Origin of the sequence: Haloferax sp. DFSO60 (genome assembly GCF_046557615.1) — an archaeon.
GTDB lineage: Archaea > Halobacteriota > Halobacteria > Halobacteriales > Haloferacaceae > Haloferax.
In genome coordinates this window covers 1,057,605-1,168,097 of sequence record NZ_JBKIII010000001.1, presented here as the reverse complement: position 1 = coordinate 1,168,097, position 110,493 = coordinate 1,057,605, and the positions used below count along the sequence as shown (strand labels likewise).

Annotated in this window: 123 protein-coding genes and 2 tRNA genes (2 of these 125 running past the window's edge); 62 read left to right on the top strand and 63 right to left on the bottom strand. The window is 60.1% G+C overall.

The genetic code is table 11. The annotated features are described in order from the left end of the window. A protein-coding gene (locus ACK509_RS06180) for a methyl-accepting chemotaxis protein (RefSeq protein WP_410765619.1) crosses the window boundary here: on the top strand, nt 1-858 show its 3' portion. 774 nt of this gene lie to the left of the window's left edge; 858 of the gene's 1,632 nt are visible here — the last part of the coding sequence; its start codon lies beyond the left edge, outside the window; the stop codon is at nt 856-858. 27 nt (nt 859-885) lie between these two features. On the opposite strand, the gene ubaA is transcribed toward ACK509_RS06180, so the two are convergent. Beyond that, nucleotides 886-1,698 (bottom strand): SAMP-activating enzyme E1, encoded by an 813-nt coding sequence (gene ubaA, locus ACK509_RS06175; protein WP_410765618.1) that lies wholly within the window; start codon nt 1,696-1,698, stop codon nt 886-888. Nucleotides 1,699-1,792: 94 nt separating this feature from the next. Between ubaA and ACK509_RS06170 the strand changes: the two genes are divergently transcribed. After that, nucleotides 1,793-2,137, top strand: a complete 345-nt coding sequence (locus ACK509_RS06170; protein ID WP_410765617.1) for a rhodanese-like domain-containing protein — start codon at nt 1,793-1,795, stop codon at nt 2,135-2,137. A 16-nt stretch (nt 2,138-2,153) separates the two neighbouring features. On the opposite strand, the gene ACK509_RS06165 is transcribed toward ACK509_RS06170, so the two are convergent. Together ACK509_RS06165 and ACK509_RS06160 are read right to left on the bottom strand one after the other, a co-directional pair. Then, the gene (locus tag ACK509_RS06165) at nt 2,154-2,390 is read right to left on the bottom strand and encodes a hypothetical protein (protein WP_410765616.1); all 237 of its coding nucleotides are present in this window, start codon (nt 2,388-2,390) and stop codon (nt 2,154-2,156) included. Nucleotides 2,391-2,476: 86 nt separating this feature from the next. After that, complete coding sequence (locus ACK509_RS06160; protein ID WP_410765615.1) at nt 2,477-3,067, bottom strand: 50S ribosomal protein L15e; 591 nt, start codon at nt 3,065-3,067, stop codon at nt 2,477-2,479. A 242-nt stretch (nt 3,068-3,309) separates the two neighbouring features. Here ACK509_RS06160 and ACK509_RS06155 point away from each other — a divergent pair, with 242 nt between their 5' ends. After that, a complete protein-coding gene (locus ACK509_RS06155; protein ID WP_410765614.1) occupies nt 3,310-4,188 on the top strand; it encodes a hypothetical protein in 879 nt (292 codons plus the stop codon). Nucleotides 4,189-4,204: 16 nt separating this feature from the next. Here the strand turns inward: ACK509_RS06155 and ACK509_RS06150 are convergent, their stop codons facing one another. The 4 genes from ACK509_RS06150 to ACK509_RS06135 all read right to left on the bottom strand — a co-directional run bounded on the left by ACK509_RS06150 (nt 4,205) and on the right by ACK509_RS06135 (nt 8,243). Then, complete coding sequence (locus tag ACK509_RS06150) at nt 4,205-4,831, bottom strand: hypothetical protein (RefSeq protein ID WP_410765613.1); 627 nt, start codon at nt 4,829-4,831, stop codon at nt 4,205-4,207. A 101-nt stretch (nt 4,832-4,932) separates the two neighbouring features. Then, a complete protein-coding gene (locus tag ACK509_RS06145; RefSeq protein WP_410765612.1) occupies nt 4,933-6,009 on the bottom strand; it encodes a sugar ABC transporter permease in 1,077 nt (358 codons plus the stop codon). Beyond that, nucleotides 6,006-6,941 carry a carbohydrate ABC transporter permease gene (locus ACK509_RS06140; protein WP_410765611.1) on the bottom strand — a complete coding sequence of 312 codons (936 nt, stop codon included), beginning with the start codon at nt 6,939-6,941 and terminating at the stop codon, nt 6,006-6,008. Before ACK509_RS06140 ends, ACK509_RS06145 begins: the two co-directional genes overlap by 4 nt. Before the next feature lie 3 nt (nt 6,942-6,944). Next, entirely contained in the window at nt 6,945-8,243 is a 1,299-nt protein-coding gene (locus ACK509_RS06135; protein WP_410765610.1) for a sugar ABC transporter substrate-binding protein, read from the bottom strand. A gap of 225 nt (nt 8,244-8,468) precedes the next feature. Here ACK509_RS06135 and ACK509_RS06130 point away from each other — a divergent pair, with 225 nt between their 5' ends. Next, complete coding sequence (locus ACK509_RS06130; RefSeq protein ID WP_410765609.1) at nt 8,469-9,602, top strand: ABC transporter ATP-binding protein; 1,134 nt, start codon at nt 8,469-8,471, stop codon at nt 9,600-9,602. Nucleotides 9,603-9,803: 201 nt separating this feature from the next. Beyond that, nucleotides 9,804-11,024 (top strand): Acg family FMN-binding oxidoreductase, encoded by a 1,221-nt coding sequence (locus tag ACK509_RS06125; RefSeq protein WP_410765608.1) that lies wholly within the window; start codon nt 9,804-9,806, stop codon nt 11,022-11,024. Nucleotides 11,025-11,027: 3 nt separating this feature from the next. On the opposite strand, the gene ACK509_RS06120 is transcribed toward ACK509_RS06125, so the two are convergent. Beyond that, nucleotides 11,028-11,525 (bottom strand): helix-turn-helix domain-containing protein, encoded by a 498-nt coding sequence (locus ACK509_RS06120; RefSeq protein WP_410765607.1) that lies wholly within the window; start codon nt 11,523-11,525, stop codon nt 11,028-11,030. Between the two features lie 283 nt (nt 11,526-11,808). Between ACK509_RS06120 and ACK509_RS06115 the strand changes: the two genes are divergently transcribed. After that, the gene (locus ACK509_RS06115; RefSeq protein WP_410765606.1) at nt 11,809-12,222 is read left to right on the top strand and encodes a hypothetical protein; all 414 of its coding nucleotides are present in this window, start codon (nt 11,809-11,811) and stop codon (nt 12,220-12,222) included. Nucleotides 12,223-12,314: 92 nt separating this feature from the next. On the opposite strand, the gene ACK509_RS06110 is transcribed toward ACK509_RS06115, so the two are convergent. Further along, nucleotides 12,315-14,321: a glycoside hydrolase family 15 protein gene (locus ACK509_RS06110; RefSeq protein ID WP_410765605.1), complete on the bottom strand. Its 2,007-nt coding sequence runs from the start codon at nt 14,319-14,321 to the stop codon at nt 12,315-12,317. A gap of 142 nt (nt 14,322-14,463) precedes the next feature. Between ACK509_RS06110 and ACK509_RS06105 the strand changes: the two genes are divergently transcribed. Next, nucleotides 14,464-15,513, top strand: coding sequence for a TrmB family transcriptional regulator sugar-binding domain-containing protein (locus tag ACK509_RS06105; RefSeq protein WP_410765604.1), 1,050 nt, complete (start codon nt 14,464-14,466; stop codon nt 15,511-15,513). A 25-nt stretch (nt 15,514-15,538) separates the two neighbouring features. Here ACK509_RS06105 and ACK509_RS06100 read toward each other — a convergent pair whose 3' ends face one another. The 4 genes from ACK509_RS06100 to ACK509_RS06085 form a co-directional block, all read right to left on the bottom strand. After that, complete coding sequence (locus ACK509_RS06100; protein WP_410765603.1) at nt 15,539-17,800, bottom strand: methyl-accepting chemotaxis protein; 2,262 nt, start codon at nt 17,798-17,800, stop codon at nt 15,539-15,541. Nucleotides 17,801-18,074: 274 nt separating this feature from the next. Then, nucleotides 18,075-18,986 carry a serine/threonine-protein kinase RIO2 gene (locus tag ACK509_RS06095; protein WP_410765602.1) on the bottom strand — a complete coding sequence of 304 codons (912 nt, stop codon included), beginning with the start codon at nt 18,984-18,986 and terminating at the stop codon, nt 18,075-18,077. Nucleotides 18,987-19,154: 168 nt separating this feature from the next. Beyond that, nucleotides 19,155-19,685, bottom strand: a complete 531-nt coding sequence (locus ACK509_RS06090; RefSeq protein ID WP_410765601.1) for a hypothetical protein — start codon at nt 19,683-19,685, stop codon at nt 19,155-19,157. Between the two features lie 45 nt (nt 19,686-19,730). Continuing rightward, nucleotides 19,731-20,375 carry a VOC family protein gene (locus ACK509_RS06085; RefSeq protein WP_410765600.1) on the bottom strand — a complete coding sequence of 215 codons (645 nt, stop codon included), beginning with the start codon at nt 20,373-20,375 and terminating at the stop codon, nt 19,731-19,733. Between the two features lie 83 nt (nt 20,376-20,458). Here ACK509_RS06085 and ACK509_RS06080 point away from each other — a divergent pair, with 83 nt between their 5' ends. Further along, entirely contained in the window at nt 20,459-21,280 is an 822-nt protein-coding gene (locus tag ACK509_RS06080; RefSeq protein WP_410765599.1) for a biotin/lipoate A/B protein ligase family protein, read from the top strand. Here the strand turns inward: ACK509_RS06080 and ACK509_RS06075 are convergent. Further along, the gene (locus ACK509_RS06075) at nt 21,277-21,801 is read right to left on the bottom strand and encodes a redoxin domain-containing protein (protein ID WP_410765598.1); all 525 of its coding nucleotides are present in this window, start codon (nt 21,799-21,801) and stop codon (nt 21,277-21,279) included. The genes ACK509_RS06080 and ACK509_RS06075 overlap by 4 nt on opposite strands. Before the next feature lie 97 nt (nt 21,802-21,898). On the opposite strand from ACK509_RS06075, the gene ACK509_RS06070 reads away from it, so the two are divergent. The 3 genes from ACK509_RS06070 (at nt 21,899) to ACK509_RS06060 (ending at nt 24,857) form a co-directional block, all read left to right on the top strand. Continuing rightward, on the top strand, nt 21,899-22,741 hold the full coding sequence (locus ACK509_RS06070) for a deoxyribonuclease IV (RefSeq protein WP_410765597.1): 843 nt from the start codon (nt 21,899-21,901) through the stop codon (nt 22,739-22,741). Between the two features lie 140 nt (nt 22,742-22,881). Then, a complete protein-coding gene (locus ACK509_RS06065; protein ID WP_410765595.1) occupies nt 22,882-24,033 on the top strand; it encodes an endonuclease/exonuclease/phosphatase family protein in 1,152 nt (383 codons plus the stop codon). Nucleotides 24,034-24,062: 29 nt separating this feature from the next. Further along, nucleotides 24,063-24,857: a class I SAM-dependent methyltransferase gene (locus ACK509_RS06060; protein WP_410765594.1), complete on the top strand. Its 795-nt coding sequence runs from the start codon at nt 24,063-24,065 to the stop codon at nt 24,855-24,857. A 20-nt stretch (nt 24,858-24,877) separates the two neighbouring features. On the opposite strand, the gene ACK509_RS06055 is transcribed toward ACK509_RS06060, so the two are convergent. After that, complete coding sequence (locus ACK509_RS06055) at nt 24,878-25,093, bottom strand: zinc ribbon domain-containing protein (RefSeq protein WP_410765593.1); 216 nt, start codon at nt 25,091-25,093, stop codon at nt 24,878-24,880. Between the two features lie 74 nt (nt 25,094-25,167). Between ACK509_RS06055 and ACK509_RS06050 the strand changes: the two genes are divergently transcribed. Continuing rightward, a complete protein-coding gene (locus tag ACK509_RS06050) occupies nt 25,168-25,356 on the top strand; it encodes a hypothetical protein (RefSeq protein ID WP_410765592.1) in 189 nt (62 codons plus the stop codon). Here the strand turns inward: ACK509_RS06050 and ACK509_RS06045 are convergent. Then, on the bottom strand, nt 25,353-25,997 hold the full coding sequence (locus tag ACK509_RS06045; protein WP_410765591.1) for a hypothetical protein: 645 nt from the start codon (nt 25,995-25,997) through the stop codon (nt 25,353-25,355). The genes ACK509_RS06050 and ACK509_RS06045 overlap by 4 nt on opposite strands. Before the next feature lie 97 nt (nt 25,998-26,094). Here ACK509_RS06045 and ncsA point away from each other — a divergent pair, with 97 nt between their 5' ends. After that, entirely contained in the window at nt 26,095-27,072 is a 978-nt protein-coding gene (gene ncsA / locus ACK509_RS06040) for a tRNA 2-thiolation protein NcsA (RefSeq protein WP_410765590.1), read from the top strand. A 115-nt stretch (nt 27,073-27,187) separates the two neighbouring features. Here ncsA and ftsZ read toward each other — a convergent pair whose 3' ends face one another. From ftsZ to ACK509_RS06025, 3 genes are all read right to left on the bottom strand, one after another. Further along, nucleotides 27,188-28,375, bottom strand: a complete 1,188-nt coding sequence (gene ftsZ, locus ACK509_RS06035; RefSeq protein ID WP_410765589.1) for a cell division protein FtsZ — start codon at nt 28,373-28,375, stop codon at nt 27,188-27,190. Between the two features lie 4 nt (nt 28,376-28,379). Beyond that, a complete protein-coding gene (locus ACK509_RS06030) occupies nt 28,380-28,565 on the bottom strand; it encodes a ribbon-helix-helix domain-containing protein (RefSeq protein WP_390225625.1) in 186 nt (61 codons plus the stop codon). Between the two features lie 204 nt (nt 28,566-28,769). Continuing rightward, complete coding sequence (locus tag ACK509_RS06025) at nt 28,770-29,351, bottom strand: double zinc ribbon domain-containing protein (RefSeq protein WP_410765588.1); 582 nt, start codon at nt 29,349-29,351, stop codon at nt 28,770-28,772. A gap of 111 nt (nt 29,352-29,462) precedes the next feature. On the opposite strand from ACK509_RS06025, the gene ACK509_RS06020 reads away from it, so the two are divergent. The 13 genes from ACK509_RS06020 (at nt 29,463) to ACK509_RS05960 (ending at nt 39,417) form a co-directional block, all read left to right on the top strand. Then, a tRNA-Tyr gene (locus ACK509_RS06020) sits at nt 29,463-29,536 on the top strand. Nucleotides 29,537-29,801: 265 nt separating this feature from the next. Next, entirely contained in the window at nt 29,802-30,437 is a 636-nt protein-coding gene (locus ACK509_RS06015) for an HAD family hydrolase (protein WP_410765587.1), read from the top strand. Continuing rightward, nucleotides 30,428-31,330, top strand: a complete 903-nt coding sequence (gene cbiB / locus ACK509_RS06010) for an adenosylcobinamide-phosphate synthase CbiB (RefSeq protein ID WP_410765586.1) — start codon at nt 30,428-30,430, stop codon at nt 31,328-31,330. The genes ACK509_RS06015 and cbiB overlap by 10 nt, the downstream gene beginning before the upstream one ends. After that, a complete protein-coding gene (gene cobS / locus ACK509_RS06005) occupies nt 31,321-32,085 on the top strand; it encodes an adenosylcobinamide-GDP ribazoletransferase (RefSeq protein ID WP_410765585.1) in 765 nt (254 codons plus the stop codon). The genes cbiB and cobS overlap by 10 nt, the downstream gene beginning before the upstream one ends. Beyond that, nucleotides 32,070-32,684: an NTP transferase domain-containing protein gene (locus ACK509_RS06000; RefSeq protein WP_410765584.1), complete on the top strand. Its 615-nt coding sequence runs from the start codon at nt 32,070-32,072 to the stop codon at nt 32,682-32,684. The genes cobS and ACK509_RS06000 overlap by 16 nt, the downstream gene beginning before the upstream one ends. Further along, the gene (locus ACK509_RS05995) at nt 32,675-33,676 is read left to right on the top strand and encodes a nicotinate-nucleotide--dimethylbenzimidazole phosphoribosyltransferase (protein ID WP_410765583.1); all 1,002 of its coding nucleotides are present in this window, start codon (nt 32,675-32,677) and stop codon (nt 33,674-33,676) included. The genes ACK509_RS06000 and ACK509_RS05995 overlap by 10 nt, the downstream gene beginning before the upstream one ends. Continuing rightward, the gene (gene cobD, locus ACK509_RS05990) at nt 33,666-34,673 is read left to right on the top strand and encodes a threonine-phosphate decarboxylase CobD (RefSeq protein ID WP_410765582.1); all 1,008 of its coding nucleotides are present in this window, start codon (nt 33,666-33,668) and stop codon (nt 34,671-34,673) included. The genes ACK509_RS05995 and cobD overlap by 11 nt, the downstream gene beginning before the upstream one ends. Beyond that, a complete protein-coding gene (locus tag ACK509_RS05985; RefSeq protein WP_410765581.1) occupies nt 34,666-35,370 on the top strand; it encodes an adenosylcobinamide amidohydrolase in 705 nt (234 codons plus the stop codon). Before cobD ends, ACK509_RS05985 begins: the two co-directional genes overlap by 8 nt. A gap of 98 nt (nt 35,371-35,468) precedes the next feature. Continuing rightward, nucleotides 35,469-36,482 carry an aminotransferase class I/II-fold pyridoxal phosphate-dependent enzyme gene (locus tag ACK509_RS05980; RefSeq protein WP_410766257.1) on the top strand — a complete coding sequence of 338 codons (1,014 nt, stop codon included), beginning with the start codon at nt 35,469-35,471 and terminating at the stop codon, nt 36,480-36,482. Nucleotides 36,483-36,522: 40 nt separating this feature from the next. Continuing rightward, the gene (locus tag ACK509_RS05975) at nt 36,523-37,209 is read left to right on the top strand and encodes a cob(I)yrinic acid a,c-diamide adenosyltransferase (protein WP_410765580.1); all 687 of its coding nucleotides are present in this window, start codon (nt 36,523-36,525) and stop codon (nt 37,207-37,209) included. 268 nt (nt 37,210-37,477) lie between these two features. Next, nucleotides 37,478-38,251, top strand: a complete 774-nt coding sequence (locus ACK509_RS05970) for an AAA family ATPase (RefSeq protein WP_410765579.1) — start codon at nt 37,478-37,480, stop codon at nt 38,249-38,251. After that, entirely contained in the window at nt 38,248-38,811 is a 564-nt protein-coding gene (locus ACK509_RS05965) for a hypothetical protein (protein ID WP_410765578.1), read from the top strand. Before ACK509_RS05970 ends, ACK509_RS05965 begins: the two co-directional genes overlap by 4 nt. Nucleotides 38,812-38,940: 129 nt before the next feature. After that, on the top strand, nt 38,941-39,417 hold the full coding sequence (locus tag ACK509_RS05960; protein ID WP_410765577.1) for an OsmC family protein: 477 nt from the start codon (nt 38,941-38,943) through the stop codon (nt 39,415-39,417). A 49-nt stretch (nt 39,418-39,466) separates the two neighbouring features. On the opposite strand, the gene ACK509_RS05955 is transcribed toward ACK509_RS05960, so the two are convergent. The 8 genes from ACK509_RS05955 to ACK509_RS05920 form a co-directional block, all read right to left on the bottom strand. Then, nucleotides 39,467-39,985 carry a chemotaxis protein CheD gene (locus ACK509_RS05955; protein ID WP_410765576.1) on the bottom strand — a complete coding sequence of 173 codons (519 nt, stop codon included), beginning with the start codon at nt 39,983-39,985 and terminating at the stop codon, nt 39,467-39,469. Next, on the bottom strand, nt 39,982-41,280 hold the full coding sequence (locus ACK509_RS05950) for a chemotaxis protein CheC (protein WP_410765575.1): 1,299 nt from the start codon (nt 41,278-41,280) through the stop codon (nt 39,982-39,984). Before ACK509_RS05950 ends, ACK509_RS05955 begins: the two co-directional genes overlap by 4 nt. Continuing rightward, on the bottom strand, nt 41,277-41,921 hold the full coding sequence (locus tag ACK509_RS05945) for a chemotaxis protein CheC (RefSeq protein ID WP_410765574.1): 645 nt from the start codon (nt 41,919-41,921) through the stop codon (nt 41,277-41,279). Before ACK509_RS05945 ends, ACK509_RS05950 begins: the two co-directional genes overlap by 4 nt. A gap of 5 nt (nt 41,922-41,926) precedes the next feature. Beyond that, on the bottom strand, nt 41,927-44,998 hold the full coding sequence (locus ACK509_RS05940) for an ATP-binding protein (protein WP_410765573.1): 3,072 nt from the start codon (nt 44,996-44,998) through the stop codon (nt 41,927-41,929). Nucleotides 44,999-45,050: 52 nt separating this feature from the next. Then, nucleotides 45,051-45,428 carry a response regulator gene (locus tag ACK509_RS05935; RefSeq protein ID WP_410765572.1) on the bottom strand — a complete coding sequence of 126 codons (378 nt, stop codon included), beginning with the start codon at nt 45,426-45,428 and terminating at the stop codon, nt 45,051-45,053. A 74-nt stretch (nt 45,429-45,502) separates the two neighbouring features. Further along, complete coding sequence (locus ACK509_RS05930) at nt 45,503-46,006, bottom strand: chemotaxis protein CheW (RefSeq protein ID WP_410765571.1); 504 nt, start codon at nt 46,004-46,006, stop codon at nt 45,503-45,505. Between the two features lie 43 nt (nt 46,007-46,049). Then, nucleotides 46,050-47,780 carry a methyl-accepting chemotaxis protein gene (locus tag ACK509_RS05925; protein ID WP_410765570.1) on the bottom strand — a complete coding sequence of 577 codons (1,731 nt, stop codon included), beginning with the start codon at nt 47,778-47,780 and terminating at the stop codon, nt 46,050-46,052. Nucleotides 47,781-48,109: 329 nt separating this feature from the next. Then, nucleotides 48,110-48,658 (bottom strand): heme NO-binding domain-containing protein, encoded by a 549-nt coding sequence (locus ACK509_RS05920; protein ID WP_410765569.1) that lies wholly within the window; start codon nt 48,656-48,658, stop codon nt 48,110-48,112. Between the two features lie 238 nt (nt 48,659-48,896). Between ACK509_RS05920 and ACK509_RS05915 the strand changes: the two genes are divergently transcribed. Further along, complete coding sequence (locus tag ACK509_RS05915) at nt 48,897-49,262, top strand: group I truncated hemoglobin (RefSeq protein WP_410765568.1); 366 nt, start codon at nt 48,897-48,899, stop codon at nt 49,260-49,262. A 374-nt stretch (nt 49,263-49,636) separates the two neighbouring features. Beyond that, entirely contained in the window at nt 49,637-50,104 is a 468-nt protein-coding gene (locus ACK509_RS05910) for a MaoC family dehydratase (RefSeq protein ID WP_410765567.1), read from the top strand. 28 nt (nt 50,105-50,132) lie between these two features. Here the strand turns inward: ACK509_RS05910 and ACK509_RS05905 are convergent, their stop codons facing one another. The 9 genes from ACK509_RS05905 to ACK509_RS05865 all read right to left on the bottom strand — a co-directional run bounded on the left by ACK509_RS05905 (nt 50,133) and on the right by ACK509_RS05865 (nt 59,179). Next, entirely contained in the window at nt 50,133-50,579 is a 447-nt protein-coding gene (locus ACK509_RS05905) for an ester cyclase (protein ID WP_410765566.1), read from the bottom strand. Between the two features lie 173 nt (nt 50,580-50,752). Further along, entirely contained in the window at nt 50,753-51,277 is a 525-nt protein-coding gene (locus ACK509_RS05900; RefSeq protein WP_410765565.1) for a hypothetical protein, read from the bottom strand. Next, a complete protein-coding gene (locus ACK509_RS05895) occupies nt 51,274-51,702 on the bottom strand; it encodes a hypothetical protein (RefSeq protein WP_410765564.1) in 429 nt (142 codons plus the stop codon). The genes ACK509_RS05900 and ACK509_RS05895 overlap by 4 nt, the downstream gene beginning before the upstream one ends. After that, nucleotides 51,689-52,381, bottom strand: a complete 693-nt coding sequence (locus tag ACK509_RS05890; protein WP_410765563.1) for a hypothetical protein — start codon at nt 52,379-52,381, stop codon at nt 51,689-51,691. Before ACK509_RS05890 ends, ACK509_RS05895 begins: the two co-directional genes overlap by 14 nt. Beyond that, complete coding sequence (locus tag ACK509_RS05885) at nt 52,371-52,895, bottom strand: hypothetical protein (protein WP_410765562.1); 525 nt, start codon at nt 52,893-52,895, stop codon at nt 52,371-52,373. The genes ACK509_RS05890 and ACK509_RS05885 overlap by 11 nt, the downstream gene beginning before the upstream one ends. After that, entirely contained in the window at nt 52,888-53,631 is a 744-nt protein-coding gene (locus ACK509_RS05880; protein WP_410765561.1) for a hypothetical protein, read from the bottom strand. Before ACK509_RS05880 ends, ACK509_RS05885 begins: the two co-directional genes overlap by 8 nt. Continuing rightward, nucleotides 53,628-55,550, bottom strand: a complete 1,923-nt coding sequence (locus tag ACK509_RS05875) for a type II secretion system F family protein (protein ID WP_410765560.1) — start codon at nt 55,548-55,550, stop codon at nt 53,628-53,630. Before ACK509_RS05875 ends, ACK509_RS05880 begins: the two co-directional genes overlap by 4 nt. Continuing rightward, complete coding sequence (locus ACK509_RS05870; RefSeq protein WP_410765559.1) at nt 55,547-57,844, bottom strand: type II/IV secretion system ATPase subunit; 2,298 nt, start codon at nt 57,842-57,844, stop codon at nt 55,547-55,549. Before ACK509_RS05870 ends, ACK509_RS05875 begins: the two co-directional genes overlap by 4 nt. A 387-nt stretch (nt 57,845-58,231) precedes the next feature. Then, nucleotides 58,232-59,179 carry a hypothetical protein gene (locus ACK509_RS05865; protein ID WP_410765558.1) on the bottom strand — a complete coding sequence of 316 codons (948 nt, stop codon included), beginning with the start codon at nt 59,177-59,179 and terminating at the stop codon, nt 58,232-58,234. A 149-nt stretch (nt 59,180-59,328) separates the two neighbouring features. On the opposite strand from ACK509_RS05865, the gene ACK509_RS05860 reads away from it, so the two are divergent. The 5 genes from ACK509_RS05860 to ACK509_RS05840 all read left to right on the top strand — a co-directional run bounded on the left by ACK509_RS05860 (nt 59,329) and on the right by ACK509_RS05840 (nt 63,289). After that, complete coding sequence (locus ACK509_RS05860) at nt 59,329-59,835, top strand: hypothetical protein (protein ID WP_410765557.1); 507 nt, start codon at nt 59,329-59,331, stop codon at nt 59,833-59,835. Nucleotides 59,836-59,837: 2 nt separating this feature from the next. Next, the gene (locus ACK509_RS05855) at nt 59,838-60,536 is read left to right on the top strand and encodes a hypothetical protein (RefSeq protein ID WP_410765556.1); all 699 of its coding nucleotides are present in this window, start codon (nt 59,838-59,840) and stop codon (nt 60,534-60,536) included. Nucleotides 60,537-61,521: 985 nt separating this feature from the next. Further along, entirely contained in the window at nt 61,522-62,022 is a 501-nt protein-coding gene (locus tag ACK509_RS05850; protein WP_410765555.1) for a VOC family protein, read from the top strand. A gap of 250 nt (nt 62,023-62,272) precedes the next feature. Next, a complete protein-coding gene (locus tag ACK509_RS05845) occupies nt 62,273-62,824 on the top strand; it encodes a helix-turn-helix domain-containing protein (protein WP_410765554.1) in 552 nt (183 codons plus the stop codon). A 90-nt stretch (nt 62,825-62,914) separates the two neighbouring features. Further along, nucleotides 62,915-63,289 carry a group I truncated hemoglobin gene (locus ACK509_RS05840; RefSeq protein WP_410765553.1) on the top strand — a complete coding sequence of 125 codons (375 nt, stop codon included), beginning with the start codon at nt 62,915-62,917 and terminating at the stop codon, nt 63,287-63,289. A gap of 95 nt (nt 63,290-63,384) precedes the next feature. Here ACK509_RS05840 and ACK509_RS05835 read toward each other — a convergent pair whose 3' ends face one another. Together ACK509_RS05835 and ACK509_RS05830 are read right to left on the bottom strand one after the other, a co-directional pair. Beyond that, nucleotides 63,385-64,539 (bottom strand): multicopper oxidase domain-containing protein, encoded by a 1,155-nt coding sequence (locus ACK509_RS05835; protein WP_410765552.1) that lies wholly within the window; start codon nt 64,537-64,539, stop codon nt 63,385-63,387. Nucleotides 64,540-64,654: 115 nt separating this feature from the next. Further along, nucleotides 64,655-65,278 (bottom strand): helix-turn-helix domain-containing protein, encoded by a 624-nt coding sequence (locus tag ACK509_RS05830; protein ID WP_410765551.1) that lies wholly within the window; start codon nt 65,276-65,278, stop codon nt 64,655-64,657. A gap of 148 nt (nt 65,279-65,426) precedes the next feature. Here ACK509_RS05830 and ACK509_RS05825 point away from each other — a divergent pair, with 148 nt between their 5' ends. Continuing rightward, the gene (locus ACK509_RS05825) at nt 65,427-66,488 is read left to right on the top strand and encodes a halocyanin domain-containing protein (protein ID WP_410765550.1); all 1,062 of its coding nucleotides are present in this window, start codon (nt 65,427-65,429) and stop codon (nt 66,486-66,488) included. Between the two features lie 34 nt (nt 66,489-66,522). On the opposite strand, the gene ACK509_RS05820 is transcribed toward ACK509_RS05825, so the two are convergent. Then, a complete protein-coding gene (locus ACK509_RS05820; RefSeq protein WP_410765549.1) occupies nt 66,523-67,407 on the bottom strand; it encodes a halocarboxylic acid dehydrogenase DehI family protein in 885 nt (294 codons plus the stop codon). 127 nt (nt 67,408-67,534) lie between these two features. On the opposite strand from ACK509_RS05820, the gene ACK509_RS05815 reads away from it, so the two are divergent. From ACK509_RS05815 to ACK509_RS05795, 5 genes are all read left to right on the top strand, one after another. Next, a complete protein-coding gene (locus ACK509_RS05815; RefSeq protein ID WP_410765548.1) occupies nt 67,535-68,005 on the top strand; it encodes a hypothetical protein in 471 nt (156 codons plus the stop codon). A 33-nt stretch (nt 68,006-68,038) separates the two neighbouring features. After that, a complete protein-coding gene (locus ACK509_RS05810) occupies nt 68,039-68,500 on the top strand; it encodes a hypothetical protein (protein WP_410765547.1) in 462 nt (153 codons plus the stop codon). 296 nt (nt 68,501-68,796) lie between these two features. Next, a complete protein-coding gene (locus tag ACK509_RS05805; protein ID WP_410765546.1) occupies nt 68,797-70,368 on the top strand; it encodes an NADH-ubiquinone oxidoreductase-F iron-sulfur binding region domain-containing protein in 1,572 nt (523 codons plus the stop codon). Between the two features lies 1 nt (nt 70,369). Beyond that, on the top strand, nt 70,370-73,606 hold the full coding sequence (gene fdhF / locus ACK509_RS05800) for a formate dehydrogenase subunit alpha (protein ID WP_410765545.1): 3,237 nt from the start codon (nt 70,370-70,372) through the stop codon (nt 73,604-73,606). Continuing rightward, the gene (locus ACK509_RS05795) at nt 73,599-74,231 is read left to right on the top strand and encodes a molybdenum cofactor guanylyltransferase (RefSeq protein ID WP_410765544.1); all 633 of its coding nucleotides are present in this window, start codon (nt 73,599-73,601) and stop codon (nt 74,229-74,231) included. The genes fdhF and ACK509_RS05795 overlap by 8 nt, the downstream gene beginning before the upstream one ends. Here ACK509_RS05795 and yqeC read toward each other — a convergent pair. After that, nucleotides 74,228-74,962, bottom strand: coding sequence for a selenium cofactor biosynthesis protein YqeC (yqeC, locus tag ACK509_RS05790; RefSeq protein ID WP_410765543.1), 735 nt, complete (start codon nt 74,960-74,962; stop codon nt 74,228-74,230). The two genes, ACK509_RS05795 and yqeC, sit on opposite strands and share 4 nt — an antisense overlap. 105 nt (nt 74,963-75,067) lie before the next feature. Here yqeC and ACK509_RS05785 point away from each other — a divergent pair, with 105 nt between their 5' ends. Next, nucleotides 75,068-75,484 (top strand): MoaD/ThiS family protein, encoded by a 417-nt coding sequence (locus ACK509_RS05785; RefSeq protein WP_410765542.1) that lies wholly within the window; start codon nt 75,068-75,070, stop codon nt 75,482-75,484. A gap of 113 nt (nt 75,485-75,597) precedes the next feature. Here the strand turns inward: ACK509_RS05785 and ACK509_RS05780 are convergent, their stop codons facing one another. After that, complete coding sequence (locus tag ACK509_RS05780) at nt 75,598-76,830, bottom strand: orc1/cdc6 family replication initiation protein (RefSeq protein ID WP_410765541.1); 1,233 nt, start codon at nt 76,828-76,830, stop codon at nt 75,598-75,600. A gap of 625 nt (nt 76,831-77,455) precedes the next feature. On the opposite strand from ACK509_RS05780, the gene ACK509_RS05775 reads away from it, so the two are divergent. The 5 genes from ACK509_RS05775 to ACK509_RS05755 are packed head-to-tail and all read left to right on the top strand — an operon-like array spanning nt 77,456 to nt 81,289. After that, nucleotides 77,456-78,472 (top strand): DUF4129 domain-containing protein, encoded by a 1,017-nt coding sequence (locus ACK509_RS05775; protein WP_410765540.1) that lies wholly within the window; start codon nt 77,456-77,458, stop codon nt 78,470-78,472. Then, entirely contained in the window at nt 78,469-79,089 is a 621-nt protein-coding gene (locus tag ACK509_RS05770; protein ID WP_410765539.1) for a hypothetical protein, read from the top strand. Before ACK509_RS05775 ends, ACK509_RS05770 begins: the two co-directional genes overlap by 4 nt. Then, nucleotides 79,086-80,351: a DUF58 domain-containing protein gene (locus ACK509_RS05765; RefSeq protein WP_410765538.1), complete on the top strand. Its 1,266-nt coding sequence runs from the start codon at nt 79,086-79,088 to the stop codon at nt 80,349-80,351. The genes ACK509_RS05770 and ACK509_RS05765 overlap by 4 nt, the downstream gene beginning before the upstream one ends. Next, nucleotides 80,339-80,845, top strand: coding sequence for a hypothetical protein (locus tag ACK509_RS05760; RefSeq protein WP_410765537.1), 507 nt, complete (start codon nt 80,339-80,341; stop codon nt 80,843-80,845). Before ACK509_RS05765 ends, ACK509_RS05760 begins: the two co-directional genes overlap by 13 nt. A 48-nt stretch (nt 80,846-80,893) precedes the next feature. Beyond that, entirely contained in the window at nt 80,894-81,289 is a 396-nt protein-coding gene (locus ACK509_RS05755; RefSeq protein ID WP_410765536.1) for a hypothetical protein, read from the top strand. A 69-nt stretch (nt 81,290-81,358) separates the two neighbouring features. On the opposite strand, the gene ACK509_RS05750 is transcribed toward ACK509_RS05755, so the two are convergent. Continuing rightward, nucleotides 81,359-82,309: an AAA family ATPase gene (locus tag ACK509_RS05750; protein WP_410765535.1), complete on the bottom strand. Its 951-nt coding sequence runs from the start codon at nt 82,307-82,309 to the stop codon at nt 81,359-81,361. Between the two features lie 105 nt (nt 82,310-82,414). Between ACK509_RS05750 and ACK509_RS05745 the strand changes: the two genes are divergently transcribed. From ACK509_RS05745 to ACK509_RS05735, 3 genes are all read left to right on the top strand, one after another. Then, nucleotides 82,415-82,499 (top strand) — tRNA-Ser (locus ACK509_RS05745). A gap of 191 nt (nt 82,500-82,690) precedes the next feature. Next, nucleotides 82,691-82,858, top strand: coding sequence for a hypothetical protein (locus tag ACK509_RS05740; RefSeq protein ID WP_410765534.1), 168 nt, complete (start codon nt 82,691-82,693; stop codon nt 82,856-82,858). A gap of 38 nt (nt 82,859-82,896) precedes the next feature. Next, entirely contained in the window at nt 82,897-83,076 is a 180-nt protein-coding gene (locus tag ACK509_RS05735) for a hypothetical protein (RefSeq protein ID WP_410765533.1), read from the top strand. On the opposite strand, the gene ACK509_RS05730 is transcribed toward ACK509_RS05735, so the two are convergent. After that, nucleotides 83,073-83,402 carry a hypothetical protein gene (locus tag ACK509_RS05730; RefSeq protein WP_410765532.1) on the bottom strand — a complete coding sequence of 110 codons (330 nt, stop codon included), beginning with the start codon at nt 83,400-83,402 and terminating at the stop codon, nt 83,073-83,075. The two genes, ACK509_RS05735 and ACK509_RS05730, sit on opposite strands and share 4 nt — an antisense overlap. Before the next feature lie 174 nt (nt 83,403-83,576). On the opposite strand from ACK509_RS05730, the gene ACK509_RS05725 reads away from it, so the two are divergent. Beyond that, the gene (locus ACK509_RS05725; RefSeq protein ID WP_410765531.1) at nt 83,577-83,753 is read left to right on the top strand and encodes a hypothetical protein; all 177 of its coding nucleotides are present in this window, start codon (nt 83,577-83,579) and stop codon (nt 83,751-83,753) included. A 21-nt stretch (nt 83,754-83,774) separates the two neighbouring features. Here the strand turns inward: ACK509_RS05725 and ACK509_RS05720 are convergent, their stop codons facing one another. Together ACK509_RS05720 and ACK509_RS05715 are read right to left on the bottom strand one after the other, a co-directional pair. Beyond that, nucleotides 83,775-85,316, bottom strand: a complete 1,542-nt coding sequence (locus ACK509_RS05720) for a (R)-citramalate synthase (RefSeq protein WP_410766256.1) — start codon at nt 85,314-85,316, stop codon at nt 83,775-83,777. Nucleotides 85,317-85,582: 266 nt separating this feature from the next. Beyond that, nucleotides 85,583-85,930 (bottom strand): DUF192 domain-containing protein, encoded by a 348-nt coding sequence (locus tag ACK509_RS05715; RefSeq protein ID WP_410765530.1) that lies wholly within the window; start codon nt 85,928-85,930, stop codon nt 85,583-85,585. Nucleotides 85,931-86,102: 172 nt separating this feature from the next. Between ACK509_RS05715 and ACK509_RS05710 the strand changes: the two genes are divergently transcribed. From ACK509_RS05710 to ACK509_RS05700, 3 genes are all read left to right on the top strand, one after another. Continuing rightward, nucleotides 86,103-86,624, top strand: coding sequence for a hypothetical protein (locus ACK509_RS05710; protein ID WP_410765529.1), 522 nt, complete (start codon nt 86,103-86,105; stop codon nt 86,622-86,624). A 90-nt stretch (nt 86,625-86,714) separates the two neighbouring features. Continuing rightward, nucleotides 86,715-87,266: a GMP synthase subunit A gene (locus ACK509_RS05705; RefSeq protein WP_410765528.1), complete on the top strand. Its 552-nt coding sequence runs from the start codon at nt 86,715-86,717 to the stop codon at nt 87,264-87,266. Nucleotides 87,267-87,402: 136 nt separating this feature from the next. After that, a complete protein-coding gene (locus ACK509_RS05700; protein WP_410765527.1) occupies nt 87,403-89,316 on the top strand; it encodes a DUF2070 family protein in 1,914 nt (637 codons plus the stop codon). A gap of 79 nt (nt 89,317-89,395) precedes the next feature. Here ACK509_RS05700 and ACK509_RS05695 read toward each other — a convergent pair whose 3' ends face one another. The 6 genes from ACK509_RS05695 to ACK509_RS05670 all read right to left on the bottom strand — a co-directional run bounded on the left by ACK509_RS05695 (nt 89,396) and on the right by ACK509_RS05670 (nt 91,059). Continuing rightward, nucleotides 89,396-89,602 (bottom strand): HVO_0649 family zinc finger protein, encoded by a 207-nt coding sequence (locus tag ACK509_RS05695; protein WP_410765526.1) that lies wholly within the window; start codon nt 89,600-89,602, stop codon nt 89,396-89,398. A 79-nt stretch (nt 89,603-89,681) separates the two neighbouring features. Beyond that, nucleotides 89,682-89,936, bottom strand: coding sequence for a DUF3194 domain-containing protein (locus ACK509_RS05690; RefSeq protein ID WP_410765525.1), 255 nt, complete (start codon nt 89,934-89,936; stop codon nt 89,682-89,684). After that, nucleotides 89,937-90,311, bottom strand: a complete 375-nt coding sequence (locus ACK509_RS05685) for a prefoldin subunit beta (protein ID WP_410765524.1) — start codon at nt 90,309-90,311, stop codon at nt 89,937-89,939. 43 nt (nt 90,312-90,354) lie between these two features. After that, a complete protein-coding gene (locus ACK509_RS05680) occupies nt 90,355-90,624 on the bottom strand; it encodes a KEOPS complex subunit Pcc1 (RefSeq protein ID WP_410765523.1) in 270 nt (89 codons plus the stop codon). A gap of 1 nt (nt 90,625) precedes the next feature. Beyond that, entirely contained in the window at nt 90,626-90,760 is a 135-nt protein-coding gene (locus ACK509_RS05675) for a DNA-directed RNA polymerase subunit P (protein WP_151110295.1), read from the bottom strand. Nucleotides 90,761-90,789: 29 nt separating this feature from the next. After that, nucleotides 90,790-91,059 (bottom strand): 50S ribosomal protein L37ae, encoded by a 270-nt coding sequence (locus tag ACK509_RS05670; RefSeq protein ID WP_410765522.1) that lies wholly within the window; start codon nt 91,057-91,059, stop codon nt 90,790-90,792. Between the two features lie 102 nt (nt 91,060-91,161). Here ACK509_RS05670 and ACK509_RS05665 point away from each other — a divergent pair, with 102 nt between their 5' ends. Then, nucleotides 91,162-92,154 carry an NAD-dependent epimerase/dehydratase family protein gene (locus ACK509_RS05665; protein WP_410765521.1) on the top strand — a complete coding sequence of 331 codons (993 nt, stop codon included), beginning with the start codon at nt 91,162-91,164 and terminating at the stop codon, nt 92,152-92,154. 95 nt (nt 92,155-92,249) lie between these two features. Continuing rightward, nucleotides 92,250-93,503, top strand: coding sequence for a PQQ-binding-like beta-propeller repeat protein (locus tag ACK509_RS05660; RefSeq protein WP_410765520.1), 1,254 nt, complete (start codon nt 92,250-92,252; stop codon nt 93,501-93,503). A 4-nt stretch (nt 93,504-93,507) separates the two neighbouring features. Here ACK509_RS05660 and ACK509_RS05655 read toward each other — a convergent pair whose 3' ends face one another. Beyond that, nucleotides 93,508-94,239, bottom strand: coding sequence for a DUF2103 domain-containing protein (locus tag ACK509_RS05655; protein WP_410765519.1), 732 nt, complete (start codon nt 94,237-94,239; stop codon nt 93,508-93,510). A 102-nt stretch (nt 94,240-94,341) separates the two neighbouring features. On the opposite strand from ACK509_RS05655, the gene ACK509_RS05650 reads away from it, so the two are divergent. Next, the gene (locus tag ACK509_RS05650) at nt 94,342-95,106 is read left to right on the top strand and encodes a hypothetical protein (protein ID WP_410765518.1); all 765 of its coding nucleotides are present in this window, start codon (nt 94,342-94,344) and stop codon (nt 95,104-95,106) included. A gap of 35 nt (nt 95,107-95,141) precedes the next feature. On the opposite strand, the gene truD is transcribed toward ACK509_RS05650, so the two are convergent. After that, entirely contained in the window at nt 95,142-96,482 is a 1,341-nt protein-coding gene (truD, locus tag ACK509_RS05645; RefSeq protein WP_410765517.1) for a tRNA pseudouridine(13) synthase TruD, read from the bottom strand. Beyond that, on the bottom strand, nt 96,482-96,820 hold the full coding sequence (gene pth2, locus ACK509_RS05640; protein ID WP_390224185.1) for a peptidyl-tRNA hydrolase Pth2: 339 nt from the start codon (nt 96,818-96,820) through the stop codon (nt 96,482-96,484). Before pth2 ends, truD begins: the two co-directional genes overlap by 1 nt. Before the next feature lie 87 nt (nt 96,821-96,907). On the opposite strand from pth2, the gene ACK509_RS05635 reads away from it, so the two are divergent. The 5 genes from ACK509_RS05635 (at nt 96,908) to ACK509_RS05615 (ending at nt 101,142) form a co-directional block, all read left to right on the top strand. Then, nucleotides 96,908-97,249 carry a hypothetical protein gene (locus ACK509_RS05635; protein ID WP_410765516.1) on the top strand — a complete coding sequence of 114 codons (342 nt, stop codon included), beginning with the start codon at nt 96,908-96,910 and terminating at the stop codon, nt 97,247-97,249. A gap of 46 nt (nt 97,250-97,295) precedes the next feature. Further along, nucleotides 97,296-97,883 (top strand): dCTP deaminase, encoded by a 588-nt coding sequence (dcd, locus tag ACK509_RS05630; RefSeq protein WP_410765515.1) that lies wholly within the window; start codon nt 97,296-97,298, stop codon nt 97,881-97,883. Continuing rightward, on the top strand, nt 97,880-98,779 hold the full coding sequence (locus ACK509_RS05625) for a thiamine-phosphate synthase family protein (protein WP_410765514.1): 900 nt from the start codon (nt 97,880-97,882) through the stop codon (nt 98,777-98,779). The genes dcd and ACK509_RS05625 overlap by 4 nt, the downstream gene beginning before the upstream one ends. Then, entirely contained in the window at nt 98,779-99,444 is a 666-nt protein-coding gene (locus tag ACK509_RS05620; protein ID WP_410765513.1) for a class I SAM-dependent methyltransferase, read from the top strand. Before ACK509_RS05625 ends, ACK509_RS05620 begins: the two co-directional genes overlap by 1 nt. Before the next feature lie 102 nt (nt 99,445-99,546). Continuing rightward, on the top strand, nt 99,547-101,142 hold the full coding sequence (locus ACK509_RS05615; protein WP_410765512.1) for a 2-oxo acid dehydrogenase subunit E2: 1,596 nt from the start codon (nt 99,547-99,549) through the stop codon (nt 101,140-101,142). 24 nt (nt 101,143-101,166) lie between these two features. Here ACK509_RS05615 and ACK509_RS05610 read toward each other — a convergent pair whose 3' ends face one another. The 3 genes from ACK509_RS05610 to ACK509_RS05600 are packed head-to-tail and all read right to left on the bottom strand — an operon-like array spanning nt 101,167 to nt 104,258. Next, nucleotides 101,167-102,165 carry an NAD(+)/NADH kinase gene (locus ACK509_RS05610; protein WP_410765511.1) on the bottom strand — a complete coding sequence of 333 codons (999 nt, stop codon included), beginning with the start codon at nt 102,163-102,165 and terminating at the stop codon, nt 101,167-101,169. Beyond that, complete coding sequence (locus tag ACK509_RS05605) at nt 102,166-103,176, bottom strand: alpha-ketoacid dehydrogenase subunit beta (RefSeq protein WP_410765510.1); 1,011 nt, start codon at nt 103,174-103,176, stop codon at nt 102,166-102,168. After that, nucleotides 103,173-104,258, bottom strand: coding sequence for a thiamine pyrophosphate-dependent dehydrogenase E1 component subunit alpha (locus ACK509_RS05600; RefSeq protein ID WP_410765509.1), 1,086 nt, complete (start codon nt 104,256-104,258; stop codon nt 103,173-103,175). The genes ACK509_RS05605 and ACK509_RS05600 overlap by 4 nt, the downstream gene beginning before the upstream one ends. 217 nt (nt 104,259-104,475) lie before the next feature. Between ACK509_RS05600 and ACK509_RS05595 the strand changes: the two genes are divergently transcribed. Then, nucleotides 104,476-105,453: a glutathione S-transferase family protein gene (locus ACK509_RS05595; protein WP_410765508.1), complete on the top strand. Its 978-nt coding sequence runs from the start codon at nt 104,476-104,478 to the stop codon at nt 105,451-105,453. 84 nt (nt 105,454-105,537) lie between these two features. On the opposite strand, the gene ACK509_RS05590 is transcribed toward ACK509_RS05595, so the two are convergent. Beyond that, on the bottom strand, nt 105,538-106,017 hold the full coding sequence (locus ACK509_RS05590; RefSeq protein WP_410765507.1) for a putative immunity protein: 480 nt from the start codon (nt 106,015-106,017) through the stop codon (nt 105,538-105,540). Between the two features lie 123 nt (nt 106,018-106,140). On the opposite strand from ACK509_RS05590, the gene ACK509_RS05585 reads away from it, so the two are divergent. After that, nucleotides 106,141-107,211, top strand: coding sequence for a molybdopterin-dependent oxidoreductase (locus ACK509_RS05585; protein ID WP_410765506.1), 1,071 nt, complete (start codon nt 106,141-106,143; stop codon nt 107,209-107,211). Between the two features lie 20 nt (nt 107,212-107,231). On the opposite strand, the gene ACK509_RS05580 is transcribed toward ACK509_RS05585, so the two are convergent. The 5 genes from ACK509_RS05580 to aspS all read right to left on the bottom strand — a co-directional run. Beyond that, complete coding sequence (locus ACK509_RS05580) at nt 107,232-107,711, bottom strand: hypothetical protein (protein WP_410765505.1); 480 nt, start codon at nt 107,709-107,711, stop codon at nt 107,232-107,234. A 63-nt stretch (nt 107,712-107,774) separates the two neighbouring features. After that, nucleotides 107,775-108,524 (bottom strand): 4-phosphopantoate--beta-alanine ligase, encoded by a 750-nt coding sequence (locus ACK509_RS05575; protein ID WP_410765504.1) that lies wholly within the window; start codon nt 108,522-108,524, stop codon nt 107,775-107,777. Between the two features lie 66 nt (nt 108,525-108,590). Continuing rightward, nucleotides 108,591-109,424, bottom strand: a complete 834-nt coding sequence (locus ACK509_RS05570; protein WP_410765503.1) for a pantoate kinase — start codon at nt 109,422-109,424, stop codon at nt 108,591-108,593. A 69-nt stretch (nt 109,425-109,493) separates the two neighbouring features. Further along, nucleotides 109,494-109,916: an SHOCT domain-containing protein gene (locus ACK509_RS05565; RefSeq protein ID WP_410766255.1), complete on the bottom strand. Its 423-nt coding sequence runs from the start codon at nt 109,914-109,916 to the stop codon at nt 109,494-109,496. Between the two features lie 318 nt (nt 109,917-110,234). After that, on the bottom strand, nt 110,235-110,493 hold the 3' end of the coding sequence (aspS, locus tag ACK509_RS05560; protein WP_410765502.1) for an aspartate--tRNA(Asn) ligase. Its footprint extends 1,046 nt past the window's final position; 259 of the gene's 1,305 nt are visible here — the last part of the coding sequence; its start codon lies beyond the right edge, outside the window — the gene reads right to left on this strand; it ends in the stop codon at nt 110,235-110,237.

The following is a 110,493-nucleotide window of genomic DNA, read 5'->3' as shown; positions in this document are numbered from 1 at the left end:
GAACAGACCGGCTTGTTGTCGAAAGGTGCCGAAGAGATGCAAAATCTTTCGGCGAGTATGGAAGAAATCGCGGCCACTTCCGACGAAGTGGCTTCTGCCGCAGACCAAGCACGCGCCGCCGCCGAAAGCGGGCAAGAGGCGGGCCAGAGCATCCGAACGGCGACAGACGAGGTCATCGAAATCTCGGACGAACTCCTCGCCAGCGTCATCGAACTCCAACAGCGCATGGGTTCTATCGAGGAAGTCGTCGAAGTCATCGCCGAAGTCGCCGACCGAACCAACTTGCTCGCGCTGAACGCGAACATCGAGGCTGCCCGTGCTGGCAAGGCCGGTGAAGGCTTCTCCGTCGTCGCTGACGAGGTCAAGCAACTGGCGAATCAGACCCACGAACACACCGAAGAGATTGCCAAGAGCATCGAGGAGATTCAAGAACAGGCCGACGAGACGGTGATGGCTTCCGAGCAATCACACGAGCAGGTGCAAGTCGCATCCGGCGAAATCGAAGACGTACTCTCGTCGCTCAACGAAATCGCCAACGCCGCGGACTCGGCGGCGAACGGCATCACCGAAGTTGCACGCGCAACCGACTCGCAAGCGAGCAACATCGAAGAAGTCACCACGACGATTCAACTCGCACAGGAACACGCTCACGCTGCGGAAGACGCGACCGACGATATCGCCGATGCAACCGACGCACAGACCGTCGCGCTCGACGACCTCACTTCGCGCGTCGATGAACTCGTCGGCGGCGCAATTGCGACCGAAGAAATCCCTGACGAGACGTTGCACGCCGCAACTGACGGCGGGAAACCGCTCGACGACGACTCACTCGGTGGCTTCCAGTTCGGTCGCCACTAGCCTCTCACCCGTCTCTCACTTTCGTCCTTAGTCGAAACTGATTGCACAGCTATCGGTGTATTCGATGTCGTCTATCGACTGGACACCACCGTCGCCGCACACCGGACACTCTGGGTTCTGCCGATAGGGGACCGTCTCGAACGTCAGGTCGAGAGCATCGTAGAACAGCAGTCGCTCTTTCAGTGTCTCGCCAATTCCGAGGATGACCTTCACCGCCTCGGTCGCTTGGATACACCCGACGGTACCGGGAAGGACGCCAATCACGCCCGTCGTCGCGCAATCGGGAACGGTTCCCGGTTCGGGCGCTTCGGGGAACAGACATCGGTAACACGGTCCGTCGGGGTGGAGCGTCGTCGCCTGTCCCTCGAACTTGTAAATCGCGCCGTGAACGAGCGGAATCGCCGAGAAGCGGCAGGCGTCGTTGAGCAGATAGCGCGTGGGGAAGTTGTCGGTGGCGTCGATAACGACGTCCGCGCCTTCGATGTAGTCGTAGACGTTCGATGGGTCGAGACGCGCTTGTACTGCTTCGACGGTCACGTCGGGGTTGAGTCCGTGGACGAAATCCGCCGCGCTCTCGGCTTTTGGGATTCCTACGTCGTCGTCGTGGTGGATGACCTGCCGCTGGAGGTTGCTTCGTTCGACCACGTCGTCATCGACGATGACCAACTCGCCGACGCCGACGGCGGCGAGATATTCGATGACCGGCGCGCCCAAGCCTCCCGCTCCGACGACGACGGCACGCGCGCCGAGTAGTCGGCCCTGGCCTTCAGGACCGACTTCGTCCATGATGATGTGTCTCGAATAGCGGTCGAGTTGGGTGGCATCGAGCGAGAGTGTCATAGTCCGAGATTAGCAGTCGTGGCGAATAAACCCGCGGCCTGCGCTCTCTCGCCGGAAGCGACGTGCCTTTAGTCTCGCACTCACAGAAACGCATATGGTCGTGGAGACGACTCCGGACGAACTGCACGAAAAACTCGACGACGACTCGGTCGCAGTCATCGACATCCGAGACCCATCGTCGTACTCGTCGGGCCACATCCCCGGCGCGGAGAACCTCCCTGCGCAGAGTCTCACACCTGCGGTCTTCGACCGTGAGTGGCCCGACGAAGTCGTCGTCTCCTGCTACATCGGCAAGAGTTCCCAACGCGTCGCCTCCATCCTCGATTCGAACATCGACGCCGACGTATCGAGCCTCAGCGGTGGCTTCCAAGGATGGGAGGGCGAGGTTGCATCCGGAACCGAGGGCGGAGCAGACCTTGGACCGTCGTCGCCGTTCTAATTCTTACACCTGAGAGTCACCAGTCGCTCGGCACCGAGACCGGAGTGCCATCGCCTCGGTTTCGTCGCTGAAGGTAGAGCGCAAAGACCACTATCCCGCCGAGAATCGGCAGAAGGACGAACGCGACGAAGAAGCCGACTGCCCACACATCGGCTGTGTCCATCTCTCGGCGTTTCGCATCGCGGTATATCCACACCGACCCGAGCAGTGCCGCGGCGAAGAAGAGCGCACCGGGTCCAACTTCGGGAGCCATCGGCTATCGTTTTGAGTCAGGACCTAAGTGTGTGTCTGCCGACAGCAACTGCTCAGCAGTCGATAAACGAAGAGAAGTTGGAGTCGTTACTTGCCGCGGCGGCGACCGGCGCGGATGGACGGACGAACGTGTTCCGTACCCTTGCCACGGTGCTGGAGACCGCGTCCGCGCTTGCCCGAGTTCGTGAGGCCACGGAAGGCGCGACCGTCGTGGGTGTCGTCGCAGATCCAGTTGAGGTCGTCGTCGTTCTGGATAGCGGGGTGTTCGGGGTCCACGAGGATGACTTCCTGCCACTTCTGCGAACCGTCCTGACCGACACCGTAGGAGTTCAGCACACGCATGTTCGGGTACTTGCGCGATGCACGCTCTTCTGCGATGCGTGGGATGGACTTGCGGCGACCGATGCGGTTGACACCCTGACGCTTCGAGCGGCGACCTGCCTTGTGTCGCTGTTTGCGTGCGCCACCCTTGCGGACGGAGACGCGGACCACGACGATGCCCTGCTTGGCCTTGTAGCCGAGTTCACGGGCCTTGTCGAGGCGGGTCGGGCGCTCGATGCGCTCGATAGCGCCCTGCTGGCGCCATTCTTGCTTTCGCTGCCATTGAAGTTCGGCGAGTTTGCCTTCCTTCGGCGTCTTCCATGCCTCCTTGATGTGGGAGTAGAAGCTTCGTGCCATTGTAGTTCACCGCGGGCGCTTGCGATTCAGCCGGTGTGAAACATTCACGTCGGCCACATTTCGTCCCGTACGTAACGGGTGCCCACTGGCGGGCCCGCGTGCCAGCGAGTTGGCGGAACTACCTGAGGGGGAGGGTTAAGAACTTCGGATTGAGAGCGGGTGTGCGACAGAGAACCAATGGATGACGCTGGTGAACCGTTCTGTCAGCACATTATAATACGACAGCAGTGTCGTATCGAAACGTGCCCTCCCCGGACCCTCCATCCACGCAGAAACAAGCACTCGTCGCTGCCCTCCAGTGGGGCATGGTGCAGGCGTTCATCTTGGATACCGTCGGACGGTTGCTCCGAAATTACTATCGAGCGACGACAGACGTGTTCTCTACGCCCGATTGGGTGTTTTCGATTCTGGTCGCTTCACCGCTTGCCCTCGTCGTCGGCGGATACGGCGGCTATCGCTGGGTGACGAGCGGGCGTGCGGCGACTTCAGCCTCGGCGCACCGCAACCGCGTCCTCTTCGTCGGGTCACTACTCGTTTGTTGGACACTCGCCATCGTCCCCACGGTGGCATTCCAGTGGGTGTTCGATGACCGTTTGTTCACCGTGCCGTTCTTCCTCCTTCCAACCTTCGCAGCTATTTTCGCATTTGGTGCGGCGTACCACCTCGCCTATCGACTCGATGCAGACTGGTATCGTCACAACCGGGGCAAACTACTCGGAACCGCAAAAGGGGCGGTCGTTGGACTGGTTCTCGGTGTCGTCGGGTTCGTCGTCTACGGTGCCTATCTCTCGGCGACACAGACGAGTTACAGTCTCAGCGGCGGGCCAGGAATCGTCGTTGGAGTCTTTCTCGGGGGGCTTGCTGGCTACGCCTTCAGCGAGAACGAACGCGGTGGGGACCGTGCTGCTGAGTTCCTCACTATCTTCCTGCCGTCGGTACTCGTAGTTGCACTCGCGATAGGACTCGCTTCGGTCGCTCTCGCTGTGCTTGGTATGTCCGTGTCCGGGTTTCCTTCCTCGTTCGTCTCGGTTCTCGTACCGATTGTACTGTCGCTCGGGGTAGCCAGTTATCTGGCGTATCACGTCGAGACGACGTTTTACAGGCGGCTCGTTGGCCGATAGGTGTCATCGTACAGCATCACCGAGACATCTCTCCTGCGGCGTACTGTTCGAGTTCGTCGGCGATGCTCACACGCTCTTGATACCACGAGTTCGAACCTGAGTCGGGTGAGTGAACGCCTGCGTACTCCCTGAACTCGTTGAGACACCGAGCAACTTCTCTACAGAGTTCTGGAAGTGAGACAGCATAGCCGACTGAGGATTCGACAGGTGAAGTTCGATGACCGCCCACCTCGTAGTATGAACTCTGGTAGGCAACTCGGACGAGGTCGTGTTTCCCATCGAGATACGAGACGACGAGTCGATGCGGTGAATCGCCGACTTCGCTCACGAGTTGGTCGAACCGTTCTGCCGAACCACGTGCGAGTTCGAGGACGTTCTCGGCAAAGCCGCTAATGGTAACGAAGAGCATCACCGTTCCTTTGTAGTCGATAACGTCGGCATCGAGTGGCTGGCCGGTGTACTCGTACCACCACGTCTCGTTCGGCTCTTCCTCGTTGGCTTGACGACTGTACGCCGCTTGGCCGACTTGTCTCGTCAGTTCGACACCACCGACCTCGATTCGGATACCACCGGCGATTGTCATTATCATCGCCTTGTCGGCAGGGTCGTCGAACGCAATCGAGACCGAAACGTCGTCTACCATTAGTCACTTGACCTGTTGAGTAACAGACTAGAAAGAGGTGTCGTCACTCCTGACCGGTCCAACAGCGCAAAAAAGAAACCGAGCTGTACGCCGATTTGCGCTCAGCCTTCCATCCCACCGAACGACAGGCCACCCTCGATGTAGCGCTGTGCGAACAGGTAGATGAGCATAATCGGCGCGGCGAACGTGAGTGCGAACGCCGAAAACCGCGCCCACGGGATGGAGTAGCGCCCGACGAGCGAGTACAGGCCCACGGGGAGCGTGTAGTTGTCCGTCGAGAGCAACGTCTGGGCGACGACGAACTCGGTCCAGCCGGTGAGGAAGGTGAAGATGAACACCGTCGCCAGTCCTGCCTTCGAGAGCGGGAGAATGATTTCGGTGACGATTTTCCACGACGGCGCGCCGTCCATCATCGCGGCCTCCTCGTAGGACACGGGAATGCCGTCCATGTACGTCTTGAGGAGCCACGTGTTGAACGGAACCGCGGTCGCGGCGTAGTACGCCGAGAGCGCGAGTTTGCTATCGTTGAATCCGAACTGAACGAAGAGCGCGTAGAGTGCGATGAGCAGTGCGACGCCGAGGCCGCCGCCGATTTGGGTAAACAGCACGTAGCCGTAGAGTACCTTCGAGCGCCCGATGAACTTCCGACGCGACAGGGCGTAGGCACCGGGAACGATGAGACACATCGCCAGCAGGACCGTCGGAATGGCGACGGTGAGGCTGTTGACGAAGAACTTCTTGAAGTCAGAAGTCTCGGTGACGCCGTAGTTCGACACGTCGAGGAAGGCGAGTTCGGGCGTTTGAACGAACAGTTCGTAACCCCCGAGTTGGAGCGAAATCCGATAGCTCGGGAGGATGAGGTCGCCGATAACCCACAAGAACGGTTCGAACGTTGGTTCGGCGGGCCACAGGCGAATCCCGCTCGACGAGTAGAGCGACGCACCCGTTCCAGAGAACGCGCCGACTGCGACCCAGTAGAGCGGGAACAAGAGGATAGCCACCACGACGACGGCACCGGCGGTAATCCCTGCGGTCTTGAGGACGCTATTCGGACTGACGCGCCCTTTGCGTACGCCTTCGAGCGTGTAGCGGGCGTCTTTGACCGTTTCAACGGGGGCGTTTGCGGCCTCGCGAGCGTCTTCTGCGACAGCACCAAGGATTTCGGAGATGGCGCTCATGCGTCGTCCACCCCCTCGGCGAGACGGCCTTTCCAGACGTTCAGCATCATGAACGCGCCGATGACGAGGACGGCGATAATCATGATTGCCGCGCCCTCACCGTACTTCTGGAAGCGGAACGCCTCACGGTAGCCGTAGACGATGAGGAGTTCGTTCGTCCGCGACGGTCCGCCTTGGTTGAACACGTAGGGGATGAGGAATTGCTGGAACGATGCCGCGGCCGTGAGAATCGACGCGAACAGCACCGGGCGCTTGATAGACGGCAAGGTGACGTGCAAAAAGCGCGAGAAGAATCCCGCGCCGTCTATCATCGCCGCTTCGTGGAGTTCCTCGGGCACGTCTTGGAGCGCGCTCACGGTGATGATGACCATGAACGGGTAGGCGAGCCACGCCTCGGTGACGTTGTAGGCGATAAACGCCATCCATCGTTCCGAGAGCCACGCGACCGAACTCAGATTCGCCATTCGGAGGAACTGGTTCATCAGTCCGAACTCTGCCGAACTGAAGATACCGCGCCAGATGGTGATGGTGAAGATACCAGGAAGTCCCAGCGGGATGATGATGAGCGCCCGCATGAATCGCTTGCCGCGGACGCGTTTTCCGGTCACGACGAGGCCAATTGCGAGGCCGACGAGAACCTTCAACGCGACCGATGTCGCGACGAAGAGCCACGTGACGCCCATCGAGTTCCAGAACTGGCCGTCGCTGAGGATTTGGACGTAGTTCGCAATGCCGACCCACTGCTCTTTGCCCTGAAATAGGGTCGCTGGTTCTGCGTTCGTAAAGGAGAGATACACGAGGTACAACACCGGAAAGAGCATGAACGCGAGGAAGACGAACAGCCCCGGCAGTACCAGTAACAGCGGGAGGTCTTCTTTGCTCACCACGGGGTTGTCCACGGCTTGCTCGGCAACGCGGTCGACGACGCTCATTCCTTACTCCCAGTTGGACCGGATGTCTTGTTCGGCCTTCTCGAAGGCGGGCTGAATCTCCGCGTCGCCGTTCTTCACGCTGTTGAAGGCGTCTTCGAGCGGCCCCCACACGTCGCCCATCTTCGGGTGCGACGGAATCGGCGTGCCGAGTGCGACAGATTCGGAGAAGCCTTGAACTGCCTCCGGAAGGTCGCCCTCGTTGGCGAGTTCCTTGTAGACCGGAATGTAGCCGAACTCCTCGGCGTTGGCAGAGAGTACCTCGGTGTTCGTCGTGTACCACTCGGCGAAGGCGCGGGCAGCCGCGGCCTTTTCTTCGTCGTCGTCCAGCGCGTTCGTGAAGTAGAGTTGCTTGACCGTCGTGTACGGTTTCGGCTCTGCGTCGCCGTCGGGCGATGGGAGTCGCGCGACACCCGCGTCGATTTCGCTCGATTTCACGTCGCCGAGGAACCACGGACCGTTGATTGCGAAGGGTGCGTTTCCTTCGAGGAAGACAGCCGCCTGCGGGTCGTAGCCCGTGTCTTTCGGCTGGAACGGGACGAAGTTGTCGAGGATGAACTGGAAGCCTTCCATCGTCGCGTCGTTCGACAGGCCGAGTTCGACGTTCGACTCGTCGAAGTAGTAGCCGCCGAAGGCGTGTGCCCACGCACTCATGAAGTAAGCGTTCAGCGGGTAGCTGAGGCCGTACTTTCCGTTCTCGGGATCGTGGTACTCCTCCATGATGGCCTTCATGTCGGCGATGGTCTCTGGTGCTTCGTCCACCATCTCCTTGTTGTAGATGAGACCCACCGTCTCCGCCGCGTAGGGGAGTGCGAGCGTTGCGCCGTCGAACTCGACGGCGGCCTGCGCGGGTTGGGTGTAGACCGAGAGGTCAACGTCGAGGTTGCCGCTCTGGTCCGAGAGGAAGCCGTTCTGATAGTACTCGCCGGTCCAGTCGTGTGCCCAGTCGAACATGCCTGCGCCCTGTCCGGCCGGAATTGCCGACGTGGTCTTCTGTCGAAGGTCTGCGATTTCAGCGGGCTTGGCCGTGTGGCTCGTTGCGTCGGTGAACGTCTCCGCGTTCGATTCGAGCGCCTTCTTCTCGGCTTCCGCGCGCTGATGCCAGAGCGTGAACGTTCCGGACGGACCTGCGGCCTCCGTCTGCTCTTGGGTGGTGTTCTCGTCACCACCGTCGGTGTCGCCCTCGCCGCTCTCGTCGGGCGTTTGTGTCGAGTCAGTCTCGGAGACGCCGACGCACCCTGCGAGTGCGCCGACGGCCGTCGTGCCAGCCAGTTGCTTCAGAATCGTGCGTCGGTCGTATTCCATAGCGAATCTATGATGAACTATGTGTTCATATATTTAATAGTTAGGAATACCGGTCGATTTGAGTGCGATATCGACCGCGAAAACCGGCCTTTTGGTGGGATTTATCTTCCACTAATCGGCACTCTGTCGTGCGTTTTTGCGGTGTTAAAATGTGCTACGAACTAATGCATCACACATTCTGAAAAGAGGAAAACGATTATGAACGATGGGCACAGACGGGAAGTAATGGCACGTCTCACGCTCGAAAATTTGCGAAAGGAGTACGACAGAGGGCGCGTCGTCGCCGTCGACGACCTGTCACTCGATGTCGACGATGGCGAGTTCATCACCGTCGTCGGTCCCTCAGGGTGCGGAAAGTCCACCTCTCTCCGGATGGTTGCTGGCTTAGAATCACCGTCTGGCGGGTCGATTCACATCGGCGACGAGGACGTCACCGACCAGAACGCACGCAAGCGCGACGTGGCGATGGTGTTCCAGAACTACGCGCTCTACCCTCACAAGACCGTTCGCCAAAACATGGGCTTCGGACTGCGAATGAGTACGGACCTCTCGAAAGACGAACGCGAGACGCGAGTTCGCGAGACGGCCCAAATGATGGGAATCGAAGACCTGCTGGACGACAAACCGGACGAACTCTCCGGCGGGCAGAAACAGCGCGTCGCGCTCGGTCGCGCCATCGTGCGCGAACCCGACGTGTTCCTCTTCGACGAACCGCTCTCGAATCTGGACGCCAAACTTCGGACGACGATGCGAACCGAGATTCAGCGCCTCCAGAACGAACTCGGTATCACCTCGCTCTACGTCACGCACGACCAGGAAGAGGCGATGACGATGGGTGACCGAATCGTCATTCTGAAAGATGGCGAACTCCAGCAAGTTGGCCGCCCGAAAGACGTGTACGAGAACCCCACGAACGCCTTCGTCGGTGGGTTCGTCGGGTCTCCGTCGATGAACTTCCTCACCGTCTCGGTCGATTCGTCGGGCGACAGTCTCGTCCTCGCAAACGACGGTTCGTTCTCCTACCGACTCTCTCCTGAATTTAGTTCTCGAATCGACGCGGCGACTGACGCCGTGGCTGTTACCGTCGGCATTCGTCCCGAAGACATCGTGCCCAACGCGAGCGGCGAGAACGCTATCGAAGCGGGCGTCGAAGTGGTCGAACCCGTCGGCTCAGACAACTACCTCCACCTCGATATCGGACCGGAGTTCATCGCTCGCGTGGACTCTGATATCGACCCCGAACCCGGTGAGACGATTTCCATTTCATTCGGTGAGTCGGACCTGCACCTCTTCGATGCGGAGAGTGGAGACTCACTCCTTCAGCGTGAGACTGGGCAAAAAGTCGCTGCGAGTCAATAACGGCTGACTCAGACTTCGATTCTACTCTCTTCGACTCTGTTGCAATGTACAACGTGTGACAAGAATTGTGTGCTGAATAAAGAGGGTGTATTCAGCAATCCCAACTAGAGTCGCTGGGTCGCCCGGTCGTCCTCCATTTAAAGACGCCGAGAATTCTCGGCAGCATAGTAATCGACAATCGGAGTAACGGTTACCGTACCGATGGCAGACGACATGAAACACGCCGAACAGATCGCCGGGCCGAGTGTGGAGCGAGGCAGTCGACGGTCGTATCTGAAACGTGTTAGCACCGGCCTCTCGATTCTCGTTGTCGGCGGGGCGACCTACCGGACGTACGACCAGGGAGTCATGCATGCAGGGACCGGTCCCGCCTACGAACCCTGGGACGATTGGCAGGACCACGACGAGGGTGGCCCGCTGAGTGTCGTCCGCGCCGCGATTCTCGCAGCAAGTCCACACAACTCACAGCCGTGGCGGTTCGACGTCCACGAGTCTAGCGTGGACCTGTTTTCCGACCCATCTCGTACCCTCGGCTCGTTCGATGCCTTCAGACGCGAGTTCGATATCGGACTCGGATGTGCCCTCGAAAACGGTATGCTAGCGGCGCGAGCGAACGGGTTCGTGCCCGATGTCACGATGTTTCCAGACGACTCAGACCACACGCACATCGCGACGCTCGACCTGCATCCGGCCGCTCCGGACGTGTCGCCACTCTACGAGGCGATTCCAGACCGGCACACGAACCGGGCAGCCTACAACACCGACCGGAAGGTCGCACCTGCGACGAGAACGGAGATGACGGTACTCGCTGACGAGTTCACAGACATCGACCTTACGTGGGTGACCGAACTGGAACCGAAACATCGACTGAGTGAGATGCTCGTCGAAGCGACCGCCTCAATCATCAGCGACGACGAGATGATCAACGACAGTAGTGAATGGTTCCGCTACGACTGGGACGAGATTCAGACGAAACGCGACGGCGTCACAGTCGATGCACAAGGACTCTCGGCGTTCCGTCGGATCCTCGGGAAGATGCTCCCAGCGCCCTCGGACGAGTGGACCAATCGCCTCTGGTTGGACGCGACAGAAGAACAACACACCGAGACCGCAGATTCGTACGGCCTACTCACGGTCGGCGACGCAAACGACCGGTCGCAGTTACTGCGTGCTGGCCGTCTCTGGCAGCGACTGCACCTCTTCGGGACGACCCGCTCGCTGGCGATGCACCCGATGAATCAGATTACTGAGTGGATCGACAGGCAACTCGACCTTGGAAATGAGTCGGTCCACGAGGACCAACTCCGTGCATTCACGCCAAACGAGAAGCGCCTGGTGTTCACGTTCCGGATCGGGCATCCGACAAAGGATGGCCAGGAGGGCCCCCGCCGGAGCGTCGAGATGGTTCGACAAGACGGCTGACTCTCACTGTGTCCCGGCCAACGAACCCATGAGAGTTGCCTCGATGCGCTGGAGGTGTTCGGCGACGGTCCCATTGCTGATGCCAAGTTCCTCGGCGAGGTGTTCGTGGGTCGTCTCCCTCGGACACTCGTAGTATCCCAGTCGGACAGCAGTTTCGAACACCAGTTGCTGTCGCTCCGTCAACATCGCCACGGGGTCCGAGTGGTCCTCTCGGTAGTCGCCTGTCCGTTCGAGCGTCAGATCGACGGCGTCTGGGAACGCCGCGAAGAATTGGCCGAGGACGGCTTCGGGGCCGAAGACGGTGAGACGTACGCCGTGCGTGTCTCGGGTCGATATGATTGGCCACGAGATGACGACAGCGTGTTCAGAAATGAGCGACATCAGTTCGTCGATGAGAGGTGCTGAGTCGTACTGGAGGTACGTGATGCCGTCACCGGTGTCCGGAATCGAGAATTGTTCGACCTGTGGACTCGACTCGAACAGCGTCCTGGCCCGGTCCATATCGCCTCGAAACCAACTCAGCTCGGCGTATGTTCCGCCGCCTATCGGGTTGATGTAGTACGTCGCCTCGAGGTGCACGTCCGGATCGGCCGCGATGGTACTGTTTATCGGCATTAGTTCCGTGTCGTTCCATCGTACCAGCACCGTCGCGTATCTCATAATCTATTGGCTGGCCTCTGTGTGAGAGTCCAACTGGTGTACTGCGAAATCGATGCCACGGCAATAAAAGGTCCTAGAATGCTCGGGGGAACACTCAGTGAAGACGGGGAGGAACAGACGGAGTATGGAACGAGAGCGGACTGTCGATGATGGAAGGGTGCGGCCGCACAGAGAGATGATACAGAGAGTCGTTTTGTATACGTTCGCGGTCGTCGGTCTGCTGTTCACACTCGGAATTGCGCTTGGACTGGCTGTAGACTACGCCACGTTCGACCCGACAAGTGGTGGGTACGAACCACCGTACGACGACTTCTCCGGAGAACCAATCGACTGGGAGTCCGAGGCGTACACCACGAAGACGGGGATGTTCAAGCCAGGGTACGTGGTTGACATCCACCTCGATTGTACGACCGGGATGCTCAGCTTCGAACTACTGAATGGGCCCATCGTCAATTTTCGCCCCGTTTCGGATCGTGCCATCGCCATTCACGACCCACGGGACGCCTGTCGAAACCGGGGATTCTACCCGGAATTCTAGTCCTTTCGTAGTCTAAGTGAGCGCACTGTATTCAGCACAACTTCAAAGAATAGGCAACTGTTAGACATTCCAACAACGACCTCTCTTTACTGCTACCTCTCCGCTTCCACGTCCGTCGTGAGCGTCGCAACCGTCGCCAGTCGGAGCGCGTGCGGCCAGCCGAGTGGTGTCGCACTGTCGGGCGTGCCGTCGTCGAAGAACTGTTCTGCGAGATAACCTGCATCGGTCGTCAGTGGACCATCCGGCGAGACGAGTTCCAACAGCGAACGACCTTCGTCGGCGAACTCCTCAGCACGCGAATCGCCATGGCCACCGAGCAGTGCAGCGAGTTCGACGGCGGCGTTCGCGCCCCACGCGGTCGAAACTGTCCAAATCTTTTCGGACTCCTGCGACCGCATCCGCCAGTCGTCGCCTTCGAAGCGGACGAGACCCTTCACGTCGCTCTCGGCGGGGTCGTGCCACAGACCGTCGAAGACGCTTCGGGTGTGGGTGGCGAGCCTGTCGAGCCGGTCGTCGTCAACCGATTCAAGTTCGTCGTAAGCGCGGTGTGCCGAGACGAGTGCGAGTGCGGCCGAGTCGTAGCGGTCGTCGAGCGTGCTGTCGGGCGCGATTCGCAGGCCGTAGCACTCGCGGGTGTCGCTCCAGAAACGGTCGATTGCATCGTACACTTCGTGTGCGCGCTCTGCCGCGCGCGTAGTCATCTCGTCGTCGAGGTCAGACAGCGCGAGTGCAGTGTACGCTTCGAGGAAGGTTGCCGTCGTATGACTAAAGCGCCCGGTCATGTTCTCCCACGCGTTCTGGCAGTTTATTGGGAGGCCGTCGTCGCCGAGCGTCTCGTCGAGGCTGTCGAGCGCGGTTTCGAGCGTGGCCTCGATGTCGTCGCGGAGTTCGCGGTCTTCGCACTCGTCGGAGTAGGCCGCGAGGAACGAGATGACACTCCCCGTCTGGTCGGCCTGGTAGTCGGTGTCCGCGCCGGATTCGAGGCGGGCGTTCGCCCATCCGGGTGCGAGTGAGCCATCGAACGGCCAGACGCGGTGGGGCCACGACCCATCGTCACGCTGGGTTTGGCAGTAGGCGCGGGCGCTTCGCTCGTGCCACGAGTCGAGTTCGAGGTCCAGACGCTCGTCGGATTCGAGGAGGAACCGCGAGATTTCGGCGTCGTCGCGGAACCACGTGTAGCCGTAGCCACCGGAGTAGGCGTAGTAGGGGTCGAAATCCGGACCGGCGATACGGAGTCCGAGATTACCGGAGAGCAGTGAGAGTACGCGGATGTCTTCGCGCATCGCCTGTGACTCGTCGTGGTCGGGGACAGTCCCCAAGACCTGTTGGTCGGCGCGTGCGTCGAGTTCAGTCCGGTCGAGCGCGACCAGCGAGTGAATCGAATCGAGGGCAGCCTGTCGATTCGTCTCGCGGCTATCGGTGAGGAGCGTTCCGAGGGTTGCCGCACCGGAGTCGAACGGAACGGTTCCGACGATGGCTCCGCTGAGTTGGCCTTCTTCGTAGCGATCGTCGGAGCGTGGGCGTGGGAGTTCCACGTCGTTGTCGGCGAGCAACTCTTCGAACTTCTCGGGAACGCGCCCGCCGACGCTGGAAAATCTGGGTTCGGCGGCGGCGAAGTCGTGTTCTTCTGCGTGGTAGACTTCGACCGCATCGTCGTGCGAAAGCTGGCCGACGAGGGTGTCTCGACCATCGGGTTGGAAGTGAACGAACGCGACGAGTTCGAGGTCGGCGTCGCTTTCGAATCGCGTGATGTGGGCGTCACCAACGGTCACGTCGTACTGGGTCACCTCACCGAATGGCGTCTCGTGGTCGGTGACGACGGCAGACCCGTCGCCCGTGTACGACTGCGATGCTTCAGGCCCGAACCAGTGAACTGCCGCAGATTCGTCGAGTGGTTGAACCCCGAACCGCGACCGTTCGACTCCCCACACGCCCGAAAGCGGGTAACCGAAGTCTCTGACCGAGCCGTCGGTTTCGACGTGGACGAGCCGACTGTCGGCACCCGAGAAGAACCCGCTCGTGGTCCGACGTTCACCCGGGAACCGCGTCGGATGGTCGGCGTGGCGTTTGTAATCCGAAAGTGCGTCGCGTAATTGCATTGCTACTGTGTGCAACGCCACTGCTAATAATTGTGGTGTAATGTTAGTTCACACTTTCATGTGGACTAGACACGAGTGAGTCACGTGATTTCCGTGCGGGAGGATTCGAGTCATTAAGTAGCGCGGTCGTGACCAATCAATTATGGACGATGGGGAACTGGCTGACCGCTTGGAGCAGTTTGGACTCTCCGAGAAGGTCATCGATACGTATCTCACTATCTTGCAACTGGGGGAAGCGAAGGCGAGTCAAATCGCCGACGCGGCAGGGGTCTCGAAGCGCTACGTCTACAGCGTGAGCAACGAACTCGAAGCGCGTGGATTCGTCGAAGTGAACGACCACGTCGTGCCGACGACGATTCGGGCCCGCCCGCCCGCCGAGGTCATCGAGTCGCTCTCGACGAACGTCTCGGCGATGCGTCCGGCACTCGAAGAACGGTACACGGCAACTACCCGCGACGAAGACCGATTCGAGGTCATCAAATCACGGGTCACCGTACTCAAACGAGTGACGCAGTTGCTCGAACAGGCCGACTCGGAGGTTGAACTCTCGCTTCCGTACAGTCTTCTCGGCGAAGTCGCTCCGGAGTTGCGTGCGGCCCGAAAGCGTGGCGTACTCGTCGTCCTCATCGTCACCGGCGTCGACCCCCACGACGACCTCGAACTGGAGGGTATCGCATCGGTCGTTCGCGTGTGGCACGAACCGATGCCGACCATGCTGGCCGTCGATTCACACACCGGACTGGTCGCTCCCGGCGAGATGGTCGCCCGTTCGAACTCCGAGTCGCAGGCCATCGTCTTCGCTCAACCACAACTCGGGCCAGTCATCGTCGGGTCGTTCTTCGGCAACTACTGGCCGATGGCCGCCGAGGCGTACACTGCCTCGCCCGACCCGCTTCCCGCAACCTACCACAACTTCCGGCACGCTGTCTTGCAGACGACGCTGTGCAAGCGGGCAGATATCGACCTTTCTGTCACCGTTCGCGGTGGGATGGTCCACACGGAAGGCCCAACCGAACTCCACGGCCACGTGGTCGGGATTCGTCAGGGACTCCTCGAACCCGTGAACAACTCGTTCCCGGTCGAAAACACACTCGTCATCGAGACTGACGAGGGAACCTACAGCGTCGGCGGCCCGGGTGCGTTCGTCGAAGACTTCGAAGCGGAGTCGGTGACACTCGCTCCGTTCGAATAGGAAAAAAAGCGCTACTTTTGCGCCGTTACTGGGTTCGTCCGCCGTCGCTTACTGCTGGAGACTGGAGTGAACTTCCGAACTCCGTTGGCGTTTCGGCCGTCGTGTGGACCGCATCCTTCTGCGTACTCGTCTCGGCACGCACTTCGAACTGGCTAAGGAGTGTTTGCAGGTCTTCGGCATCTCCCGCGAGTTGCTGTGCGCTCGTCGTGACCTGATTGAGCGACGCGGCTTGCTCTTCGGCGGCCGCAGACACGGTTTCGGCTTCGGCGGTGGTCTCTTCGCTCACGCTGGCGACTTCCTGCACCATCGCCGAGACCTCTTCTGTCGAGGAGGCCTGTGCGTCTGTCGCCTCGGTTACTTCGTGGACGCTCGTGTTGTTCTCATCGACGCGGTTGGTGATTTCGTCGAGCGCGTCGATGGCGGCTTCGACCGATTCAGATTCGTCGGTGACTCTGGTTTCCATCTGTTCGACACCAGAGACGACTGCGTCGCGCTGGGCACGAACATCTTCGATGAGTGATTCGATTTCGCCAGCGGATTCGGTCGTCGCTTCGGCGAGTTGCTTTACTTCGTTTGCGACGACAGCGAAGCCTTCGCCAGCGTCGCCCGCCCGGGCTGCTTCGATGTTGGCGTTCAGTGCGAGGAGATTCGTCTGGTCGGCGATGTCGGCGATGACACCGACGATGTCGCCGATCTCCTCGGTGAGCGTACCGAACTCCGCGACTTCGGCGACAGTCGTGTGCGTCTCGTCGCGGATGGATTCCATCCCGTCGAGTGCTTCTCGCGCCGAAACTCGACCGTCAGCACCGGACTCTGCGGCTTTCGCCGAATTCGCGGCTAACTGGTCGGCCGCGGTTGCAATCTCTTCGACCGATGCCGAGAGGGTGTCCATCTCGCCAGAGACACGGGTCAGTCTGTCTGCCTGCTCGCCCGCCCCGTGAGAGATTTGTTCGACAGACTGCGCGACCTGTTCGCTCGCGGCGTTGACTTCTTTCGCTCCTTGTGCGACGTGGGTACTTCGCGTCTCGACGCCGTCGGCGAAGTCCATGACGGTCCCAACTGTCGATTCCATATCGTCCATCATCCCGTTGAACGAGTAGGCAATCGTCTGCATGTCGCCGGAGTTACTGTCGGTGTCCATCCGCGCGGTCAGGTCACCACCTGCGGCGACTTGCATCACACTACTGTAACTATCTGCGTCGTGACGTTGGTCGAGGAGGTCGGTCCGGAGCGAGTCAACGGCGTGAAGGACGGTTCCGAACTCGTCACGGCGGTCCGTCCGGAGGTCGATATCGAGGTCACCACTTCGCAGACGCGAGAGCTTGGCTTCGAGTCCACCGAGCGGGTCGAGCATGCTACGCTTGAGAGTGAGGGTGATTCCACCAATCACAAGGAGCAACAACAGCACCATGACGGCGATATCCCTGGCGACAGTCTGCTGGATGTGGTAGGCAGAACTGGTCGGTGCGTGGATGACAAGTACCATCTCGTCTACGCCCGCGTACGCGACGACGTGCTTCTCGTCGAGAACACCGTTTGCGTCTGATTCGTAGGCACCCGAACCGCCATTGAGACCATCTGTGAGAACTCGTGAATCCTCTGTGGTGTACTGTTCGCCTTCTGTCTCCTGTCGCTCGTCGAATTCCACGATGCCTTCGCTGTCGATTATCTGGACGAACGACCCCTCGAACGGCGCGTGAAACACCTCACGGAGATGGGCAACCGACGAGACGACGACGATTGCTCGGTTTTCGGCACCCGTGACTGGGCTCACAAAGGCCATGTATCTCTCACCATCACGTTCGTACATCTCAGTCATCGCAACCTCGTCTGCGTTCGTGAACTCACCAGAGCCGTGGACGTACCGGTGTGTCGTACTCTCTGCTGTCTCGCCGATTCGGTTCTGCGACGAACTGGCGAGAATCTCTCCCGATTCAGTGTTCACGTAGTGAACCGAGTCGAAATCGTCGGGGAGGCTGGTTAGTTGGCTCTCCAAGAAGGGCGATATCTGCGTCGGGTCTTTCGTATCGAGAACTTCGAACGCAGAAATCAGCCGTGTAATCTCCGAACGCTCTTCCATCCAGACAGAGAATTCGTCGGCTTGGAGTGCTGCTATCGATACTAACTCGTCGTGGACTGAGTCGTGCAACTCGCCCGAGACGCCGACGTACGTGTAGGCACCAATCCCTGCAGTGATGAGAATTAGCACCCCCAACATCGCCACGAGTTTGTACAGGTACTGTTCGTGGAATCGGTCCGGGAGCAACCGCAAAGTGGTATGATTCACGAACGCATCTGTGTGTGTCGAAATATAATGTATTCGTCCAAAATATCACTGGCAATACCCACAAATCGGGATGTTTGGTCAGTAAACGTACTTTATATCCGAATATCAGGCAAAAATCATTTGACATTGACGACTTCATAGAACGCGGATCGTGCGGAACGTCAGCTCGTTCCTGAATTCAGCCCACGAGCGACATTCTATATTGCGCTATCTGGTTTATCGAACACGCTCTGGAGAACTCACTCTCCAATCGGAAGCCCACAAAACCGTCACCTCAGGCAGTGTACTGCGTTATACTCTCGAACTCGTTCGCGGCCACTGCGTCCGCAACCTCTTCGAGGTCGATATCGTCGGGCATCTCGGCGGGATATTTTCGGTTGAAGTAGCCGACGATGTTCTTCACGTCGCGCGCGAGGAGTTCGCGGGCGTTCTCGTGGTCAGTGGGAACTGCCTGCGGCCAATCGAAGATGGTGATTCCCTTCGAACTCACCGCGACATTGTACTCCGACATATCGGCGTGAACGTAGCCTGCTTCGTAGGCGGTTGCCATCTCGCTGAGGATGAGGTCCAAGACGCCCGTCACTTGCGCCGATTCGAGCCGTGATTTTGCGAGTTCGACACCGTCGAGTTTCGCCATCACGATTGCGTGGCGGTTCTGGTCCACCGGACGGGGGACCGACACCTTCGGGAAGAGTTCTTCCAGTGCTTCGTACTCACGTTCGGCGGCCTTTCGGGCGGTATAAAGCCACGAGACGTGGTGGTTCTCAGAGGTGTAATCGCGCTCGCGGCGCACTTCGCGGAAGTTCGTGTAGCCCTCGCGGTGGAACTTGAGCGCGAGGGGTTTGAACGACTGCACCTCGAACACGTCGCTTTCCTTGCCGACGCCGAGTGGCGACCCGAAGCCCTGAATCGTATCGCGCTGGGCGAAGGTCCGCAGCGCGAGTACATCGTATCCGGCCAGCGTGAGTTTGAAGCCCTCGTACTGGATGGTCTTGCGTTCGACGAGGTCCCGGGACATACACCGGTTGAGTCGGTACTCCACATCTTCCTCGGTCAGCCCCGAGTTCTTGGGGAGTTTCTCCCGGTTGACCCACTCGCTAAAGCGCATCCCTTGCTCGACGCCCGAGAGAAGATAGAAGTCCTCGGTTTCGAGTTCGGTCATGACGCTGGCGACGTTCCGTACCATGACTCACCTTCCGCGTGCGAGGCCTAAAAGGGCCGCGAGTCGTGGATTTGCGGGGCGATAAACTAGATGTGGCGATATGAAATCGTAAAATCGAAGATTCTACAGCAATTCTGCTCTGCTCACAGCGTTTTGCACTGGGTCGCCTCTGCGTCAGTGCTGCGCCTCGTACTACCGAGGAATGATTGGCTTCGTCTCGAACGTGAAGGGCCGAGCGATGATTCTCCGCCCACCTAACCGACTGTACACTTGGACGTAGAAGGTGTACTCCCCATCAGTGATTTCCTCCCGTGGAATCGGTACAACTGTACTCTCGGCTTCCGCGTCGTACCCAACCTCCACGCGCCACGACCACGTTTCACCGCGAGCCAAGGTCTGTGCTGACTGGCCGGTAAATCGGTCTTCGACGTACTCCCACCCACTCTCGGTCTGTTTTGCGAGTCCTCTTCCCGGTGCGAGCGGGCCGAATCGAATCGGTTCGAGACTCATGTTGACGAGCGAAAAGCTCGGGTCGTCAACGACGTTGTAGGTGTCCGATTTGGTGTGGATGAAGACGCGATTTCCCTCTTCGGTGTTACAGTAGGTCGGAAACCGGTCGCCCAAAGATGGACACTCTATTGTCTCGCTGGCGGGGCGGAGACTCGCACTACATCCAGCCAGTGCCGTCGTCCCAACCGCGACAAGGAATGCTCGCCGGTTCACAGCGGGCGTTCGCAAGGGTGATGAATAGTTGTTCTCCCAACAACTTCACTGTCCAACGTTCACTCGATACGGCAAGCCCTCGGGTTCGAACACTCCTTTTGCGTCGCACTGCACAGACACGGGTGCAAGTTCGGCGTCTGTGTCGGTCGGGTACCACGGCCGACCCTCCGCGGCGACGACGAACCGAGCGTGTTTGTCGCCGACGAACGCGACGTTCCCCTCACCGAATCTGCTCAACACGTCGATATCGAGATTCGTCGTGAGGTCATCGATGAACGAGGCCACGTCCGAAACTGCGAGGCCGACTTCCGTCACGCCCAGAATATCTGTCTCGGGGTCGAACTCGCCTTCCGACCCGTCGTAGCAGATGTACTCGACGATGTTGCCCGCCGGGTCTTCGAAGTAGACCGAATCGCAGTCGAGAAAGTCGAATCGGATGCTCGGCCCCTCGTCGGTGGCGAGGACGCCGACGTGTTCGTCCACCCAGTTGGTGACCGATTCGATACCCGCGTCGATGGTGAATGCGACGTGGTACGGGCTCGAATCACCGAGTTCGAACCAGAGTGTCGTCTCGCCCACGGTAACCGAGCGTTGCGACCCAGAGACGGGGCCGAAGCCGAGCGTCTCGGCATAAAAGTCGCACAGCGAAATCGGGTCGCGGGCGGCGAGTGCGAGGCGAGTGACGTGCATGGTTGGGAGGTCACCGCGTGGCGAGTTAACGGAATCGCTCCCGGCGTCGAAACCGCTTTCCTTCGGTTGCGTGAACTGAGTGTATGAACGACTCGGAATCGCTCGCCGACCGCGAGTGGCGCGTCATTCGGGAAGACATCCGCCCGGGAGCGATGCAGATGGCGCTCGACGAGGTTGCGGGTGAGACGGCCGCCGCAGGCGGACCGCGAACTGTCCGCGTCTATCGGTGGGACCCCAGTTGCCTCTCACTTGGCTACGGGCAAAAACCTGAGACGGTCGATTGGGACTACTGCGAGAAGCAGGGAATCGACGTGACGCGCCGACCGACCGGCGGCGGCGGCATCTACCACGACAACTACGGTGATGTTGCGTACTCCATCGTCGCGCCGAAGGACGAACTCCCCGGTGACCTCATCGACTGCTACCACCTCCTCTGTACGCCTATTCTCGATGCCCTCCGAAGCGTCGACGTGGATGTCGATTTCGTCGAAGACGACGTACCCGTCATCTGGCACCCGGCATGCTATCTTCGTGCGCTTCACCCCGCCCACGACATGGTCGCCGAAGGGCGGAAAATCGCAGGTAATGCCCAGTACCGTCGCCGCGACGCCGTGATTCAACACGGCTCGATTACCTACTCGGTCGATGCCCACTCCCACCTCTCGGTGTTCGACGGCCACGAGGTGAGTCCTGAAGCGTTCCGCGAGCGCGTCGTCGGCATCGACGAACTCGCCGACGTGTCGCGTGCGGAGTTCGTCGAAGCACTGACCGAGTCACTCATCGACTTCGTGGACGCTGAAGAGGGATCGTGGACCGACGACGAACTGGCGCGAGCAAGAGAGCGTGTCGAAGAACAGTACGAGTCGGAAGATTGGGTGCGACGTCGCCCCGGGTCGAAGCGTTAGAAACCGAACGTCTCCGGGTTTTCGAGTTCCAAGGCTTTGGTGATGCCTTCGTACACTTCTGAGAGCGGCGGTACATCGCGGGTTGGGTCAATCCAGTGTTGGCCCATCCACTGATAGCGGACGGTAAGGTCTTCGTCGAGCAGGAAGCAAGACCGACGAGAGCGTTTCGAGACACCGAAGGTCCGATACACGACGTCGAACGCTTCGGCGAGTTCGAGATTCGTATCGGCATAGAGCGGGAACGAGAGATTGTACCGGTCGATAAAACGGTGATGCATTCCGATACCGGACTTGCTCGACCCGATAACCTGCACGTCGTGGCCGGTCGCAAACCAGTCGAAATCACGGAACGAACACCACTCGTCGGTACAGTCCGGACTAAAATCCGCAGTGTAGAAACACAGCAGCACCGGTTTGTCGGTGACGAGTTCTGAGAGCGGCGTCTCGGTCGCAGACCCGTCTGGGCGCACGAGTGGGACAGCGATGTCCTCTACTTGGTCACCGACGCGAATACCAGCCATGTTTGGGTATCTATCTGAAAGGTCATACTAGTTACGGGCGCACGAGTAGCCGGGCCACTCCGAAGTCCCTATCACCCGGTACTACGTGGGACTCCTCATGCGCGTAGGTGCTCATGTTTCTATCGCTGGCGGCGTCGATAATGCGGTCGGAAACGAACTCGACGTTGGCGGCAACTGCGGACAGATTTTCACCCACTCGCCACAGGTGTGGCAGGATCCGAACATCGGCGACGACGAAGCCGAAGAATTCCGGTCGATGACGAGCGAATCACTCGACGGGCCGTGGGTCATCCACACGTCGTATCTCGTCAACCTCTGTACGCCCAAGGACGGCCTCCGCGAGAAATCGCTCGACTCCATGCAGAAAGAAGTCGATGCCGCGGCGAAACTCGATATTCCGTACGTGAACGTCCACCTCGGCGCACACACGGGCGCTGGCGTCCAAGGCGGCCTCGAGAACGCTGTCTCCGTCCTCGACGAAATCGACATCCCTGACGGCGTTACCATCCTCATCGAATCCGACGCTGGCTCGGGAACCAAACTCGGCGGCGACTTCGAACACCTCGGCTACGTCCTCGAAGAGTCCGAGCAGGACCTCGACATCTGCCTGGACACGGCTCACGCCTTTGCGGCGGGATACGACCTCTCGACTCCCGAAGGCGTCGCCGAGACGTTCGAGCAACTCGACGAAGAAGTCGGTCTGGAACATCTCAAGTGCGTCCACCTGAACGACTCGAAACACGAGTGCGGGACGAACAAAGACGAACACGCCCACATCGGCGAGGGCCTGATTGGCGAAGATGGGATGCGCGCGTTCATCAACCACGACGCAATCGTCGAGAACGACGTTCCGCTCGTCCTCGAAACCCCGACTGAGAACGGCAAGAGCTTCGAGTGGAACATCGAACGCGTCCGCGAACTTCGCAACGGCGCGAATTAACCACCCACTGATGGGTCGGGCAACGGTTAACAGATAGCCGTTCGAACCGGCGAACGATGCCCTCCCCTTCGTTCTCTCTTTCCGCCGAGGCCACGCCAACCCGGCGGGCCGTTCTTCGGTCACTCGCAGTAACGCCTCTCGTGGCTGCCACAGCCGCCGCCACCAGTGCGACCAACGTGCAGTCTCTCCCCGTTCGGGTCGCCACACAGAACCTTGGACTTGGTGTGAGTCTCTTTCCGTTGTTCAGGGCCGACGGCGAGCGTGAACGTCGCGTTCTCGTCGGCGACATGTACGAGTCGGTTCGGGACAGTGACGTTCCCCAGCGGATGGCCGCACTCGCCGAGGATTTCGTCGAGGTCGGTGCCGACGTCATCGCCGTCCAAGAAGCCGCAGTGATAGCCGCCGAAGGAGACGAAATCGACTTTCTCGCCGAACTCTCGGCGGCACTCGATGCCCGCGATTCGGGCTACCGTGTCGCCGTTTCGTCGGTCAGTACCGATGCACTGCTCCCTGCCGAAATCGACGGCCAAGAGACGACTGTCCGTCTCCGTGACCGAGACGCGCTGCTCGTCGCAGAAGACGTTTCGGTCGAAGACACCTCCAAATCGACCTTCGAGAATGCGGTCCCCGTGTTGTTCTCTGAATCGGAGTCGTTCCAGCTCGCTCGCGGGTTTGCCCATGCTTCGGTCACCGTCCCCGGTGCCCCCGTCTTCGACGTTGTCTCGACTCATCTCGAACGCGCCAGCGAGGCAATTCGCACGGCACAAGCCGAAGAACTCGTTTCGTGGGCGAGAGACCGTCCTGCCCATCTCGTCGTCGCGGGCGACGTGAACGACGAACCCGGAAATGGTGCGTATACGACCTTTTCAGCCGCGCTTGAGCCCGCGACCGAGAGCGTCTCTCCAACGTGTTGCCGCGCCAGTGACCTCTCGGGCGGTGACCTTTCACGGGCAATCGACCACGTTTTCAGTCGAGGATTCGCTCCACTCTCGGCCCAGCGGTTCAGCCTCGACTCGGCTGACAGGGTCGAAACCGACCGTGGCCACCTCTGGCCGTCGGACCACGCTGGCGTCGTCACCGAACTCGAAGCGACCGAGATGGTGGCGAAAACGACGACAGTCCAGCCCTCGAATATGACGGCTGAACCGACGACAGGGCCGCCGGAGTCCAGTCCGACAGCCGAAAATACGACGACGACATCAGATTCGTCATCGACTGAAACGCCCGGGTTCGGTATCGTCACCACAGTCGTCGCACTCGCGGCCGCCGCGCGAATCCAACGTTCCGACTGATTTTTGGTTCGCGGGAGTCGAATCCGGGTGTGCGACGCTTCTCGGAATCGTATCTCCGCCGAACCCGACGCGGCATGTGGGCCGACTCCCGTTCGGCCCTCGTGGATTTCGACCTCGACACTCGAACTCGAGTCCTCGACGTTGGCTGTGGAACGGGCGAGTTCACTCGCGTTCTCGCCGAGGAGTCGAACGCTCGCGTCGTCGGCGTCGATGCCGACCCCGAACTCTTGACTTTCGCCGACGAGCATCCCAAAATCGAGGCCGTCGCAGGCGATGCGACCAGACTTCCGTTCGCCGACGATAGTTTCGACCTCGTGGTCTGCCAAGCACTGTTAGTGAACCTTCCTGACCCTGCCGCGGCGATATCTGAGTTTGCTCGTGTCTCGTCTGACCTCGTGGCGGCCGTCGAACCCGACAACGCCGCCGTCGGCGTCGATTCGACCGTCGAATCGGAAGTCACACTCGAAAAACGAGTCAGGAACGCGTTTCTCGATGGCGTCTCGACCGACGTGGCACTCGGTGACCGCGTGCCCGAGTTCTTCGAATCTGCCGGACTCGATATGGTCGGCACGAGACGCTACCACCACCAGAAACTCACCGAACCACCGTACGACGAAGACGACGTTCGGAGTGCGGCACAGAAAGCGACCGGCGAAGGCCTCGATAGACACGAACAGGACCTCCGCCGGGGGCTGGACGAGCCATACGAGTCAGTCCGGACACAGTGGCGACAGATGGGTCGGGAGGTCGTTCGACAGATGAAAGACGAAACCTATCGCCGCGCCGAAGTCGTTCCGTTCGACGTGACGACGGGGCAGGTCTAATCTACGATGACGGGGCGTGTCTACCCCAAAAAGAGGTCTACCATGTTGCCGCTGGAGCGACCGCGGTAGAGTTCGGAGTAACCGCAGTTCGTACACGAGACGACGGTAAACTGGCGATTTTGGATGTCGAACATCTTGGTCAGACCGGTCCCCGAGGTGGCGATAGAGTCCATCTCGGTCTCGGTGTGTCCACACTTCGGACAGCCGTCACGCTCTGCTTCTGGTGGAGGGCTCATATCAAATCCTCGTGGTGAAGGTGACATAAGTTTGATGCCCGAAGACTGAGGGCGGTGCAGTCTGATGGTTTCGTATGGCCGCCGAAGGGTTCGTCTTCGTGTTCTTTCTCGTCCTCGCACTCGGGATTCCACTCGTCCTCTACTGGGCGATGGAGAGTGAAACCAAGAACCTCCCGCGAATGGACCGCGAAGAAGCAGAGCGCCGGGCCCGTGAGGAAGGCGAGAAGTACAATCGTCAGTCTACTCGTGAGCGACGCGACTAGACGACGTCGCCGCGAACCGTCATCCCGGTCTGTTCTGCCCGATGGCTTTTGAGTGCCTCGACGGCAGTGGTCGCCTCGGATTCGTCCATCCCGAGCATCTCCAGTGCGGCCGAGAGCGTCGGGAACGCGAACTCGCTGTTTCGAAGCTTTTCGAGTGCGGTCGGCGAGCGTTGACCTTCGGCGTAGAGACAGACGCCGCGTGGGTCGAGAATCTGTTCGTAGGCGTCGCGGGCGAGTGCGCCTTTCAACCGCTGGGTGACGTTGTCCTCGAACGATGCGTTACACACTTCGAGGTGAATTGGTTCGTCGTCGGGAAGAAGGTGTGCGGCGAGACACTTCTCGGGGGCGGCATAGCCGTTGGTGTTTGCGCGGATTCGGTCGGGATGTTCGCGTGCCCACTCGGCTCGGATGCTCTTGCCGACGCCTTTCACGCCGTGCGACCGCTCGAATTCTTCGGCGGCATCGGGGTCGCCGCGGAGGAGAATGTCTTTCGTCACGTACACGTCGAGTCGGTCGATTGGGTCGAGGCCGAGTGCCACGTCGCCGTAGACCCACACTTCGCGGACGGGAACTGGGAGCGTGTCGGCTTCGACTGCATCGACGATGCGCGCGACACGGTCGAGCGCGGCGTCTCTGTCCATTGTCTGTGGGTGTGTCCCCGAGTAAGTTACCGGTTGCGACCCGATTCGACGGGCCGAGGCGAAACCGGTATCCCTCCTGCCAAGTAAGCGACCGGCAATGGAGTGCGACAAGTGCAGTCGCGATGCGGTGATGCACGCGGCCTATTCAGGGGCACATCTCTGTGAAGACCATTTCTGTGCCTCGGTCGAGAAACGTGTGCGCCGCCGTATCCGAGAAGATAGTATGCTCCCGCGAGATGCCACACCAGAGAACCCGCAAACGTGGGTTATCGGCCTCTCCGGCGGGAAAGATAGCGTCGTCCTCACGCACATTCTGGACGAGACGTTTGGCCGCGACCCGCGCATCGAACTCATCGCGTTGACGATTCACGAGGGAATCGAAGGCTACCGTGACAAGTCGGTCGATGCCTGTGTCGAACTCGCAGACGACATCGATATTCGCCACGAGGTCGTCTCGTACGAAGAAGAATTCGGCGTCAGAATGGACAACGTCGTCGAGAAAGACCCCGAAAACATGGCCGCGTGTGCCTACTGCGGGGTCTTCCGCCGCGACCTGCTCGAACGCTTCGCCGACGAGTTCGGCGCGGACAAACTCTTGACCGGGCACAACCTCGACGACGAGGCGCAGACCGCGCTGATGAACTTCCTCGAAGGCGACGTGAAACAGGTCGCCAAACACTTCGATGCCAGCATCGGCGACTTCGACAAGCGCCGCGACGCGGGTGAGTTCATCCCGCGTGCAAAGCCACTCCGCGACATCCCCGAAAAAGAAGTTGCACTCTACGCTCACCTCAAAAACCTGCCCGCACATATCACCGAGTGCCCGCACTCGTCGGAGGCCTACCGCGGCGAGATTCAACAACTCCTCCTCAAACTCGAAGAGAACCACCCCGGTACGCGCCACTCGATTATGGCTGGGTACGAAGAGTTGGCTGAACTCACCGCCCGCGAATATCGCGGTGAAAACGGCGGCGATGGGTCGGTCGACCTCAACGACTGTGAACGCTGTGGCTCGAAGACGGCGAGTACCGTCTGTCGGAAGTGCCGACTTATCGAGTCGATAGAAGCAGTCTAACGGTCGCTGTCGCTCGGGACGTTTCGTCGGAAGGTTGGAAGAAAGGTTAGTAGAAACCCATGTCGGCGCTCGGGTCAGACGGGTGAACAGGCCGCCTGAACACCAGTCACCGAGATTACCGAATTACGTCGAGTCCGTTGCTCTTCTCCGACTCGTCACGGCCACCGTCAGACCACGTCGTGTTCTGTGGTGGTTGCGAGTTCGAATTGAGCTCCGAAGATTGTCGCTGTGTCTGCGATTGCAGACTCTGTCGCGATTTGTCTGCCTGCTTTTGGGTTGTTGGTCCGAGGACCTGTGCCGACTGGACGCCGGTCATGATAGCCATCACGCGAACTTTGCCCTTGTACTCGTCTTGAATGCGTGCGCCCCAGATGACGTTTGCACTCGCTTCGAGTCGTTCGGTGATGTTGTTTGCAATCCCTTCGGCCTCCTTGAGCGTGAGGTCAGGGCCGCCCGTAATGTGGACGAGACCACCAGATGCACCGCGGTAGTCCACGTCGAGAAGCGGGTGGTTCATTGCGTCGTTGACCACTTCTTGGGTCTTGTTCTTGTCTTGTGTCTCACCGACGAGCATCACCGCGACGCCGCCCTGGTTCATGATGGTAGACATGTCGGCGTAGTCGAGGTTGATGAGCGACGGTTGGGTAATCGTCTCCGAGATACCCTTCACGGTTTCGGCGATAATCTGGTCCATGACCGAGAACGCCTTACCAATCGGCAGGTTCGGGACGTAATCGAGCAGACGGTTGTTGTCCAGCACGATGATAGAGTCGGCCTCGTTGCGGAGGTTTTCGAGTCCCTCCTCGGCCTTCACCGTACGGGCGCGCTCGACGTTGAATGGCGTGGAGACCATCCCAACGACGATTGCACCTTGCTCTTTTGCGATTTTGGCGACGACGGGTGCAGCACCAGTACCGGTGCCACCACCCATGCCTGCGGTCACGAAGACGAGGTCGGCGTTTCCGAGGACTTCCTTGACGGTTCCCTGTGCCATTTCGGTGGCACGTTCACCCATCGAAGGGTCGCCACCGGCACCGAGACCCTGCGTCAGGGACTTCCCGACGAGAATCTTCGTGTCGGCTTCAATCATCTTGAGGTGCTGCTTGTCGGTGTTGATTGCCACCGTATCCGCACCTTCGACGCCGATGTTGTACAGGCGGTTGATGGTGTTGTTACCGGCACCACCACACCCGACAATCACGATGCGCGGGTCTCCGAACTGGTCGTCGTCGTCCGACATGTCCGAAAGTTGCTTGCGCTCGGCTTCGTCACGCTCCATCGCTTCACGAACGATATCTTGCATGAGTTTACACCTTTGCCCAGCCGCGCTTGCTGGTAGATTCGCGCTGGCGTTGTTCTGGTGTCTGCTCGTTCAGCATTTCTCGAACAGCAGATCGAATCGCTTCAGATCGATTCGGGAACTTGCCCGTTTCGACCATACGTTCGACTTCATCTATCTGCTGTTTCGGAATTCGTAGTGTCACACGCTCCATATTTTGTATTCCCCCGGTAAGACGGTGCGTCGCACACACATGCGATGTCTTACACGCCGAAACCGACGGACAGCGCCGTATTTTGGGCTGCCGTTGGGTGGCTGTAAGACAACCGTCTTACGCGATAGTCAACACATAGCGATAGGATATAAATGTAACGGCGATTGTAAGACAGGCTCTTCTAAAAGTCTGTATTCCGTGGAATTAGGGCTTCTCAAGCACGTCGGCAGCAGGGGTCCGACGACCGCATCCTGGACAGAAGGCCCAGTCCGACCGAAGTTCGTCGCCGCACTCGCAGAACACTCGGTGCGATGCCTTCTCACCGCAATTCGGGCAGTAGACGTGGTCACGGTTCACGGATTCGCCACATTGGCCACAATCTGTTTCTGCCGTCGGACTCGTTGTCTTACGCTCGGAATCGCTCGTCATCTCGGTTGTCCCCTCGGAGTCGCGTTCGGCGTTTACGCCGTTCTGCGGCACTCCATCCACCGAAATGTTGACGTTGACATCCGTCGGCGACGGCTCGGGTCGCTCTTCACGTGTCTCGTCGAGATATTTCGGGAGGAGTTCTGTCACGCGCGCGGCGACGAGTTCGTCGACACGACTTTCGAGGGCTTCTCCGAGATCGGATGGTTCGTCACCATCTTCGTCGTCGAGAAGAATCTCACGTTCTGCCCCGTCGAGATACGTGCGGAGCGCTTCGCGCATGACCTCACTCTTCGAGGAGTCCAGCGCGTCCAGGCGCTCGACGAGTTCGTCGTCGGCGCGGAACGTGATTTTCGACATTCATGCGTGTATCCCTGTGGTACTATTTCAATCTTGCTTCGCGTCTGACGTGTGTCACCCGCGTAGTCGAATGATAATGGTTAAAAACGTCCCTCGGCTACTCATCAGTGACCGCTCTTAGCTCAGCCTGGCAGAGCAGCCGACTGTAGATCGGCTTGTCCCCCGTTCAAATCGGGGAGAGCGGACTTTTCCTGCGAACGGCGTGAGCAGTGAGACGTCTCCCTCGACCCGATTTGAGCAGCGAGCAAATCTCTGATTTGCGAGTAGGTTCAAATATCTCTGGGACTCGATTTTACAACGAAAACGAGGGACTGAGCGGCGTCTTACGCGAAGATGTCTTCGTAGCCCTTGCGGATGAAGTACCGAACCCAGTTACGTCGGTTCGGTCTGCGGGGTGGTCGGCGACAGTGCTTCGCTAAATTCAAGTAGACTTTCATCGATGCAATCGTAGTGGGAGTATCGTTCGACCTCTTTGGCACGCTCGTTGATGTCGCGTACCCGACTGACCCCGGTCAAGCCGTCGCTGACGCGCTCCGTGACTACGATGTCACTGTCCCCGACGACTGGGACGACGCCTACCGCGAGGTTCACATCGACGCGCCGGAAGGTGCAGAAGTTCCACTCCCTGCCCACGTCGCGGCCGCACTCCGGTCTCGCGGCGTCGAATCACCCGACAACGCGGCGCGTCGAGCAGTCATCTCGGCGTTCGACCCCGAAGTGACGACTCGTCCCGGTGCAGTCGAGGCCGTCGAGGCCGCCCGCGACGCAGGACCGGTGGGTTTGCTCTCGAACTGTTCGGTCCCAGAACTCGTCGCGCGAACGCTCATTCGCTCCGACCTCGACCGGCGTGGATTCGACACGATTGTCACCAGTGTGGCCTGTGGCTGGCGTAAACCACACGAACAGGCCTTTAGCGCGCTTGCCCGTGGGCTCGATGTCGAGGTGTCTGCTATCACGCACGTCGGTGACGACCCCGAGACTGACGGCGGTGTCGAGTCTGTCGGAGGGCAGTTCGTCGATGTAAACGAGCTACCATTGACTGCGTTTGCGACGCGCCTTCGCGCGGGAGATCTCGAATGGCGCTGACTGCGACGGTGGCTGTCGCTCTCGCCGCGGGCTTAGACCACGTCGTCGCCGAACCACCGCTTCGGATACATCCGGTTGCGTGGTTCGGCCGACTCGTCGCACGCTTCGACCGCGAGTGGGCACACCCCATCGCAGTCAGCATGGCTATCGCCCTCGTTCTTCCGCTGTTCGCCGCCGCAGTCGCTGCGAGCGTGGTTTTGAGTGCGAGTTCCGTTGCACCCGTAGTCGGCACACTCGTTGCTGGACTCGTCTTGTTCTCGGCCACGAGTCGTCGGATGCTCCTCGATGCAGCGACAACGGTCGTCGCGGCGACCGAAGCCGACCTCGACACGGCGCGATTCGAACTTCGCGCACTCGCTGGACGCGATGCCAGCGACCTCTCTGCGGCCGAACTCCGAAGCGCGACGGTCGAAAGTGCGGCGGAGAACCTCGCCGATGGACTCGTCGGCCCACTGCTCGCGTTTTCACTCGTCGCACCGGTCTCTCTCGCTGGGGCGGCGGGCGCGGCGGCGTGGGTCAAGGCCGTCAACACACTGGACTCCATGCTCGGCTACCAGCACAAGGCAGTCGGAACCGTTCCCGCCCGCCTCGACGACGTGGTGATGTGGCTTCCAGCGCGGGTCTCGGCGGCTTTACTCGCACTCGTTTCGGGCGCACCGCTGGCACTCCGCGAGAGTTCCCGGCTCGCTCGCCGACCTTCGTCTCCCAACTCGGGGTGGCCGATGGCGACGATTGCCGTCCTCCTCGATACACGACTGGAGAAACCCGGAAACTACCGCCTCGATGGCGGTACTGAGTTGCCCGACGTGGCGACTGCGACCCGAGGCATCGACATCGTTTCGCGTGCGGGACTCGCCGCGTTCGCCCTCGCAGGGGTGATTGCGTGGTTCTAACCGCCCTCCGCGGCGGACTGAGCTTCCTCACGCGACTCCCCGTCGGCAGCGACGAGGGAACCTGGGAGGCGTTCAGACGCTCGCCCGGCGTATTTCCGCTCGTCGGCTACGTCGTCGGCGCACTCGCCGCGATTCCGCTCTTGCTTCCGCTTCCGGTTGCGACCGGGGCCGCGGGCTATCTCGTCACCCTCTATCTCCTCACGGGTGTCACCCACGCCGATGGCCTCGCCGACCTCGGCGATGCCGCCGTCGTTCACGGCGACGCAGACCACCGCCTCGACGTCCTGAAAGACTCGCAAACGGGCGTCGGCGGTGCGCTTGCACTGGGTGTGACACTCGTCGTCCTCGCGCTCGGCGCACTCGGTCTCGCAGGCGCGAGCGGGCGAATCGGTCTGACTGCTGGCATCGCCATCGCTATCGCCGCCGAAGTCGGCGCGAAAGTAGGCATGGCGATGCTCGTCTGTCTCGGAACCCCGGCGCACGAGGGACTTGGGTCGGCGCTCGTCGGCGAGAACGACAGGAGCCACCTATTCGGCGTTGCTGTCGCGTGCCTCCCGCTCGTCCTTCTCGCCGCACGTTCCGGCGGGTGGGCGGTGCTGGCGGCATTTGCCTGCGGGCCGCTCGTCGCACTGGCGATGCGCTCGTGGGGACAGACTCGACTCGGCGGGGTCTCTGGTGACCTCATCGGCGCGACGAACGAACTCTCGCGGGCGGCCGCGATTCACACCGGAGTGGTGGTATGGACGCTCTTTTGATGTGCGGCGGTCGGGGGACGCGCCTCGATTCGGACATCGAGAAACCACTGGTCGAAATCTGTGGTCGCACGATGTTCGACCGCGTGGTTGATGCACTCCATGAGTCCTGTGTCGAAACCATCTACGCGGTCGTCTCTGACCAATCAGCCGAGACTCGCGCTCGCGCCCGCGAACGCGAGATAACTCTCATCGACGCGCCCGGCGAGGGCTACGTCGCCGACCTCGGATTCGCGCTCGAACGCGTCGAACCGCCGGTCGTAACGGTCGTTTCCGACCTCCCGTTGCTCCGGGACGACCACATCGACGACCTCGTTGCGGCATCCAACGGCGACTCCTGTACTGCCTGTGTTCCCGTCTCGCTCAAGCGTCGGCTTGGTGCGAGTATCGACGACTCGCTCGTCTTCGACTACCGGGACACGGCAGTCTGTCCGACCGGACTGGGCGTGGTCGCTCCAGTTCCCGAATCGACTCCTGAATCTGCATCGACCGACGAACACTCAGAACCTACCTCAACCGTGTACTTATCGACAGACGACGCTTTGGCACTCAACGTGAACCGACCGACAGATATCGACCTCGCGGAGGACCGATGCGCGTAATCCTCGTCGCGGGGACGACCCAGACGGCGAAGATTCCCGGCCTCAGCGCCGCCGGTGCAGACCCCTCGCTCGTCGGACATACCCCGAGCGCGGACGCCGAAATCATCGAATACGGTCGCACCGTCCGCTCGCCCGTCACTCCCGTGAGTCCGACGGGTTGTCCGACGCCTGCGGCCATCACCCGCGCCGTCCGCGAACTGACTGGGTTCGACGCGCTCGTGGTCGATGCCGGACTCGCCGAACCGACGGCAGCACCGACAATCGACGTGGGTGCAAAACCCGGACGCGACATCCGCGAGGCCGACCCCGTGCCGACTGCACCGGGTATATTCGAGGCCGCCCGCCAACTCGGAACCGCGTTTCCCGAAGACGAACTCGTCATCGGCGAGACAGTCCCCGGCGGGACGACGACTGCGATGGGCGTGCTTCGCGCGCTCGGCGAGGACATCCCCGTCTCGTCGTCGCTCCCGGAGAACCCGACTGGACTGAAAGAAGAAGTCGTCTCCGAGGCATTCGGCGCGAGCGGTATCACACCTGGCCAGAGCGCACACCAACCTGAACTGGCCGCTCGCTTCCTCGGCGACCCAGTGCTTCCCGTCGTTGCGGGGCTGACCGTGGGCGCACTCGAATCCGAAATCGACGTGACGCTCGGCGGCGGCACACAGATGCTCGCAGCCGCCGCACTCGCTCGCCACGCAGGTGCAGTCGGTGAGGTGACGATTGCAACCACGAGTTACGTCGCCGACGACATCCCTGAGTTTGCCGACGCCGCCGAGTCACTCTCGCTCGAACTCGTCGTCACCGACCCCGGATTCGAGACGCACCCGCTCTCACAGTACGCCGAAGGCGAGGCCAAAGAAGGCGCAGGGATGGGCGGTGCGCTCATGCTCGCCGACCAGATGGGCGTCCTCGGTGACGTGGAAACGGCGGCTCTCGACGTTCTCTCGCGTCTCGACCCCGCCGCCGTGGATGGTGTCGAAGATGGACTCTGAGTCAGTCGCGCGCGCCACTCGCGTTCCCCACGGCGGCACCACCGACCCCGACGTACTCGATTTCAGTGCGAACACCAACCCGGAGCGCCCAGAGGGTGTCGAAGCCATCTACCAGTCTGCCTTCGATGCATCGACGCGCTATCCCGACGACGACTATCACGACTTTCGTGCGGCCGCAGCGAAGTACGTCGATTGCGATGCCAGTGAGGTAATTCCGACCGCAGGCGGACTCGAAGCACTTCGACTCGCGCTCGAAGTCACCCTCGGCCCCGGCGACACGGCGCTCGTTCCCGAGCCCAGTTTCGGTGAGTACGAGCGCGAAATCCAGTTACAGGGGGCAACTCCGGTGACGGTTGCACACCACGAACTCCTCGAATCGGACCCGACGGACCACGCCGTCGCCATCGTGTGTACACCGAACAACCCGACTGGTGAGGTGACACCACGAGACGACTTGCTGGGCTTTGCTGACCGATGCAGAGAATCTGGGACAGTACTCGTCGTGGACGAGGCGTTTCTGGATTTCACGTCGGTCCCCAGTGTCGCGGGCGAACCAGGCGTCATCGTGGCTCGCTCGCTGACCAAGATGTTCGGGCTTCCCGGGATTCGCGCAGGATTCGCTGTCGCATCGGGTGACATCCGCGACACCCTCGCCGTCGCTCGGCGAGCGTGGTCGCTCTCGACGCCTGCGGCCGCGGTTGGCGCACACTGTATGCGAGATACCGAGTTCGTCGCCCGAACCCGCGAGCGCGTCGAATCCGAGCGTCAACGTATGGTTCAGCGGCTTTCGACGCGATTCGATACGTTCCCCTCTGACGCGCCGTTCGTCCTCTGTGACGTCGGCGACGACTCTATCGAATCGCTCGTCACACAGACACGCGAGCGTGGCGTCGCTATCCGTGATGCGACGACGTTTCCGACGCTCGATTCGCACATCCGCGTCGCGGTAAAATACCCGGACGAAAACGACCGTCTCCTGCATGCACTCGATGTTTGAAACGGCACAACGAGATGGGGTGTGTCAACTGTCTCGCCCAGAGACGCGGTGGCTCTCGACTGGCTACGCCGGTGGCGAGTCTCGTGGGGCGGTCGCCTACAACATCACCGTTCCCGAGGGGTGGCCGAAGACAGACCTCGACGAGTACATCGACGAGCGACGCACGAAAGCAGGATTTTCGACGCCCGGTCCGACGTTGCTCACCGGCGTTAGCCAGGAACACGCTCGCCGTGCGCGATTTGGTTCGGTCGAAGCAGTCGTGACCGGCGGGGTGTCGAACCCGGCGGCACTGCCGATTGGTGAGGAGGTATCGGCACCGAAACAGCCGAGTTCGGCAGATTCGGACTCCGCTGGAACGGTCAACATCTTCGTTGGAACGACGCGTTCGTTAGAACCGGGTGCGCTGTCGAACCTCGTCGCAGTTGCCGCAGAATCGAAGGCCGCTGTGTTGCTCGCGCGGTGTGGCTCTCCGGGGACGACGACGGATGCAGTCGTCGCCGCATGCGACCCAACTGGTGAGTCTGCGACGTTTTCGGGAAGTGCGACAGACGTTGGAAACGCGGCGCGAATTTGTGTTCGTGACGCACTCATGGCGAGTCTCGACTCTCGATACGAGACTGACCCAATACCGAAGAGTGTCAAAGACGCCCACTATGGTGTCGTTGCCGACGACTGTGCGGCAGTCTCTCGGTTATAGAATGTCCAGTGAGGGGCAGAATTTTCTGGGAAATCATCGGTGGTATCTAAATGGCAACCGAGGAAGCATTGATTATCGCTGAAATACTGTACGTTCCTATGGACCCCGGTTCAGTACCCCACGTCGACCACGTATCACACGGTGGGACTGCGGACCACACCCTGGTCGATTTCAGTCTTGGGTCGAACCCGGAGCGACCGAAGGGACTCGCCAGCGTGTACGAATCGTCGCTCTCGACCTCGCGTCGCTACTCGCTCGATGACTACGCAGGATTTCGAGTCGCTGCGGCGGATTTCGTTGGTTGTGAACCACAACACATCATTCCTGCCGCAGGAGTCGTCGATGCAATCCGTCTCGCAGTCGGTGTCACGGTTTCGCCCGGTGACACGGTGGCGATTCCCGCCCCGTGCTGTGGCGAGTACACCCGTGAGGTTCGGCTCCAAGGTGGAACGCCAGTGGAGATTTCTCACGAATCGATGCTCGCGGATACCGACCCCGACGAACACGCCGCAGTCATCCTGAGCAATCCCGGAAATCCGACAGGGGCGGCGTACCCGACCGAAGAGCTACGGGCATTCCTCTGTGAGTGCCAATACGCAGACACGCCGGTCCTCGTAGACGAATCGTATCTCGGGTTCACGGCACTCCCCAGTGTCGCTGGTCTCGACGGCGTTATCGCGCTGCACTCTGTGACGAACGTCTTCGGCGTCCCGGCGCTCCGAGCGGGCTTTGCTGCTGCGACGGGTGAGCTTCGTGACCGACTCAACCGTGCCCGCTGTACGTGGGTTCTCTCGTCTCCTGCGGTCGAGGTGGCGACGTACTGCCTCAAGCAGACCGACTTCCTCGAAGAGACTCGTGAGCGCATCAAAACCGAATGTCCAAAGATAATCGACGAGCTAAGCCGACTCGGTTACGAACCGTATCCAGCAGATAGCTCACTCATTCTTTTTCGCGCCCCTGACGTTGACCACGCACTCGAGGTTACCCGAAGTCACGGGTTCGCACTCCGAGATGCACGGTTCTACGAGGGGTTGGACTCACACATCCGTATGAACATCCGCCGTCCGCACGAAAACGAACGTCTTCTCGACGCACTCGCCGAAGCAATCTGAGACTCAATAGGCTGAAACAGGCGGCCACCAGTATGTTGGTATGGACGACCACGACCCCGAGTCGACACGCCGACGGACGCCTGGTGGCGGTGTCACCCCGACTGCACAAGAGATCCAACCGAGCGCACCCGACGAGTTCGGTCTCGTCCAAGCGTGGTGGGGTGGCGGCAAAGGAAAGACGACCGCCGCACTCGGGATGGCATTTCGCGCCGCAGGACACGGCTATCGCGTTCACATCCTCCAGTTCATGAAAGGCGGCGCAGACAGCGTCGAATCCGTTCGCGGCGAGTACAACGCGATTGCCGCGATGCCCGGACTTTCCTACGAAAACACCGGCCACTACGGCTGGCACGGCATGCGCGATGGCTCGAACGAAGACGACCACGCCACCGAAGCGCAGGCCGGACTCGAACGAACGAACGAACTCATCGACGCCGCCGCTGGTGTCGATTTGACCGAACCCCTTTCGCTTTCGGGTGACCCCGAAGACGGGATGCACATGCTCGTTCTCGACGAAGTACTGTACGCCGTCTCGTCGGGCCTCATCGACGAATCCGACGTTCTCGGCCTCATCGAGCGCAAACCCGAGAACCTCGAACTGATACTCACGGGAAGTCACGAGAAGCCGACGTACCTCTTCGACCACGCAGAACTCGTGACCGAAGTTCGAAAACACAAACACCCGATGGACAGTGGAATCAGAGCGCGAAAAGGGACCGAATACTGAGTTCGTTCGCCGATAAACGAATACTGGCGGGTGCCCGCGTAAGCTACCGGTTCAGATAGACGATGACTGCGATTGCCATGAGTGTCGCATATGCGCCAACTGTGGGCTCTTCGAGGATAAACTGAATCGATTGTATGGCAATCTCAATCATGGCTGGACGATTGTTCACACAACGGCCGATTATGTATGACTTGTCGTCATCCTACGATTTAGCCGGTGGGCCGTACGCTTCCGAACACTTATGAAATGACACTGGGGAGAAAGTGGCATGGTAGAGGCGTTCGCCGTCGCCAGTGGAAAAGGCGGGACGGGCAAGACAACGAGTACGCTCGCACTCGGGATGGCGCTCGCCGAGACGTACGACGTGACCGTCATCGACGCGGACACTGGAATGGCGAACCTGCTCTTTCACGCCGGACTCGACGATGCCGACGTCACGCTCCACGACCTGCTTATCGAAGACCGCGACGTTGCGGTCGAAGACGCCGTCTACGACCGATTCGGAATGTCGGTCGTTCCCTGTGGGACGAGTCTCGCGGCGTTCGAAGAAGCCGACCCCGAACGCCTCCGTGACGTCGTCGCCGAACTCGCAACCGACACCGACGTGTTGCTTCTCGATTCTCCTGCCGCACTCGGGTCGAAGAGTGCGGTCCTTCCTATCGTCCTCGCCGACCGCATTGTCGTCGTCCTCCAACCCACCGTTCCGTCGCTCTCTGATGGTCTGAAGGTCCAGGAGTACGCCCACTCCTACGGCACCGAAACGGCGGGCGTCGTGTTCAACCGCGTTCGTCCCGACGAAGATGTCGAGCGTATCGCCGACCACGCGAGTCGGTACTTCGGCGGCCCGCTTCTCGCATCCATCCCCGAGAGCGACGAAGTTCGTGCGGCCCGTCGTGCAGGAAAACCACTGCTCGCGCACGCACCGGACGACCCTGCTGCGGACGCCTTCTACGAGGCCGCCGCGAAGTTGGACGTTCGAGACGGGGACGGCGACGATATCGCCGACCGCTTCCAAAGCGCCGTCATTCCGGACCGGATATGAGAATCCCGCAAGGCGCACTCCTTCGCTCGCGCGTCGTCGATACACCCGGCGAGGCACTCGAACGCGTCCTCGACGAGGAGTTGACGGGGTACGTCATATTCGAGCCGCAGGACGCACTCCTGTTGGGTTCGGAAACCCGCGGTGTCGTCACCTTCGAAGGTGGGATTCCTGTCCTCGCCTACGACACCGAACAGCACGTCGGTGGGCGCAATGGGCTGGATGGCTTCGCCGTCACCGGCCCACACCGTGTTTCGGTCCACGAAGTCGCTGGCGACGACTTGGCCGAGGCACACGAAACCACAGAGTTTCAGATTCCACCCGGTGAGCCTGCTCGCGTACTCGCCGGTGATGACGCACTCGCAGACCGAACCCGCGAGTTAGCGCCCGAATCCCGCCGCGACGACGGACGCGACCAGAGCGCAGTCGAAGCATTCCTCGCGGATGCCGAGGCCATCGAAGCCATTCAACGCGAAGCACGCGAGGAAGCTCAGTCGCGTGCCGAAGAGTGGGGATTGTCTGGTGCGCTCGCCGAAACTGACGACGAACCCGCGCAGCGGTAGTGCGTTTTTGCCCAGTACGGAACGTCTTGTCTCGCACCTCAAATACCGGTCTTCGAGCCACGAACGGCGATTCTCATGGCATGAGAGTTGTCATTTGGAATTAACTCTCTCAGTCACGTCTGTACACCCATGTCCGCTGAAGACCAACCTCGAGAAGGCCGCGCTAAACTCGCAACGTACTCCGTCTCCGCGACGGCCGAATCACCCATGCGGACGCGCGTCTCCACCCGAAACTTCGAGTTCGTCATCGACGAACCCGAGAACTTCGGCGGGACCGACGAAGGGCCGAATCCCCTCGAATACCTCCTCGGCGCACTGACCGGCTGTCTGAACATCACTGGTCACTTCGTCGCCCGTGAGATGGGCCTCGAGGTAAACGGCCTCGAAATCAACATCGAAGGCGACCTCAACCCGGCGAAGTTCATGGGGATGAGCGGCGACTCCCGCGCTGGCTACGAAGTCGTCCGTGTGGAGGTCATCGCCGACGTCGATGCAGACGACGAAACTATCGAAGCGTGGCTCGAAGCGACCGAAGCACGCTGTCCCGTCACTGACAACCTGAACCACGGTACTCCCTTCGAATTCACGTTCGTCCCACAGGCGTAATCCGAGGGAATCACACCCGCGGTACGGCGACTTTCGTCTGAAAAAACAGTTACAACAGTTCGGTCTCGTCGGTGTGTGCCGTCGAGATTTCGAGCGTCCCCGTCTCGGTGTCGAACTCGACGGTTCGTCCGTGGTCGCCACCAGTCGCCTCCGCAACGATGGGCACGTCGAGTCGTGCCAGTTCCTCGCGGGCGACTGCGAGGTTCTTTTCGCCGATGCCCTTTCCGAGTGCTTTGAGTTCGAAGATATCCGCGCCGCCGACGAGTCGTGCCTCGATAGACGAGTATCCAGCACCGGCTTCGACCATCTCTCTGAGCATCGTCTGAATGGCCGCATCGACGTACTTTCCGGGCGACGCGCCGAGGCCCTTGTCCTGTCGTGGCAAGAGCGTGTGGGCGAGTGCGCCGACGCCACTCTCGGTATCCCAGAGGACAATCGCAACGCACGCGCCGAGACCGTAGGCGACGAGCGTTTCACCGTCGTCGGTGACGTGGTAGCCCGAGACGCCGACGAGGTGTCGCTCGCGCGTCTGTTCTTCTTCCACTGGATTGGAGTCGAACGTTTTCATAGGTCATCGACCTCCTCGAACGTCCCCGCTGCAATCTCTTTGATGAGGTCTTCGTCGAATTCCTCGGGGTGGAACTCCGTGTCCTCGACGTCGTGTTCGAGCGACTCGTCGATGCGTTTCGCATCGAGGGTTTCCAGTGCTGCTTCGAGGTCGTTCTCGTCTGGGATGGCGTAGATGTCTACGTCGAACTCAGTGTCGAGTGCGTGGATGCGGGTATCGAAGACGAACGCAAACTCCTGAAACTCGCTGAGGCCGACGATGAGCGGGTCCACGACGGCCGCTCCCATGTCGTGGGTGTAGGCGGGTGTCGAGTGGTCGATTGTCGCATCGAGCATGTTCGCCCACCCGTCGAGCAGGCCGCTCGTCATGACGTTACTCAACTCTTTGATTGCGTCCTGTTCGAACGCCCCGAAGCCACCGCCAGGGGAGTCACCGACCGTCGCATCGACGAGTTTGTTCGCCGACTCGGGGTCGAACAAGAAGAGGAGATAGCCGCCGAGTGTCCCACTGAAACTGAACGCGACGCTGACGAGCGGTTCGTTCGGAACCGTCTCCGGAATCGCATCGAGCGAGATGAAGTTGATGCGTCGGATATCGACGCCCATCTCGATTCCCGTCATCCGAGTGAGGTTGTCTGCGACACGCGCGGCACCATGTTGGGCCATCTGGTCGAATCCGGTCAGTTTCTCGTACTCGATACCGTCGTCTGCGGCTTGCGTCTCGAACAGACGAGCAATCGACTCGTGTTCGGGAATGAGGTAGTGTTCGAACCCGAACTCGGTCCCGCTCGTCTCGATTTGGCTCTGAAACAGCAGTGCCAGCTCTTCGTGCATATTTTCGAACTCATCTTCGTCGATGAATTCGGAAGCCGTCTCGCCGATGACGTACTCCGGTGCGGCGACGTCGATTTCTGCTTGCAGCACGTCGGCCCACCCATCGACAAAGCCGCTGTTCATGATGTGGCACAGTTCGATGACGGCACTCGTCGCCAGTTCGTTGGTCGGTTTCTCGTCGACGTCGTCGATGAGTTCTTTGACGACTGGCATCGCACTCTCGCGGTCGAACAACAGGAGCGACGTTCCGGCGAGTCCGCCGTTCAGCGTCACCCGAATCCCGACTTTCTCACCACCGTCGTCGAGTTCGTCTCGCACCTTCGAGCGATGAGTAAAGTGGAGTCGCGTCACCCGAACACGGCTCTCTAACTCAGACATTGAGTTCAACCGAGCGGCGGCGAGACCGGCACCCTCACGAGCCATCTCGTAGAACGTCCCCAGTGCGTTGACGTTTAATTTCATCGCCGTCCCACACCCGCGATAGATTCCATGTCGATTCTGTTCAGAATCTCGACGAAGATTTCGTTTTGTGGGAACATGTACAGTTCCACTTCGATGCCGTGACTCGTGATGTGGAACGTGGTTTCGAGATAGAGGCCTTGGTCGGTTTCGTCGGTGATGGCCTGTTCGATGATGTGGTCGAGGTCGTTGTTCTGTGTGACCGGCGGCCACGTGGCGATGTGTTGGTCGAACGTGTCTGCGAGTGCGTCGAGAAAGCCGTTCGCAACGATGCCGCCAAGTTCGACGATGGAGCTGACCATCATGTCGTTAGATACGTTCGTGATGTCCTCGTTCGTGTCTGCGAGCATCATCTTCACGGCACGCTTCGCACTCACCGGCGGGAACAACACGAGCATACACCCGTGCGGAACGCCGTTGAGTCCGACGTTCACACCGAGTCGCTTCTCGGCGGGGAACGCGACTTCGACGCTCGATTCGTCGACGTACCCACTTTTGACGACATCAGACTGAACTGCGGTCTGCTTGCCAGCCAATTTCCCGAGTCGAGATTCGACGCCAGTGACGCCCAACTCGCCGAGGTAGTTCAACACACCGAGCTTTTCGATGTCGATTCGATGCTGTTTGTCGGTTGTTTGGTCCATTTTGGTCATATTGTTGTCACGTCGATAATGTTCACCAGCGTTCCGTCTCCGCTCATCGTCGCACCGCTAATCCCCGGCACGTTTCCGAGGAGTTTCTCGTACGGTTTGACGACGACTTCGCGGGCGTCGTCGACTTCGTCACAGAGGAATGCGAGTTCGCGCGTATCCGGGTCGAGTCGGACGAGTACACGCTGGTCGTGGCCCTCCTCGGTCTCGTCCGCAGGCGCAATTTCTTCGCTCTCGTCGTCGGATTCGACACCGAGCATCTCGCCGAGGTGACGGTATGGAATCTTGTCGGGGCGGTCCACCGTCTGGTCGGGCCACTCGACGGTGACCAGTCCATCGTCGGTGAGCGCGCCGTCCGTGACGTGTTCGACGTCGTCCACGATGCTCGCCGGAATCGCGTACTGTTCGGACCCGACGCCGACGAAGAGCATCTTCGCGACGGCGACCGAGACGGGCAGACGAATGCGAACGGTCGTCCCCGAACCGGGGTCGCTCGTGATTCGGACCGTTCCTTCGATCGAGTTAATCGTCCGTCTGACGGCGTCCATCCCGACGCCACGGCCACTTACGTCGGTTACTTCTTCGGCAGTCGAAAAGCCGGGTTCGAAGACCAGGTCGTACACTTCGTCGAGCGAGAGTTGCTCTGCGTTCTCTCTGGTGACGATACCGTGGTCGATTGCCTGCTGTCGGATTCGCTCTGCGCTAATCCCGCGGCCGTCGTCCGTTACTTCGATGACGATGCGCTCGCGGTCACGCCACGCCCGAAGTTCGATAGTTCCCTCCGGAGATTTGTTCTGTTGTTCGCGCTCTTCGGGTGATTCGATGCCGTGGTCGACGGCGTTGCGGACGAGGTGGACCAGCGGGTCACCGAGTTTCTCGACGATACTCCGGTCGAGGTTGACGCCCTCGTCCGAGACGTCGAATGCAACCTGTTTGTCCTGGCGACGAGCGATGTCGCGAACGACCCGCTGGAGGCCATCAGTGGCGGTCGAAAGCGGCATGAGACGAAGGTTCATCACGGCACGTCGGAGTTCGCCCGTCACCGAGTCCATCGCTGCGAGTTGGTCGTCGAGGTTCGCTTCGTCTCCCTGTTTGATGCGCAGTTGCATCAACGACAGTTCTTCGACGAGGTTCAACAGCGTGTCCGCACTCTGGACATCGACGGTCAGCGACTGTATCTCGTCGGTCGCTTGGGAGTCGTTGAACTCGAGTGGGTACTCTGCGAGTCCACTCGACTGGTATCTCGCGCTGTCGAGTGAACTCTCCTCGATTGTCGCGGCCGCCGCCTGCACGAGTGGCACCTCGTCGTCGTCGCCTTTGCTTCCGAACCGCTCGGCGAACCGCGATTCGAACGCCATCGTGTCTTCGTCGCGTTGGAACGAGATGCTGGACGGCGAGTCTGTCTCCTCGAACTCCGTATCGAGCGACGACCCGGTGATTTCGTCGATGTCTGGAAGTTCGATCCCTGGGAGGTCGGGCTCGGAGAGACCATCGTCCGTCGATTCCGCCGCTGAATCCTCGGAGTCGTTGGCGGTGAAATCCGGGCCAAGTGCCGTATCGTCCGCCGCGTCGATATCCGAGAGACCGAACTCTTCGTCCGAGAAGTTTGGAATGCTCTCCGCATCGTCCGCCTCCACGTCTGGGACGTCATCGGTGAGTTCGATGTCGTCGTCGAGTTCGAAGGCCTCCTCGGTGGGGTCGAGTTCCGGTTCTTCCGGGTTCTCGGGAGCGTCGGCTTCGTCGTCGCCGCCGGGGCCAAACGTCTCACCGTCTGGGAACGAGATGTCTAGGTCTTCGTCTGCTTCGTCTGCAAACGCCGTCGAACCTTCGTCTTCCAGCGGGGCGGGTTCGCTAGAGAAGTCGAAGTCGTTGGCGTTCACTGCCTCCGAATCGTCGGCGACGGGCGCGCCACTGTCGGCTGAAACGCCCGTGTCCGCCCTCACTTCGTCGGGGTCGACGATGTCGGCACCTTCGAACGGGTTTTCGGCTTCGACATCGGCAGTCGCGGTGTCGTCTGTCGGGTCCGACCCGGCGGACACAGAACCATCGGGTGACGACACGTAGTCTGCGGGTTCTGCTGTGTCTGCGGCAGTGTATCCGAGGTCTTCGGGACTGATTGTGTCGCTCGCTGTGGACGTGTCCTCAGACGGTGAACTCGATGGTTGTGTCTCGTCAGTCGAGCGGTCGCGACCATCGACTGGTTGGCCATCGTCTTCGGCTAGTGGGTCTTCTTCCGTGAGGTCTCCCTCGATGAGGTCTTGTATCGAAAGTTCGTCATCGTCGTCGAACTCACCGAACTCGACATCGACGAGTTCCTGGTCGAGTTCAGAGATGTCCTCCTGTTCGACGTCGTTCTTGATGGCCTCGAAGTCCTCGGTCACGCTTGGCCGAGTATCGAAGTTCGATATCTTGTCCACCGATGGTGGCATCGAGTCGTCCGCCAAGCCATCCGCCGAGTCGTTCGCCGACGACGAATCGAATGTCCCCCAGCGAGCGGGTTCGCCTTCGTTTTCGTCGTCGTCGGGGTCGTCCATCTCGGCCAGTAAGCCTTCGAGGTCGTCGAACCCGCTGGCGGATTCGAGCGCGTCTACGACCGACGAATCGAATTCGTCTTCGGGGTCAGTCGGCATCGACGCCGATGGGTCGGACGTCTCAGGGGTCGAAGCCGCCGCCCCAGTGTGCGTTGCCGACTCGTCTCGATACCGTTCCATCTCCGTCCGAAGCATCGACACCGACGACTCGGGAGTCGTTTCGACGGATGTGCGGTCGTTCCACTCGTCAAGCATCGTGCCGATATCGTCAACCGCGGCGAGACCAGCGTCTACTAGGTCTGGATTCGGCGAGAGTGAGCCATCGCGGAGTGCGCTTAAGAAATCTTCCAGCGCGTGAGCCAGTTGGCTTGCGCCATCGAGTCCAGCCATACCACAATTGCCCTTCAGCGTGTGCGCCGTTCGGAACAACTCGTCTACGAGTTCGCGATTGCTTCCGTCCCGTTCGAGTTCGACGAGGCCGTTCGTCAGTTGCCGGAGTGACGCCCGCGCCTCGCGGACGAACTCGTCGTTTCGACTCACGGTGGTCTCCTCCGATTAGGACACGCGTTCGGTGGCGATTCCACTGGATGACTCATGCTGGGTCTGCGAGGATGCTCTGGATTGCTTTGGTAATCTCTTCGTCGTCGAAGGGTTTCGTGATGTAGCCGTCTGCGCCTGCGCGTGCGGCGAGGTCCATCTTCTTTCGCTGACCCACGCTCGTACACATGATGACGCGCGCATCCCTGTCGAGGTGTTTGATGGCGGCGGTCGCCTTCACACCGTTTGCCTTCCGCATCACGATGTCCATCAACACGATGTCGATGTCGTCGCCGTGTTCCTTGTACTTCTGAACTGCCCACGCGCCGTTCTGGGCTTCGGCAACGATTTCGTACGCATCGTCGTCGAGTGCGCTTTTCAGTCGGCTTCGCATGTAGTTCGAGTCGTCAACGATTAGAATTCCAATTGACATGTGTGATTCCTACGTGAGTTTTGATTCGATTGTGTTCATCTGTCTTGGCCTGTGTTGGTCAGCGTCGTCTCGTGTTATCGTGTGGTCGCCGGGTGGATTGCAGCGAGGAGTTGATGGCTGTCGAAGACGGGAACGTCCGGTCCCGTCTCGGAGACAATTTTGGCTCTGAACCAGTCGTCGTCCAGCGGGGCGACACCTTCGCTCGGCGGCGACACCGTCTCGATGTGGTGGCGCTCGATACCATCGACCGATTCGACGAGGAGCCCAACGGGTTGCGGGGTGTCGCCGCGGTCCAATACGATGAGGTAGCCACCCTCCGGGTCCGAAAACGGTCGGTCGATGCCGACGACCTCGTAGGTATCGATAGCGACGACAACGTCGCCTTCGATGCTCGCCGAGCCGTAGATGCCGTTCGGGGCGTTCGGAACACGAGTCGTCGCCGGTTTCCAGATGACCTGTCCGACTCGACCCACTTCCAGCGCGTACCGATGTCCATCGAGTCTGAATTCGAGGAATTCGATGACGGACTCTGGGGAGATGGGGTCGCCGCTGTCCACCCCGATAGCCTGTTCGCTCATCGAGAGGCACCCTCTGGAATACGGTGCGCTGTCCTCGGTTCCATCATCGCTCTGCTGTGCTGTCTACCTGCGATTCTGGCATTCTCTCGTCCACTTCGTCGTCTGCTGCTGTGTCGTGTTCGTCCGAATCGTCGTCGAAGTCGATGGACTCTCCAGACGTATCTTCGAAGCCAAACGTTTCCTCGTCGGGTGCCGGTGGTTCTTCGAACTGGTCTGCTTCGAGTGGGTCCCCAGCGAGCGGGTCGTTCTCGAACTCCACTGACTCGTCCTCTGGGAACTCCCCGTTCTCAGGGGCGACTGTCATCTGAGTCCTGAACTGTCCCAGTGCTTCGTTCAGGCGGTTCGCCTGCGTTGCAAGCGCGCTCGAACGCTCGGAAACCGCGGCCAGTGCGCGCGTCTGTTCGTCTGCGCCCATCGCCGCTTCGGTCGCCTCTTCGACGGTTTCGGCACTGATTTCGGTCGAGTCGTTGACGGATGCAAGAACTGTCTGTGTCGCCTCGGCCTGTTCGCTCGTCACCCGACTAATCTCCTGCACACCGGTGTTGGTCTCCTGTGCGTTCTCGGCAATCTGGTTGAGTGCGTCAGCCGCGTTTTCGACAGAGACCGTGTGGCGAGCGACCTGTTCGCGGGTGTCGCGCACTTCCTCGACTGTCTGCGAGGTTTGAGCTTGAATCTCTTCGAGTCGTGTTTCGATGTCTGTGGCGGCGTCTTTCGTCCCCTCTGCGAGTTCCTTGATTTCGCGGGCGACCACTGCGAAGCCCTGTCCAGACTCGCCAGCACGCGATGCTTCGATGTTCGCGTTCAGTGCCAGCATGTTGGTCTGTTCTGCAATCTCTCGAATGAAGTCGATGAGGTCGTCGATCTGCTGGACTTTGGACTCCAGTTGCTCGATCTCTTCGACGGTATCGACGGACTCTTGCTCGATTTCTTTCATCCCGTCGATGGCTTCGGTCGCCGCTTCACGACCTTCTCGTCCCGTTTCCACGGTCTGTTGGGCGATCTGAGCGACGTCGCTGGACGAGTCGTCGATCTCTTCGATAGTCGCAGAGAGGTTGCTCATGTCTATCGCGACCGACTCTAAATTATCGTACTGCGTCTCTGCAACGTCGGAGATGCTGTGGAGGCTTCCCGATACCTGTTCGCTGCCTTCGCGAACCTCGGATGCACTGACAGTGACCTCGTTGCTGAGCGTCGAAACCTCTTTTGCGAAGTTGTCGGCTTCGACCATCGACTGCTCGAACTCGGTCATCATCTCGTTGAACTGTGCGGCGAACCGAGCAGCAACCTCGTTCTCGACGTCTTCGTCCATCCGCTGCGAGAGGTCGCCAGCAGCGCATTCGTTGAGAACGGTAGCGTACTCCATCGCCATGGCCTTCAACTGTTCATTCTCTCTGTTCAACTGCTCGCGCTCTTGCTGGATGGAGTCCAACCGTTCGCGAACTGCTTCGAGTTCCTCGCTGTACTCGTCTGCTGTGGATTCGAGTTCACGGTGCTTTGCTTCGAGTTGCTCGTGGTCGGACGAGAGTTGGTTCAGTCGTTCTGCGACGGCGTCGCGGAGACCGGCGAGCGACGTCGAGAGTTGGCCGACTGTGTCGATGCGGTCCTCCTCGAATTCGACGTCGAAGTTTCCGTCGCGCATCGTCTCGGCGTTCGAATGAATGGCACTGACCGATTTCATCGTACTCCGGGCCATCAGTCCACCGAGAACGCCACTGACGACGAAGCCGCCAACTGCTGCGGCCACGAGTTCTGTCGGTACCTGGTATGCCGTCATTCGCCCCACTCCTAGTGCCACCCCACCGGTGGCAACGCCGATAAGCCCCAATTTCGCTCCGAATCGAAGCGAATAGCGTCGGCGTATGAATCTAGGTAGAAGCGCCCTGCGAATATCTACCATATTCCCCGAATGTCTCTGCTGAAACCATAAATCTTCGCACAATATTGACATTCTGATATACAGAGATGATTGTCATTATGTGGTCTGTTTAGCCGCGTTAAATGGGTGATTATGGCGTCTAAAGCGCGTTTCGGACGCTTTTGACTGGGCAAATAGCCGTCCGTAGCGCACCATCAAAAAATCAAAACTTCGACCACACACTGAGGTTAGACGTTAGCAACCTGTCGCACCAAGAATTCGCACTCGCCGTCTCCTTCGTGCATACACGTCGGTTCGCTGATTTCGTACGGTTCGTCGAAGTGGTCGCTGACACCGAGGATGAGGCCTCGCGCAAGGTGGCAGAACTGCCGTTCGGACCGATAGATGACGCTCACTGTCTCGCTGTCTCGCCACCCGGTCTCTACTTTCGGTGTCGTGTACGTCGAGATGTTCTTTTCCCGCAGCGCGCGGTGGAATGCCTTGATGTTGGCGATGAGTTCGAGTCCCGTCCAGTCTCGTTCGACGTGGACGCCGTACGTTTCGAGCAGTGGTGGGACCAGGTACTCACCGAACGCTTCGAGAAGGTCGGGAACCGATGTGTCGGTGAGTTCGGATGCCGCATCGAGAAGTGCGAATACGTCCTCGTCGGGATACTCCTCGACGGGAACGTAGAGTCGACTGGGCAGGTCAGCTTCTCGCTGTAACGTCGTCCACATCTTGCGGTCGTATGTGTCGACGACGAAGTCTTTGAACTTGGTGAGAATGATTCCGTGCACGACTCACCACCCACCGTCGGGCCGTTTTCTCGTCCCGAGTAGTCTCTGTCTCGATGCACGCACCGCACTTGTTGCGCTTCTAAATGGGAGATGTAACCGGCGTCGCCCACCCAGTGACGCAGTCGATGTGGTCGAAGTCACACGTGGGACACATATGACACGTGATCCTATAAAACAGTTTCAATCAATGAATTAACATTTGTGAAGACTTATCAAAGATGGGCTAAATATCCCGTTAATGTCGGGAGAACAATCGCTTTACGAGCGACTCGGTGGTGAAGATGCACTCTCCGCAGTGGTGGACGAGTTCTACGAACGGATGCTCGCGGACGAACAACTGCAAGGGTACTTCGAGGATGCGGATATGAACTCGTTGCGCGCCCACCAGGTACAGTTCTTCAGTTCTGTCACCGGTGGCCCGGTCGAGTACACCGGCGCAGATATGCAGGAGGCGCACGCGCATCTCGAGCTAACCCACGACGATTTCGAGGCGACTGCAGTTCACCTACAGAATACACTCGAATCGTTCGACGTTGGCGACGAGAACATCACGAGCGTGATGACTGCGGTAGCGAGTCTCGAAGACGATATCGTCTCTGACTGACGACGCCTGACCGAAAGTCACTCATTTTTATCGTCTCTGAGTTGCTTCTGCCGCTTTCCTGTCGTTGTATTACACGTTGACGGCCGTGTTGGAGCGCTGTCTCGGTATTGCAACGAATTAGGATCTCTGTGAGTCTCAAATGTGATGCTGTGTTGACCACTAAATGACAGTCAAAAACTATTTCACCTCGTGCGTGATTTACTATGATTGCAGGTAACTACCTGCATTGGGTTGCGTATGGGGAGTTTTCCCCAGTGTCCGTAGGACGCAGGCGGGTGCCCGGCCGCCTGTGTTCTCTCTTCAGTGTTCTATCCGCCGAGTGCTTACGTCTCTGACCTTCACAGCTATGCTTCCCGAAGTCCAATAAACGTAGTATGGCGGGTAGCGATACCTCCCATACGGTCTGGCCGCGTGGAGCTCCTTCTGTCGGGCAATCTGCCGAACGGTCGCGTACTATCGAACCCAGCTACATCGAGTTGTTCTCAGAGCTGAGTGGTGACTACAATCCGCTCCATTACGACGAGGCGGTTGCCGCAGCGTCGCCGTTCGGCGAAATCGTCGTTCAGGGCGGTATCACGAGTTCGATTCTCAATGCCGTCGTCGCCGAGGACCTCCCCGGTCCTGGGACGGTGTTTCTCAACGTCAACTGGGACTTTGTTGCCCCGGTCCGCCCCGGCGACACCATCACCGGCCGGGTCGAGGTCACGTCGGTCCGAGAAGACAAGCCGATTACCGAACTCGAGACGACGGTTACCCGCGACGACGAGACGGTCGTTCTGGAGGGGACTGCCGTCTGTTATACGATGCCGATTGGTGATGTGTCTCCAAGTGAATCCGCGTAACTTGCTAAAAAGTGGTCGTTCGGTGAACTCACATCTCGGGTGCTTCGACGATACCCAGTTGCGTGAGCATTCCGAACACGTCCGGTTGGACCCACCGCTCGGCAATCATGCCGTTTTCGATGCGAGAGAACACCATATTTCCAACTTCGAACGTTTTCCCGGTTGGTTCGGCGCCCATGAACGGGCCATCGTGCGTCCCTCGTAACGTCACGCGCATGGCGACCATGTCGTCTTTGGTGACGAGTTCTTCGACTGTTGCCGAGAAGTCACTAAAGGATTCACGTAGGCCTCGTAGTTGTTCTTTGAGTTCTTCACGGCCCTTTTGTTCTCCAAACGGGCTGTGGTCGGCTACATCTTCGGTACAAATTTCGTCGATGAGATCGATGTTCCCTTCGGTTGCGACCTCTTCTGGGAACCGCCGAACGACGAGTTCGTTCGCCTCGGGTGTTCCTGGCGGTGTGCTTGCTGATGCCATCACTGTTTCTCCTACGCACTCCCTCCAGCGGTGTTACCCCCTCGTCGCTGGTTCGAGTACAGTATCTGAGTACGCTCCATGAGATGTTAGCAATTGCCATGGATGGCGTTCAATATCGCTCTGAGCCCACCGAGCGTGAGTAACGGAGACTACTCCCGGTGACGCCTTCTGGGCTACACCGGTCGAATCGCAAGCGTCAGTTCTGCTTGTCGCCGTGGTGTAGCGATATCGATATCGATGACCACTGCAACGATTGCTGTCTCACCTGCTCGTTCTTGGACGACGACGCCCTCGTCGGCGATGCAGGGACCGAACGCACGGTACGGTCCCGACGGACAGTTCGACAGCGCCCATCCGCTGGCCGCAGAGTCGTTCCTCGAAATCGAGACGCCACCCGGCCCCGTGTAGGCGCGTTCGATCCGCCTCAGCGATGGGTCGAGACGAGACGTGAAGTCGGTGACTGCGGCCTGCCGTGCGGGCCAGTCGAACCGCCCGCTTACGTCGAGCGTCGCGGCCGCAACTGCCTGTTCGCTGGCCGTGGAAATCTCTTCGACGTGGGCTGCCGATTCGACGCCAGTCGGCACGTAGGCCAGTTGCGCGTGGACGACGACGAGTGCGAGCAGTGCGACGGCGGCCACCGCACCGGAGACGAGAACGAGTTGCCCGCGGTCGGTCTCACTCTCGCGACGGCGACTCATGGGTACCACACTTCCAACGTCGCAGAACACTCGGGGACGACTGCTGGTGCAGACCCGACCCGCGCACTACTCGGTGGGGGCGTTCCCACAGAACCGACTGGCGTTTCGAGGTGGACGAACGCACCATCCGGAAGACTGGATGCGAGTATTGCGAGGAGTTGGTCTTCACGCGTCCCAAGTTCGGCCTCCGAACCGCACGCGGCACCGAGGACTGTGCCCGTCCCGTCAGCAGGTGTCGTCGCGAGGAGCGTTGCCGCACGTGCCGCCGTCTCGTCGGGCGCAGTGGTCGTCGGTGCTGGCGGGGTGAGTGCAAACGATGCAGTTACCGCCAAGATGAGCAGGGTTGCAACCGCCGCTTCGACGACCGTGAGCGAGAGTTGCCCGCGAGACGAGTCAGTGGACGAACCTGTCTCATGCAGTCGCATCCACGGTCACCTCCATGGTCGTCGTTTCGACGTCGTACACGGTTGCATCGGCGACAATCGTTCCGGACGGTGTGGGTCCGCTCACTTCGGCACGAATCAGCGGAGCAGCGCTCGCCGAGACGTTCACGACGTGCGTTCCTTCGATGCCTGTCGGTCGATGCAGTACGACGCGGTCGTTGACTCGAATCGTCTCGACGGTCGTGTTTCCATCAGGGTTGACGACGAGCCGAACGGCGTCAGTCCGCCCCGCGATGCTTGCCGAGTCGTCGCTATCGAGCGAAATCGTCTCCGACTCGAATCGTGGCGTTGCGACGGCGACCCCACGTCTGACGGTTACTCCGCCGTCGGCATCTCCTCGCTCGGCGACGACAGTACCGTTCACGCTGATTCGGTAGTCGATGCCGCGGAGGACGGGGAGCGCCGCTTCGAGCGTCGATGCGTTCGTCGCGTTCAACGCAGTCACGTCGAATGCGCCAAGCGGTGTGGTGAGCGAAGGTTCGTCGGCAACCGCCGCCGCGACCTGTTCGGCACGTTGTTGTTCGAGTGAGTCGCCGGTGGCATCGACGAGTGTGCGGTCCGCGATGACGACACCGGAGACGGTTGCGGCGGTGAGAAAGACGAGCGCAATCGCAAGTCCGGCGAGGTTCGTCTGCGCGCGCGCCGTCGTTTTAGTTTGCATTCGAACTCCCTCCGTTGGTGAGTTCGACAGCAACCTCGCCATCGTCTTCTTGCGAAATGTGGACGAAACAGTCGGTGCCGCTGTGGCACGTCCCACTCGCGGTCACCGAGTCAGGTAACGAGAGCGGGAATTGCCTGTCTAATCTGTCCTGTGGATGGTCGAGGACGACGACGGGAATCGTCGTGTTCGTCTCTCCCCCAACAGTCCCGTTGGCGACGTAGCTGAGTCGATACGTCTCACGCTGAATCGACCGCGGGATATCGAGAACTGCGCGGTGTTCGACGTCGGTCGTCGCAGGCGGAACGTCTGCGGTGGTTTCGAGTTGCTCGACGGTGGTTGCGAGCGCCCGGTCCGCCAGTTCGTCGCCAACAGCGTCGCGGTGGTCGGGGAGGACACCAGCGAAGAGTACGGTGGTCAAGAGCCCGATGAACAGCACCGCGATGGCGGCTTCGAGGGCTTTTCCGACCACCGGAACGACCCCACGAGAGTCGTTCCAAGGGTTCGAATCAGCCACGAGCGACCTCCAGCGCATAGTCGTAGCGAGCGACGGTGAGCGTGCGGTCTTCGGGGAGCGTCACGACGACACTCGGAACTCCATCGCCGTCCAAGTCGATTCTCGAAACCTCGAATCCCTGTTCTTCGAAGGTTCGCTCCCACGCGACTGGAGTCTCGGTCTCGATTGCGACGCGATAGGTGTCGCTCGGCAGTTCGGTGACCTTTCGCTCGGTTTCGATGCGGATTCCGGATGTTGACCCGAGTCCGAAGCCGTCGGTCGTATTCGGATTGGCGACCGGGAGTGTGAGGAACACCGAATCACCGGTGAGCGACACCGGACTCGGCGTGACCAGATACGCGCGGTCACGTTCACCGCGAACAACGGCCCCACCGACGAACCGAACTGCGTGACTGCCGCGTTCGACCACATAGCCGTCCGCATCGTAGGTTCGATTTGACCCCCCTTCTGGGAGAATGCGGATGGTTCTGTCTGTCCGCGAAACGTCGCCGTCAGTCACTCGAATCGCGTGTGTCGTATTCGACCCTGCGAGTACGCTGTCTCGAATATCGGCGAACCCGTCTGCGGTTGCAGCCGTGTCTGCGGCGTTGAGCTGCGCGTTGACGAGGCCGCCAACGCTCGCAGTGAGGAGGCCGATTGCGACGACGCCAATCCCGAGCAAGAGCGCCACGCCGACGATGTTCGACTGAGCGCGGTTCGCTTCGTGGTGCGCACCCGTTCGTCGCAACGAGGTCATACCAACCCCACCCCGGCGTAGACGAGATAACAGACAACGACGAGAATCGCCGAGTGAAGCAGTGCTTCGTATCGTCCGCGACTCGCCGTTCCGGAGAACCACCCGGAAGCGAGCATCGTCGCCTGCGTGACGACGTACATTCGATATCGGTCGCGTGTCAGGTCCACCGCTCTTGAGTCGATAGCGAACGACCCAGTGGACGAAAGCGACGACAGTTGGGCAAAGCCGTCGAAGACGTGGACGTTGACGGCGACGGTGATACCAATGACGAGCAATGCAGTCGTCCACCCGACTGCGACGTAGACGAGTAGATTCGACCGGAGCGCACGCTTTTCGTGGTAGAGGCGACCGATTTCGGTCTGGAGCGTGTCGAAGACCGTTCCTGTGTCGCTCCCGCCGTCGAGCGCGCCGACGACGAGGCCAATCGTCTGCTCGGCCATCGGTGTTCCCACCTGTCCGACGAAGCGTTCGAGCGCCGCCGTTCGAAGATTCACGTCGGTTCCGGCACTCGGTGCGGTGAGTCGAAGATTGAGCGCGAGGTCGGCAACGTCGCCGTTGAGCGGTCCGAGGTCAACGTCTTTGGCGACGTGTTCGACCGCACCTGCAAACGGTCGGCCAAGGCTCACGTGCCCGGAGACGGCGTGAACGAAGTCCTTGAGTTCCCGGTCTTTGGCATCGTCGAGACGGGCGCGTTTGATTCCAATCCCGCCGACTGGGATGGCATAGAAGACGTATCCCGCTAAGGCGACGCCAACGGCGTCGGCGCCCGCGAGTGCGGCACCCCCAGCGACAACGAGCGCTGGAGCGATGAACACGACTGCAGCGCTCGCTGGGTTCGTCGTTGCGGTGGCGAGAACTTCGAGCGCGCGGGCTGGCCGCGCGTAGTCTATCGACTGGTCCGGCGGGCGCAAGTCGGCGATGAGGATACTCGCTCCCAGACCGACGCCGACGATGAAGACGGCACTCGCGTAGACGACCACGCCACGAACCGTCGTCGGGCCGAGTGGTGTGACGACCGGCGCGGAGAGACCCGGAGCGATGACGCTCATCACCGTGAGGACGATGACGAGGAGCGATGGCAAGACGAGCAGGACGATGAAGAGTTCTGCGAGCAGTTCGAGGAATCCCGCTGCCCGGTCACGAGCGCGGGCCTGTTGGTGGCCGAGCATCCGACTCTCCATTCGGAGATAGTTCCGAAGAGCATCTTCGCCCTGTCCAGCGTGTTCTCTAAACTTGAGCAGGAACGGCGCGAGCATCCCTTCAGAAGGCGTGTCGCGGGCGACACGGCGGAGTCCTTCGTTGACGTTTCCAGTCAGCGATGCCGTGTTGAGGACGCTTCGAAAGGCAACCGCAGATTCGCCGTACGCATCGGTTTCGGCGACGCGGCGAAGCATCTCACGCGGGCCATCGCTTCCAGACGAGAGGACGTGCAGATAGCGAACCGCACCCGGAAGTGTGCGCTCGATGTTCTCCCTGCGAGTCGAAGCACGCCACCCCAGGTATCTTCCAGCGAGTGTGAGGGTGGCACCACGGGCACCCCATCCGACGATTGCGGCGAGCGAGAGTGCAATCGGGAGCCGTGGGACGACGGGAATCTGAACTCGCTCGAACAGTGGCACTACCGCGCGAAGCAAGTCTAGTGCGGCGTCGATGGACCCATCTGCGACCGCCAGTGCGACGAGAATCGTGGGGACTGCGACGAAGAGGGCGGTCCCCCACGCGGCCCCGTAGGCACGAGCGAGAAAGAGATCGAAACTCACCCGGAGGTCGGTCCCGCGATAGCGTCGGCGGTTCCGGTCGTGTCGGTCGGCGTCGGCGTGGCGAGCGAAGAGCGCGTAGAGCGCCCTGTCGAGAACGGTCAGTGTCGGTCCTCGGCCGTCACGTCGTTCGTGCCCGGCTGTGGATTCGACGCCGTTCATGCGTCGCTCTCGGCTGCCTCGCGTTCTGCCAACTTCCGCCGAACGCGCTCGACGGTCGCCGCCTCGTCGGTCCGAAGGTCAGAGAGAAAGCCGAAGAGACGGTCCACGTCGTTCACTTGCTCACGCACGAGGTACTCGACGTAGCGGTGTTTACGGTGGAACTCGCGCTCGACATCTTCGACCGTTCGGTCGGTGGCGTCGGCGATTCGCGTGAACAGCCGAAGCCCAAGCCGTCGGTGGTCGTCGCCGAGTTGCGGGTGTTCGTACGAGAGGTCGAACGAGCCATCCGGATTGCGCCGGGCGATAGAGTTCCAGTGGAGCGTTCGTCCGTCTTTCTCGATGACGCCGCGGCGACCCCACGTCTCGCTGTACTCGGATTCGGGGACGAGTTCGACGACTTCGGAGACGTAGCGTTCGCCATCGACTTTGTGCGGGAAGACGACGAGGTCGAGTTCGCGCAACAGATATGGTGGGAGACCTTGCTCGATGACGCGGTTGACGAGCGTCTCGATGTCTGCGGCGTGGGTCGTTCCGATGACGCCGTGGCCGGTGTTGAGCGTCTCCGCGAACGTTGCGAACGACGCTGGCGTGTTGATTTCGGCGATTACCTCCACGTCCGGATTCAGGTAATTCGCCTCCGTCATCAGGTCGGCCATCGAGACGCGTTTGTACTCGGATTCGTGGTCGCGCGTGGTGAGCGAGACGCCGGTTTCGTGCGGTAAGTGGACCTCGCGTGACCCCTCGTCGATGCTGATTGGGCGGTGGTCGTACGGAATGAAGGGCATGTGGGCGTTCATCAGCGTCGTCTTGCCGACGCCGGTTGCTCCCGAAAACAGCACGACACGGTGGTGTTCGTAACACAGCCACAGGAGCGTCACGAGTTCGGTCGAGAGCGACCCGCCTTCGATGAGGTCGATTGGTGTCAGCACGTCACCGGACTGCTTGCGAATCGAGACGTGTGGGCCGCCTTCGGAGATGACAGGGAGTGCGACCGCACAGCGAATCGTCTCATCGACGTCATTCGTGTCTTCGTTTCCGGTATCGGGTCGAAGGTTGACTTTGGCACTTGGGTTCGAGGCGTTCAACTCGACGCCGTCGGCCGCTGCGAGTTGGGTGACGACGTTGGTGAATTCGGTCTCGTTTTCGAACGAGAGATTGGTTGGTACACGGAGGCCACCGCGACCAGTCACACTTGCCCGCGGAATTACCTTCACGCGCTCGCCGACACGGTTGGCTTCGATGTCTTCGAGATTGGGGTCACGGATGGGAACCGTAAGAATCCCTTCACCCACGTAGTCGCGGAGGACGTAGTACACGAGGTCGTCGAGTCGGTCTTGGGCGAACCGTCGGTCAACCGGTGGGAGTGCGAGACCGTACTCTGACAGCGCCGACTGCATGCGAAACTTCGTCGCATCGACCCACGCCTTCGTGTTCCGGGCGGTCAGCCGCCGTGAGAGTAGCTCTCGTGCCCTGCCACGAACGAAGTTAGTTCGGTCGGAAACGACGTTTTCGACGTTCGCTTCCCAGATTCGCTCTTTACACTCCTCGATGAGTTCGGCGTCCCCCGGAAGCAGGTCGGGTTCGAGAACCGCGTACTTCGTCGCGAATCGGTCGTCACCGAGCAATCGGTCACGATAGACGACGACATCGACATCGTAGTCTGCGAACGCGACGGTATAGTCTCGAATTCGCTCGGCTGCGATGCAGTCGGCGAACTCGACGCCGGAGTCGAACGTCGTCGTCGCGGGCGCGAAATTCTCGGTGTGGACGACGAGGCGCTCGCTCCCGTCACCACGTCCTGCATCGACGACTTCGATAGAACCGTCGAGCGCGAGTGGTGTTACCTCTCCGAGTAGGCGTAGGTCGGCCAAGACGTGATATTCGACGCGCCGTCGGGCGCTCGGAGAGAGGTCGAGCAGTCTGTCGAGAACGCGGCGATACTTCGGTGACAGTCCAGCACTCGCCCGCTCTGCGGCACCTTCACGGGTCAGTGGCCGTCGCCGCGCAACCGTCGAAAAGTGGTCTCGAACCGTCGCCAACGCCGTCTCTTCTCTGTGACCGAGTGTCGGTTCTCGAACGTCGTAGTTGAAGCCGTGGTCGGCGTCGCTGATGGTGACGACTGTCTCCGGGGCGACTTCGTACTGCGCTCTCACGTCTGGTGCGTACCACGCCGCCGGGTCGTCCGGCGGAACCGGCGCGGGTACCTGACCAGCCTCGTGGGGCGTCGAGGCAGGTCCGAATTCGAGGGTCGGAGTGGGCGGCTCCGAGTCCTCGTTCTCACCTTGAGTAGTCATACTCGGTGTTGTCAGATTTTGGTATATAAGGTTTGAGTGAGTACTGTCTGTCCTCCCCCGAATTTTGGAAACGGCGATATGGTGGGAAAATGGGTCTCTAAGTCGCATTTATGAATTGGGTTATCGCACAAAATTCAACCAGTTTGACATCTCTGTCCATGACGTTCTCACTTCTGAGATTCGAAAGCCCACTTCCGAGTATCTGGACGTAAAGAAACGTACTCAGAACCCAAACCCGAGAGATGAACCTCTCATTCTGACTGACCTCATCGGACTAAATAATGCTCAGGTCACGTGCGCCCTGGTGTCGCGGAGTCTCCGATAGTAACAGACTCTCTCGCTAGGTTGAAGTCTTGGAACGTCGAGAAAATGTCCAAAGATCTGTTTTCACTCAGCTGGTTGTTTATATTCAAATAGTCGGTCTCCTGTCTCCTCACATCTAATAGCAATAACCCTATGCGAGCTACAGCAAGACTCGACTACTTCTTCACTCAGCTGAACATCTCCACCAGTCGTTGGACACGTTTCAAGAAACGCCCGCAGTCTGTTGAGGACCGAGCCTCGTTCGTCTGCATCGAACTCGCGCCAGTCGGGGACCTGTGACTTGAGGATACGGCACGCTGCAAGGTCTGCCACGAGAGCTGTATGAGAGGGCCACTGCCCAAGAACCGCAATTTCTGAATAGAGGACTTTTGTTTCGTTTTCGCTAATGAGTTCAAGATTCGATGGGCTGTGATCTATTCCGAAAATATCGATAACCATGTCTGTAGTGATTTCTGAATCGGCTAGTGGTTCAGACTCTTTGACCCACGCAGTCTCGAAACTATTAGTCAAACAGAGGTCATTCTTATCTGTACATGGTTCGAGTACATCCCATTTTATTAGTAACTTTTCAAGGCCATCGTTAGCTGCAGTTTGAGTATGCTCATCGGAATCTCCCCCAGAAGTGGATGAGTCGGTTGTTGGTATCGAAGTTTCTGGCGTTTCGGTAACTTCCTTGGCTGAGACAGTATCTGTAGTTTGATTTTTCGGTGTTCCACGTGCCCCAAGTCCGTTTGCCGTATTCCCTCCACTAGGAATTTTGCCAAACCACCTGAGAACGGTTGGGGGAAGATATTGTTTCGTCACCACTGGAGTTCCTGGAACGAGATAGCCGCGGAGATAGATGATTCCGACTGAAACACCGACAGCTAGGGCGCCACCAAGCTTTGACTTTCTTGCGATAGCTGATCCAAGGATTACAGCGATAATAAGATTCAATGCTGTACACGGTTCGCACCTATTTTCGCCTGTATATTCCGACTGCTGGAGCGCATCTATTACGTCTACATCCATACACCGATTTGGTTTGGTTATTATTTTATTACTCTTTCTATAGAATCACAAAGCAAATAATTACGTCTGGACACCACGGAGTATATAAATACCTGTCAGGAATTAGTTATTTCACAAGATTTTATAGCCTGTATATATTTGTAGAAAATATGGTTGGAGCTGACCCATCCATAGATCGCAGAAGAGTTTTGAAAACAACTGGTACAGCACTAGCGGGACTATCCGCTTATTCTGGTCTTGGAGGTGCTTCTGAGGCAGGCGACGCCCAAAAGAGCGGTGAGCAAGTAGTCCCTGATGAGGAAAGATTCTCTGATGACCTGAAAAAAGGATACGTGCTAGGGACATACAAAAATCCAGTAACGCCGGAAACGATTAGAAAAATTCAAAAGAAAGTCCTGAAAAACAGGGAAAAAAGTGGGGCAATTGTACACGACCCAACTGCCAAACCGGCAAAAGAATACCAAAAGTCGGGTGACAGTGGCCAAGTCCTTGGATATGCGTTTAAGTTGGAGAATGGCCGGCCAAGCATTTTCATAAAAGAAGAACCGAAGGTGATCTCGTCTAAGAATAACCTTCCTGTAAAGGACAAAAAGAACGCCGTTACTAGCGCACACAACGACACACTTGAATTTCTCAACAACAATGGTGGTGAATAAAAATGGTTAAAGGATCAACCTCACTCCGTCAAGAAAAAGACATTATCTACTACTGTGACACTGGAACTGTATGTGGTGGAGCATCATCAATGCAAGTAGGTAAGCTCGAGCATTATTCCTATACAGAGTATGACAACTTCATCAACGCAAATGATGAGGAGAAATCTGCATGGGCACTGAAACAAAATGCTAAGTTGCTCCCTGCAAACGATAATGACTATAATGGATCGTGTGACATCGGCTCTACTGCTGATTGGGGGAATTATTTTGCCCACCATACACAAAACTGGAAGCGGACTGATCTGACCTCGCCTGAGAATCAGAGTTATGCCCCATCCTCAGATCTGACCTCAGAAGTGAGTACCTCACTAAGTGTATCTGCACCGGCAGGAATCTCAGTAAGTACTTCTGTTGACCACCCTGAGCTAAAGAGAAACGTAGATTATGAACCCGACGAACAAGTTCAGGCGTACTATGATTTCTTCGATCAATCATTTGGCGGTGGGGTATACGACGCCTATGATTCTGACTCTCAATTAGGACAAGCATCTTCCTGGACAACGGATCGCCCGTCTTCTGGTGACCGCATCGCTCCATCATACCTTTACGCTGAGTTCAATGGCGTAGAATGCGACGGTGCTGGCCGCACCACGACAGACGGTGATAATCTGTTCTTATTCTTCGAATACGCAGATTATTAAAAACCAACTGTATAGGTACTAAGTCATTATTCCAAATTTTTAATTGTCTGCATTGTGGTAATATTAAATCACATTTCTAACTCTAGAAAACCATAAAGCGTGTTTAATCTCAAATTGTTTCCATGGATTCCGAAAAACTGCCCCGCCGTGAAATCCTCAGCATATCGAGTACGGCTCTTGTTGGCACTACTGGCTGCACGACGCGAGTTTCGACCTCCAATCAGAGTAAGTCTTCAACAACTACAATAGAGTGAACACGAGTACTCACACAGTGACGATATGCCTGACTCAATTAAAGTGCGAAACCCAGCAACGGAGCCTGCTGTTCGCTCCTCAAATCACTCTCCTGAAGAGATGGTTTTGAGTCTTCAGCGAGTTGGGAATACGAAGACTGGATTGTGACCTCATCGAGTGAGCTTAACGCACTCGATTTTTCTCAGGGTACGAATGGTGTTGGAGAGACGATGGATTTCACCGCTTCGGCCGACTTATCCGAAGCCACTTTGCTCGTCCATCAATACAATATTCACGTCTGTAAAACACGGCAACTTACCGGGCTCAAATGGGGTTCTGGATTCAAATGTGGAGACGTCAATTGTGCCGGTATCTCTCTCAGCTACGACACAAAACTACGAGAAGACGACTGCCAAAAGAATATGAGTTCTGGTAATAATCAGCCATACAGTGGGGAGTCGCATTCAAGTGAAGCCACGTTTATACGAATCCCTGCAAAAATGCAGTCATACGGACGCTTCAGTGTTGAGGTCTAAGAGATTATTCTACAATTGTCAATGCTGGTGTTGAGCTCGTCCAAGCAGAGAACAATACTTCGTACTTTCTCCTCCCGTTGTAACCTTCATTTGAATTGACTCGATTGGCCGAGCAGTTTGGCCAGTTCTCGTCTACTATCACGAACCCGTCCACTCGCCTGACTATCAATCTTGTCTCCAATTTGATATTTGGTCCTTGCCGATGAAATTCCTCCATGGTATCTGTACCAGACCTCGGCATCGAAATCCCCGAAATCTCGCAAATCGCGTTCGTGGTCGAAGACATCGACGACGGCATGGACCGCTTCGGTAACCTCCTCGGACTCGGTCCGTGGGACGTCTTCGAGTTCGCGCCGCCGACGCTCCACGACACGACGTACAGAGGTGAGGAACACGACTATTCGATGACGCTCGCGCTCACCTACGCTGGTGACACGATGATAGAACTCATCGAACCTCAGGAGGGTGAGAGCATCTACACCGAACACCTCGACGAACACGGCGAGGGATTACACCACGTCGCGTGTTTCGCCTTCGAGGACACTGAGGGCGTCGTCGCGACGTTCGAAGAGAACGGCATGCCCGTCCTCCAGAGCGGTATCTACGGCGAAGTCCCGTACTGGTACTTCGACACCGCTGACCAACTCAACGGCGTCATCTTCGAGACGGCGACCAATTTAGAGGCAATTCCGGAACCGGACAGACAGTATCCGTAGCTGCTGTTTATCCCACTTTAGCCTATTTCTGCAAACGCAGTGTTTCGCGTGTCTCTGCATCAAGACTGTTCGTGGCAACCGTCGTAGAGATTCTCTCGGAGACGGTTCGATGCACTCGGAAATCTGTCTGCTTATACACCGTCCACGACTGCCTGTCTGTATGGCGTCTGGGATTCACGTACAACTTGAAGTCGCCGGTGCGACGCACTGTCCCGTGTCGTCGCTAAGTGAGGCATGTCCGGTCGATTCTGTGGCTGTCACACACCACGGTGCCTCCGAGGGTCCACGAGTCGTCGGTGAAGTGACTGTCGATGACTCACTCGACGACGCCACGAATCACGCGATGGACGAACTGTTCGTTAATGGGTCGAGCGTCGTCTATCGTTACACCCACGACGACCGAGGGTGTCCGTGTAGTCAACTCTCGCAGTCGGGCTGTCCGATTCGGACAGTTCACGTGGAGTCTGGCCGACTCGTACTCTCGTTTATCGTTCCGGACGTCGAGACACTGCGAGCAATTATCGCAGCGATCGAACCCAACTGTGACGACCTCAGCATTCGCCACTTGACACGCTCTGGTGAGATAGACGACGGCGGGTCACTCTTCGTCGTCGATAGAAGTGTTTTCACCGACCGGCAGTACGAGGTACTCGAAACCGCCTACGAGATGGGGTACTTCGAGTCACCAAAGCGCGCGAAGTCGAAGGCCGTCGCTGAGCAACTCGACATCGCCGTCGCGACCTTTGTCGGACACCTCTCGGTCGCACAGACGAAACTGTTGGACCAAGTCGTCTCGGCGTGATACATCTTACCAACCCGTGTGGTGTAAAAAAACCCGAACACGCTAGCGGACAGGCGGATGTTGGTCGGCCCACAATCGTAATTCGACCCAATGTCGAAAACAGTGTATCAGGCCATCGGTGGACGAGATGCAGTCGAAGCGGTCGTGGCCGATTTCTACGACCAGGTACTTTCCGACGACCAACTCGCCCCCTACTTCGAGGGTATGGAGATGAGTGAACTTCGCGCGCACCAGGTACAATTCATTAGTTCGGTTGCTGGCGGCCCGGTCGAATACACTGGTGACGATATGCGAGCGGCACACGCACAGTTAGACATCGACGAGGCGGACTTTGACGCCGTCGGGGAGTACCTCCACGATGCGCTCGAACGAAATGGTGTCGAACCACAGTACGTCGAACGAATCATGAGCGAAGTCGCTGCGCTCAAGGCACCCATCCTTGGTACGCCAGCGACCAACGACTGAACTCTCAACAGACTCGTCGTGGCACTCTCACGCCAGGTCGCCCCGTGAAAAGCGCGCTATAGGCGAGTATAGGAAAGGACAGCGACGGTGAGCGTCTATTCTTCGTAGCCTGCGTACGTCATCAACTCCGAGAAGATATCGGATTGCATCGCCTCCTTGTAGACGACGGCGCTCAGCATGCCGCCGGGGTAGAAGTTCCCGTTCATGACGTGGTTGACCTTGTGACAGTGCATGAGGTAGATTCCCGGGTCGGCGTCGGCGGTGAACTCGACGGTGTGTCGCTCTGCGGGCGCGACGTTCGTTACGTCCATGTCGTATCTTGCAGCCTCGGGGATGACCCCGCCGTCCTTTTCGACGAGTTGGAACCGGTGATTGTGGATATGGAGCGGGTGACTCATGTACCCGCCGTTGACGTAGTGGACGCGCACCAAGTCGCCTCGTTCGACGATAATGGGTGACCCGTCTTCCGGGTGAAGGGTTCGCGGCGCACTCTTTCCATTGATGGTGAACACGTCAGGTGCTCGTTCCCGTGGATTGTAGCTCACGTCCTCGCCAGCCATCTGACGGGGGAGCCGCGAGTCCCAGTCCTTGACGGTCATGAAGTACTCCTTGTCCGCGCGTTCGTACCCCTTCGGGTCAACGCGAAAGATACCGTACATCCCCATGTCGATGTGCCGGTGGGTCTGGTAGTGACAGTGGTAGAGATGGGTCCCGGGGACGTTCGCCGGGATGGTGTAGGTGTGTTTTTCACCGGGATCGACGCGAATTCCAGTCGTCGTCGGGACGCCGTCGTCCTTCCACGCCTTTCGAGCGCCGTGGAAGTGGAGGGTGTGGGGTCGCATTCCATCGGTGTTGTCGAGGGTCACCTCCATGTCGGTACCCTCGGTCGTCCGGAGAATCGGGGCCGGGACGCTCGGCGCTCCGTCGTCGGCCTGAAAGGCCCACACCTGTGGAAATTCCACGGGACCGCCCATCGTCTCCAGCGGATGCACCGCGTGTCTCGCAGGCACGGATTTGAGCGTTACTGACCCACCCTGTTCGTCCACGTTGACGACTTCCGGCGGGCTCGTGTAGGGGAGCGCCCCGTCGCTCGTAGATGCAACCGGGCCCTCACCGCCGACTGCGGCGTTCGGATCGGTGTTCGTGGGTGCGGTACACCCTGCGAGCCCGACCAGCCCTGCCCCACCGGTTGCGGCGAGAAACTCGCGTCGTGACATCGTCGAGCCAGGTGCGCCAACGTACTTGGACATGACAATTATCACTTTCCGGGGGTCTCCAATAAGACGGCGCGGCGGTTCTCAGACGGCGGGATACGGGCGAACATGTTCGCCCCACTGGTGTCACTCAGTGTTCCGAGTGAGTCCGTCAATGGTCGAGAAAATTCTTCAGCACCGCACTTTCGGCGCGGTGGAGTTTCTCACTGGTCGTCGATTTCGCCAACCCGACGTTCTCGGCGAGTTCCGTGAGCGTGCAGGTCCGAGGCGTATCGTAGTATCCGCAGTCGGCCGCCGTTTCGAGGAGTTCGTACTGTTCGTCTGTCACCACCGACTCCGAATCGGCCGACTGACGAACCTCCACGAGTTCGAAAGAGACGTTCAACAGCGTCAACTGTGCTTCCAACTCCGCGATGTGTTCTCTCGACGTGGAGAGTTCGAGTAGTACCTGCTGGTCAACGATCGTAATAGGGAATTCGAGCGGAATGCCGACCTCACTGAGCGAGAATAGCAACAGCGGTTCGTCCGTCTCGAACTGAGCCAACGTCCGGTCGGCTTGTGTTTCGAGAATGTGGAGGGAAGTGAGTGTATCGTACTCACCGAACGCCGAGACGACCGATTCGATGTCGGTCGTGTTGATTTCGAGTAGACCAACCCCTCGTTCCTCGACGGGCATCCCTGCGAGGACCGTGAACTCGGTATCCGGGAATCGGCTCGAAACGTCGCCAATCCACACCGTTTCGGGGAGACAGAGAGAGAACGTTGCTCTAGGCACCCGCGGATATCACACCACGTACACAAAAATCGACCGAACATGTTCGGTCGGTCGCCACGCACTGAGAACGAGAATGCCGGGTTATCACAATCCCGTCCATGGGTCCACCTGTGGGCGAGTTCGACAGGCTCGCCCGCACGAGGTTTCCATGAACACCGACTGCTCATCGCCACTGTTTGGACGACGAAGCGCGCTTCGACTACTCGGTAGTATCGCACTCACGGGGACGGCAGTTCAATCGAGTGTGTCGATTGGGCGGGCGCAGACGAGCGACTTCGACCTCGAATCCTGGTTCGAGAACACCTCGAACTACGACGGGGTCGTCGACGAGACTGGCCGTGACACGGTGCAAGTCACTGTCGGCGTCGAGGCCAACGACGGCGCGTTCGGATTCGGCCCTGCTGCGGTCCGCATCGACCCGGGAACGACCGTCGTCTGGGAGTGGAGCGGTAACGGGGGAGTCCACGATGTGACGGCGGCGGACGGCTCGTTCAAGAGCGAACTCGTCGGGGATGCAGGCCACACCTTCGAGCACAGCTTCGAGGCCGAGGGCGTCTACAAGTACGCCTGTTCGCCTCACTCGGCGTTAGGGATGCGAGGTGCTATCGTCGTCGGGGATGCCGCCTCGGCGAGGTCGAAGTCGGTGAGCGAATCTGACGGCAAAAGCACCTCACAGTCGACGGCGGACTTGGATTCGTGGTTCGAGAGAACCTCCAATTACGACGGTGTCGTAGACGAAACCGGCTCCAGTCAGGTGGCCGTCGAAGTCGGGGACAAAGCCAACGGCGGTGCGTTCGGATACGGCCCAGCGGCGATTCGCGTCTCGAAAGGGACGACCGTCACCTGGGAGTGGACAGGAAAAGGAGGCGCCCACAACGTCGTTGCATCCGACGGAGCGTTCGAATCCAAAATCGTTGGAACCGGCGGATACACTTTCGAGCATACTTTCGACGAGGTCGGAACCTACACGTACGCATGCACGCCACACAAGCCGCTCGGGATGAAGGGTGCAGTCGTCGTCACGGAGGAGGCGAAACCGAACGAGCAGATTGCCGAACCCTTCGACGACCCGCGGGTAGCGACCACCGGTGGTCTCGGTCTCGCAGGAATCTTCGGAATCGCACTCGCTTTACCGGCGCTCGTCGGTGTCTTCCAGGCACTCACGGGGGATGAACGGTCGAACCAAGAGGTCGAGAGAGACGAGCAGTAGCTGAGCCTGGATTCAATGCGGTCGCCTGACGACCCTATCCAAGCCGACGCGGTCCAGTCGCGCCGAGCGTCGCCGCATAAAGCGTCACCGCCGGCAACACCGTCTCCACAGGTCCGTGCCGGAACTGGTTTGCAAGCCCTTGCAAGTCTGAGATATCCTCGAAGCTCAGGCCAATCTCCCCGAGGTCCGACGGTGAGAGTCGGGGCGTGTACGAGAGCGAGGAGACGTGTTCGGCCGCGAGGTTCCACGACTCATCGCAGGCCGTCTCGAACGATTCGGATTCCAACACGGGTTCGAGGTCACCCCACATCGTTTCGAGGAGCGACGGCCACTGCGCGAGACTGCGATAGATGGTCGGCAACCCCGAGTCGAATCCGTGGAACGCCTGAATGGACTCGACCGTCTCAGTTAGCGACTCCGGTACGTCTTCGAACGGAATCATCGTCACCGGCTGCCCCATCTCCCGGTCGAGGTTCGGGAACGACGCGGTGGCTTCCCAGTCGTCAGCTGGCGATTCACCGATTTCCTCGTCCGAGAGCGCCCGGTCGAGAAGTTCGAAGGTAAACGAAAGTCGCGGCATCATCGTATCGAGTGTGACCATCTGGCCGCGTGCCTCGCGGAACTCGGCTGGTGCGGTTTCTGTGGATGCTGGGTTGTAAGTCGGAATTCCGTGGTCTTCGAGAACCGAGACGACCGCATCCCGATATTCGACTTCGTAGCGGGCGAACGCACGCGACTCAAATTCTGGTTTGAGTTGTCCCCACGCGTAGCGCAGAAACTCGGGCTGATTCGCCATGAGTGTCCGGAAGAACCAGTTGACGACTGGTGCCTGAAACGTGGTCGTGAGGTCGTCGTAGAGGCCGCGTTGCCACCCCGTCGCGTCGGATTCGTACACCTGCTTGCTCGTGTCGAAAGCCATGCTATGTCGTCACTCACGGGGTGATGTGATAGTGGTTCTGTCGGCACAGTGAATATATCACCGAGGCGGTCAACAGTAGAGCGAACAGGAGGTAGCCGTAATTCCTCGTGTCTCCCCACAACAACAGATGAAAATCGAACTCGAACTCGAGCCGTGGTTCAAGGAAGGCATCGAAAACGGTGATTTACCGGCTGGTGCGAGGATTCGGTACGTCGTTGGCGACACGTACCTCGACGGCGGCCCATCGGAATTTCGAATCGACGAACCTGTCGTCTTTACCCTGCGACGACTCTGCGAGGGGGTCGTCGACGTACTCAATGGAGAGCGCTTCGACCTCTCCTATCTGTTTTCGGCGCACATGCTTCACCTCGACCCAGTAGACGACACGACTGTCTCGGTTTGGACGTCGAGTTCGGGGCCAGCAGAGACCGATATCGAGAGCCTCGTTCGTGGTGTCGTCGTGACCGCGGACGAACTCGTCGAGTACGTCACCGAGGTGAACCCTGCGTTCGAAACTGCTTCAGAAATCGAAACGTTGCGGTCGGCAAGCAAGCGCTTGCGAGTGGAATACACTGACCGCTTCGGCGAAATCCCCTGAACATAGCACAGCAACGCTCCAAACAGCATACCCATGACCACCTCGTTCGACATCCGCTACGACGACCGATTCAATGACCAACTCGAAAGAGGTGAACCCTACGCCGACACCGGTGTTCGGTTGTTCGTCGGCGACAGTGTCATCGGTGGCACGCCGGACCGATATTCTGTCTTCGCGTTCGTCATCCCACTGTGTCGAAAACTCTGCGAGGTCATTCCAGTCCTCGTCGAAGGCGACGACGCCGAGGTGTCGTTTCTCGCAACCTCGTACTCGCTTTCGTTCGACCACGTGCGAGACGACGAGGTGATGATTCGGTCTTCTGCTGGTGAGCAGTCACCAGCAGTATCGCTTGTCTCTCTCGGCGAGGCATTCGTTCACGCGTCAACAGAGTTGCTCGAATACGTCGAAGCAGTAAACGACGACCTCCTGAACGACGAACAAGTCCAAGGCCTCACGCATGCGATTTCGGCCGCTAACGCGTCACTCGAAGCGTAGTTTCGGTGTAACCCTCCCCACGTTCTTTTGGCCGCGACTCGGTTTCTCCGAAGGGCTACCTTCACACCAGTCGTCGTGTGACACATGAACCCAGTGTCGCCCAAGCGAATCCGAACGTTCGCCACACTTGTCGCTCTCTCGACTGTCGTCGTACTCGTCGTTAGAAGGTGTCAAGACGCCTCACCACCGCTTGAACCGCCATTCTGAGTTCTCGTCTCATCCACGTCACCGAATCCGGCAACTAATATGTTAACACACCACAATTCTTTCCTCCCGCGCCCGCGCACATACACGAAATGGTGGACACGAACGGAACGACAGACGGGGCAGTCGTACGCGTCTGCACCGGGTCTGCATCCCTCACCCCCGCACGAGCGGCACTCACTGCCGCCCGCGACGAGGCGACGTCGGCCTCGGTAGTCGAGGTCGGACCGATAGGCATCGGTGACCTCGACCCGCTGGTACTCGTCACCGCCGACGCGACGACGGCGTTTCACCCGAATCCGAGCGCGGAGGAGGTGCGAGAACTCGTCCGGCACGTCGAAGATGGGGACGTCTCGACCGACACTGCTCACGCCGTCGTCGAACACGAACCAGACCCGTCGTTACTTCCACTCCCAAACGACGGCCCACTGGCTGTCGGGAAACGTCGAATCCTCGCACGAGCGGGGTGGGCCGTTCCTGACGACACCCCCGGTGGTGCTGACTCAGAGACGGAACTGGTGACCGAGAGAGTCCGAAACGACCCCGATGCGGCGGTTGAGCGAGTTCGAAAAGTCGGTTTACTCGGCCGAGGACGTGGCGACGGGAGTACTGACGAACCGGTCATCGAGGAGTGGGACCGCGCCCGCGACACACACGAGAGGACGGGCGACGACCCAGTCCTCGTCGTCAACGCGAACGAGAGCGACGTTCGAAATTGGACCGACCGAATTCTCTTCGAATCGGTCCCGGCCGAAGTCATCGATGGCGCGCTCGCTGTCGCCGAACTCGTCGGTGCCGAGGATGTCATCTGCTACTGCAACGAGTCGGACGTACTCGCCCGCGAGCGACTGCAAGCGGCCGTCGATATGCTCTCGGAGCGACTCGAACGCTCGATGCGCCCCCAAGTCATCGTCGGCCCCGACCAGTACATCGCCGGTGAGATGACGATGGCGCTGGAGGCGATGGAAGGAAACGACCGACTCGAAGCGCGACTGCGTCCGCCTACACCTGCACAACACGGTCTCTACGGCCGACCGACGGTGATTCACACGCCGCGGACGCTCGCGCAGATTCGTGAACTCCTCCTTCGGCCCGAGGCGTTCGACGCCGACGACGCCGACCCGGGAACGCGCCTCGTCACCGTCTCCGGAGACGTTGCGGCACCTTCGACCGTCGAACTCTCTACTAGTGGGTCACTCTCGGCGATTCGAGAGGTGGTGACGCTCGCTGGGCCGTTCAAGATGGCCTGCGTCGGCGGGCAGTTCGGCGGCCTCACGCGAACACTGGAATACCCACCGAGTGCGCCTGCGCTGTTGGGGGCGGGCCTCGGCACAGAGGGTGCTGTCGAACTGTTCAGCGACTCGCGGTGTGCCGTCGCTACCGCAGGCAAGCGCGCCCGCTTCGCCGAAGACGAGAACTGCGGGCGGTGTGTACCGTGTCGGGAGGGGTCGGTGCAGTTGACCACCCTTCTTCGAAACGTGTATTCGGGCGACTACGACGACGGCGCGCTCCGCGAACTGACACGCGTGATGCGGACGACGAGTACGTGTGACTTCGGGCGCGGGGCGGCCCGGCCTGTTACGACGGCGATGGACGAGTTCGAGACCGAATTTTACGCACACGCCGATGGACGCTGTCCTAGCGGCGAGTGCGAGGAGGTGTGAAATGAGTACCGACGAGACCCCCAAAGAGAGCGAATCGACACCGGCCCCAGTACTGCCCCGAATCCCTGACGTAGAAGACCCCCGTCCCAGCACCCCGCTGACGGAGGACTTCAACATCGGCACGGCCAACGACCCCACGGTGGGGACGACTGGGGAGGAGATGACCCACCTTACCGTCGATGGAACGTCTATCGCCATGCCGCCGGGGTCGACGATTATCGACGCGATGCAAGCGGTCGATACCGCGGACGACGTGGCCGCGCTGTGCTACTACGACCGCGGCACCGAACAGGCTGAGAACATCGGCCCGCGCAGCGAGTGTCGAACCTGTATGGTCGAGACCGAAGAGTACGGTCTGGTCCCCTCGTGTAGCTTTCCCGCAGAGGATGGTCTCACAGTCCGAACTGACGCCGAAGACGCGGCAGAAGCCCGCTCGGTCAACCTCGACCTCGTCCTCTCGAACCACAACCTCCGGTGTACCACCTGCGGACAGAACGGTCGCTGTGAGTTACAGGACACCGCCATCGACGCTGGCGTCGAAGAACCTCGGTATGGCGTCTTCGACGACCGCGACGCCTACGAACCAATCGACGACACCTCCGCAGTCATCCAAATCGACCGCAACAAGTGCATCCTCTGTAACCGGTGTGTTGACGCCTGTAACGACGTGCAGGTCGAAGGTGTCCTCCGAATCGAGGGCCACGGCTCAAATACCAGAATCGGCTTTCAGACAGACGTGGACACGATGCAGGCTTCGACCTGTGTCTCCTGCGGCCACTGTGCGACAGTCTGTCCCACCGGGTCGCTCGTGGAGAAAGGACTGGTCGATAGCACGACTATCCCGTTGCCGGGATTCGACCAGAAGAACTCCATCGGAAAGGTCGTCGAAGGCGAACACGCACAGACCGCCGACAAGAAAGGCAAACCAAATTGGCGTGCCAGAGACGAGAGAGACGGTCTCGAGGCCGACAAATCGGGTGTCGCCCGCTTCATGGCGAAGGCGAAACAGCGGGCGAGAGAGACCGGCAAACGCGTCGCCGAAGAGTCGCTGAAACAGGTCGAACACCTCAGCGAGAAGGTCGCCGCAGAGACGCTCTCGGCGGGGCGACTGTTCGACACCGCCCAACTCGTCGCCGACGCGAGACTCGGGCGAATTACGAAAGCAGAGACGACCTGTAACTACTGCGCCGTTGGCTGTCGATTCGAGTTGTACGGCAAAGACGGCGACGTACTCGGCGTTCGTCCCGCAGACCCCGAAGCGACCCCAGCGAACGACTTTTCGACCTGCGTGAAAGGGAAGTTCGGCTACGACTTCGTCAACAGCGACGACCGACTGACGACGCCCTTGATTCGTGACGGAGGTGGCTTCCGCGAAGCTAGTTGGGCGGAAGCATACGACCGTATCTACGAGGAGTTGACACGGATTCAAGCCGAACACGGCGACGATTCTGTCGCGGTCACCTCCTCTTCGAAGTGTACGAACGAAGAGAATTTCGTGAACCAGAAGTTCGCTCGCCAAGTCTTGAACACGCCGCACGTGGACAACTGCGCTCGCCTCTGTCACTCTTCGACGGTCGCCGGACTCCAACAGACCGTCGGCTACGGCGCGATGACCAACCGTATCAACGAGGATATCGGCACGACCGACTGCTATCTCATCACCGGGTCGAACACCACCGAAGGACACCCGGTTCTTGCGACTCGAATCAAGCAGAACGTCCGTGACGGGGCGGATTTATTCGTCTTCGAACCGCGAAAGATTGGCCTCGCAGAACACGCCACGCAGTACTCGCGGACGAAACCGGGGTCGGACATCGCGTGGCTCAACGGGATGGTTCGCTACATCATCGAACAGGACCTCCACGACACCGAGTTCATCGAATCTCGAACGAAGCACTTCGACGAGCTGAAAGCGAAGGTCGAACCGTTCACCCTCGAAACAGTCGAGGAATTAGCGGGCGTGCCGCCAGAGGAACTGAAACACGCCGCCGAAACCATCGCTACGGCCGACACCTGCATCTTCGGGTGGGCGATGGGGATGACCCAGCACGCCCACGGCACGCGGAACGTCCTCGCCATCACGAACCTCGCACTCGTGACTGGTCACCTCGGAAAGCCCGGGGCTGGACTCTCGCCGTTCCGCGGGCAGAACAACGTGCAAGGTGGCGGCGGCGATATGGGACCTGCTCCGCACAATCTTCCGGGGTACCAAGACCCGACCGACGACGAGATTGCAGACAAATTCGCGGCAGTGTGGGGCGAGCGCCCACCACAAGAGATTGGCCTTCGACTCCCCGAGCAGTACGACGCGATGTTGGCTGGGAGGATTCGCGGCATGTACATTATGGGCGAGAACCCCGTCCTCTCGGAACCCGATATCAGCGAGGCCGAAGAGGCGCTCGAAGAACTAGAATTCCTCGTAGTGCAAGATATCTTCCTCACCGAGACGGCCGAGTACGCCGACGTCGTTCTCCCGGCCGCTTCGAACGCCGAGAAGTACGGCACGTTCACCAACACTGAACGCCGCGTGCAACTTGTTCGGCCCGCTATCGAGCCACCGGGAATCGCCAAGACGGACCTCGAAATACTGTGCGAACTCGCCGACCGATTCGGCTACCAGTGGGACTACGACTCGGCGGCCGACGTGATGGACGAAATCGCCCAACTGGTGCCAATCTACGGCGGCATCAGCTACGACCGACTCGAATCGACGCCCGAAGGGATTCAGTGGCCCTGCACGGGCGCCGACGACCCGGGAACGCCGTTCCTCTACGAAGAGCGATTCAACTTCGACGACGGACTGGCTCGATTCGTCCCCGCCGACTACGCCGGACCCGCAGAACTGCCGGACGAAGAGTACCCACTGATGCTCACGTCGGGCCGCGTCCTCTACCACTGGCACACGGGGACGATGACCCGCCGGACACAGGTCTCGATGGACCACGTCCCCGAGAGTTTCGTCACTATCCATCCGAAGATGGCCGAGCAACTGGGCGTCGAAGACGGCGAAGACGTCCGTGTCATCTCTCGCCGCGGAGAAATCGTCGTCAAAGCGGAAGTGCAAGACGTGGCCGACCCCGGCGTGGTGTTCATCCCGATGCACTTCGCCGAGGGCGCTATCAACGAACTCACACAGCACGAACTGGACCCGACCTCGTACATCCCCGAGTACAAAGTGTCGAGCGTCCGCATCGAACCGGTCGGCCCGAGTCCAAACGCTGGGGAGACGAGTGGCTAAACAGCGTCCCCTACGCTCTGCTGTCATCATCGCTGGGGGCCGTTCGACTCGCTTCGGCGAGGCGGACAAAGCTGTCGCCGCACTCGCTGGCACGCCGATGATTCGCATTGTCGCCGACCGCCTCACGCCCGTGGTGGACGAGCTCGTCGTCAACTGCCGAGGCGACCAACGCGAGGCAATCGAGTCGGCGATGACCGATTTCTCACTTCCTGTCCGCTACGCGCTCGATTCGGAACCAGACGCAGGGCCGATGGCCGGTATCGGAACTGGACTGAGCGCGTGCCGTGGTGAGTACGCCATCGTCGTCGCGTGCGACATGCCCTTCGTCGAGGCCGATATCGTCCAGTATCTCTTCGAACGCGCCGAATCCGAGGCGGTCGATGCAGTCGTTCCGAAACTCGACGATGGCTGGTATCAGACGACCCAGGCAGTCTATCGAACCCAGTCGATGGCGAATGCGTGCAGAAATGCGCTCGAACGCGGTGAGCGGAAGATTCTCGCGCCGCTGGACGAGTTGGAGTGGGTCGTCGCCGGAGAAGACGAGTTACGAGTACACGGCAGTCTCGACACGTTCGAGAACCTCAACACGCGAGAGGAGTTCGAGGCAGCACAGTCGAGATTTTAGTCTCGTTCGACCACAGTAACCAGCGGCTTCTCGGTGTTCATCCGAGCGAGGACGACCCGCGGAACGTCGGCGCGTTCGAGGATACCCGCGGCAATGTCTCGGCCTACCGTTTCGAGTTCGTCGTCGTCAACCATGTTGACGAGTGGAATCACCGTCGCTTGGGGTGGGACGCTCTTCAGGCCGCCAGCGCGACTCGCAAGCACTGCGGCCACGTCGTCGGTGTGGATTGTGTCGCCGACGTTGAGACCAGTGATGGCCGCGACGCGCTCCGGTCGGTGGACGTATTCTTCCGAGAGCGGTTTGCCGACGACTCTCGCACTGACGATGGGAATGACGGTGTCGGCGGTTGGTGGTATTCGCGGTTCGCGGTCGTTTGGGGCCTTGAGCCAGCGAGTTCTGGCACCGTCTGCCTTGACGAAGACGGCGGTGGCCTCACCTGACTCTTGTATCGCCGTCACCAGCGACGGGTCGTAGCCACGATACCGGTCGTCGCGCTCTTGTTCGGGAACGAGTCCGAGGGGCCACGCGTCGGTGTCACGGAGGGCGGCCACCGGGTCGGCGGTCACATCGACGCGGGCGACGTGTTCGTCGAAGATGGGGATTCGAACGGTTGCCGTGAGAACACTCTGTGGCACTAGGTTGGCGAGTGTGTAGAGGGTCGTTTTCTTCCCACCCGCACCGACGACGCAGACCATCTCTGAGTCCGCATCGAGGGCTTCGACGATGTTCATACTCTGGCTTGTCTCGGTACGGCGAAAAGTGTGCGTGGAAGAGGAGGTTCTCAGATGGAGAGAGGCAGAACGAAGTTCATGCATCTCTCTCGCGTATCTCTCTGTATGACTACGGACACGCTCGAACAGACTGCCAAGGAAGAGACAGCCCCGTCAGAGACGGTTCAGACGACGGTGAACGCCCGGTTCACCGGTCACGTTCGAACGAAACTCGGAATGCACCGAATGGAGTTCACCTTCGAGGGCGACACCCTTCGTGAGTTCCTGGATGCGTTCTTCGAGGAGTACGACGTGCGGGAGTTGGTAATCGCAGAACGCGAAGCGGATGCGACGACCCGCGGCTGGGTGAAAACAGACCACATCCCCGGCACGTGGCGCAAGAACCCAGAGGGTGAGCAGACGCGCGCCTACGCACGTGTGATGGTCAACGGAAAGTTCAACGAGAACCTCGATGGATTCGACACGAAGCTCGAAGACGGAGACAGGGTGGCACTCGTCTACCCGTTCACGTTCTGTGTGTGAGTAGGTTCAGCCACAGTGGTGTGCAGGCTCACCAACGGCGGCGAACAAATTCACGTGCAACGGTGGTGGGTCGTGGCCGCCATCGTTTCCAACCGAGATCCACGTCGTCAGTACTAGGTCGTCAGTGCCGTGCTTTTACGTGCCGTCTCTCGAATCTCGTCTAACACGGAGTCAAGCGCGAGTACGTCCGAGAGCGCGGTCATCGCACTGGCGAAGGGCACGTCGAGGGCGTAACTGTAGTAGTTTCCACGAGACCCGGTTCGGTTCTCTTCGGCAGAGAGGATACCGAGCATCCGGAGGTCAGAGAGGTGGTTGTGGACCGACCGTTGGGCGAGCGGGTCGATACCGGCGGAGTTGCAGAGTCGGAGATACTCTTGATACAAATCGCGCATTCGACACGGTGTTTCGTCGTTGGCGGCTTTCGAGACGACGGCGAGGAGTGCGAAGTGCCCGTTCTCGGTGAGTTCGCGCATGCCTTCGACGACGCGCTCCTGTTCGAGTTTCTGCCGGGCGATATCGACGTGGTCGAGCGTGATTTGCTCGTCGTCTTTGTTCTCGGCGTGTTCGCCCGCGAGTCGGAGTAGGTCGAGAGCTTGACGCGCACTACCGCTGTCGCGGGCGGCGAGTGCGGCACAGAGATTGAGGACGCCTTCTTCGCACGAATCGTCGGCGATAGCGACGTCGGCGCGCGATTCGAGGATGTTCTGGAGTTCGGGTGCCTGGTATGGAGGAAAGTGGAGTTCGCGCTCACACAGCGTGTCTTGGACGCGTGGGTCGAGTTGGTCGTGGAATTTGAAGTCGTTCGAAATCCCGATGAGGCCGACCTTTGCGTCTTCGAGTTTGCCGTTCGAACGCGCGCGGGGGAGTTCGTAGAGGAGTTCGTCTCGGTCGCCGATAGAATCGACTTCGTCGAGGACGATGAGGACGGTTCCGCCGAGGTCATCAAGTTCTTCGAAGAGTTTCTTGAAGACTGTCTGTTGGGGGTAGCCAGTCGAACTAATCTCCGCGCCCGCGGGACGGAGTTCGTTGACGAGTTCGACTGCCACCTGGTAGGAGGAGTTGAGTGTCTTGCAGTTGATGGAGATGACGCTGAGAGAGACGTCGTCGTATTTCGATACGTCTTCGAGAAGCATCTCGAGGAGGAACTCTGTCACTGCCGTCTTGCCGACGCCGGTGTTCCCGTATAGAAAGACGTTGTTGGGTTCCCATCCATCGACGACCGGTTGGAGGGCGTCCATGTATTCGGAAATTTCGTCGTCGCGCTCCTCGATGCGCTCGGGCTTGTAGGACTCACCGAGAGCGTCCTTGTTGGTGAAGATGTTTTGTTTTCGCTCGAACCGGCGCATTAGCGTCGGGTCGTTGTGGCGTCCTGATATTTAAGACCCCGATTTCATCTGATTCATGTGAATCTGCTTGTGTGAATAATGCTACCGTGTGTCTGTCTGGTGTGTCGTGAACGAAGAGAACGAGACAGACACACACCATAATTACAAGTGAACGCTACTGCACGCCAACCCCTAGTGAGATAGCTCCCCACAGATTCAACTAAAGCTCTGACATGAAATGGTGGTTTCTGCCGCATCGCCTGTTGCGGTACTTTCACCGAAAGAACCACTTTCCAGCCTTGTAGCTCAAGAATTCACTTGCAAAACTGGTGGGTCTTGATGTCGGTTCCCTCTCTTCTCGAATCTCACGATGCACATTACCCTGTCCCACCACCCTCACTCCTCCACTTCTATTCACTTGCAAAAGTGGTGTCTCTGGGGTGCGAAAACTGCCCAACAACACGGCCTAATTCACTTGCACCGGTGGTGTGTCGGCCTGGAAAAACCCACTGTCGGACTCACTGATTCACTTGCAATCGGGGTCTGTCCCAATCCGAACGAAAGCACCAGACTGCGCCCAGTTTCGCTTCTCGATTCGTCAGTCATCCTCGAAATACCTATGGCGCGAATACTGGTATCTACCCACGTGGATTCTGCCTCCCTCCGCGCACTCGCACTCGCCCTCCTCGCGGTCGTTGCCCTCTCGGTCGCCGCTGCGACCATCGATACGACAGTAATCAGTGGTGGCGGCCCCTCTGGATTTGGGGCTGGCGACAGCGGTGGTGTCGGTTCCGGCGAGGTGGACTCACCCGGGTTCCAGCCAACTCCCGGTTCCGGCGGCGAATTTAGCCTTCCGACGCCCTGCTTCCCGTGGCTTCTCTCTCCGACGTTTCTCGGCCTCGCCGTCATCGCATTCCTCGTCCTCGGTGGACTTGCCTATCGAGAATCCGGGTCGTTGCTCCCCCCGATTGCACTCACGCTCGCACTCGGCCCGCCTGTGATTCTCCTCATCGCACTCCTGACCACCTGCCAACGCGGCATCTCGTTCCCGTCGCGCGTTGCCGCACTCGCAGAGAATAGCACGCTCATTCCGGCAGGCGGTGGTGGCACACTCGGTGACGGAAGCGCCGTCGCACAGAACGTCCCGGTTCCCACGGCACTCTTCGGTGTTCTTCTCATCGGCGCACTCGTCGTTGCCGTTCTCCTACTGTTCACCTCGACAGGTGACGACCGTGAGACGCCCGACAACTCACTCGATGAGACGGCGGCCGCCACGTCATCCGACGTTGCCGCAGTGGGGCGTGTCGCGGGTGCGGCAGCAGCTCGCATCGAAGCAGGCGACAGCGACGTCGAGAACGAAGTCTTCCGTGCCTGGGCGTCGATGACCGAACTGCTGGAGGTTCCAAACCGAGCGTCTGCGACGCCATCCGAGTTCGCCGCCACTGCCGTTGCGGCCGGAATGTCCCGAGACGACGTGACTGCGTTGACGACGCTCTTCGAGGAAGTTCGATACGGAGGCTTCGAGGCGACAGACGACCGCGAAGCCCGCGCAATCGACGCGCTTCGAAATATCGAATCGACGTACGCAGAGAGCAAGCAGGTGGGAACGAACGGCGAACTTCGAGAGGCCGATAACGGTGAACTTCGGGAGGACGACCGATGACACGAACGCGCCAACTCGCACTGCTCGTCGGTGTGGTCGCCTCGATCGCAGGCCTCAGCATCATCGCAGGGGTTCCACTCGGCCTCGAACTCACCGACATCTTCCTCGGTCTCGCGGCGGCACTAGCCGGAATTCAGGCGCTTCGCTACATCCAGCGCCGACGCGACACGACGGCCGTTTCGTCTTCGACCAACGACCCCGAAGTTCGGGTCAACGTCCCCCAACCGGGTTCGGATATCGACGCCGACATCGTGACTGCCATGGCGAATCGCACCCGGTGGGCTGCCCGCAACCGAGTGATCGACCGACTGGAGGCCAGCGCGAAACGCACACTGGTTCTCCGCGGCGGCCTCTCGCCCGACGAAGCCGAATCGACACTCGAAGACGGGTCGTGGACGGACGACGCCGTGGTCGCCCGATTCCTCGGCGCGTCTGTTTCGGTCCCACTTTCGACCCGGCTTCGACTGCTCGTCTCCGGTCAGTCCGTACTCGTCGCTCGCGTTGGGCGAACCATCGCCGCTATCGAGCGAATCGGCGACGACGACTGGCACCCACGTGGCGATGAGCAACCGGCCTCGACCACGCAGGGAGACACCCGGACGGTGAATCACCGATGAAGGGATTCGAGACGAACCGTTGGGTCGGCATCGAAGGACTCGTTCTGGCGGCCGCCGCTGTCGGTGTCCTCACTCGCCGACCGTCACTCCTGTTCGTTGCTGGTCTCGGCGTCGCCCTTCTCGGCTACACGCGAATCGCTCGCGCACCCGAACTCGACTTCGAAATCGAACGCGAACTATCTGATTCGACGCCCGACCCCGACGACGATGTGCGCGTCACACTCTCTGTGACTAATACGGGTTCGAACACCATCTTCGACCTCCGCGTCATCGACGGCGTCCCCCCCGCGCTCGCTGTCGATGACGGGACTGCTCGCTTAGGGACGGCGCTCCGCCCCGGCGCGACGGCGACGCTCACCTACACCGTCGCTGCCATCCGTGGCGAGCACACCTGGGACGAAACGACCATCATCGCCCGCGACCCGAGCGGAAGCATCGAACGGCGCGAGACGGTGTCGGTAGCGACGACGATGCGCTGTGAACCAGTCCTCGCCGCGACGGCCGACCTCCCGCTTCGAGGACTCACGTCACAGTACGCCGGTCGCGTGGAGACGAACGTCCCCGGGTCGGGTCTCGAATTCGCCTCGATACGAGAGTACCGCCATGGCGACCCCCTACGCCGAATCGACTGGAATCGACGCGCTCGAACCGGTGAGTTGGCGACGATTCAGTTTCGAGAAGAGCGCGCAGCGACGGTCGTCCTCATCGTCGATACCCGAACCGAGGCCCACGTCGCACCGGAACGCGACGCCGAAACCGCGGTCGAACGCTGTGTCGATGCCGCGAGCATCGCATTCCCCGCACTCCTCGACAGCGGCGACCGAGTCGGTCTCGCGGCGTTCGGCCCTCGTTCGTGCTGGCTCGCGCCATCGACCGGCCTCGACCACCGAGCGCGTGCAAGAATGACGTTTGCGACACATCCTGCCTTCGCGTCCGTCCCCAGCGACAGGGCGTTCTTCCCGACGATTGCACTCAAACGGCTTCGCCGCCGCCTCGCCAGTGATGCGCAGGTCATCTTCTGCTCGCCGCTGTGTGACGACTACGGGGCAGAGGTCGCACGGCGTCTCGAAGCCTACGGCCACGCCGTGACGGTTGTCTCGCCCGACCCGACGACCACTGCGACAGTGGGCGGGCGATTGGCGCGAATCGAACGCGACCTTCGAATTCGTGACCTTCGGCGACACGGCATTCGGATTATCGATTGGGGAGACGAGTCGCTCGCCGTCGCGCTCGACCGCGCGGCCACGGGGTGGTCACGATGAGAGAAATCACTCGCGCACCGACGCGGACGGGAACCGCACTCTCGCTCTCGGCCGCAGGACTCGCAACGCTCGCACTGGCGTTCACAACCACGATTGCCGCTCTCGGTGGCGTGGCGGCGATTGCACTCCTCGCCGCTGGCTTGACCCGCGGCTCGCGCCGATTGCTCGACGTTGCGGGCGGGCTGCTCTTCGTCGGCCTCCTCGCGGGCGGCGCACTCGGCGGGAGTACCGAAGCCCTACTCGTCGCGGCTATCGCGTCGGTTCTCGCGTGGGACCTCGCCGAAAACTCACTCTCCGTGGGCGACCATCTCGGCAGAGAGACGGACACGACGAGACTCGAACTCGTCCACGGCGCGACGACGCTCGTCGTTCTCGCCATCAGTGCAGGAGTGGTCTACGCGATTGGCATCGTCGCGTCGGGCGGACAGCCTATCGCCGCAGTCGTCTTGTTGCTCGTCGGTGCAATCGCGCTGGTGGCGGGGATTCGGCGGTAATGTGTGAACGCTCACAAGGCATTTAGCCCGCCACTATTTGTTGACACTATGAAACGTAGAGGTGTGTTGGCCTTGGCTGGGTCTGTCGCTTTTCTTCCCGGTTGTCTGGGTGATGTTTCTGAACGGTCTACCGAATCAACGACGACGGATGCAGATGAGTGTGAAGTGATGGAGATGTGTGAGGGCTCGACCATCGTCGAAGTTTACGTAGACCGCGATTATTCGGAGCAGGTCGTTCTCGATGCCGCCTGTCGTGACGACGAAACTGAGGTAGAACCGGGTGAAACGATACGCATCGAACGCGAAGTCAATGGTGATGCCTGTGATGTCCAACTCTCGGCCGATGACTCTGTGGTGTTCGACAGAGATATTCCCGGTCATCAATCGACGACGATTCGAGTCACGGAAACGGGCGAAATCGAAGAAGAGACAGTCGTAATTTAGTATTTCTGGCTATCCTGTGGAAGAAACAAGAGCCAAAACAGTCTGTCCTTGACGGCCCAGAACTTTGGATTATTCCAGCGTCGGTACCGACACACTCCCCAACACGTCGTCGATAACGGCCGACTTGTCCACGTCTTCGACGCGGGCGTCGGGCGTCAAGACGAGGCGGTGAGCGAGGACGGGTTGGGCGACGCGCTTGATGTCGTCTGGAGTGACGAATGCTCGGCCTTCGATGACTGCATGCGCACGCGCGGCTTCGAACAGTCGTTGCGTGCCGCGGGGTGAGACACCGATACGGACGCGACGGTCTGTTCTGGTGGCGCGAGTGAGTTCGGCCATGTAGCGAAGCAAGTCGTCATCGACACGGACCTGTTCGGGTGCGTTTCGGAGTCCGACGACGGCATCTCGGTCGAGAACTGTTTCGACGTGTGGACTCTGTTCGGTGCGTCCGGCGCGGCGTCGAAGCAACTCGATTTCGCCATCGAGGTTCGGATAGCCAATCGCGGACTTGACGACGAACCGGTCGATTTGGGCTTCGGGGAGGGTGAACGTCCCTTCCTGCTCGACTGGATTTTGTGTCGCAATGACGAAGAACGGCGATGGGAGTTCGTGCGTTTCGCCATCGACCGTGACTTGGCCTTCTTCCATCGCTTCGAGGAGAGCGGCCTGCGTCTTCGGGGGTGCCCGGTTGATTTCGTCGGCGAGGACGACGTTGGCGAAGATTGGTCCGGGAGAGAATTCGAAGTCGCGCTCGCGTTCGTCGTAGATGTTCGTCCCCGTCACGTCGGCTGGGAGCAGGTCAGGGGTGAACTGGATTCTGGAGAACGAGAGCCCAAGCGCAGTCGCCACGCTCCGGGCGGTGAGCGTCTTCCCAGTCCCCGGAACGTCCTCGAGGAGGACGTGACCGCGGGCGAGGACGCCGATGAGGACCGTTTCGAGGAAGGAGCGGTCGGCGATGACCGCCGTCGAAACCGCGTCGAGTACGTCGGCGCACGTCTCGCTCGCGCGTTGAATTTCCATGGCGAATCTGGCGCGTGGATACCACTTAGTCCTGTGGTCACACCCCGATTACGCCTGTCGAAATCGAAACCGATTAAATGGTGCGCGAGATACAAAGAAGTGGAAGCCGAGGTAGCCTAGCCCGGCCAAGGCGGTAGATTCGAAATCTACTGTCCATTCGGACACGTGAGTTCAAATCTCACCCTCGGCGCTTCTCTCTACATCACCCGGCGAGAGACGTTTATGTCTCTCGCCCAGCGTGAGTCTGTGTGTGCGACGACCAGTGAATTTGAACCAGCGAGCAACGCGAAGCGTTGCGAGTGGGGTTCAAATCTCACCCTCGGCACTCAATCCTCCAAACCTGTCAGAGGATTCATTAATCGGCCAACTGCACTCACCATCATGGACGACGAACTCCGCCTTCGCCTCGATGCGCTCATCTTCCTCCTTATCGTTCTCTTTGGCTTCGAAGGCTTCCAATTCGGCGGCTTCATCGGAGCAGTCTTCGGCCTCGTACTTGCTGGCGGAATTGTCTACACGTTCGGGCCGGGGCTAGAAACCCGGGACTAACCGAAATAGTTGTTAAACACCCGTCACGACGCCGACACATGGCCTACACACTCAAACAGCGAGTCGATGCACTCGCGCTGGTCGTTGCTGTCATGCTCGCCTTTCAGGGGTTTCTCTTCGGTGGCTACGTGGGCGCTTTCGTGATACTTGTCGTCGCAGGAGCTATCGCGTACGTGTTTCTCTTGTTTTCGTCGCCGTCGTCTGAGACTTCCACCTAATCTAAAAACGCGTCGAGCGCCAACTCCGCGACTTCCATCCCACCGCGAAGGCGTCGCCGACGTTTGTCGTAGGCGCCATCGAGTTGCCGTCCAGCCATCCGTCGTCCGACCAGATACGCGTCTGCGTCGCTCTCGTCGCGCGGGTCGGCGCGCCGAATCCACACGCGACTCTCGCCGTCGGTGGATAGCCCGCGCGCCCACAACTCGGCGTCGTCGCGGGACGAAAAGACGTGGCGCGCACCACGCTGATTGACGAGTCGTCCGACTGCACCGTTCCGTCTGCGGGCAGAGGGTTTGACGAGGACGACGAAGCGCTCGGTGGGCACACCGAAGATAGGTGTTCGACCGACTTGTACCGCCCGAAATTAGCGACAATCACACCGAAATCCACTCGTCAGCCTTCGAATTGATACGCTGTAACACGAGTCGGTGCTGTCTCTCGATTTCACTTTCACTCTCCTAGGATTCGATACATATCCCCTCCCGCCGTCTCACCGAGTATGAGCGCGAACGTAGCAGAGAAGCCAACCTCGGACCGAGACACTCGCCGTATCGACGTGACGACCGTCAGCACTGGACGCATCGCCGACTACGCCGAGACCGAACTCGGCGAGGATGCGATTGGATTCGAACGTCGTGGTGGCTGGACGTATCTCGTCACCAAAGAGACGCGCTGAAAAACGGATTTTACCAGTCGATTAGTCGTCCGACGAGGTGACGTTGGGAACCGCAGGTTTTGGTGCGAGCAGACGGTCGAGTGCATCGACCATCGCTTCGACGCTGGCGCGGGTGATGTCCGCGTCGGAGGCCGCGACAGAGACGCGGCGGTCACCACGCGACATCGCCACTTCGACGGTGACGACGGCGTCCGTCCCACCCGTAATCGCATCGACGTGGTAGTCGTCCAACTGAGCGTCTGCGTCCGGACCGAGTGCTTTTCTGACGGCTTTCACAGCGGCGTCGACTGGCCCCGACCCCGTCCCAGAGGCGACACGTTCCTCGCCTTCGACGCGGAGGCGGACGCTTGCAGTTGGGATGCCACCACCGGACGCGGCAGTGAGGTCGAGGAGTTCGACGCGACGGTCGTGTTCGCGGCCCTGGACGTCTTCGGCGAACGCGAGGAGGTCGGCGTCGGTGACGCGTTTTCCTCGGTCGCCGAGTTCTTTCACACGTTGGACGACAGCGGTCACTTCGTCGTCGGTCGCATCGACGCCGTGTTCGTCGAGCGCGGCTTTGACACCGGCGCGTCCGGCGTGCTTGCCGAGGACGAGACGCCGCTCGCGGCCGACCGTCTCCGGCGAATACGGTTCGTACATCGCGTCGTCTTTCAGCGTGCCGTCGGTGTGGATGCCGCTCTCGTGCGTGAAGGCGTTCTCGCCGACGACGGCCTTGTTCGGCGGGAGGGCGATGCCCGTCGCGTACGCAACGGTCTGGGCGAGACTGTACAGTTCGTCCAATTTCACCGTCTCCACGTCGTAGCAGTGGTGGAGTGCGATTGCAACCTCTTCGAGCGCGACGTTCCCGGCGCGTTCGCCGATTCCATTGACCGTCGTGTGTACGAGGTCAGCGCCCGCGGCGAGGCTGGCGTGGACGTTGGCCATCGCAAGCCCGAGGTCGTCGTGGGTGTGCGTCGAGGTCGGTCCAAGTTCGGTGAGTCGAGAGACGACGTTGTAGGTGTGTTCTGGACTCGTGTGGCCGACCGTGTCGGCGAAGCAGAACCGGTCTGCTCCGGCGTCGTGGCTGACGCGCGCGAGTGATTCGAGGAATTCGGGCGACGCGCGCGACCCATCCTCGCCGATGACTTCGACCCACAGCCCGTGGTCTTTCGCGTAGGCGACGAGGTCTGCGGTCGTCTCGCGTACGCCGTCGCGGGTCGTTCCGACCTTCGACTCGATGTGTCGCTCGCTGGCGGGGACGACGAGTGTAACTCCATCTACGTCGCAGTCGAGTGCGAGGTCGATATCGCCCTGTACGCCACGAGCGAAGCTCGTGATGGTTGCATCGAGACCGAGCGAGGTGACGCGCTTTATCGTCTCGCGTTCACCCGGCCCGGTACAGGCACTTCCTGCTTCGATGTACCCGACCTGTGCGCGGTCGAGCGCGCGAGCGATGCTCGCCTTCTCGTCGGGCGAGAGCGAGACACCCGGTGCTTGCTCGCCATCGCGGAGTGTTGTATCGAGGAACTGTACGGCATCGTCACTGAGCGTTCCAACTGGAGCGCCCGAATACGTCTCTTTCACAGGAAAATCGCCTTTGTTGTCACTCGCGTAGAATTTCACAGCCAGCCGCCTCGCAGCGACTTACTCTATCCTCCGTCGGTGTGGTATGTTCCGACATAGTAATTGAACACATCTGTCGAAGAATGTATAAAAGCGTGGGTTCAGACAGAATTTAGTGTCTATTCGTAGGAGACGCACCGTGTGACACTCCCGTGTAGGGCTACCGCGTTCACACCCGCCGAGGGGGTATCGGGGAATCTAACTACGCTCGGTGGTTCTTGAACGGGCTATTCGTCGAGTTCCACGAGGTCACCGGGCTCGATATCCTCGGCGGCACCTGCGGGGAGTTCGATGATGGTGTCTGCCATTCCGAAGCCGATTCCCGTCCATGCGGAGAGTCGTTTTTTCTTCTTGACTTCTCCACCGATGAGCCAGAGGGCGTCGATGTCGAAGGGGACAAACAGCATGTGGAGGCTGTGCCGGTCAGCGTCGTTGAACCGAAAGACGAGCGCGTAGTCGTCGGGCACGCGGCGGCGGAACATCAGGCCACGAGCCTTCGAGATAAGCGAATCAGCCGTCTCGACGGTTTTAGCGAGCGTCGTGTGGTCCCCGTTTCGACGGTGTACGAGTCTCACATACACGAATTACCCTCCATCTATCATCAATGCTCCGCTGAGTGTACGGCTTGCTAACCAACTCGATACAGGATGATTCCCACCCGATGGGCCGTAAATTTCCACCCGGCGCTCCGACTCTGGTCTCGTCGTTGAGAGCAACGTTTACGCCCGCGCCGACCCCAGCGCGACCATGGAGCAAACGCCGACCGGCACTCCCGTTGGCGTGGACGACCCCTACGACTACGCCGGGCGATGCGACCACCTCACGAGCGACGGTCACTGCCGACTCGCCCGCGAGTACGCCGACCGCGACCCACAGTTTGCCCGCGAGCGCGCACGCGAGAACTACGATTGCGTCGCCGCGGCAGATGGCTGTGAGTTCACCGATTGTCCCCACTACAGTTCTACGAGCGACGGCCGAGAGTGCAGTCGATGCGGCCTCGAAGAGATTCGCATCGCGCACGACGAAGCCGCTCGTCCCTTGCTCGAAGAACACCACCTGTCGTATGGCAGCCGCGACGGTCCCGAACCGACCCACGAAATCACCGTCTCACTCTGTCGGTGGTGCCACGCGAAAGTCCACAACTCCTTTGCCCGCATCGACGACGACGCCTCGCCCGACCCGGAGGCCATCGCTGCACGTGAAGCACGTCGAAGTAAAGAGATGGACGAGTTCGGGTTTCGGTCGGCGCGTGACCGCGCTGACGAGTAATTTCGTGAATGTGTGCCAATTCAATGCACAGATACGCGCATATCGACGAGTCTTCGATTCACTTTTAGGCACGGTGGTCCAACGCCGACCATGACCAGAATCGTCGTTATCGACAACCACGGACAGTTTACGCACCTCGAACGGCGCGCACTCCGTGACCTCGGCGTCGACACCGAACTCATCTCGAACGACACGGACCCCGCAGACATCGACGCGGACGGTATCGTCCTCTCGGGCGGCCCCGACATGGACCGTATCGGCCGCTGTGCCGACTACCTCGACCTCGACGTGCCTGTCCTCGGCATCTGTCTCGGCATGCAGATTCTCGCAACCGAACTCGGCGGTCGCGTCGGCGGCGGCGAGTACGGTGGCTACGCCGACGTTGACGTGGAAATCCTCGACGAAGACGACCCGCTTCTCGGCTCGCTCGCCCCCGAAACTCGCGTCTGGGCGAGTCACGCCGACGAAGTGAAAGAGGTTCCTGAAGGCTTTACTCACACCGCGACGAGCGACGTGTGTAACATCGAAGCCATCAGCAACACCGACCGCGACCTCTACGGCGTCCAGTGGCACCCGGAAGTCGCCCACACCGACGAGGGCGAGGAAGTCTTCGAGAACTTCATCACGCTCTGCGAGCAGTAACTTCGCGCAGGCGACACGGGCGCAAACTCACGGTCCCAACCGACTCACGACGGTCGGGTGGAATCGGTATTCTTCATGCTCGTTTTGTGGCGATAAGCCGAGAGATTTACCCCCTTTCGTTTTGTCTGTTCGGCAAATGACCTCTACGCAGAGCGATCTCGCTGGGCTCTCGCGGTTCATCTTCCGCGCGCCCAACTGGTACACGAGTCTCGGGTTCGCCCTGCTCGTCGCCGCCATGGCCGGGATTGCGGCGTTCGACTCGGGCGACCTCGCGCCCTCGTGGCGAGGCATCTTCTTTATCGGCAGAGACGCGTGGGAAGGCATCTTCTTTATCGGCATTCCAACCATCGTCGCGGCGTTCGGGACGACTGGTGTGGACCGATTCGTCGGCGGAAAACTCACACGAAACCGCTCTTCCCTTCTGGCGCTTGCAGGCGAAGTCCTCATCATCGCCATCCTGACTCTCGCGGCCATCATCTCGGTCTTCACGGGCCTCGGCCAGCGATTCATCTTCGACGCCCTCGTCGTCGCGCTCGCGTCGGTGTTCGCCTTCCGTCTACTCATCATCATGGCCGTCTCCCGGTCGTCGATGCTCATCGCGGCGGTTCCGGCGAGCATTCAGACCGTCACGGCCGCCGTGCTGTTGTTCATCTACAGCGGCACCCTCCGGTTCGTCTCCGTGGGCGGGCCCATCCTCGAAGCGTACCTTCTTCCGTACCTTGCCCGCCCCGACCGCGCCCCGCCAGAACTCTCCGCGATTGCACCGAGCCACTTCCAGTTCTTGCTCATCATGTGTGGCATCTACGCCCTCTCAGTCTACGGATTCCTCTTCGTCGTGGACCGACCGTGGCGTCGCAGTCTCGGCGTCTCCGTCCTCGACTTCATTCGAGGGTTCATCGGTCATATCGCCGAAGGAACCCGCGAACTCGAGGACTTCTTCGAGCAACTCGGCCAGGAGGCTATCGTCCCGGTGACCGTACTCTCGTTCCAGCGCGACGACGGCACCGAGAAGGCTCGATTCGTCTTGCCGATGATTCACCCCGGTCCGATGGGCGAAATCGGCGGCGGTAACTTCCCCGAGCGAGTCGCTCGCCGGGCAGAAGGCATGGCGTTCCCGCCACACGCGACTGCCGGTCACGACTTCAACCTCGTCACCGAGCGAGAGGTCGATATCGTCCTCGATGCGGCCGACCGCGCGCTCGACAAAATCGAGTACGCCGATGTCGCGAGCAAGAGTGTCCGCGTCGAATCCGGCGACTCGAAGATGCTCGGCCAAGCCTTCGGCGACGACGCGGTACTCGTCTCGACGTATGCGCCCCACTTCGCCGACGACGTGGAGTACGCAGTCGGCCTGTCGGCGGCGACAGAAGCCCGAACGACTGGCCTCAGAAACGTCCTCCTCGTGGACGCACACAACTGTAACAACGGACTGGACGGCCCGGACCTCGGTCACGTCACACCGGGAAGCAAGCGTTCGTTCGACATGATAGAGGCTGCCGGAATCGCCGGTGACAAACTCTCCGACGGCGCTCGCGGACCGTTTGAACTCGGCACGGCGTGGGACGAAACCGGCTGGACCCCACGAGAGGGTATCGGCCCACTCGGAATCCGCGTCGCCGTGACCACCGTCGACGACCAGACCACCGCGTACGTCCTCGTCGATGGCAACAACATGGAACCGGGACTCCGTGACCGAATCGTCGAAGAACTCGTCCACGGCGAGGATTCGCTCGCAGACGTCGCCGAGGTGATGACGACGGACACGCACATCGTCAACACCGTCGAAGCCGACAATCAGGTCGGTGCGGCCATCGACCACGACGAACTCTGTGCGACCATCTCACGGCTCGTCGCGGATGCAAAAGCCGACTGCGAACCGGTCACGGCGGGGATGGCGACCGAGCGCGCCGAAGTCACTATCTTCGGTAACGACCGCACCGAGACGCTTGCTAGTCACGCGAACGCCGTCGTCTCGATGGGCGGGGCACTGGCGTTGGTGACGATTCTCGTGACGATGGCCGTGAGTCTGCTCGTGTTCTTCTTGGCGTAGTCGGCACTCACCGGAGTGATTCTTCAGAAACGCGCGCACGAGCGAGATTGCCGCACTGTCGTGTGGGCCGCTACATTCGTTATTTCAGCATGAGCGTGCGCGTTTCGATTGCACCGCAACTCGGGCAGATGTGTCGATAGAGGACGCGGTCACCCGTCGTTCTCGCACTCCACTGGCCGTCGAGGTCTTCGTAGCCACACTGGCGACAGACGCGTTCGGCGTCAGTGTAGTGTTCGCGGAGTCGGTCTAATGCAGTCGTCCCTCTCGGCGCACGTCGGATAGACATGCGTTAACATACTCCACGACTTATCATAGCTGTTCCGGCGACTCACGAAAAAAGAAAACGGGTCAAAAGATGACCCGAATTACGCGTCGTCAGCGGCCGCGAACAGTTCGTCCACGGCTTCTTGTGCCGTCCGCGCCGCCTCTTCGGCGACTGCGTCGGCGTCGTCGGCGTCGTCCGGCGCGTTGATGTAGACATCAACGTCGAGGACGCCGTCTTCGAACGTCACGGTGACGTCGAGGTCTTTGACGTTCGATTGCTTGAAACGGGCGAAGATGAGGCCTTCTGCCGCCTCTGCGGCGGTCGTGACCACTTCTTCGTCCGTCGGTTCAGCCATTTATGCGCCGCCGGGGCCCATCGGGCCAGCGCCGCCTTGGAGCATCTCCTGCAGTTCCTGCTGGAGGCTCTCGAACTTCTCTTGGACGCGCTCGTCCTGCTTCGTCAGCTGCTCGACGCGGATTTCGAGCGTCTCGACCTTCTCTTCGAGGTCCGCTTTGGCCGTCTCGTAGTCCGTCTCGACGAGGAGTTCGCCGACTTCACGGTACATGTTCGTGTCTTCGTCGACACCTTCGAGCGTCTCGAGCGCCGTCTGGGCGTCCGCGAGTGCGCTCTCCGAGGACTGCTTCTGCTCAGTGACGTTCTGAGCGGTCTCTTGGAGATTCTGGAGCTCTTCGAGCTTCTCTTGTGCTTCTGGGGGCAGACTTCCCTGCATACCCGAACCCAGGTGGTCCTGGCCCTAAAACACCCGCGGTCTCCTACGCAGAACGAGCACGGCGGTCGCCCGCCTGTGAGACCGATTCAGCCGTTTCGGCGAGGCGAATCCACGAGTTCATTCCGGCGCGGAGAGCGACTAAATCGCCCGCCTTGACGGTGATGACGACGGTTGTTCCATCTCTCTCCACGCTCGCACCCGAGCGTGCATCGTCGATTTCGCCGACTTCGACGGCGACGGCCCGTTCGACGATACGTGCGCGCCGCTCGTCGGGGTAGTCGAATTCGAGAGAAGCGCTGTGCGCGGGGCGCACGTTACTCGACGTTGACTTCTTTCACGTTGGGGGTCCGCTCCTTCAACAGGACGCGGTGCCCACAGTACGGACAGCGAACGCCACCGAACTCGTCGAGTTCGACGTCGCGCTTACATCGGGAACACTTGTAGCTCATAGTAAGTGAAGAATCGAAGCGGTGTGCGTTTACTCGTCCTCGCCGGAGAGTGCGGCGCGGATGGAACGTCGGACCTGCTTGCCTGCGGGGGTCTGGGGACGGTAGGTACCGCCAGTGAAGACCTCGCCGGTCTCCTCGTTCTTCCAGATTCCAGTTCCAACGCGGGTGACGGATTCGCCGTCAACCTTTGCGCTCTTCATCTCTGCTTCGATTTCCTTGACGCGGCGGCGGGCGACGCGGCCGTACCGTGCACCAAAGCGCCCGGCACTGCCAACAGATCGTGCCTTTTTCTCGGCCATAGTGTCGGCAACTACCCCTTCGGCATGAATAAACCCTACGAGTCGTCCCCGTGAGTGCGGCCCCTCGGCACGATTTTCTCCCTTCTCGACGTAGTGTGTGCTATGACAACTCACCTCGTTGTTGGCGCAGGACCGGTCGGACAGGCAGTGGTCGAACATCTCCATTCGCGGGGTGACGACACCATCGTCGTCACACGCCACGACGACGTGTCTCTCCCTGACGGTGTCGAACACCGCCGCGCCAACGTCTCGGACCCCGACGCCGCCGCAGTCGCGTTCGACGGTGCAGACGTGGTTTATCAGTGCGCACAACCGCCGTACGACCAGTGGCCCGAACTCTTCCCACCGCTGACCCGGGGGGTCATTGCCGGTGTCGAAGCCGTCGATGCGCGACTCGTCGTCGCCGAGAACCTCTACATGTACGGCCCAGTCGATGTTCGAATCACCGAAAACCTTCCGTACGCGGCCACTGGCCCGAAAGGCAAAGCTCGCACCGAGTGTGCTGAACTCGTCATGGACGCCCACGAAGCCGGGCGAATCGAAGCGACCATTGGTCGCGCCAGCGACTTCTTCGGCCCTCGTGTCCGTGAATCGGCGGTCGGCGAGATGGTCTTCGGGGCCACCGTCCAGGGCAAACGCGCCCGCGTCCTCGGCAACCCGCGCCTCCCGCACACCTACACCTACGTCCCCGACTTCGCCCGCGCGCTCGTCTTGCTCGGCGAGCGCGACGAGGCACTCGGAGAGGCGTGGCACGTCCCGAATCCGGAGACGGTTTCGACCCGTCGATTCGTCTACCTCGTCTACGACGCCGCGGGCGTCGCCCCCGACTTCCCGCGAATCATCGCCGCACCGGGGTGGATGATTAGTGTCGGTGGCCTCGTCAGCGACGAACTCGGTGAGATAGCAGAGTTGAGATACGAGTTCGAAGCGCCGTTCGTCGTGGACGACTCGAAGTTCAGAGAGGCCTTTGGCGGTGCGGTGACCGCGACACCGCTCGAAGAGGCAATCGAGGAGACGGTTGCGTGGTACCGAGACAACGAGGTGCGAGAACAGCCAATCGAGATTCCGACGGGTGAAGAAGGCGAGTCGGCCTGAATGTCACTACCCGAGAGTGAGGATTCGGCCCATCCGTTTGAGTTAATATTTCAGCCAACTGGGGATTTATTGCTCTTTGTTTTGAGCTATCTGCTATGCCCTCCCGACGCGCCGTTCTCTCTTCTCTCGTTGCCAGCATCGTCCCATTCGCAGGTTGTGGGAGCAATCAACCGACGGACCCTCACGAAACACCCGATGCGCGACCGACGACCACGCGTTCTCTTCCATCTGAGTCGCCGACGACGACGAACACGCCTACACCGGAAGAGACGCCTCAAGATATCCAGTGCGACACTCAGTGGGAACAAGCCGACGTGTGGCGGTTCGATACTACGAGCGAACTGGCCGCGGCTACAACTGATGCAAATACCATCTACGTTGCGACAGAGCGAGAAATCCTCTCGCTCGACCCAGCCTCGGGCGAACAACGCTGGCGAACGTCGAACGACGCACTCGCAGAGAGGTTCACACCTTCTCGTCTGCTGACTACTGACCAGTGGGTGGTCGGTATCGGAACACGGTACATCGCCGCACTCGACAGAGCGACCGGCAAACGTGATTGGGTTTTCGAGGCCCCCGGAACGGAAGAAACGGCGTCCATCATGCAGGAAGCGGCGACAATCGTCGGAAAGACGCTCTACGTCGGTGTTGTGAACATCGACACGCCATCGTTCGAGGCTGACGAGCCATACAGTCGGCTATACAGTTTCGATATCGATACTGGTGCCGCCCAACTCTTCACACGGTTCACTGCGGACGATTCGCGGCTTCCGGTTCCACGATATCTCGATGGAAATAGAGATGGGGTCTTCTGTTCGGTTGACCGCCAACTGATTGCACTGTCAGACGACGGAAGCACTCGGTGGCAAACTGGTCGCGCCACTCGCGGCTATCCGGCACCATCCGTCTTGGACGAGCGAGTACTCGCATCGATGGGGGAGAAACTGGTCGCATTCGATACGAAGACGGGGGCACGAGTATGGCAAGACGAAGAACTTCGGGGACGAGTTACTCTCGCGGATGGCGTGGGGTACGCAACCTCCCGAACGATTCCGGAAGGAGACGGACAACTGACCTCGTTCGACCCGAAATCGGGTGCCTACTACTGGGAAGCACGGACGCGAGGGCGGAGCAGCACCCCAATCGCCAGCGACGAGTGTGTCTTTCTCGCTGTGACCAGCGATGACGATGCATATCTCACGGCGTTCGATATCGAACGAGGATGCCGCCTCGGAAGATTCTCGTTCGATTCAGGCGTCGTCAATGCTCCCCTCGTCGGGTCGGACCGAGTCACAATACGGACTGGAAACAGACAGGTCTCGACGCTCTGGTCGTTTGCCGCGCCGTAGGCGCTTACTCGTCCTGCAATCCATCCTCACGAAGCGCCTCGTTCAAGTCGTCGCGCACGCGCTCGCCAGTCTCGCGGTTCATCGCCGTCGTCACCAACCGGTTCTCTTGGACACTGGAGCCATCACGAAGAAGAAGCCGAACGTTGCCGTTGTCGTCGGCCCGGGTGACTTTCGCCCGCAACCCTTTCTGCGACCCTTTGCCACCGGCATCGATTGGGCCGGGGATAACTTTCTTCACGTGGGGGTGACCGGCGACGACACCGATTGCGCGGCGGCCCTGTCGCCCGCCGATAATCGTTGTGTGCGACCCACCCAGTTTCTCGGCAGGTGGGATATCGACGATTTCCAACGCGCGTTCGCCGCGTTGGCTCACAACGGTGGAAATCGGGTCGTCGGTGTCGGCGATGCGATAAAATTCGTAGTGGAGTTGCGCACGCGTCTCGCGGAGGGGGTCGCGCTCGCCCGCGGCGTAGACCGTTTCGGGGCGTTTGCGTCGGATTTCGTCGGCGACGAGACCGGCGAAATTCCGCACTTGGATGACTTTCGTCTCGCCGTCGTCGTCTTCGGGTATCGTCGTCACCGTCGTCTTTCCCACCACGTCCGCTTCGTCGAGGAAGGTGAGGTTCGCACGAGAGGCTTCGAAGACGGCGATGACGGCGTCGCAGTTGGCGGTGTTACAGGTGAGACAGTAGTCTCCGGGTTTCTCTAACGTCGTGCCACACCGCCCACAGTGCATAGTCGGTGGTCGGATGTGTGCGTACAAAAGGTCGTTTATCTCGCCTATCGTGACACTGCGGTGGCGAAAACTATTGGTAACCCGTCGAAAACGTCAATCCATATGCGTCGCCGGGCACTCTTAGCATCCCTCTCCCCCGTTGCCTTCAGCGGTCTCATCGGTCTCGTCGCGCTCGCACTCGACCCCGAGACGACCGTGCGCCTCGCTCTCCAACTCTTCGATTCGGCGGTCCAAACCGGCGAAGCGATTCTCTCGTTCCTTCGACGGGCCGCCCCGGTTTCGACCCTTCTGTTTGCCGGTCTCGCGTGGCTCTCGGCGAGCGGATTCCGACTGTTTCTCTCGCCAAATTCGGTCTCGAACACGCGTACCACGGCAGAATACGTCTTCGCGCTCGTGTTCTCTGCCGGGCTTCCACTCGTCGCCGTCTTCGCCCGTGACCGTCCGGCAGTCGTCGCGGGCGTCGTCGTCGCCTTCCTCGCCTCTCTCGGTGCAATCGTCGCGGGTCGAACGCAGACGAACTCGGTCGTCGCGGGCGCGGCGTACACTGTCGGTCCGGTCGCCGTGAGCGCGGCTATCGCGTCTGTACTCGTCGGCCCAACCGCCTCCCACGCGGTGACGCTCGTGCTTCCCGCCGTCGTCGGCTATTCGCTCGGCACTGCCGCCGCTCGCGGACTCTTCCGAACTGGTGCGGTCGTCTCGGCGGTCTGCTTTGCGATTCCTGCGTGGCTCTACTTCCCACCTGCCGCAGAGGCCGCCGGATTCGACCTCGGTGCTGTCGGGTTCGCCATCACGTTCGCCGTCGTCGCGGCGCTGTTTGCACTCCCGTTCGGGACGATTGGCTACATCGCAACGGCGACTGACGCGTAGGAGAAACGCCGATTAGAGAACGATTAGAGGAGCGATTAGAGCGAGACGGGGTCCGTCTTCAGATACTCGCGCAACACGGCAGTCGCATAGCAACCGTGCGGCAGGGCGAACTCGAATGTCGTGTCGTCTATTTCGAGGCCCGTTCGCACGAGAATCGCTCGTCGCGTCCCCGTCGAGTGGAACTGCCCCGGGAGGTCGAAGTCGGACTGTTCGAGGTCCAGTTCGTTGAGGACCTCTCGCTCGATTTCCCCTTGCTCGCCGTCGGCTAACTCAGTCTCGGTACCGACCAGCGGTGCGGTGACGAAGGCGCGCCCGCGCTCGGTGTGGCGGGCCATCACATCGACGCGCTTGCCGGTCGCCGTCTGAAGGCGACCTACGTCGGGGAGTTCGAGGCCCTCGGGCGCGTCGCGGTCGGCGAAACACACCACGTCGCCCTCGATTGGTTTGTCGAACGGCAGGCCGCGTTCGAGCCGCTCCGAGAGGACGCGGTTGAAGACGTAAGATTGCGCGGCGTTGACGAACATACGCTGGAGGTTCGACGGTACGGATTCGAGCGCGTTGCGCCAGTCGTCGTCGGTCTCGGCACCGTCCTCGGCGAGTCGGTGGAGCATGCCACGTTCGTAGCCGAGATAGCCCGGCATCGCATCGAGTGCGCGATGCCAGTCCGGGTCTGCAGAGTCGGCTTCCTCGTCTACGACTCCACGGCCTGCTTGGGTCTCTTCGGGTTCGCGCTCGCTCGGGTTTCCACAGTAGGCGAGGACTGCTTCGCGCCACTCGCCGCGGAGGATATGGAGACCGACAGTGTGCGTACTCGGTCGAATACTGCCGAACCGCTGGTGGCCGAAGAAGTTGGGGACGCCGACCATGTCGTCGCGGCCAGCGAAGGCTTCGAGCGACTCGGTGACGTCTTCGATGTTCTCGGGGTGGTCTGGGTCGCGGACGCGGATTTTGAACTCGTTGCCCGCGAGGTCACCGAAACTCAGGTTGCGACCGAATCGTCCGACGACTTCGATGTCTGCATCGTGAAGTTCGGGAACCTCGTCGGCGTCGCCGCCGTAGACCGAGAACAGTTGGGTAGTCACGGCGTGCTTGTCCTTCGTTCCGGCCCACGAGATTCGCTCTCTGCTCACGCCGAGTTCGTCGGAGAGGCGACCGGCGAAGTCGTTGGTGTCCCACCCGCGGAGCGTGACTCTGAGAAGGAGCGTCGGAAAGTCGCCCGTTGGTGCATCGACGGGGCGGATATTGAGCGAGTCGAGTTCGAGTTCGCGGACGTGGAAATCCTCGGGTTCGACGCGCAGGGTGCCGCCAATCCCGTCGGCGTCGCTCACGTAAGAGCTGATACCGACTTGTTGTTCGAGGGGGTGTGCCTCGCGCATCAGTAGAGCGAGAGGTCGCCCGTCACGCGGTCGACGAGGTCGTCTTCGGCGGGGCCGACCGCGAGTGCCGTCACCGTGCCGGGGTCGAGTTGGGTGTGTCCCGCGTCGCGGATGATAGCGTGGGGAAGGCCCTCTCGCTCGGCTTTCGAGGCGAGGTCGAAGAGTGTCTGCTCGCCGTTGGCCTTGAGGACGACTTTCTTCTGTCCGACGCCTTTCCACTTCGTGCGGGTCTTTCTATCCGCGTCTTCGTACGCAGAGAGCGAGGCGTGGGCGACCTGCGCGGCGAGTTTGCCTCGGCCCATGCCGAGGTCTGCTCGTGCGACGATGGCCTGTTTCATGCCGTGTACTCCCCGGCGACGGCCTAAATGTCCTCTCATCACGTGCGATGACAAGACATTTACTTGATAGTTGGGTGGGTTTCGGCAATGGCTGGTCCCCGAACGCCCCTCCTCAAGCCTCGCGCATATTTCGACTCGAAATCACCACCGTTCGATCTCCAGCGAGTGGCCCTCGTCGTCGGTGCGTATCTCGTCTACCAGTTTGGCACCCTCGACCTCCCGGCGGACCCCGATGGCGCACTCTCCGTGATGCAAGCAGCACTCGCCTCGTTGGACCTTCTCGGGACGCTCGTCGCACTCGTCGTCGTCGCGTGGACGACGTACATCCGGACTTACGGTCTCGCGTGCGCCCGCGACATTGCTGTGGGTGATGCGGCCGTCGTCACAGTTAGTTTGAGTTTTATCGGCTTTCTAATCAATCTCGCCTAGGACCGGAGAAGGTGGATTTACGTTGTCCCATCGCGCTCTTTCGCGCATGATACTCTCTGACGCCGATATCCTCCGCCGTCTCGAAGAAGGGAACCTCGTCGTGGACCCCATCGACGACATCGACATGCAGGTTCAGCCTGCGAGTATCGACCTTCGACTCGGCACGGAATTTTTGGAGTTCCAGCGAACCAACATCTCGTGTATCCACCCCAACCGCGAAGACGAGATTTCGAAGTACGTCCGTGAAACACACGTCGCCGAGGGCGACGACTTCATCCTCCATCCCGGCGATTTCGTCCTCGGAACGACCAAAGAGCGGGTCGAGATTCCCGCCGACCTGCTCGCAACCGTCGAAGGCCGCTCGTCGCTCGGTCGCCTCGCCGTGGTCATCCACGCCACCGCAGGCATCGTCGACCCCGGCTACGAGGGCCAGATTACGCTCGAACTCTCTAACCTTGGAACCGCTCCCGTCGCGCTCACACCCGGTATGCGCATCTCGCAACTCGTCTTCACCGAGATGAAATCGCCCGCTGACCGCCCATACGGTGCTGAACGCGGGTCAAAATATCAGGGTCAGCGCGGCCCACAGGCCTCGCGGCTCAGTTCGGACCCCGAGTTCGGTGGGTCGGAATGAGGTTCATCGAAGAAATCGTCGTCGAGGCGTTCCTGCCCACCTTCCGCGCACTGCTCGCCGAGGACCTCCGGAGTCGCGGCTTCACGCAGGCCGAAGTCGCGGACGTGCTCGGCATCAGCCAGAGTGCCGTCTCGAAGTACGCTCACGGCGAGGTCAGCGTCAACGACCGAATCGCCGACGACCCGCGCGTCGAAGACCTCGTCGCCCGCGTCGGGAAGGGACTCGCATCGGGCGATATGTCGCCCATTCAGGCTCTCATCGAAGCCGAGGTCCTCATCCGGCAACTCGAAGAGAGCGACCTCCTGTCGGACCTCCACGAAGAGGCCATGCCCGACCTCGCCGACTTCGATGGATTCGAGAGCATCCACGACCCCAACAGCGAAATCCGAACCGTCGAACAGGTTCGCTCGTCGGTCCGGCGCGGCCTTCGGACCCTCGTCAACACCTCTGGATTCGCTGGTCTCATCCCCAACGTGGGGTCGAACCTCGTCGAGTGTTTGCCGAATGCCGAAAGCGTGGACGACGTGGCGGCAATCCCTGGTCGAATCTTCGATGTGAAGGGGAAAGCGACCGTCCCCGGCGACCCGGAGTTCGGCGTCAGTGAACACGTCGCTTCGGTCCTCCTGTCTGCGCGCGCCGCTGGTGCGGATGTTCGTGCCACACTCAACATCGTCTACGACGCGGGCGTCATCGACGAACTCGAAGCCGAAGGCTACGAGTGCATCGAGTTCGACCCGGACGCGCCGACCGACCCCGTTCGTGAGGTCCTCTCTGACCGCAGTCTGCCGAAGACGTTCGTCGTCTACCAGACGGGTGGCTACGGTATCGAGCCAATCACCTACATCGTCGGCCCCGACGCGCCGACAGTCGCATCGGTCGCGCGCATCCTCCTCTGATGGCCGACCCCGCGAGCGTCGCACAGTCGTTCTATACTCGGTGGGCACGGGTCTACGACACCCTCGCCCGTCGCGCGCCGTGGATTCACACCGTCAGGAGCGATGCCGCAGATGCACTATCCTTGCATCCGGGCGAGACAGTCGTCGAAATGGGCTGTGGCACGGGCGCGAACCTCCCGTATCTCGCCGAGCGTGTCGGCCCAACGGGAATCGTCATCGGCGTCGATTTCTCGCCGGGCGTACTCGATGTCGCCCGTCGCCGCTGCTCCGAGTATCCGAATATCCACCTCGTCCGTGCCGATGCGACGACTCCGCCCATCGCCGATGCTGACGCCGTTCTCGCAACGTTCGTCTCGGGGATGTTCGGTGACCCCGCCGCTGTCGTCTCGTCGTGGGCGTCGCTCGTCGGCCCGGGCGGTCGTCTCTGTCTGGTCGACCTCGCGCGGACGACGCATCCCGCGTGGCGAACGTTGAATCCCCTCTTCCGTGCAGTCGTCCGTGCGAGCGCGCCGCCGGGGACGCGAACGATGCGTGGGTCGCCGACAGCGATGCTAGATTCCCGACTCGTCTCGGCACATCGCGCACTCGAATCCGCCTGTCGTGTCACCCACAGCGAGACTCACGCACTTGGGTTCGCACGGATTCGTTCGGGCGTCGTTCTGTAACTCGTGATTCTCACGTAAGTCGATATATGTGGGCTCTCAGCGACTCCACTGGGCCGAATCTGTGGTGAAAATATATGTCGATATATTGTGTATAATGCTACCATGGCGTACACTGTTAAAATGCCGAAGCTCGGGTTAGAGATGAAAACCGGATTACTCTCTGCCTGGCTCGTCTCCGAGGGCGACGACGTCTCTGAAGGCGATGTTCTCGCCGAAATCGAATCCGAGAAGACGACTGCCGAAATCGCGGCCAAAGAAGACGGCGTCCTCCGACGTATCCTCCTCCCCGAAGGCGAGTCTATCGAACCGAGCGGCGCGCTCGCAATCGTCGCCGAGGCCGACGAAGACATCTCCGACCTCGAAGCCGACGCCGGTGCCAGTGCGGCGACCGACTCGACATCGAGCGAGTCCGAGACGAGTGCCGAAACACAACCTGCTTCAGAACCAGAGCCAGCATCGGCGACAACAGGTAGCAGTACTGCAGCATCCGAGGTTCGCGCGTCGCCGCGTGCGAAACAACTCGCAGACGAGGTTGGTGTTGACCTAACAGCGGTTTCCGGAAGTGGGCCACAGGGTGCGATTACCGAGTCTGACGTCGAAGCCGCCGCATCTGCCGCCTCGTCAGGTTCGTCTGGTGGTGCCGCCGCAACGGCCGAGCCAATCCGTGCATCTCCGCGTGCAAAGAAACTCGCCGACGACCTCGGTGTCGACCTCACGACAGTCGAAGGAACCGGCCCGCAGGGTGCAATCTCGGAAGACGACATTCAGGCGGCAGCGCAGTCAGCGAGCGCCGAAGCGGTCGAAGAACCAGCGGAGTCCCAACGAGTGTTTGCTCCACCGACAGTCCGACGACTCGCCCGCGAACTCGGCGTCAAAATCGAGCGCCTCGAAGGGAGCGGCCAAAACGGCCGAATCACCGAATCCGACGTGCGCGCCGCGATTGGTTCCCAACAAGAGTCCGTCGCCACAGCATCCGGGTCTATCGAACCCGGCGTCGAAGAGATAGAGATGGAACGCCCGCTGACGGGGATGCGCCGAACCATCGCCGACCGACTCGGACAAAGCTATCGCGAGTCGGTCCACGTCACGGTCAATCGAAGCGCCGACGCAGAAGAACTCCTCGCGGCGAAAGATGTCGCCGCCGAAGCCTTCGACGCACCGATTTCGCTCTCTGACCTCCTCTTGCTCGCAGTCTCCGCGGCGCTCGATACCCATCCGGAGTTCAACGCGACGTTCGAAGACGAAACCCACCAACTCCACGCAGACCACCACATCTGCATGGCCGTCGATATCGACGCCGGATTAGTTGCGCCCGTCGTCCGAAACGTCGATAGCCTCTCGTTGCCGGAACTCGCCAAACAGCGCACAGAAGTCACAGAACGCGCCCTCGACGGAACCTACACGATGGACGACCTGACGGGTGGAACGTTCACCATCTCGAACCTCGGTGTCCTCGGCGTCGAATCGTTCGACCCGATTATCAACCCGCCGCAGGTTGCGATTCTCGGAGTCAACACCATCGAAAAGCGGGTCGTTCCGCTCGAAGACGACACGGTCGGGGTTCGAAAATTCATCTCGTTCTCGCTCTCGTTCGACCACCGAATCGTGGACGGTGCGGACGCGGCGCGCTTCCTCGCGACGCTCTGTGAACATATCGAGAATCCGTGGCCGCTCGTGCTCGCGGCGGCAGGTCGCTAACCGTCGAAAAAATCTGATTCGGACTTATGCTTCGCTGAAGTAGCCCTCTCGGGCCGCTTTTTCGACGACGGCATCGATATCGACGATTCGAGGGCCGTCGGCAACCGGCCGAATCTCTATGTAGCCGTCTTTTACCTCGCGTTCGCGTTCGCCATCGACACTGATGACGCCGCGTTCGAGTTCGAACGTGTAGGGTTCGCCATCGTCGAGGACTTCGTAGTCGGCGACGCGAACTTCTGAAAGGTTTCCAGGGACGGTAATCGCACGGACGGGCGTCCCCGGTTCGTCACCCCGCGAGAGACGGAATCCAACTCCGCCGGGGTCTTCTGGGCGGTGTGTGATGAGCGCGCCAGCAATCGCCGAGATGCCGATTTCGGCGGGTGAGGCGCGTGAGACGACGCCACCCACGATGTGTGACGGGTCGAGAATGGCGCGCGTGCCGACGAATGGTTGGTCGAGGACACCGAGGGTTGCCAAGCCGCGAATGGTCTCGTCACCCTTTCGGTCCTCGATTTCTGCTGCAATCGTTCCGTGAGTGAGGCTTGCTTCTTCGACCGAAACGATGCCAGTTGCGACGAACGCCGCAGCAGCGCCCGCGACCGTTCCATCGACCGGCGTCGGAACGACGTTGTTCGTCCCGGTGGAGATACTCACGACTGGCACGTCGCCGATCGTCTGTGCGACGTCTCTGGTCGTCCCGTCACCACCGAGAACGACGACCGCATCAGCGACGTCGCTGAAGTGTCGCGCCGCGGTTCGCGTGTCTCGCCACGAAGCAGTGATTGGCATCTCGACCGGTTCGATTTCGATTCCGGATGGTGCGTCTGCGACGATGCTCTCTGCGAGGCCGCCGTTATCCGGCATGATGCGAACGTCGATGTCGTCACGCACTGTGAGGCCTGCCAAGACGCACCCTGCGGTCCGGCGCTTCGCGTAGTTGTTGCTGACACTTGCGCCGCCAGTCAGCCGCCGGATGTCGCGTCCGGCGGCCGGGTTGACGACGAGACCAACGGTCGTCGTCACTTAGACAACTCTGTTAATCGCGGCTTCGACGTCCGATGCGCTCGGTAAGACTTCCTCTTCGAGTGCCGGACTGAACGGGATGTGGACGTCGGCGACGCCAACCCGCTGAATCGGGGCATCAAGGCTGTAGAACGCGTTCTCCATGACGCGCGTCGCAACCTCGGCGTGCGTACCGTACGAGAGCGGACTCTCGTCTGCGATGACGAGCCGACCGGTCTTTTTCACACTCTCGACGAGCGTGTCGGTGTCCATCGGATAGAGTGACTGGAGGTCGATAACCTCCATATCGACGCTGCCGTCGAGGTCTTCTGCGAGGTCGAGCGATTCGCCGACCATGCGCTGGGTTGCGACGACGGTGACGTCCTCGCCTTCGCGCTCGACGCTTGCGCTCCCGATTGGGATGGTGAAGTCTTCGTCCAGTGGGACTTGACCGCGCTGTTCGTACATCATCTTGTTCTCGAAGACGATGACGGGGTCGTTCGACCGAATCGCGGATTTGAGAAGGCCCTTTGCGGCACGTGGACTGCCGGGGGCGACCGCCATCACACCGGGGAAGTGAGCAAACCAGGTGTGGAGCGTCCCCGAGTGCTGGCTTGCCGCACCCATGCCGCCGCCCTCGGTCGTTCGGACGGTGACAGGCATCTCCGTCTTCCCACCGAACATGTAGCGGTTCTTCGCCATCTGGTTGATGATCTGCTCCGAACAGACGCCGATGAAGTCGGCGAACATGATTTCGACGACTGGGCGTGTGCCAGTTGCCGCGGCACCGACTGCGGCACCCATGAATCCTGCTTCGCTGATTGGCGTGTCACGGACGCGCGTCTCGCCGAACTCGTCGACGAGGTCGCCTGTCACTTCGAAGACGCCGCCGAAGTTACCGACGTCTTCACCCATCACGAAGACGTCCTCGTCGCGTCGGAGTTCTTCGCGGAGTGCGAGGCGAATCGCCTCACGGACGGTCATCTCTTCGGTCTGTTCTGGTCCTGTTCCCGGTGCTGATTCGGTACTCATTGGTCCTCACCTCCGTCAGAGTCAAGCTCTGACGAGACTCGCGAATCGTCGATTCGCTCACCTCCGTCAGCCCGCATTTGGCTGGAGAACTGACTAATCTCTGGGACTGTCGCGTCGAACATGTCTTCGTAGGCTTCGGTTGGGTCTGGGTATTCAGCCGCTTTTGCCTCTTCAACGGCTGCTTCGATTTCTGCGTCGATGTCGGCTTTCAGCTCGTCGAACTCTTCTTCGGTAATCGTTCCGGCATCGATGAGTCGCTCTTTGAACGAGTCAATCGCGTCGCGTCCGCGCCAGCTATCGACCTCTTGTCTGGTCCGATAGGGCTGCTGGTCACCCTCGAAGTGACCGTAGTATCGGTACGTCTCGGCTTCGATGAACGTCGGCCCGTTGCCTTCTGCGGCCCGCTTGCGGGCTTCTTTCACTGCTTCGAAGACTGCTGTGATGTCCATCCCATCGACGGTAAAGCCGGGGATGTTGTACGCCTCAGCAGTCTCACTCAGGTTCTGTACGTTGTGTTGTTTATCGACAGGAGTCGCCTCACCGAATTGGTTGTTTTCGACGACGAACACTGCCGGGAGGTTCCACGTCGCGGCCATGTTGATGGCCTCGTGGACCTGTCCTTGTGCGACTGCACCGTCACCGAAGAACGCGAGTGCGACCGTATCTTCACCTTTCAGTTGCGAAGTGAGTGCTGCACCGGTTGCCAGTGGTGGGCCTGCGCCGACGATACCGTTCGCGCCGAGCATCCCTGCATCGACGTCTGCGATGTGCATCGAGCCACCCTTCCCGTTACAGTAGCCACCCTTTTTGCCGTACAACTCGGCCATCATTATCTTCGGGTCGAGTCCTTTGGCGATACAGTGACCGTGCCCTCGGTGGGTACTCGTGATGTAGTCGTTTTCTTCTAAGGCTGCACACGCACCGACTCCGACCGCTTCTTCACCGACGTACAGGTGAACGAACCCCGGCAGTTCACCGTCAGCAAACAAATCGCCCGCCTTCGTGTCGAATGCACGGATTGTCAGCATCCGCTTGAGCGCTTCTCGTTGTCCGTCTTCCGTTGTGATGTCAATTACTACCATACCACACATCAAAATCATCACAATCAATAATCATTGTTTTGCAAATTGTCGGTATCCGTTCATCAGAACCCATGACTGTACTATTTAACAGCAATTCACAATACTATGAACATTGACAAGAATCTCGAAGGTGTAGTCATGTCCCCCGGTTACACCGGCGTCGCCTGTCTCTTTTTGTCTCCGAGTCCCTAACGACCGATGACTGAGGTCCCAACGCATGAATATGCTCTACAAGGGTGAGTGGCGAACCGACAAGTTCGTCGCCACCAACGACGACGGCGAGTTCGAGCGACAGACCACCAGTTTCCGCAACTGGGTCGGCGAAGACGACCGCTTCCCCGTCGAGGCCGGACGCTACCACCTCTACATCTGTCGTGCGTGCCCGTGGGCACACCGAACTGCGATGACGCGCGCACTGAAAGGGCTCGAAGACGTGATTTCGCTCTCGCTGGTCGAACCAGTTCGTATCGACGACGGCTGGGAGTTCTCCGAGGACATTCCCGACCCACTCTACGACGAGGAGTACCTCCGCGACATCTACACCCGTGCGGACGACGAATTCACGGGCCGCGTCACCGTCCCCGTCCTCTGGGACAAAAAGCGCGAGACCATCGTCAACAACGAGTCGCGCGAAATCATGCGCATGCTCGACGAGGCGTTCGACTCACTCGCCGAAAACGACGTGGACCTCAACCCTGACGGTTACGAAGAAGAGGTCGAACGCCTCATCGACGAGATTTACGAACCCGTCAACAACGGTGTCTATCGGGCCGGATTCGCAACCACCCAAGAGGCCTACGAGAACGCTGTCGGTGAGTTGTTCGACGCACTCGACCACTGGGAGGAGGTTCTCGACGACCAGCGATTCCTCGCAGGCGACAAACTCACCGAGGCGGACATTGCCATGTTTGCGACACTGATTCGCTTCGACCACGTCTACCACACCCACTTCAAGTGTAACAAGAAGGCCATCCACGAGTACGACAACCTCTGGAACTACACGAAGGAACTCTACCAACTGCCGGGTGTCGAGAAGACGGTCAACATGGACCACATCATCCGCCACTACTTCGTCAGCCACGACGACATCAACCCCAAGCGCATCTACGCGGTCGGTCCGGACCTCGATTTCAACGAAGAACACGACCGCGACCGGTTGCCTGTCGAACTGTCGCCCGCACTCAGCGACGACTAACACTCTCTCCCTATCGTTCGGCGATTTTTTGGCCACCGATACCACCGACCGAATTCTCCCACCGACACCACCGGACCAACTCTCTTACTTGCCCATCTCTTCGAGAAACATGACCGCACGGAGGTCCGATGGAAGCCGTCCCATTTGCCAGTTGGCCTCGTCCTCTGCGGCGCGCTCGTCAGTTGGATTGGCGGCGACGGTGGATTTTATCGCGTAGTTCGCCGCGCTCTTCGCGTGTCTGTCTACCTGAACGGTTGCGACGGCGTGACCGGCGGCACGGGCTGCTTCGCAAGCGGCAGTCGAGGATGCGTCGCGTGCGGCCGCCTGCGCAGCGAGCGACTGCTCTCTCGCCTCAGCGACCGTCACTTCGCCGTTCTGCCACTCACGTACTGTCTCGATTGCGGTTCGAGGTCGGTCGTCGTCTGGTCGTTCCGCCTCGAAGAGCCGTAGCACGTGTTCCGCACAGTCGGCAGCCCACAACGCCAGTGTCTCGTGACGCTCGTCGTCGAGGCTGTTGTCTCCGCTCCATTCGGGTCCCGTCTCCCACCGAATCGTGAACCCCATACACAGTACACGCGCACCAACCCCATGAACAGTCCGCGTCCGAGGCCGACACGCATCGGTGCCTCTGTTCCTTCGATTCTCCCCCGCGACGCCTTCTTGCCCGCCCGATTGGTAGTATGACGCATGGGCCGACTCGAATCCCTCCGTAGACGAGTCGAACCTCCTCCCCGCGCGGTCGATTGGAGCATCCTCGTTCTCACGCTCTTCGAAGCCCTCTCGGGGACGCTGAGCCTCGGCGCTGGACATCCGGCCAACGGCTTGCTCTTCGTCGTCCACGGCGTCGCCGGGCTCTCTCTCGTCGCGCTCGTCGGTTTCAAACTCTACCGCGTCCGACACAGAGTCCTCGATTCACGACTTCACGACCGCGACACGCCCGTCTCGATACTCCTCGCACTCGTCGCGCTCCTTACGCTCGGAACCGGTATCGCGTGGGTCGTCGGTTTCGAGGTTCGAATCGCGTTCTGGACGCTCCTCAACGTCCACATCGGCTTCGGCCTGCTCGTGATTCCGGTCCTTCTCGTTCACCTTCGCTCGCGATTTCGAACCCCAAGTAGCGCCGATTTCGCGGGTCGCCGCCGCGCCCTCCAGTACGGCGGCTTGCTCGTCTTCGGCGCGCTCACCTATCGCGTGACCGAAGCGGTCGGCGAGGTTCGCGGCGCGAGTCGCCGGTTCACTGGCTCACGGCCCCTTCCGGACGAAGATGGCAACGCCGCATTTCCCGTTACGAGTTGGGTCGCCGACGACCCCGACCCAATCGACCTCGATTCGTGGCGGCTCTCGATTACGGGGTTGGTCGATTCGCCGTTCACGCTCAGCACCGACGACCTGGTCCCGAACCGAACACAGCGAACACTCCTCGACTGTACGAGTGGCTGGTACACGGAACAAGACTGGACCGGCCTCAAACTGAGCGAGTTGCTCGAAAACGCTGGTGTTCACTCGTCAGCACGGTGGGTGACGGTTCGTTCTGTGACGGGATTCCGCTGGTCGTTTCCCATCGACGAAGTAGACGAGATGCTCCTTGCGACTCACGTCGGGGGTGAAGCACTCTTGCACGGTCACGGTGCGCCCCTCCGATTGGTCGCGCCGAATCGCCGTGGCTTCCAGTGGGTGAAGTGGATTAATGAAATCGAGGTTCGCCGCCACCGCGACTCGGTACAGTGGCTCGCGGTGCTGGTGAGTGGATTCAGTTAGGGCCGTCGCTGCTTCTGTCGCTACGTGAGCGCGGGGGAGTCTGCCGATGGCCCACGGGTTCCCTCTCGATTAGTGTGCGACCGCCACCCGACGATGCCTGCTCCGAGAAGAAGGAGGCCACCGGTGACGAGCAGGAACGGCTCGGCACCGAGAATCAGCTTCGTGGATGTTCCGTCGTACGTTTGGACCACTGTATAGAGGCCCGGGTCCCGGGCGTAGCTGAACACGGCTCGAAGTGGATAACCCAGTTCGACACCACCGATTACCAACGGAAGGACTGCGGCGTACTTCCACCGAAGTGTGGCGACCGCGCCACCGACTCCGACACATCCGAGCTGGGCCAACATGCGCTCTTCGTGATTGAGCCGTCCTCCCCACCCGGTCTCGATTGTCCCCTCGTACACCGGAGCGATGTGGAGCAATTCCTGTTGGATTCCGACGAGGATAGCACCGAGTCCGACGACAGCCATCGCAACTGTAACCGCCTTCTGACTATTCATGCGTCTCGGCAACCATGTCGTCCAAGTATAGTTCTTACTCGTTCGATAGGACTCACTGGGACGTTACGTATCGTCGCCCGAACGAATCGCTTTCTCTGCCGCGGCGAGTGCTTCGTCGGCGTCGAATGCGTCGATGATGGCTTCGAGTTCTTCTCGGGATGCCCCTTTCAGGTCGCGGGCGTGTTTCGTCATGTTCGGGACGGCGCGCATGATGTTGTCCACGATTGGGACGGTTGCGACCTGCGCCGACCGGGACATCGGATTGAGGTCGATGACGAGTTCGGTCTTGCCCATCTCGCCGAGTGCTTCTGCACGGTCGCCGTCTTCGAGGGGGACGACCACGACATCAGCACTCCCAATTCCGTCTGCATCGACTTTGGCGCGCTCGTGGTCCAGACCCGGGATTCGCCCGTCCGCAGTCAGGCCTTTCACCTCGTCCGCACCGTGTTCGCGGAGGTGCGAGACGATTGCCTCCATGCGCTCTTCGGTTCGATTGAACAGGTTGACTTCGAGGTCCGCATCGACTGCTTCGGCGAGTTCGACCATCTCTTCGGGACAGAGTGCCGCGACGTTACCGTTGACCGAGATGACGGGGTGTTCGGCAAGAAGAAGGTAGGCCGCCGAGACTCGTTCTGCTTCGTCGGCGCTCGGGATGGTTCGCTCGCCGAGCAGGTAGTCGAAGGCCTCGCCGCGACCCTGTGCGATGAGGCCCTGCTTGCTCGTGATTCCTTTCTCGACACCCGCTTCGATTCGATGGCGGGTAAGCAACGATTGGTAGCGCGGGTGGCTCTCGGGAATCTCGATATCGCTCATTATCGAACGTCTTCGCTCCGAGGATAATTCAGTTTCTCATCCGAAACTCGGCGGAAATCGACTGGATTAGTCGTGATTTAGCGTCGCACCGGCGGGGTGAACTCGACAGACGACGGGGTCGTATCCAGCATCTGAGAGTCCCGTTCCGATGGCAAACACGGTCTCGCCGAGCATCGCCATCGCGGCACTGCCACCCGCATCCGACACGTCGTTGATGGCGGCTTCGACACGAGAAGTGAGCAGGCTTGCGTCGCGGGCGAACTGTCTCGACTCCTGCATAAAGCGGTCCAACGTCGGTTCCTCACGAATCCGTTCCAGTGCCGCTTCGCCCGCCGCCGTCAGTGCTGTCGTATCGCCCGAGAGTACTTCTTCGGTCGAGAGGCCGCCGAACGCGACGTACTCGATTCGTGGGCGAGCGGGGATGCCGTCCATCGTTCCGTGGGTTGGTGCGCCCGGCTCGACGCGAATTGGGATGCCGCCGCGTGCCTGTGCGACGACGTCGCCGAGGCCGGTTCCCGCGCGAACTTCCGCTTCGTGAGCGAGGGTTATCAGTTCGTTTTCGGACCGGCGGGTTTCGAATACGGAGTTCGCTGCCAGCGCCGTTCCGAGTGCCATCGCCCCCGACACGCCGAACCCTGCACCGAGTGGCAACTCCGTCTCTGCATCGACGGTTGCGGCCACGCCGAGCGCGTCTAACACGTCTTCGACGGGCGGCATCGAAACGTCCTCGTCGTTGAGTCGAACCCGTGTCTCAGAAGCGGATTCGACTGTCACGGTCACGCCCTGCGAGAGTGTCATCCCTGCACCGCGTGACCCGGCGATAGACGGGTCGTCGTCCGGGTGTGCGCTGAAAAAGCCCGTGACGTGGCCCGGGACGAAAGCCGTCGCGTCGTCACTCATCGGTCTTTCTACGAGTAGGGTCGGTTAACGGTGTTGTGTTTTGTGGCGGTCGTTCGTGTCGAATGAGAGTCAGGAATGCTCGAATTCGACCGCCTCGTCGTCTCGCACCTCTCGCCGCGAGTCGGTCACCTTTCGGGCGTCTGCGACGGTTTCGGTCTCTAACAGACGTTCGACCTTCTGTTCGAATGCTTCTTCGCTCAATTCGCCGGTCGCATAGCGTCGCCGGAGCGTCGCAAGTGCATCCTCGGTTTCATCGGTTGCTTCGGCTTCCTCTCGTTGTCGGGATTCGTAGAGCCTCACGAGCGCCATCGCGGCGGGAAGCACGCCCGCAAACCCCACCGGGAACGCAATCCAGAACCACGGATTTCCGAGCGCGAGCAGGCCGAATCCGACGAGAAACACGAGCGCCATGATGACGCCCGCAACGAGCTGTTCGAGCGGTGATTCCTCTTCGTTCTCTTCTCCGACGACGACCGAGACCCCACGGTCGATGCCGCTCGTTTGCTCCCCCGATGACGACGAGTTCACACACACACTGTTGACTCGCAAGCAACCTAACGATTATTTCGCCGACTGTGAGTGTCAGGAAACTGGTCGCGTGGCTCTGCGGGTGAAAATAATGAGATTGTTGGTCTGTGAGCGGTCGTCGCCTAGGGCGACAGACGCTGCCGGTCCGGCGAGATTCACTTTGTTCGTCTCGCTGGCTCTCCAAGTCTTCGTCCTATGGACTCAGATGTTGGCGATCTCGTGGGAACTCACTCGCAAATCGAAGATTTGCTCCCTGTTCCCACGCTCGTGTTGCGTCGTCGCCTAGGGCGACAGACGCTGCCGGTCGCGTGGGAACAACACAGCCTCACGGATGTTGCCCAGTCCGAGCATCGTCATGATGAGACGCTCGCCACCGAGACCGAACCCGGCGTGCGGGGGCATGCCGTACTTGAACATCTTCGTGTAGTATTCGAACGCGTCGGGGTCGAGACCCTGCTGTTCGAAGCCTGTGATGAGGTTGTCGTAGCGGTGTTCACGCTGACCACCGGAGACGAGTTCCATCGTCGGGTGCATCATGTCG

Excerpts from the sequence above, each read along its gene's own strand:
- ACK509_RS05980 (WP_410766257.1), top strand. The coding sequence starts at position 35,469 with ATGGACCCCGGTTCAGTACCCCACGTCGACCACGTATCACACGGTGGG.
- ACK509_RS05670 (WP_410765522.1), bottom strand. The coding sequence starts at position 91,059 with ATGGCCGAGAAAAAGGCACGATCTGTTGGCAGTGCCGGGCGCTTTGGT.
- ACK509_RS06110 (WP_410765605.1), bottom strand. The coding sequence starts at position 14,321 with ATGCAATTACGCGACGCACTTTCGGATTACAAACGCCACGCCGACCAT.
- ACK509_RS05705 (WP_410765528.1), top strand. The coding sequence starts at position 86,715 with ATGACCAGAATCGTCGTTATCGACAACCACGGACAGTTTACGCACCTC.
- ACK509_RS05925 (WP_410765570.1), bottom strand. The coding sequence starts at position 47,780 with ATGACGGCATACCAGGTACCGACAGAACTCGTGGCCGCAGCAGTTGGC.
- ACK509_RS05975 (WP_410765580.1), top strand. The coding sequence starts at position 36,523 with ATGGACGACCACGACCCCGAGTCGACACGCCGACGGACGCCTGGTGGC.
- ACK509_RS05945 (WP_410765574.1), bottom strand. The coding sequence starts at position 41,921 with ATGGACCAAACAACCGACAAACAGCATCGAATCGACATCGAAAAGCTC.
- ACK509_RS06025 (WP_410765588.1), bottom strand. The coding sequence starts at position 29,351 with ATGTCGAAAATCACGTTCCGCGCCGACGACGAACTCGTCGAGCGCCTG.
- ACK509_RS05595 (WP_410765508.1), top strand. The coding sequence starts at position 104,476 with ATGAATATGCTCTACAAGGGTGAGTGGCGAACCGACAAGTTCGTCGCC.
- ACK509_RS06085 (WP_410765600.1), bottom strand. The coding sequence starts at position 20,375 with ATGCACGTCACTCGCCTCGCACTCGCCGCCCGCGACCCGATTTCGCTG.
- ACK509_RS05870 (WP_410765559.1), bottom strand. The coding sequence starts at position 57,844 with ATGACTACTCAAGGTGAGAACGAGGACTCGGAGCCGCCCACTCCGACC.
- ACK509_RS06160 (WP_410765615.1), bottom strand. The coding sequence starts at position 3,067 with ATGGCACGAAGCTTCTACTCCCACATCAAGGAGGCATGGAAGACGCCG.
- ACK509_RS05620 (WP_410765513.1), top strand. The coding sequence starts at position 98,779 with ATGGCCGACCCCGCGAGCGTCGCACAGTCGTTCTATACTCGGTGGGCA.
- ACK509_RS06135 (WP_410765610.1), bottom strand. The coding sequence starts at position 8,243 with ATGGAATACGACCGACGCACGATTCTGAAGCAACTGGCTGGCACGACG.
- ACK509_RS05605 (WP_410765510.1), bottom strand. The coding sequence starts at position 103,176 with ATGAGTACCGAATCAGCACCGGGAACAGGACCAGAACAGACCGAAGAG.
- ACK509_RS05690 (WP_410765525.1), bottom strand. The coding sequence starts at position 89,936 with ATGGCTGAACCGACGGACGAAGAAGTGGTCACGACCGCCGCAGAGGCG.
- cbiB (WP_410765586.1), top strand. The coding sequence starts at position 30,428 with ATGGCGCTGACTGCGACGGTGGCTGTCGCTCTCGCCGCGGGCTTAGAC.
- ACK509_RS06070 (WP_410765597.1), top strand. The coding sequence starts at position 21,899 with ATGCGCGTAGGTGCTCATGTTTCTATCGCTGGCGGCGTCGATAATGCG.
- ACK509_RS05820 (WP_410765549.1), bottom strand. The coding sequence starts at position 67,407 with ATGGCTTTCGACACGAGCAAGCAGGTGTACGAATCCGACGCGACGGGG.
- ACK509_RS05930 (WP_410765571.1), bottom strand. The coding sequence starts at position 46,006 with ATGAGCGAACAGGCTATCGGGGTGGACAGCGGCGACCCCATCTCCCCA.
- ACK509_RS05785 (WP_410765542.1), top strand. The coding sequence starts at position 75,068 with ATGACTACGGACACGCTCGAACAGACTGCCAAGGAAGAGACAGCCCCG.
- ACK509_RS05765 (WP_410765538.1), top strand. The coding sequence starts at position 79,086 with ATGAAGGGATTCGAGACGAACCGTTGGGTCGGCATCGAAGGACTCGTT.
- ACK509_RS05805 (WP_410765546.1), top strand. The coding sequence starts at position 68,797 with ATGGTGGACACGAACGGAACGACAGACGGGGCAGTCGTACGCGTCTGC.
- ACK509_RS05890 (WP_410765563.1), bottom strand. The coding sequence starts at position 52,381 with ATGCAAACTAAAACGACGGCGCGCGCGCAGACGAACCTCGCCGGACTT.
- ACK509_RS05855 (WP_410765556.1), top strand. The coding sequence starts at position 59,838 with ATGGTTAAAGGATCAACCTCACTCCGTCAAGAAAAAGACATTATCTAC.
- ACK509_RS05985 (WP_410765581.1), top strand. The coding sequence starts at position 34,666 with ATGTTTGAAACGGCACAACGAGATGGGGTGTGTCAACTGTCTCGCCCA.
- ACK509_RS05600 (WP_410765509.1), bottom strand. The coding sequence starts at position 104,258 with ATGGTAGTAATTGACATCACAACGGAAGACGGACAACGAGAAGCGCTC.
- ACK509_RS06045 (WP_410765591.1), bottom strand. The coding sequence starts at position 25,997 with ATGGACAGAGACGCCGCGCTCGACCGTGTCGCGCGCATCGTCGATGCA.
- ACK509_RS05895 (WP_410765564.1), bottom strand. The coding sequence starts at position 51,702 with ATGCGACTGCATGAGACAGGTTCGTCCACTGACTCGTCTCGCGGGCAA.
- ACK509_RS05970 (WP_410765579.1), top strand. The coding sequence starts at position 37,478 with ATGGTAGAGGCGTTCGCCGTCGCCAGTGGAAAAGGCGGGACGGGCAAG.
- ACK509_RS05615 (WP_410765512.1), top strand. The coding sequence starts at position 99,547 with ATGGCGTACACTGTTAAAATGCCGAAGCTCGGGTTAGAGATGAAAACC.
- ACK509_RS06130 (WP_410765609.1), top strand. The coding sequence starts at position 8,469 with ATGGCACGTCTCACGCTCGAAAATTTGCGAAAGGAGTACGACAGAGGG.
- ACK509_RS05725 (WP_410765531.1), top strand. The coding sequence starts at position 83,577 with ATGAGCGCGAACGTAGCAGAGAAGCCAACCTCGGACCGAGACACTCGC.
- ubaA (WP_410765618.1), bottom strand. The coding sequence starts at position 1,698 with ATGACACTCTCGCTCGATGCCACCCAACTCGACCGCTATTCGAGACAC.
- ACK509_RS05965 (WP_410765578.1), top strand. The coding sequence starts at position 38,248 with ATGAGAATCCCGCAAGGCGCACTCCTTCGCTCGCGCGTCGTCGATACA.
- ACK509_RS06105 (WP_410765604.1), top strand. The coding sequence starts at position 14,464 with ATGGACGATGGGGAACTGGCTGACCGCTTGGAGCAGTTTGGACTCTCC.
- ACK509_RS05575 (WP_410765504.1), bottom strand. The coding sequence starts at position 108,524 with ATGAGCGATATCGAGATTCCCGAGAGCCACCCGCGCTACCAATCGTTG.
- ACK509_RS06080 (WP_410765599.1), top strand. The coding sequence starts at position 20,459 with ATGAACGACTCGGAATCGCTCGCCGACCGCGAGTGGCGCGTCATTCGG.
- ACK509_RS05580 (WP_410765505.1), bottom strand. The coding sequence starts at position 107,711 with ATGAATAGTCAGAAGGCGGTTACAGTTGCGATGGCTGTCGTCGGACTC.
- ACK509_RS05880 (WP_410765561.1), bottom strand. The coding sequence starts at position 53,631 with ATGACCTCGTTGCGACGAACGGGTGCGCACCACGAAGCGAACCGCGCT.
- truD (WP_410765517.1), bottom strand. The coding sequence starts at position 96,482 with ATGCGCGAGGCACACCCCCTCGAACAACAAGTCGGTATCAGCTCTTAC.
- ACK509_RS05960 (WP_410765577.1), top strand. The coding sequence starts at position 38,941 with ATGTCCGCTGAAGACCAACCTCGAGAAGGCCGCGCTAAACTCGCAACG.
- yqeC (WP_410765543.1), bottom strand. The coding sequence starts at position 74,962 with ATGAACATCGTCGAAGCCCTCGATGCGGACTCAGAGATGGTCTGCGTC.
- ACK509_RS05860 (WP_410765557.1), top strand. The coding sequence starts at position 59,329 with ATGGTTGGAGCTGACCCATCCATAGATCGCAGAAGAGTTTTGAAAACA.
- ACK509_RS06150 (WP_410765613.1), bottom strand. The coding sequence starts at position 4,831 with ATGGTAGACGACGTTTCGGTCTCGATTGCGTTCGACGACCCTGCCGAC.
- ACK509_RS06140 (WP_410765611.1), bottom strand. The coding sequence starts at position 6,941 with ATGAGCGTCGTCGACCGCGTTGCCGAGCAAGCCGTGGACAACCCCGTG.
- ACK509_RS05655 (WP_410765519.1), bottom strand. The coding sequence starts at position 94,239 with ATGCACTGTGGGCGGTGTGGCACGACGTTAGAGAAACCCGGAGACTAC.
- ACK509_RS05635 (WP_410765516.1), top strand. The coding sequence starts at position 96,908 with ATGGCTGGTCCCCGAACGCCCCTCCTCAAGCCTCGCGCATATTTCGAC.
- ACK509_RS05585 (WP_410765506.1), top strand. The coding sequence starts at position 106,141 with ATGGGCCGACTCGAATCCCTCCGTAGACGAGTCGAACCTCCTCCCCGC.
- ACK509_RS05570 (WP_410765503.1), bottom strand. The coding sequence starts at position 109,424 with ATGAGTGACGACGCGACGGCTTTCGTCCCGGGCCACGTCACGGGCTTT.
- ACK509_RS05865 (WP_410765558.1), bottom strand. The coding sequence starts at position 59,179 with ATGGATGTAGACGTAATAGATGCGCTCCAGCAGTCGGAATATACAGGC.
- ACK509_RS06165 (WP_410765616.1), bottom strand. The coding sequence starts at position 2,390 with ATGGCTCCCGAAGTTGGACCCGGTGCGCTCTTCTTCGCCGCGGCACTG.
- ACK509_RS05915 (WP_410765568.1), top strand. The coding sequence starts at position 48,897 with ATGTCGGGAGAACAATCGCTTTACGAGCGACTCGGTGGTGAAGATGCA.
- ACK509_RS05815 (WP_410765548.1), top strand. The coding sequence starts at position 67,535 with ATGAAAATCGAACTCGAACTCGAGCCGTGGTTCAAGGAAGGCATCGAA.
- ACK509_RS05700 (WP_410765527.1), top strand. The coding sequence starts at position 87,403 with ATGACCTCTACGCAGAGCGATCTCGCTGGGCTCTCGCGGTTCATCTTC.
- ACK509_RS05770 (WP_410765539.1), top strand. The coding sequence starts at position 78,469 with ATGACACGAACGCGCCAACTCGCACTGCTCGTCGGTGTGGTCGCCTCG.
- ACK509_RS05825 (WP_410765550.1), top strand. The coding sequence starts at position 65,427 with ATGAACACCGACTGCTCATCGCCACTGTTTGGACGACGAAGCGCGCTT.
- ACK509_RS06170 (WP_410765617.1), top strand. The coding sequence starts at position 1,793 with ATGGTCGTGGAGACGACTCCGGACGAACTGCACGAAAAACTCGACGAC.
- ACK509_RS05850 (WP_410765555.1), top strand. The coding sequence starts at position 61,522 with ATGGTATCTGTACCAGACCTCGGCATCGAAATCCCCGAAATCTCGCAA.
- ACK509_RS05675 (WP_151110295.1), bottom strand. The coding sequence starts at position 90,760 with ATGAGCTACAAGTGTTCCCGATGTAAGCGCGACGTCGAACTCGACGAG.
- ACK509_RS05950 (WP_410765575.1), bottom strand. The coding sequence starts at position 41,280 with ATGAAATTAAACGTCAACGCACTGGGGACGTTCTACGAGATGGCTCGT.
- fdhF (WP_410765545.1), top strand. The coding sequence starts at position 70,370 with ATGAGTACCGACGAGACCCCCAAAGAGAGCGAATCGACACCGGCCCCA.
- ftsZ (WP_410765589.1), bottom strand. The coding sequence starts at position 28,375 with ATGCAAGATATCGTTCGTGAAGCGATGGAGCGTGACGAAGCCGAGCGC.
- ACK509_RS05995 (WP_410765583.1), top strand. The coding sequence starts at position 32,675 with ATGCGCGTAATCCTCGTCGCGGGGACGACCCAGACGGCGAAGATTCCC.
- ACK509_RS05780 (WP_410765541.1), bottom strand. The coding sequence starts at position 76,830 with ATGCGCCGGTTCGAGCGAAAACAAAACATCTTCACCAACAAGGACGCT.
- pth2 (WP_390224185.1), bottom strand. The coding sequence starts at position 96,820 with ATGAAACAGGCCATCGTCGCACGAGCAGACCTCGGCATGGGCCGAGGC.
- ACK509_RS05840 (WP_410765553.1), top strand. The coding sequence starts at position 62,915 with ATGTCGAAAACAGTGTATCAGGCCATCGGTGGACGAGATGCAGTCGAA.
- ACK509_RS05740 (WP_410765534.1), top strand. The coding sequence starts at position 82,691 with ATGGACGACGAACTCCGCCTTCGCCTCGATGCGCTCATCTTCCTCCTT.
- ACK509_RS06030 (WP_390225625.1), bottom strand. The coding sequence starts at position 28,565 with ATGGAGCGTGTGACACTACGAATTCCGAAACAGCAGATAGATGAAGTC.
- ACK509_RS06125 (WP_410765608.1), top strand. The coding sequence starts at position 9,804 with ATGGCAGACGACATGAAACACGCCGAACAGATCGCCGGGCCGAGTGTG.
- ACK509_RS05590 (WP_410765507.1), bottom strand. The coding sequence starts at position 106,017 with ATGGGGTTCACGATTCGGTGGGAGACGGGACCCGAATGGAGCGGAGAC.
- ACK509_RS06075 (WP_410765598.1), bottom strand. The coding sequence starts at position 21,801 with ATGGCTGGTATTCGCGTCGGTGACCAAGTAGAGGACATCGCTGTCCCA.
- ACK509_RS06095 (WP_410765602.1), bottom strand. The coding sequence starts at position 18,986 with ATGGTACGGAACGTCGCCAGCGTCATGACCGAACTCGAAACCGAGGAC.
- ACK509_RS05810 (WP_410765547.1), top strand. The coding sequence starts at position 68,039 with ATGACCACCTCGTTCGACATCCGCTACGACGACCGATTCAATGACCAA.
- dcd (WP_410765515.1), top strand. The coding sequence starts at position 97,296 with ATGATACTCTCTGACGCCGATATCCTCCGCCGTCTCGAAGAAGGGAAC.
- ACK509_RS06115 (WP_410765606.1), top strand. The coding sequence starts at position 11,809 with ATGGAACGAGAGCGGACTGTCGATGATGGAAGGGTGCGGCCGCACAGA.
- ACK509_RS05955 (WP_410765576.1), bottom strand. The coding sequence starts at position 39,985 with ATGAAAACGTTCGACTCCAATCCAGTGGAAGAAGAACAGACGCGCGAG.
- ACK509_RS05625 (WP_410765514.1), top strand. The coding sequence starts at position 97,880 with ATGAGGTTCATCGAAGAAATCGTCGTCGAGGCGTTCCTGCCCACCTTC.
- ACK509_RS05755 (WP_410765536.1), top strand. The coding sequence starts at position 80,894 with ATGAAACGTAGAGGTGTGTTGGCCTTGGCTGGGTCTGTCGCTTTTCTT.
- ACK509_RS06120 (WP_410765607.1), bottom strand. The coding sequence starts at position 11,525 with ATGGACCGGGCCAGGACGCTGTTCGAGTCGAGTCCACAGGTCGAACAA.
- ACK509_RS05660 (WP_410765520.1), top strand. The coding sequence starts at position 92,250 with ATGCCCTCCCGACGCGCCGTTCTCTCTTCTCTCGTTGCCAGCATCGTC.
- ACK509_RS05685 (WP_410765524.1), bottom strand. The coding sequence starts at position 90,311 with ATGCAGGGAAGTCTGCCCCCAGAAGCACAAGAGAAGCTCGAAGAGCTC.
- ACK509_RS06145 (WP_410765612.1), bottom strand. The coding sequence starts at position 6,009 with ATGAGCGCCATCTCCGAAATCCTTGGTGCTGTCGCAGAAGACGCTCGC.
- ACK509_RS05650 (WP_410765518.1), top strand. The coding sequence starts at position 94,342 with ATGCGTCGCCGGGCACTCTTAGCATCCCTCTCCCCCGTTGCCTTCAGC.
- ACK509_RS05875 (WP_410765560.1), bottom strand. The coding sequence starts at position 55,550 with ATGAACGGCGTCGAATCCACAGCCGGGCACGAACGACGTGACGGCCGA.
- ACK509_RS05835 (WP_410765552.1), bottom strand. The coding sequence starts at position 64,539 with ATGTCCAAGTACGTTGGCGCACCTGGCTCGACGATGTCACGACGCGAG.
- cobD (WP_410765582.1), top strand. The coding sequence starts at position 33,666 with ATGGACTCTGAGTCAGTCGCGCGCGCCACTCGCGTTCCCCACGGCGGC.
- ACK509_RS06000 (WP_410765584.1), top strand. The coding sequence starts at position 32,070 with ATGGACGCTCTTTTGATGTGCGGCGGTCGGGGGACGCGCCTCGATTCG.
- ACK509_RS05695 (WP_410765526.1), bottom strand. The coding sequence starts at position 89,602 with ATGTCTATCCGACGTGCGCCGAGAGGGACGACTGCATTAGACCGACTC.
- ACK509_RS05665 (WP_410765521.1), top strand. The coding sequence starts at position 91,162 with ATGACAACTCACCTCGTTGTTGGCGCAGGACCGGTCGGACAGGCAGTG.
- ACK509_RS06050 (WP_410765592.1), top strand. The coding sequence starts at position 25,168 with ATGGCCGCCGAAGGGTTCGTCTTCGTGTTCTTTCTCGTCCTCGCACTC.
- ACK509_RS05910 (WP_410765567.1), top strand. The coding sequence starts at position 49,637 with ATGGCGGGTAGCGATACCTCCCATACGGTCTGGCCGCGTGGAGCTCCT.
- ncsA (WP_410765590.1), top strand. The coding sequence starts at position 26,095 with ATGGAGTGCGACAAGTGCAGTCGCGATGCGGTGATGCACGCGGCCTAT.
- ACK509_RS06055 (WP_410765593.1), bottom strand. The coding sequence starts at position 25,093 with ATGAGCCCTCCACCAGAAGCAGAGCGTGACGGCTGTCCGAAGTGTGGA.
- ACK509_RS05750 (WP_410765535.1), bottom strand. The coding sequence starts at position 82,309 with ATGGAAATTCAACGCGCGAGCGAGACGTGCGCCGACGTACTCGACGCG.
- ACK509_RS05735 (WP_410765533.1), top strand. The coding sequence starts at position 82,897 with ATGGCCTACACACTCAAACAGCGAGTCGATGCACTCGCGCTGGTCGTT.
- ACK509_RS05710 (WP_410765529.1), top strand. The coding sequence starts at position 86,103 with ATGGAGCAAACGCCGACCGGCACTCCCGTTGGCGTGGACGACCCCTAC.
- ACK509_RS05935 (WP_410765572.1), bottom strand. The coding sequence starts at position 45,428 with ATGTCAATTGGAATTCTAATCGTTGACGACTCGAACTACATGCGAAGC.
- ACK509_RS05900 (WP_410765565.1), bottom strand. The coding sequence starts at position 51,277 with ATGAGTCGCCGTCGCGAGAGTGAGACCGACCGCGGGCAACTCGTTCTC.
- ACK509_RS05905 (WP_410765566.1), bottom strand. The coding sequence starts at position 50,579 with ATGGCATCAGCAAGCACACCGCCAGGAACACCCGAGGCGAACGAACTC.